Annotated in this window: 109 protein-coding genes and 1 pseudogene (2 of these 110 running past the window's edge); 57 read left to right on the forward strand and 53 right to left on the reverse strand. The window is 62.1% G+C overall.

The window, feature by feature from the left end:
- Positions 1-942: the 3' portion of a NorM family multidrug efflux MATE transporter gene (locus KU43P_RS26170; protein WP_317660356.1), read on the forward strand. Its footprint begins 447 nt before the window's first position; 942 of the gene's 1,389 nt are visible here — the last part of the coding sequence; the start codon falls outside the window, past its left edge; the stop codon is at positions 940-942.
- Between the two features lie 99 nt (positions 943-1,041).
- Here KU43P_RS26170 and KU43P_RS26175 read toward each other — a convergent pair whose 3' ends face one another.
- A complete protein-coding gene (locus KU43P_RS26175) occupies positions 1,042-2,709 on the reverse strand; it encodes a putative bifunctional diguanylate cyclase/phosphodiesterase (RefSeq protein WP_317660357.1) in 1,668 nt (555 codons plus the stop codon).
- 295 nt (positions 2,710-3,004) lie between these two features.
- Here KU43P_RS26175 and rep point away from each other — a divergent pair, with 295 nt between their 5' ends.
- Both rep and KU43P_RS26185 read left to right on the forward strand, forming a co-directional pair.
- A complete protein-coding gene (gene rep, locus KU43P_RS26180; protein ID WP_317660358.1) occupies positions 3,005-5,014 on the forward strand; it encodes a DNA helicase Rep in 2,010 nt (669 codons plus the stop codon).
- 71 nt (positions 5,015-5,085) lie between these two features.
- Complete coding sequence (locus tag KU43P_RS26185) at positions 5,086-5,658, forward strand: xanthine phosphoribosyltransferase (protein ID WP_016394052.1); 573 nt, start codon at positions 5,086-5,088, stop codon at positions 5,656-5,658.
- Positions 5,659-5,934: 276 nt separating this feature from the next.
- On the opposite strand, the gene KU43P_RS26190 is transcribed toward KU43P_RS26185, so the two are convergent.
- The 5 genes from KU43P_RS26190 to dadA all read right to left on the reverse strand — a co-directional run bounded on the left by KU43P_RS26190 (position 5,935) and on the right by dadA (position 11,702).
- Positions 5,935-7,794: an acetyl-CoA hydrolase/transferase C-terminal domain-containing protein gene (locus KU43P_RS26190; RefSeq protein WP_317660359.1), complete on the reverse strand. Its 1,860-nt coding sequence runs from the start codon at positions 7,792-7,794 to the stop codon at positions 5,935-5,937.
- A 185-nt stretch (positions 7,795-7,979) separates the two neighbouring features.
- Entirely contained in the window at positions 7,980-8,402 is a 423-nt protein-coding gene (locus KU43P_RS26195) for a c-type cytochrome (protein WP_317660361.1), read from the reverse strand.
- 136 nt (positions 8,403-8,538) lie between these two features.
- Positions 8,539-9,087, reverse strand: a complete 549-nt coding sequence (locus KU43P_RS26200; RefSeq protein ID WP_317660362.1) for a cupin domain-containing protein — start codon at positions 9,085-9,087, stop codon at positions 8,539-8,541.
- 109 nt (positions 9,088-9,196) lie between these two features.
- Positions 9,197-10,270 carry an alanine racemase gene (gene alr, locus KU43P_RS26205; protein WP_317660363.1) on the reverse strand — a complete coding sequence of 358 codons (1,074 nt, stop codon included), beginning with the start codon at positions 10,268-10,270 and terminating at the stop codon, positions 9,197-9,199.
- Positions 10,271-10,397: 127 nt separating this feature from the next.
- Complete coding sequence (dadA, locus tag KU43P_RS26210; RefSeq protein WP_317660364.1) at positions 10,398-11,702, reverse strand: D-amino acid dehydrogenase; 1,305 nt, start codon at positions 11,700-11,702, stop codon at positions 10,398-10,400.
- A gap of 154 nt (positions 11,703-11,856) precedes the next feature.
- Between dadA and dadR the strand changes: the two genes are divergently transcribed.
- The gene (gene dadR, locus KU43P_RS26215; RefSeq protein ID WP_003258963.1) at positions 11,857-12,345 is read left to right on the forward strand and encodes a transcriptional regulator DadR; all 489 of its coding nucleotides are present in this window, start codon (positions 11,857-11,859) and stop codon (positions 12,343-12,345) included.
- Positions 12,346-12,347: 2 nt separating this feature from the next.
- Here the strand turns inward: dadR and KU43P_RS26220 are convergent, their stop codons facing one another.
- Positions 12,348-12,701, reverse strand: coding sequence for a YkgJ family cysteine cluster protein (locus KU43P_RS26220; RefSeq protein ID WP_317660366.1), 354 nt, complete (start codon positions 12,699-12,701; stop codon positions 12,348-12,350).
- Positions 12,702-12,895: 194 nt separating this feature from the next.
- Here KU43P_RS26220 and KU43P_RS26225 point away from each other — a divergent pair, with 194 nt between their 5' ends.
- A complete protein-coding gene (locus tag KU43P_RS26225; RefSeq protein ID WP_317660367.1) occupies positions 12,896-14,188 on the forward strand; it encodes an NAD(P)/FAD-dependent oxidoreductase in 1,293 nt (430 codons plus the stop codon).
- A gap of 59 nt (positions 14,189-14,247) precedes the next feature.
- Here KU43P_RS26225 and KU43P_RS26230 read toward each other — a convergent pair whose 3' ends face one another.
- Positions 14,248-14,478: a DUF1127 domain-containing protein gene (locus KU43P_RS26230; protein ID WP_317660368.1), complete on the reverse strand. Its 231-nt coding sequence runs from the start codon at positions 14,476-14,478 to the stop codon at positions 14,248-14,250.
- 178 nt (positions 14,479-14,656) lie between these two features.
- On the opposite strand from KU43P_RS26230, the gene KU43P_RS26235 reads away from it, so the two are divergent.
- Both KU43P_RS26235 and KU43P_RS26240 read left to right on the forward strand, forming a co-directional pair.
- On the forward strand, positions 14,657-16,087 hold the full coding sequence (locus KU43P_RS26235; protein WP_317660369.1) for a PLP-dependent aminotransferase family protein: 1,431 nt from the start codon (positions 14,657-14,659) through the stop codon (positions 16,085-16,087).
- 60 nt (positions 16,088-16,147) lie between these two features.
- Positions 16,148-17,695, forward strand: coding sequence for a phospholipase D family protein (locus tag KU43P_RS26240; RefSeq protein WP_317660371.1), 1,548 nt, complete (start codon positions 16,148-16,150; stop codon positions 17,693-17,695).
- A 103-nt stretch (positions 17,696-17,798) separates the two neighbouring features.
- Here the strand turns inward: KU43P_RS26240 and KU43P_RS26245 are convergent, their stop codons facing one another.
- A complete protein-coding gene (locus KU43P_RS26245; RefSeq protein WP_317660373.1) occupies positions 17,799-18,938 on the reverse strand; it encodes an MFS transporter in 1,140 nt (379 codons plus the stop codon).
- Positions 18,939-19,123: 185 nt separating this feature from the next.
- A complete protein-coding gene (locus tag KU43P_RS26250; protein WP_317660375.1) occupies positions 19,124-20,617 on the reverse strand; it encodes an aldehyde dehydrogenase in 1,494 nt (497 codons plus the stop codon).
- A 196-nt stretch (positions 20,618-20,813) separates the two neighbouring features.
- Between KU43P_RS26250 and KU43P_RS26255 the strand changes: the two genes are divergently transcribed.
- Both KU43P_RS26255 and KU43P_RS26260 read left to right on the forward strand, forming a co-directional pair.
- Positions 20,814-21,173, forward strand: coding sequence for a cupin domain-containing protein (locus tag KU43P_RS26255; protein ID WP_317660377.1), 360 nt, complete (start codon positions 20,814-20,816; stop codon positions 21,171-21,173).
- A gap of 82 nt (positions 21,174-21,255) precedes the next feature.
- The gene (locus tag KU43P_RS26260) at positions 21,256-21,459 is read left to right on the forward strand and encodes a hypothetical protein (protein ID WP_317660379.1); all 204 of its coding nucleotides are present in this window, start codon (positions 21,256-21,258) and stop codon (positions 21,457-21,459) included.
- Between the two features lie 67 nt (positions 21,460-21,526).
- On the opposite strand, the gene rpmG is transcribed toward KU43P_RS26260, so the two are convergent.
- Both rpmG and rpmB read right to left on the reverse strand, forming a co-directional pair.
- Complete coding sequence (gene rpmG, locus KU43P_RS26265; RefSeq protein WP_003253507.1) at positions 21,527-21,682, reverse strand: 50S ribosomal protein L33; 156 nt, start codon at positions 21,680-21,682, stop codon at positions 21,527-21,529.
- Between the two features lie 10 nt (positions 21,683-21,692).
- Entirely contained in the window at positions 21,693-21,929 is a 237-nt protein-coding gene (gene rpmB / locus KU43P_RS26270; protein ID WP_003258972.1) for a 50S ribosomal protein L28, read from the reverse strand.
- Between the two features lie 360 nt (positions 21,930-22,289).
- Between rpmB and KU43P_RS26275 the strand changes: the two genes are divergently transcribed.
- Positions 22,290-23,879, forward strand: a complete 1,590-nt coding sequence (locus tag KU43P_RS26275; protein WP_317660383.1) for an ABC transporter substrate-binding protein — start codon at positions 22,290-22,292, stop codon at positions 23,877-23,879.
- 114 nt (positions 23,880-23,993) lie between these two features.
- Here the strand turns inward: KU43P_RS26275 and radC are convergent, their stop codons facing one another.
- Positions 23,994-24,674, reverse strand: a complete 681-nt coding sequence (radC, locus tag KU43P_RS26280) for a RadC family protein (RefSeq protein ID WP_317660384.1) — start codon at positions 24,672-24,674, stop codon at positions 23,994-23,996.
- A 128-nt stretch (positions 24,675-24,802) separates the two neighbouring features.
- On the opposite strand from radC, the gene coaBC reads away from it, so the two are divergent.
- The 4 genes and pseudogenes from coaBC to argB all read left to right on the forward strand — a co-directional run bounded on the left by coaBC (position 24,803) and on the right by argB (position 28,920).
- The gene (gene coaBC, locus KU43P_RS26285) at positions 24,803-26,014 is read left to right on the forward strand and encodes a bifunctional phosphopantothenoylcysteine decarboxylase/phosphopantothenate--cysteine ligase CoaBC (RefSeq protein ID WP_317660385.1); all 1,212 of its coding nucleotides are present in this window, start codon (positions 24,803-24,805) and stop codon (positions 26,012-26,014) included.
- Positions 26,015-26,019: 5 nt separating this feature from the next.
- On the forward strand, positions 26,020-26,475 hold the full coding sequence (gene dut / locus KU43P_RS26290) for a dUTP diphosphatase (protein WP_317660386.1): 456 nt from the start codon (positions 26,020-26,022) through the stop codon (positions 26,473-26,475).
- A 135-nt stretch (positions 26,476-26,610) separates the two neighbouring features.
- A pseudogene (locus tag KU43P_RS26295) lies at positions 26,611-27,984 on the forward strand (phosphomannomutase/phosphoglucomutase); the annotation flags it as partial.
- Between the two features lie 30 nt (positions 27,985-28,014).
- On the forward strand, positions 28,015-28,920 hold the full coding sequence (gene argB, locus KU43P_RS26300) for an acetylglutamate kinase (protein ID WP_274907928.1): 906 nt from the start codon (positions 28,015-28,017) through the stop codon (positions 28,918-28,920).
- Between the two features lie 155 nt (positions 28,921-29,075).
- On the opposite strand, the gene pyrE is transcribed toward argB, so the two are convergent.
- Entirely contained in the window at positions 29,076-29,717 is a 642-nt protein-coding gene (gene pyrE, locus KU43P_RS26305; RefSeq protein ID WP_011536401.1) for an orotate phosphoribosyltransferase, read from the reverse strand.
- Positions 29,718-29,797: 80 nt separating this feature from the next.
- Between pyrE and KU43P_RS26310 the strand changes: the two genes are divergently transcribed.
- A complete protein-coding gene (locus KU43P_RS26310; protein ID WP_008091582.1) occupies positions 29,798-30,577 on the forward strand; it encodes an exodeoxyribonuclease III in 780 nt (259 codons plus the stop codon).
- A 122-nt stretch (positions 30,578-30,699) separates the two neighbouring features.
- On the opposite strand, the gene KU43P_RS26315 is transcribed toward KU43P_RS26310, so the two are convergent.
- On the reverse strand, positions 30,700-31,068 hold the full coding sequence (locus KU43P_RS26315) for a DUF4870 domain-containing protein (protein ID WP_317660387.1): 369 nt from the start codon (positions 31,066-31,068) through the stop codon (positions 30,700-30,702).
- Between the two features lie 23 nt (positions 31,069-31,091).
- Positions 31,092-31,814 (reverse strand): ribonuclease PH, encoded by a 723-nt coding sequence (rph, locus tag KU43P_RS26320; RefSeq protein ID WP_317660388.1) that lies wholly within the window; start codon positions 31,812-31,814, stop codon positions 31,092-31,094.
- A gap of 226 nt (positions 31,815-32,040) precedes the next feature.
- Between rph and KU43P_RS26325 the strand changes: the two genes are divergently transcribed.
- Both KU43P_RS26325 and gmk read left to right on the forward strand, forming a co-directional pair.
- Entirely contained in the window at positions 32,041-32,904 is an 864-nt protein-coding gene (locus KU43P_RS26325) for a YicC/YloC family endoribonuclease (protein WP_317660389.1), read from the forward strand.
- Between the two features lie 13 nt (positions 32,905-32,917).
- Positions 32,918-33,538 carry a guanylate kinase gene (gene gmk / locus KU43P_RS26330; RefSeq protein ID WP_317660390.1) on the forward strand — a complete coding sequence of 207 codons (621 nt, stop codon included), beginning with the start codon at positions 32,918-32,920 and terminating at the stop codon, positions 33,536-33,538.
- Between the two features lie 105 nt (positions 33,539-33,643).
- On the opposite strand, the gene KU43P_RS26335 is transcribed toward gmk, so the two are convergent.
- The 3 genes from KU43P_RS26335 to KU43P_RS26345 form a co-directional block, all read right to left on the reverse strand.
- On the reverse strand, positions 33,644-35,182 hold the full coding sequence (locus KU43P_RS26335) for an APC family permease (RefSeq protein WP_317660391.1): 1,539 nt from the start codon (positions 35,180-35,182) through the stop codon (positions 33,644-33,646).
- Positions 35,183-35,297: 115 nt separating this feature from the next.
- Positions 35,298-36,047, reverse strand: coding sequence for a gamma-glutamyl-gamma-aminobutyrate hydrolase family protein (locus KU43P_RS26340; RefSeq protein ID WP_317660392.1), 750 nt, complete (start codon positions 36,045-36,047; stop codon positions 35,298-35,300).
- Between the two features lie 4 nt (positions 36,048-36,051).
- A complete protein-coding gene (locus tag KU43P_RS26345) occupies positions 36,052-37,395 on the reverse strand; it encodes a glutamine synthetase family protein (RefSeq protein ID WP_411567272.1) in 1,344 nt (447 codons plus the stop codon).
- Positions 37,396-37,639: 244 nt separating this feature from the next.
- On the opposite strand from KU43P_RS26345, the gene KU43P_RS26350 reads away from it, so the two are divergent.
- The 5 genes from KU43P_RS26350 (at position 37,640) to KU43P_RS26370 (ending at position 42,367) form a co-directional block, all read left to right on the forward strand.
- Positions 37,640-38,512 (forward strand): LysR family transcriptional regulator, encoded by an 873-nt coding sequence (locus tag KU43P_RS26350; protein ID WP_317660394.1) that lies wholly within the window; start codon positions 37,640-37,642, stop codon positions 38,510-38,512.
- A gap of 238 nt (positions 38,513-38,750) precedes the next feature.
- Positions 38,751-39,014, forward strand: a complete 264-nt coding sequence (gene rpoZ / locus KU43P_RS26355) for a DNA-directed RNA polymerase subunit omega (RefSeq protein WP_016394025.1) — start codon at positions 38,751-38,753, stop codon at positions 39,012-39,014.
- 59 nt (positions 39,015-39,073) lie between these two features.
- Complete coding sequence (gene spoT / locus KU43P_RS26360; RefSeq protein WP_317660395.1) at positions 39,074-41,182, forward strand: bifunctional GTP diphosphokinase/guanosine-3',5'-bis pyrophosphate 3'-pyrophosphohydrolase; 2,109 nt, start codon at positions 39,074-39,076, stop codon at positions 41,180-41,182.
- Between the two features lie 23 nt (positions 41,183-41,205).
- The gene (locus tag KU43P_RS26365) at positions 41,206-41,586 is read left to right on the forward strand and encodes a RidA family protein (protein ID WP_186653034.1); all 381 of its coding nucleotides are present in this window, start codon (positions 41,206-41,208) and stop codon (positions 41,584-41,586) included.
- Positions 41,587-41,641: 55 nt separating this feature from the next.
- Positions 41,642-42,367 carry a hypothetical protein gene (locus tag KU43P_RS26370; protein ID WP_317660396.1) on the forward strand — a complete coding sequence of 242 codons (726 nt, stop codon included), beginning with the start codon at positions 41,642-41,644 and terminating at the stop codon, positions 42,365-42,367.
- Positions 42,368-42,475: 108 nt separating this feature from the next.
- On the opposite strand, the gene KU43P_RS26375 is transcribed toward KU43P_RS26370, so the two are convergent.
- On the reverse strand, positions 42,476-43,333 hold the full coding sequence (locus KU43P_RS26375) for an NAD-dependent epimerase/dehydratase family protein (protein ID WP_317660397.1): 858 nt from the start codon (positions 43,331-43,333) through the stop codon (positions 42,476-42,478).
- A 191-nt stretch (positions 43,334-43,524) separates the two neighbouring features.
- Between KU43P_RS26375 and exbB the strand changes: the two genes are divergently transcribed.
- The 6 genes from exbB to KU43P_RS26405 all read left to right on the forward strand — a co-directional run bounded on the left by exbB (position 43,525) and on the right by KU43P_RS26405 (position 50,231).
- Complete coding sequence (gene exbB / locus KU43P_RS26380) at positions 43,525-44,484, forward strand: tonB-system energizer ExbB (protein ID WP_317660398.1); 960 nt, start codon at positions 43,525-43,527, stop codon at positions 44,482-44,484.
- Between the two features lie 3 nt (positions 44,485-44,487).
- Entirely contained in the window at positions 44,488-44,916 is a 429-nt protein-coding gene (gene exbD, locus KU43P_RS26385; RefSeq protein ID WP_016394020.1) for a TonB system transport protein ExbD, read from the forward strand.
- On the forward strand, positions 44,913-45,647 hold the full coding sequence (locus KU43P_RS26390) for an energy transducer TonB (RefSeq protein ID WP_317660399.1): 735 nt from the start codon (positions 44,913-44,915) through the stop codon (positions 45,645-45,647). Before exbD ends, KU43P_RS26390 begins: the two co-directional genes overlap by 4 nt.
- Positions 45,648-45,741: 94 nt before the next feature.
- Positions 45,742-46,668, forward strand: a complete 927-nt coding sequence (locus KU43P_RS26395; RefSeq protein WP_317660400.1) for a hydrogen peroxide-inducible genes activator — start codon at positions 45,742-45,744, stop codon at positions 46,666-46,668.
- 3 nt (positions 46,669-46,671) lie between these two features.
- Positions 46,672-48,750, forward strand: a complete 2,079-nt coding sequence (gene recG, locus KU43P_RS26400) for an ATP-dependent DNA helicase RecG (protein WP_317660401.1) — start codon at positions 46,672-46,674, stop codon at positions 48,748-48,750.
- 77 nt (positions 48,751-48,827) lie between these two features.
- A complete protein-coding gene (locus KU43P_RS26405) occupies positions 48,828-50,231 on the forward strand; it encodes an aminoacyl-tRNA deacylase and HDOD domain-containing protein (protein ID WP_317660402.1) in 1,404 nt (467 codons plus the stop codon).
- A gap of 119 nt (positions 50,232-50,350) precedes the next feature.
- Here KU43P_RS26405 and KU43P_RS26410 read toward each other — a convergent pair whose 3' ends face one another.
- From KU43P_RS26410 to KU43P_RS26425, 4 genes are all read right to left on the reverse strand, one after another.
- Positions 50,351-50,725 carry a helicase gene (locus tag KU43P_RS26410; protein WP_317660403.1) on the reverse strand — a complete coding sequence of 125 codons (375 nt, stop codon included), beginning with the start codon at positions 50,723-50,725 and terminating at the stop codon, positions 50,351-50,353.
- A 148-nt stretch (positions 50,726-50,873) separates the two neighbouring features.
- Complete coding sequence (locus KU43P_RS26415; protein ID WP_317660404.1) at positions 50,874-51,176, reverse strand: HU family DNA-binding protein; 303 nt, start codon at positions 51,174-51,176, stop codon at positions 50,874-50,876.
- A 186-nt stretch (positions 51,177-51,362) separates the two neighbouring features.
- Positions 51,363-52,511 carry an NAD(P)/FAD-dependent oxidoreductase gene (locus KU43P_RS26420; protein WP_317660405.1) on the reverse strand — a complete coding sequence of 383 codons (1,149 nt, stop codon included), beginning with the start codon at positions 52,509-52,511 and terminating at the stop codon, positions 51,363-51,365.
- 34 nt (positions 52,512-52,545) lie between these two features.
- The gene (locus KU43P_RS26425; RefSeq protein WP_011536423.1) at positions 52,546-52,713 is read right to left on the reverse strand and encodes a rubredoxin; all 168 of its coding nucleotides are present in this window, start codon (positions 52,711-52,713) and stop codon (positions 52,546-52,548) included.
- A gap of 111 nt (positions 52,714-52,824) precedes the next feature.
- On the opposite strand from KU43P_RS26425, the gene KU43P_RS26430 reads away from it, so the two are divergent.
- Positions 52,825-53,382 carry a chorismate--pyruvate lyase family protein gene (locus KU43P_RS26430; RefSeq protein WP_317660406.1) on the forward strand — a complete coding sequence of 186 codons (558 nt, stop codon included), beginning with the start codon at positions 52,825-52,827 and terminating at the stop codon, positions 53,380-53,382.
- Positions 53,382-54,272 carry a 4-hydroxybenzoate octaprenyltransferase gene (ubiA, locus tag KU43P_RS26435; protein ID WP_317660407.1) on the forward strand — a complete coding sequence of 297 codons (891 nt, stop codon included), beginning with the start codon at positions 53,382-53,384 and terminating at the stop codon, positions 54,270-54,272. The genes KU43P_RS26430 and ubiA overlap by 1 nt, the downstream gene beginning before the upstream one ends.
- A gap of 111 nt (positions 54,273-54,383) precedes the next feature.
- Here the strand turns inward: ubiA and KU43P_RS26440 are convergent, their stop codons facing one another.
- Positions 54,384-54,752 (reverse strand): hypothetical protein, encoded by a 369-nt coding sequence (locus tag KU43P_RS26440; RefSeq protein ID WP_317660408.1) that lies wholly within the window; start codon positions 54,750-54,752, stop codon positions 54,384-54,386.
- A 174-nt stretch (positions 54,753-54,926) separates the two neighbouring features.
- Here KU43P_RS26440 and phoB point away from each other — a divergent pair, with 174 nt between their 5' ends.
- The 3 genes from phoB (at position 54,927) to KU43P_RS26455 (ending at position 58,428) form a co-directional block, all read left to right on the forward strand.
- Positions 54,927-55,616 (forward strand): phosphate regulon transcriptional regulator PhoB, encoded by a 690-nt coding sequence (gene phoB, locus KU43P_RS26445; RefSeq protein ID WP_003253341.1) that lies wholly within the window; start codon positions 54,927-54,929, stop codon positions 55,614-55,616.
- Between the two features lie 47 nt (positions 55,617-55,663).
- Complete coding sequence (gene phoR / locus KU43P_RS26450) at positions 55,664-56,971, forward strand: phosphate regulon sensor histidine kinase PhoR (protein ID WP_317660409.1); 1,308 nt, start codon at positions 55,664-55,666, stop codon at positions 56,969-56,971.
- Positions 56,972-57,087: 116 nt separating this feature from the next.
- The gene (locus KU43P_RS26455; RefSeq protein ID WP_317660410.1) at positions 57,088-58,428 is read left to right on the forward strand and encodes a hemolysin family protein; all 1,341 of its coding nucleotides are present in this window, start codon (positions 57,088-57,090) and stop codon (positions 58,426-58,428) included.
- 6 nt (positions 58,429-58,434) lie between these two features.
- On the opposite strand, the gene KU43P_RS26460 is transcribed toward KU43P_RS26455, so the two are convergent.
- From KU43P_RS26460 to KU43P_RS26495, 8 genes are all read right to left on the reverse strand, one after another.
- Entirely contained in the window at positions 58,435-59,337 is a 903-nt protein-coding gene (locus KU43P_RS26460; protein ID WP_317660411.1) for a M23 family metallopeptidase, read from the reverse strand.
- Between the two features lie 169 nt (positions 59,338-59,506).
- On the reverse strand, positions 59,507-60,397 hold the full coding sequence (locus KU43P_RS26465) for a response regulator (protein ID WP_317660412.1): 891 nt from the start codon (positions 60,395-60,397) through the stop codon (positions 59,507-59,509).
- A gap of 165 nt (positions 60,398-60,562) precedes the next feature.
- Entirely contained in the window at positions 60,563-61,333 is a 771-nt protein-coding gene (gene phoU / locus KU43P_RS26470; RefSeq protein ID WP_317660413.1) for a phosphate signaling complex protein PhoU, read from the reverse strand.
- 63 nt (positions 61,334-61,396) lie between these two features.
- Positions 61,397-62,230, reverse strand: coding sequence for a phosphate ABC transporter ATP-binding protein PstB (pstB, locus tag KU43P_RS26475; protein ID WP_317660414.1), 834 nt, complete (start codon positions 62,228-62,230; stop codon positions 61,397-61,399).
- Between the two features lie 72 nt (positions 62,231-62,302).
- A complete protein-coding gene (pstA, locus tag KU43P_RS26480) occupies positions 62,303-63,973 on the reverse strand; it encodes a phosphate ABC transporter permease PstA (RefSeq protein ID WP_317660415.1) in 1,671 nt (556 codons plus the stop codon).
- 17 nt (positions 63,974-63,990) lie between these two features.
- A complete protein-coding gene (locus KU43P_RS26485; RefSeq protein ID WP_317660416.1) occupies positions 63,991-66,279 on the reverse strand; it encodes an ABC transporter permease subunit in 2,289 nt (762 codons plus the stop codon).
- Positions 66,280-66,418: 139 nt separating this feature from the next.
- Positions 66,419-67,417, reverse strand: coding sequence for a phosphate ABC transporter substrate-binding protein PstS (locus KU43P_RS26490; protein ID WP_317660417.1), 999 nt, complete (start codon positions 67,415-67,417; stop codon positions 66,419-66,421).
- Between the two features lie 234 nt (positions 67,418-67,651).
- Positions 67,652-68,941 carry an MFS transporter gene (locus KU43P_RS26495; protein WP_317660418.1) on the reverse strand — a complete coding sequence of 430 codons (1,290 nt, stop codon included), beginning with the start codon at positions 68,939-68,941 and terminating at the stop codon, positions 67,652-67,654.
- Positions 68,942-69,293: 352 nt separating this feature from the next.
- Between KU43P_RS26495 and KU43P_RS26500 the strand changes: the two genes are divergently transcribed.
- Positions 69,294-69,692: an acyl-CoA thioesterase gene (locus tag KU43P_RS26500; protein ID WP_003253317.1), complete on the forward strand. Its 399-nt coding sequence runs from the start codon at positions 69,294-69,296 to the stop codon at positions 69,690-69,692.
- 71 nt (positions 69,693-69,763) lie between these two features.
- Complete coding sequence (locus KU43P_RS26505) at positions 69,764-70,660, forward strand: D-hexose-6-phosphate mutarotase (protein WP_317660419.1); 897 nt, start codon at positions 69,764-69,766, stop codon at positions 70,658-70,660.
- Between the two features lie 125 nt (positions 70,661-70,785).
- Here the strand turns inward: KU43P_RS26505 and KU43P_RS26510 are convergent, their stop codons facing one another.
- From KU43P_RS26510 to purE, 4 genes are all read right to left on the reverse strand, one after another.
- Positions 70,786-71,319, reverse strand: coding sequence for a DUF3299 domain-containing protein (locus KU43P_RS26510; RefSeq protein ID WP_317660420.1), 534 nt, complete (start codon positions 71,317-71,319; stop codon positions 70,786-70,788).
- Between the two features lie 48 nt (positions 71,320-71,367).
- Positions 71,368-71,613: a GlsB/YeaQ/YmgE family stress response membrane protein gene (locus tag KU43P_RS26515; RefSeq protein WP_051096469.1), complete on the reverse strand. Its 246-nt coding sequence runs from the start codon at positions 71,611-71,613 to the stop codon at positions 71,368-71,370.
- A gap of 97 nt (positions 71,614-71,710) precedes the next feature.
- The gene (locus KU43P_RS26520; protein WP_317660421.1) at positions 71,711-72,793 is read right to left on the reverse strand and encodes a 5-(carboxyamino)imidazole ribonucleotide synthase; all 1,083 of its coding nucleotides are present in this window, start codon (positions 72,791-72,793) and stop codon (positions 71,711-71,713) included.
- A 10-nt stretch (positions 72,794-72,803) separates the two neighbouring features.
- On the reverse strand, positions 72,804-73,295 hold the full coding sequence (gene purE / locus KU43P_RS26525) for a 5-(carboxyamino)imidazole ribonucleotide mutase (RefSeq protein WP_003253304.1): 492 nt from the start codon (positions 73,293-73,295) through the stop codon (positions 72,804-72,806).
- Between the two features lie 269 nt (positions 73,296-73,564).
- Here purE and KU43P_RS26530 point away from each other — a divergent pair, with 269 nt between their 5' ends.
- Positions 73,565-74,191 carry a hypothetical protein gene (locus KU43P_RS26530; protein WP_317660422.1) on the forward strand — a complete coding sequence of 209 codons (627 nt, stop codon included), beginning with the start codon at positions 73,565-73,567 and terminating at the stop codon, positions 74,189-74,191.
- Here KU43P_RS26530 and KU43P_RS26535 read toward each other — a convergent pair.
- Positions 74,183-75,100 carry a LysR substrate-binding domain-containing protein gene (locus KU43P_RS26535; RefSeq protein ID WP_317660423.1) on the reverse strand — a complete coding sequence of 306 codons (918 nt, stop codon included), beginning with the start codon at positions 75,098-75,100 and terminating at the stop codon, positions 74,183-74,185. The two genes, KU43P_RS26530 and KU43P_RS26535, sit on opposite strands and share 9 nt — an antisense overlap.
- A 182-nt stretch (positions 75,101-75,282) precedes the next feature.
- Between KU43P_RS26535 and aspA the strand changes: the two genes are divergently transcribed.
- From aspA to KU43P_RS26555, 4 genes are all read left to right on the forward strand, one after another.
- Positions 75,283-76,707, forward strand: coding sequence for an aspartate ammonia-lyase (gene aspA / locus KU43P_RS26540; RefSeq protein WP_016394370.1), 1,425 nt, complete (start codon positions 75,283-75,285; stop codon positions 76,705-76,707).
- A 157-nt stretch (positions 76,708-76,864) separates the two neighbouring features.
- The gene (locus KU43P_RS26545) at positions 76,865-77,857 is read left to right on the forward strand and encodes an AraC family transcriptional regulator (protein WP_317660424.1); all 993 of its coding nucleotides are present in this window, start codon (positions 76,865-76,867) and stop codon (positions 77,855-77,857) included.
- Positions 77,858-78,072: 215 nt separating this feature from the next.
- On the forward strand, positions 78,073-79,116 hold the full coding sequence (locus KU43P_RS26550; protein WP_317660425.1) for a histone deacetylase family protein: 1,044 nt from the start codon (positions 78,073-78,075) through the stop codon (positions 79,114-79,116).
- Positions 79,116-80,219 carry a polyamine ABC transporter substrate-binding protein gene (locus KU43P_RS26555; protein ID WP_317660426.1) on the forward strand — a complete coding sequence of 368 codons (1,104 nt, stop codon included), beginning with the start codon at positions 79,116-79,118 and terminating at the stop codon, positions 80,217-80,219. The genes KU43P_RS26550 and KU43P_RS26555 overlap by 1 nt, the downstream gene beginning before the upstream one ends.
- 135 nt (positions 80,220-80,354) lie before the next feature.
- Here the strand turns inward: KU43P_RS26555 and KU43P_RS26560 are convergent, their stop codons facing one another.
- A complete protein-coding gene (locus tag KU43P_RS26560; protein ID WP_317660427.1) occupies positions 80,355-81,881 on the reverse strand; it encodes a PLP-dependent aminotransferase family protein in 1,527 nt (508 codons plus the stop codon).
- A gap of 89 nt (positions 81,882-81,970) precedes the next feature.
- On the opposite strand from KU43P_RS26560, the gene KU43P_RS26565 reads away from it, so the two are divergent.
- The 3 genes from KU43P_RS26565 to KU43P_RS26575 are packed head-to-tail and all read left to right on the forward strand — an operon-like array spanning position 81,971 to position 83,737.
- Positions 81,971-82,600: an FMN-binding negative transcriptional regulator gene (locus KU43P_RS26565; RefSeq protein WP_317660428.1), complete on the forward strand. Its 630-nt coding sequence runs from the start codon at positions 81,971-81,973 to the stop codon at positions 82,598-82,600.
- A gap of 12 nt (positions 82,601-82,612) precedes the next feature.
- Positions 82,613-83,059, forward strand: coding sequence for a GNAT family N-acetyltransferase (locus KU43P_RS26570; RefSeq protein ID WP_317660429.1), 447 nt, complete (start codon positions 82,613-82,615; stop codon positions 83,057-83,059).
- Positions 83,060-83,065: 6 nt separating this feature from the next.
- Positions 83,066-83,737: a GNAT family protein gene (locus tag KU43P_RS26575; protein WP_317660430.1), complete on the forward strand. Its 672-nt coding sequence runs from the start codon at positions 83,066-83,068 to the stop codon at positions 83,735-83,737.
- Between the two features lie 184 nt (positions 83,738-83,921).
- Here KU43P_RS26575 and oadA read toward each other — a convergent pair whose 3' ends face one another.
- Positions 83,922-85,730 carry a sodium-extruding oxaloacetate decarboxylase subunit alpha gene (oadA, locus tag KU43P_RS26580; protein ID WP_317660431.1) on the reverse strand — a complete coding sequence of 603 codons (1,809 nt, stop codon included), beginning with the start codon at positions 85,728-85,730 and terminating at the stop codon, positions 83,922-83,924.
- An 11-nt stretch (positions 85,731-85,741) separates the two neighbouring features.
- A complete protein-coding gene (locus tag KU43P_RS26585) occupies positions 85,742-87,157 on the reverse strand; it encodes an acetyl-CoA carboxylase biotin carboxylase subunit (protein WP_317660432.1) in 1,416 nt (471 codons plus the stop codon).
- A 189-nt stretch (positions 87,158-87,346) separates the two neighbouring features.
- Here KU43P_RS26585 and KU43P_RS26590 point away from each other — a divergent pair, with 189 nt between their 5' ends.
- The gene (locus KU43P_RS26590) at positions 87,347-88,309 is read left to right on the forward strand and encodes a LysR family transcriptional regulator (protein ID WP_317660433.1); all 963 of its coding nucleotides are present in this window, start codon (positions 87,347-87,349) and stop codon (positions 88,307-88,309) included.
- Here the strand turns inward: KU43P_RS26590 and KU43P_RS26595 are convergent.
- Both KU43P_RS26595 and hexR read right to left on the reverse strand, forming a co-directional pair.
- On the reverse strand, positions 88,251-88,469 hold the full coding sequence (locus tag KU43P_RS26595) for a PA3496 family putative envelope integrity protein (protein WP_317660434.1): 219 nt from the start codon (positions 88,467-88,469) through the stop codon (positions 88,251-88,253). The two genes, KU43P_RS26590 and KU43P_RS26595, sit on opposite strands and share 59 nt — an antisense overlap.
- Positions 88,470-88,617: 148 nt before the next feature.
- Complete coding sequence (gene hexR / locus KU43P_RS26600) at positions 88,618-89,484, reverse strand: transcriptional regulator HexR (protein ID WP_008092286.1); 867 nt, start codon at positions 89,482-89,484, stop codon at positions 88,618-88,620.
- A gap of 103 nt (positions 89,485-89,587) precedes the next feature.
- On the opposite strand from hexR, the gene zwf reads away from it, so the two are divergent.
- From zwf to KU43P_RS26625, 5 genes are all read left to right on the forward strand, one after another.
- Positions 89,588-91,030: a glucose-6-phosphate dehydrogenase gene (zwf, locus tag KU43P_RS26605; protein WP_317660435.1), complete on the forward strand. Its 1,443-nt coding sequence runs from the start codon at positions 89,588-89,590 to the stop codon at positions 91,028-91,030.
- A gap of 87 nt (positions 91,031-91,117) precedes the next feature.
- Entirely contained in the window at positions 91,118-91,435 is a 318-nt protein-coding gene (locus tag KU43P_RS26610) for a hypothetical protein (protein WP_317660436.1), read from the forward strand.
- 116 nt (positions 91,436-91,551) lie between these two features.
- Positions 91,552-93,738 (forward strand): DNA helicase II, encoded by a 2,187-nt coding sequence (gene uvrD / locus KU43P_RS26615; protein ID WP_317660437.1) that lies wholly within the window; start codon positions 91,552-91,554, stop codon positions 93,736-93,738.
- Positions 93,739-93,902: 164 nt separating this feature from the next.
- Complete coding sequence (locus KU43P_RS26620) at positions 93,903-94,757, forward strand: Tim44 domain-containing protein (RefSeq protein WP_317660438.1); 855 nt, start codon at positions 93,903-93,905, stop codon at positions 94,755-94,757.
- A 114-nt stretch (positions 94,758-94,871) separates the two neighbouring features.
- Positions 94,872-95,279: an SMI1/KNR4 family protein gene (locus KU43P_RS26625; protein WP_317660439.1), complete on the forward strand. Its 408-nt coding sequence runs from the start codon at positions 94,872-94,874 to the stop codon at positions 95,277-95,279.
- A gap of 135 nt (positions 95,280-95,414) precedes the next feature.
- Here KU43P_RS26625 and KU43P_RS26630 read toward each other — a convergent pair whose 3' ends face one another.
- On the reverse strand, positions 95,415-97,175 hold the full coding sequence (locus KU43P_RS26630; RefSeq protein WP_317660440.1) for a cation:proton antiporter: 1,761 nt from the start codon (positions 97,173-97,175) through the stop codon (positions 95,415-95,417).
- A gap of 344 nt (positions 97,176-97,519) precedes the next feature.
- Between KU43P_RS26630 and KU43P_RS26635 the strand changes: the two genes are divergently transcribed.
- The gene (locus KU43P_RS26635; protein WP_016394349.1) at positions 97,520-98,005 is read left to right on the forward strand and encodes an acyl-CoA thioesterase; all 486 of its coding nucleotides are present in this window, start codon (positions 97,520-97,522) and stop codon (positions 98,003-98,005) included.
- Here KU43P_RS26635 and pdxY read toward each other — a convergent pair.
- A complete protein-coding gene (gene pdxY / locus KU43P_RS26640) occupies positions 98,002-98,874 on the reverse strand; it encodes a pyridoxal kinase PdxY (protein ID WP_317660441.1) in 873 nt (290 codons plus the stop codon). The genes KU43P_RS26635 and pdxY overlap by 4 nt on opposite strands.
- 120 nt (positions 98,875-98,994) lie before the next feature.
- On the opposite strand from pdxY, the gene KU43P_RS26645 reads away from it, so the two are divergent.
- A complete protein-coding gene (locus KU43P_RS26645) occupies positions 98,995-99,387 on the forward strand; it encodes a DUF3301 domain-containing protein (protein ID WP_317660442.1) in 393 nt (130 codons plus the stop codon).
- Here KU43P_RS26645 and KU43P_RS26650 read toward each other — a convergent pair whose 3' ends face one another.
- The 3 genes from KU43P_RS26650 to zigA are packed head-to-tail and all read right to left on the reverse strand — an operon-like array spanning position 99,388 to position 102,230.
- Positions 99,388-100,359: a CobW family GTP-binding protein gene (locus KU43P_RS26650; protein ID WP_317660443.1), complete on the reverse strand. Its 972-nt coding sequence runs from the start codon at positions 100,357-100,359 to the stop codon at positions 99,388-99,390.
- Positions 100,360-100,398: 39 nt separating this feature from the next.
- Positions 100,399-101,025 (reverse strand): DUF1826 domain-containing protein, encoded by a 627-nt coding sequence (locus tag KU43P_RS26655; RefSeq protein ID WP_317660444.1) that lies wholly within the window; start codon positions 101,023-101,025, stop codon positions 100,399-100,401.
- Positions 101,022-102,230, reverse strand: coding sequence for a zinc metallochaperone GTPase ZigA (gene zigA / locus KU43P_RS26660; RefSeq protein WP_317660445.1), 1,209 nt, complete (start codon positions 102,228-102,230; stop codon positions 101,022-101,024). The genes KU43P_RS26655 and zigA overlap by 4 nt, the downstream gene beginning before the upstream one ends.
- Positions 102,231-102,366: 136 nt before the next feature.
- Here zigA and folE2 point away from each other — a divergent pair, with 136 nt between their 5' ends.
- On the forward strand, positions 102,367-103,254 hold the full coding sequence (folE2, locus tag KU43P_RS26665) for a GTP cyclohydrolase FolE2 (protein WP_317660446.1): 888 nt from the start codon (positions 102,367-102,369) through the stop codon (positions 103,252-103,254).
- A 3-nt stretch (positions 103,255-103,257) separates the two neighbouring features.
- On the opposite strand, the gene KU43P_RS26670 is transcribed toward folE2, so the two are convergent.
- Positions 103,258-103,785 (reverse strand): DUF3617 domain-containing protein, encoded by a 528-nt coding sequence (locus KU43P_RS26670; protein ID WP_317660447.1) that lies wholly within the window; start codon positions 103,783-103,785, stop codon positions 103,258-103,260.
- Positions 103,786-103,916: 131 nt separating this feature from the next.
- On the opposite strand from KU43P_RS26670, the gene cls reads away from it, so the two are divergent.
- A complete protein-coding gene (gene cls, locus KU43P_RS26675) occupies positions 103,917-105,356 on the forward strand; it encodes a cardiolipin synthase (RefSeq protein WP_317660448.1) in 1,440 nt (479 codons plus the stop codon).
- 40 nt (positions 105,357-105,396) lie between these two features.
- On the opposite strand, the gene cfaB is transcribed toward cls, so the two are convergent.
- Positions 105,397-106,581, reverse strand: coding sequence for a C17 cyclopropane fatty acid synthase CfaB (gene cfaB / locus KU43P_RS26680; protein ID WP_317660449.1), 1,185 nt, complete (start codon positions 106,579-106,581; stop codon positions 105,397-105,399).
- 200 nt (positions 106,582-106,781) lie between these two features.
- Here cfaB and lpdA point away from each other — a divergent pair, with 200 nt between their 5' ends.
- From lpdA to KU43P_RS26695, 3 genes are all read left to right on the forward strand, one after another.
- Entirely contained in the window at positions 106,782-108,182 is a 1,401-nt protein-coding gene (lpdA, locus tag KU43P_RS26685) for a dihydrolipoyl dehydrogenase (protein ID WP_317660450.1), read from the forward strand.
- A gap of 106 nt (positions 108,183-108,288) precedes the next feature.
- Positions 108,289-108,423 carry a hypothetical protein gene (locus KU43P_RS26690; protein WP_317663928.1) on the forward strand — a complete coding sequence of 45 codons (135 nt, stop codon included), beginning with the start codon at positions 108,289-108,291 and terminating at the stop codon, positions 108,421-108,423.
- A gap of 97 nt (positions 108,424-108,520) precedes the next feature.
- Positions 108,521-109,570, forward strand: coding sequence for an ABC transporter substrate-binding protein (locus tag KU43P_RS26695; RefSeq protein ID WP_317660451.1), 1,050 nt, complete (start codon positions 108,521-108,523; stop codon positions 109,568-109,570).
- On the opposite strand, the gene KU43P_RS26700 is transcribed toward KU43P_RS26695, so the two are convergent.
- The 3 genes from KU43P_RS26700 to KU43P_RS26710 form a co-directional block, all read right to left on the reverse strand.
- The gene (locus tag KU43P_RS26700) at positions 109,531-110,079 is read right to left on the reverse strand and encodes a histidine phosphatase family protein (RefSeq protein ID WP_317660452.1); all 549 of its coding nucleotides are present in this window, start codon (positions 110,077-110,079) and stop codon (positions 109,531-109,533) included. The genes KU43P_RS26695 and KU43P_RS26700 overlap by 40 nt on opposite strands.
- A 310-nt stretch (positions 110,080-110,389) precedes the next feature.
- Entirely contained in the window at positions 110,390-112,678 is a 2,289-nt protein-coding gene (gene metE, locus KU43P_RS26705; protein WP_317660453.1) for a 5-methyltetrahydropteroyltriglutamate--homocysteine S-methyltransferase, read from the reverse strand.
- Positions 112,679-112,806: 128 nt separating this feature from the next.
- On the reverse strand, positions 112,807-113,718 hold the full coding sequence (locus tag KU43P_RS26710) for a LysR substrate-binding domain-containing protein (RefSeq protein ID WP_317660454.1): 912 nt from the start codon (positions 113,716-113,718) through the stop codon (positions 112,807-112,809).
- A 107-nt stretch (positions 113,719-113,825) separates the two neighbouring features.
- Here KU43P_RS26710 and KU43P_RS26715 point away from each other — a divergent pair, with 107 nt between their 5' ends.
- A protein-coding gene (locus tag KU43P_RS26715; RefSeq protein WP_317660455.1) for a tartrate dehydrogenase crosses the window boundary here: on the forward strand, positions 113,826-114,044 show its 5' portion. The gene runs 846 nt beyond the window's last position; only the first 219 of its 1,065 coding nucleotides appear in the window; the start codon lies at positions 113,826-113,828; its stop codon lies beyond the right edge, outside the window.

Raw genomic sequence — 114,044 nt, forward strand, 5'->3', positions numbered from 1 at the left:
TTCACCAGTGCACTGGGCCGCTCGACGCCGGTGATGGTCATCAGCCTGGTGGGCACGGTGCTCAACTACCTGTTCAACGTCGCCCTCATCGAGGGCATGTTCGGCCTGCCCAAGCTCGGGCTCATGGGCATCGGCATGGTCACCGCCGTGGTGTCGATGGGCATGGCCATCGCCCTGGCGCTGTATATCCGCTGGCACTCGGCCTATGACGCCTACCCGCTGCGCAAGGGCCTGTCGCGCCCTTCCCTGCCGGCCTTGCGCGAGCTGTGGCGCCTGGGCCTGCCGATTGGCGGCACCTATATGGTGGAGGTCGGCCTGTTTGCCTTTGCCGCGCTGTGCATGGGTGTGCTCGGCAGCACCGAGCTGGGGGCCCACCAGATCGCCCTGCAGATCGTTTCCACCGCATTCATGGTGCCGACTGGCCTGTCGTATGCGGTGACCATGCGCGTGGGCCTGTACTTCGGCGCCGGCAACCTGCTGGCTGCGCGCAGTGCCGGGCGGGTGGGGATTGGCTTCGGCGCGAGCATCATGTTCGCCTTTGCCGCGCTTTTCTGGCTGCTACCGGAACAGCTGGTGGGGTTGTTCATCGACCGCCACGACCCGGCGTTCGCGGCGATCTTCCAACTGGCAGTGCAGTTGTTGATGGTGGCGGCCTGGTTCGAGCTGTTCGATGGCGTGCAAACCATTGCCATGGGCTCGATCCGCGGGCTGAAGGATGCCAAGACCACCTTCCTGATCGGGTTGTGCTGCTACTGGCTGGTCGGGGCGCCGAGTGCCTGGTTGCTCACCTTCACCCTGGGTGGTGGCGCGGTCGGCGTGTGGTGGGGGCTGGCGCTGGGCCTGGCCTGTGCCTCGGTGGCACTGACCCTGGGCTTTGAGTGGCGGATGAAGCGGATGCTGGGGAAGACCAAGACTGGCGGGGAGGCTGCTGTCTCGGCATGACTTGAAGGCCTCATCGCCGGCAAGCCGGCTCCCACAGGTACAGCATGGCCCTTGAGGGCAGCGCAGAGCCTGTGGGAGCCAGGTTGCCGGCGATTGCGGCTAGATGGCTTGCGCCAGCTTGCGTTCGGACGCCTGCTGCAGGTACTCGACCAATTCCCCCACCGGCAACGGCTTGCTGACCAGGAACCCCTGCACCTGGTCGCAGCCAAAACCGCGCAGCAAGGCCATCTGCTCCTCGCTCTCCACACCTTCGGCCACCACCTCGAGATTGAGGTTGTGCGCCAAGTTGATCATGGCGTGCACCAGCTTGCGGTTTTCCTCGCGCATCTCCATCTCGGCAACGAAGCTGCGGTCCACCTTGAGCAAGGTGATCGGCAGGCTGTTCAAGTGCACGAACGAAGAGAACCCGGTACCGAAGTCGTCCAGCGAGAAGCGCACGCCCAGGCGCCCCAGGGCATCCATGGTCTGGCGCACCAGCTCGTTGCGGCGCATCACGGCTGTTTCGGTCAGCTCGAATTCCAGCCAGCGGGCATCGACACCGTGCTCGATGATCAGGCGGCTCAGGGTCGCCAGCAGCTGGCTGTCCTGAAACTGGCGGAAACTCAGGTTAACCGCCATGTGCAGAGGCTCCAGCCCGCTTTCACGAAGGGCCTGCATGTCGCGCAGGGCACGCGAGATGACCCAGTAACCCAGCGGGACGATCAGCCCGCTCTGTTCGGCCAGCGGTACGAATTCGCTCGGCGGCAGCAGCCCGCGCTCGGCATGGCGCCAGCGCACCAGGGCCTCCAGGCCGACGATACGCCCATCGGCCAGGTTCAGGCGTGGCTGGTAGTGCAGTTCCAGTTCGTCGCGGCGCAAGGCCCGGCGCAGTTCGCTTTCCAGGTCGGCCAGGCTGCGGGCGTTACGGTTGATCCGCTCGTTGAACACATGGAAATTGCAGCCCTGACTGCTCTTGGCCTGGCGCATGGCGATGTGCGCGTGCCACATCAACGGGTCGGCGCCACCTTGGGCGCGGGCATGGGCGATACCCAGGCTGCAGCCGAGCAGCAGGCTTTCACCATCGATCCAGTAAGGCTCGGCCAGGGCTTCGACGATACGTTCGGCGATCCACTCGGCACGGTTGGCATCGCGGCGGGTGTCGATCAGCAAGGCGAACTCGTCACTGCCCAGGCGCGCCAACTGGTCGCCGGCTTCCAACTGCTGCTTGAGCCGCGACACCACTTGCAGGATCAGGCGGTCGCCACCTTGATGACCGAGCGCATCGTTGACGTGACGGAAGTTGTCCAGGTCGAGGTGGCCGAGGGCAACGCCGCGTCCCTCGTTCTCGGCCAGGCGCGTGGTCAGCAAGGCCTGGAAGCCCTGGCGGTTGGCGATGCCAGTCAGCGGGTCTTGTTCGGCCAGGCGTTGCAGGGTGGCGACCAGCACACCGCGCTCGCGCACGTGACGCAGCGAGCGGCGCAGGGCATCGGTATTGAGCTGGTCAAGCACCAGCCAGTCGCTGACGCCGGTCGGCGGCACCGTCGGCTCATGGTCGAGCAACAGGATGGTCGGCAAGTCGCAACGCCCTGGGGCAGGCTGCAAGGCCGGCGTTGCCAGGATCACGGCCTGGCGGTCATGACTGAAAAGGCTATCGACCGCCGCCCAGTTCGGCGCGGTCAGCAATACCGCCGTGTCGCCTAGCGGTTGCAGGCACTCGCGCAGCAAGGCAGCCCATTCCGGCTCATCAGCCAACAACAGCAAACGCAGAGGTTCGACAGGCGTGGACAAGCGGGCTCCTTAGGGCTTGGACGGTGACACGAGGGCGGCCGGGTATGCTACTGCATAAATGAAAATGATTTTCACTTTTAGACATATCCTTGCCCACAGTGTACCGACACATTTTGACGTGCATCCTGCGGGAAAGTCGCGAAACCGGCAAATCCGATTTTTTCCAGGAATAGCATTAGTTTGACTAATGTTATGCGTGGATAAAACGTTGACTCAGACGTCAGACGGTCGCGCCACAACCGCCCCATGCCTGTTAGAATGCGCGGCTATTTTCTGGCGACCCCCGGTTTCTAGCATGTCCCGACTCAATCCCAGGCAACAGGAAGCCCGTGACTACGTCGGCGGCCCTCTTTTGGTGCTCGCCGGTGCAGGCTCCGGCAAGACCAGCGTAATCACGCGCAAGATTGCCCACCTCATCCAGAACTGCGGCATCCGTGCCCAGTACATCGTGGCGATGACCTTCACCAACAAGGCCGCGCGCGAGATGAAAGAACGGGTCGGTACCCTGCTGCGTCCGGGGGAAGGCCGCGGCCTGACGGTGTGCACCTTCCACAACCTGGGCCTGAACATCATCCGCAAGGAGCACGACAAGCTGGGCTACAAGCCAGGCTTCTCGATCTTCGACGAGTCCGACATCAAGGCGCTGCTGTCGGACATCATGCAGAAGGAATACTCCGGCGACGACGGCATCGACGAGATCAAGAACATGATCGGTGCCTGGAAAAACGACCTGATCCTCCCCGCCGAGGCCCTGGAAAAAGCTCGCAACCCGCGCGAACAGACCGCCGCCATCGTCTACACCCACTACCAGCGCACGCTCAAGGCGTTCAACGCAGTGGACTTCGACGACCTGATCCTGCAGCCGGTCAAACTGTTCCAGGAGCACCCCGAGGTGCTCGAGCGCTGGCAGAACCGTGTCCGCTACCTGCTGGTGGACGAATACCAGGACACCAACGCCAGCCAGTACCTGCTGGTGAAGATGCTGATCGGCATGCGCAACCAGTTCACCGTGGTAGGCGACGATGACCAGTCGATCTACGCCTGGCGTGGCGCCCGCCCGGAAAACCTCATGCTGCTCAAGGAGGACTACCCCTCCCTGAAGATCGTCATGCTGGAGCAGAACTACCGCTCCACCAGCCGCATCCTGCGCTGCGCCAACGTACTGATCGCCAACAACCCGCACGCGTTCGAGAAGCAGCTGTGGAGCGAGATGGGCGTGGGCGACGAGATCCGCGTGATCCGCTGCAAGAACGAGGAAGCCGAGGCCGAACGCGTGGCCATGGAAATCCTTACCCTGCACCTGCGCACCAACCGCCCGTACAGCGACTTCGCCATCCTCTACCGCGGCAACTACCAGGCCAAGCTGATCGAGTTGAAGCTGCAGCACCACCAGGTGCCTTATCGCCTGTCGGGCGGCAACAGCTTCTTCGGCCGCCAGGAGGTCAAGGACCTCATGGCCTACCTGCGCCTGCTGGTGAACCCGGACGACGACAACGCCTACCTGCGGGTGATCAACGTGCCGCGCCGCGAAATCGGTTCGACCACCCTGGAAAAGCTCGGCAACTACGCCACCGAGCGCGGCGTCTCGATGTACGCCGCCAGCGAGGAGCTGGGCCTGGGCGAACACCTGGACGCCCGCTACACCGAGCGCCTGCAGCGCTTCAAGCACTGGCTCGACGGGGTGCGCCACAAGGTCGCCCTGGAAGACCCGATCGCCGCGCTGCACGAGATGATCCGCGACATCGACTACGAGAACTGGATCCGCCAGCAGACCGCCAGCGACAAGGCGGCGGAGTTCCGCATCAGCAACGTCTGGTTCCTGGTCGAAGCGCTGAAGAACACCCTCGAGAAGGACGAAGAGGGTGACATGACCATCGAGGACGCCATCGGCAAGCTGGTGCTGCGTGACATGCTCGAGCGTCAGCAGGAAGAGGAAGAAAACGCCGAAGGCGTGCAGATGATGACCTTGCACGCCTCCAAAGGCCTGGAATTCCCCTACGTGTTCATCATGGGCATGGAGGAGGAAATCCTCCCCCACCGCTCGAGCATCGAAGCCGACACCATCGAAGAGGAACGCCGCCTGGCCTACGTGGGCATTACCCGCGCACGCCAGACCCTGGCCTTCACCTTCGCGGCCAAGCGCAAGCAGTACGGCGAAATCATCGACTGCACGCCCAGCCGGTTCCTGGACGAACTGCCGCCGGACGACCTGGCCTGGGAAGGCCTGGACGATGCGCCGGTGGAAGTGAAAGCCGCGCGAGGCAACAACGCCTTGGCCGATATCCGGGCAATGCTCAAACGCTGATCAACCATTACTCTTTAACTTTGCCGCTACCTCCGGGACGCGGCCACCTTTGCTACATCGAGGAAACAACAGTGGAAGCACTGCAGCAGAAGATTCGCGAAGAAGGCATCGTGCTTTCCGATCAGGTTCTCAAAGTCGATGCGTTTCTCAACCACCAGATCGACCCTGCACTGATGCAGCTGATCGGTGACGAGTTCGCCCGCCTGTTCGCCGACGCCGGCGTGACCAAGATCGTCACCATCGAAGCGTCGGGCATCGCCCCGGCGGTGATGACCGGCCTGAAGCTGGGCGTACCGGTGATCTTCGCGCGCAAGCACCAGTCGCTGACCCTGACCGAGAACCTGCTGACTGCCACGGTGTACTCCTTCACCAAGCAGACCGAGAACACCGTGGCCATCTCGCCGCGCCACCTCAACAGCAGCGACCGCGTGCTGGTGATCGATGACTTCCTGGCCAACGGCAAGGCGTCGCAGGCGCTGATTTCGATCATCAAGCAGGCCGGTGCCACCGTGGCAGGCCTGGGGATCGTCATCGAGAAGTCGTTCCAGGGCGGCCGTGCCGAGCTGGACAGCCAGGGTTATCGCGTTGAATCGCTGGCCCGGGTGAAGTCGCTGGAAGGTGGCGTGGTCAGCTTCATCGATTGAGCCTGTAGTGGCCTCATCGCTGGCAAGCCAGCTCCCACAGGAACTCCACCGCTCCAAAGGGCTGCGTTGTACCGGTGGGCGCCGGCTTGCCAGCGATGGGCTGCGTTGTACCTGTGGGAGCTGGCTTGCAAGCGATGGGCTGCGTTGTACCTGTGGGAGCTGGCTTGCCAGCGATGGGCTGCGTTGTACCTGTGGGAGCTGGCTTGCCAGCGATGGGCTGCGTTGTACCTGTGGGAGCTGGCTTGCCAGCGATGGGCTGCAAAGCAGCCCCGGCAATCACTGAGTCGCCGCCAACCCCGCCAGCAGCAAGCGCTGGTAAAGCTCCTCCTTCAGCCCCTGCGGCTCTGCCAGATTCATCCGCGCCAACGGCGCCACATACCCCTCGGGCCCTGGCGCATCCAGTGCCGCCTTACCCAACTCCAGCACTTCGCTCAGCTTGAACTTGCTTTTCAACCAGTTCAGCGCCCGCAACAAATCCCGCTCTTCTGCCGTGAAGTCCGTCCCCAGCGGATACTCCGGGAACAACCGTGCATGCCGCGCTCGTAGGGTCTCTAGCCGCTCTGGCGTGTTGTCCGTGAAGCGCGCATCCAGCTCGAAGTCCCTGGCCAGCTTTCCAGCCTTCTTGGCCCGCTCGATCAGGTCGCCCTGAAAACGCGAATCACTGATCGCCAGCAATCGGGCAATCACCTCGCTGTCAGTCTGCCCGCGCAGGTCGGCAATGCCGTACTCGGTCACGACGATGTCGCGCAGGTGCCGTGGGATGGTGCAGTGGCCATAGGCCCAAAGCAGGTTCGAGCTCACATCGCCGCCCGTTTCGCGCCAGCTGCGCAGCAACAGTATCGAGCGCCCGCCTTCCAGCGCGTGGCCCTGGGCGACGAAGTTGTATTGTCCGCCCACACCGCTGAGCACGCGGCCATCTTCAAGCTGGTCAGCAACACCCGCACCCAGCAACGTCATGGTGAACGCCGTGTTGATGAAGCGCGCATCGCGCCGCTGCCGGCGCTTGAGTTCTTCCTGCCCGTACAGCTCGTTGATGAAGCTGATGCGGGTCATGGCGAAACGCTCACGCTGCTCCAGCGTCATCTCGCGCAGACGCTGGTAGAACGCCCGCGGGCCAAGGAAGAATCCACCATGCACGAGTACGCCGTGCTCGTCCGCCGGGCGCCGCACCACACCGGCTTCGGCCAGCGCCAGCAGGCCATTGACGAACATTTCGCTGCAGCCGTAGAGGCCTTGGGCGAAAGGCTCCAGGCCACCTTCACGGTCGATCAGTGACTGCCATGGGCCCACGTCCAGTTCACCCAGCAGTGCGCGGTAGCCCTCGTTGTCGCCTTGGCGCGCCAGCAGCGCGGCGGCGACTGCGTCGCCCATGGCGCCGATGCCAATCTGCAAGGTGCCGCCGTCACGCACCAGCGAGCTGGCGTGCAGGCCGATGCAATGGTCCTGGAGGGTCACTGGCATGTTCGGGGTGGAAAACAGGCGCCTTTGCTCCGCCTGGTCGATCAACAGGTCGAACGCATCCATCGACAGTTCCGCGTCGCCGGGCATGTAGGGCAGCTCAGCGTGAACCTGGCCAAGCATGAGGATGGTTTCACCGGCGGAGCGGCGCTTGGCGATCATCGGTAGCAGGTCGAGCGTGATATCAGGGTTGCAGGCGAGGCTCAGGTGCACAGGCTTTTCCGGCGTGGCGGCCACCAGCTGGGCAATGAGGTTCAGGCCCTTGGCGTTGATGTCGCGTGCTGCGTGGCTGTAATTGCTGCTGACGTAGTCCTGCTGCGCGGACTCGCTGTGCAGCAGGCTGCCGGGCTGCATGAAGAACTGTTCGATGCGGATGTTCGGCGGAAGGCTGTCTTTGCGAAGGTCCGCGAGGTAGTCGAGCTCTTCGTAATCGGCGAATACGCGATCGATGAAGGGTTCGAGGAAGCGCCGTTGCAGGCCATCACCCAGTGGCGGGCGGCCGAGGCTGAGGGCGGTGTAGATGGTCAGACGGCGTTCAGGCAGTTCGCGAACCCGTTTGTACAACGCATTCACGAACGCGTTGGGTTTGCCAAGGCCCAGCGGCAGGCCCATGTGAATATGGGCAGGCAGGCGCGCCAGGACTTGCTCGACGGCCTGTTCGATGGAGCAGAGATGCATCTGGGCCTCCTGAGTCTTCCGTGGGGTCAGGGGTTGGACATATCTGGGAGCTGGTTTGTTGCCTGCTCCGGCCCTATCGCCGGCAAGCCGGCTCCCACAGGGCCTCCACAGGGCCAGAGAGCGGGCCAGACGACACATAAACAAAGCCCGCCAAAAAGGCGGGCCTCGTGCAATTCGTTTACGGCTTACAACCCGGACATCTTCTTGATCGCCCCTTTCAGGTCGTCATCCGAGCAGTCCGCGCAGGTGCCCTTGGGCGGCATAGCATTGATTCCGCTGATAGCTTTGGCCAAAAGCCCGTCAACGCCGCCCTGCTCCTTGGCACGCTTGCCCCAGTCCCCTGAGTCACCAATCTTTGGCGCGCCGAGAAGGCCGGTGCCATGGCAGGCGTTACAGTGCTTGGCAATAACATCATCTGGCGTCTTGGCCCCGCCCCCACCTGCTGCTGCGGCCACTTCCATACCTTTGCACTCCTGGCCCTGGACACACACCTGGCCGACCGGCTCGAGGCGTTTGGCAAGTTCATCGTTGGTCGCTGCGGTTGCGCTCAGTGCCCAAAGGGCGAATACGGCTGCTGGTACGGCCAGCATCTTCTTGATTTGGTTCACGCGAACACCCTCATGGTGGCTAATCACGCCCGCGGCCACGGTAATGCGAGCGTTGAAAAGTATAGCGGCAACCTGGAGGCCGTGAAACGACCCCACTCAGGAAAGGGGTATTGCAAAAGCAATGCACTGCGCTGGATCAAAAATTCGACGGTGTGGCCGCGCTGATCAGCCGGGCAGGTTGGTCGAACGGGTTGCGAAAGCGATGCGGCCGGGTGCTTTCGAAATAGTAGCTGTCGCCTTCTTCGAGAATGAAGATTTCGTTGCCCACCACCAGTTCGAGCCGGCCTTCAAGCAGGATGCCGGTCTCTTCGCCGTCGTGGGTGAGCATTTCCGCCCCGGTGTCGGCGCCTGGAGGATAAACCTCGGTGAGGAACGCGATCGCGCGGTTGGGATGCGACTTGCCCACCAGCTTCATGGTCACCGCACCGTCCGAAATGTCGATCAGCTCATTGGCCTTGTAGACGATCTGGGTAGGGCTTTGCGGCTCCAGTTCGACCGAGAAGAACTCGACCATGGACATGGGGATACCGCTCAGCACCTTGCGCAGCGAGCTGATCGAAGGGCTCACGCTGTTTTTCTCGATCATCGAGATGGTGCTGTTGGTCACGCCCGCACGCTTGGCGAGTTCGCGCTGGGACAGGCCCTTGAGCTTGCGGATGGCTTGCAGTCGTTCGCCGACGTCCAAAGCTGGAGCCTCCTGAAACGGTGAGATGAGGGGTGGATGTGAACGATATCATGGCAATGCCGTTCAGTATTTACAACACACCGCCCCTCACACTGTCCGCTTCGGCGCCTTATTCGCCGTAATAGTCCAGCGGCACCCGCTTCAGGTTGCAGAAGATCTGGTAGGGAATGGTGCCAGCGTGCATGGCCACTTCGCTGGCCAGCACCTGCTTACCCCACAACTCGACCGGGCTGCCGATGGTGGCTTCGGGCACATCGGTCAGGTCGATGCAGAGCATGTCCATGGAGACGCGGCCGATCAGCTGGCTGCGCTTGCCGGCGACCATCACCGGCGTGCCGGTGGGTGCCTGGCGCGGGTAGCCGTCGGCATAGCCCATGGCGACCACGCCCACACGGGTCGGGCGCTGGCTGATGAACTTGGCGCCATATCCCACCGGCTCGCCGGCAGGCAGTTCACGCACGCTTATCACCCGCGATTGCAGGGTCATGACCGGCTGCAGGCGCTCGGCCTGGGCCTGCTCGACTTCGAAGGGCGTGGCACCGTAGAGCATGATACCGGGGCGTACCCAGTCACTCGGCGCCTGCGGCCAGGCCAGCACGCCGGGGGAATTGCGCAGGCTGCATTCGGCGGCCAGGCCCTGGCGGGCGGCGTCGAACACGGCGATCTGCTGGGCGGTGGCATCGGCGTCCAGTTCGTCGGCACGGGCGAAGTGGCTCATGAGGACGATGCGCGAAACCTTGCCGCTGGCCAGCAGCCGCTGGTAGGCGTCGTTGTAGTCCTTGGGGTGAAGGCCAACCCGGTGCATGCCGCTGTCGAGCTTGAGCCATACCGTGAGCGGTTTGCTCACCTGGGTTTTCTCGATAGCCTCCAGTTGCCACAGGGAATGCACCACGCACCACAGGTCGTGCTCGCCGATCAGCGCCAGCTCGCTGGCTTCGAAAAAGCCTTCGAGCAACAGCACCGGAGCCTTTATTCCGGCTGCACGCAGTTCCAGGGCTTCTTCGATGCAGGCCACAGCAAAGCCGTCTGCCTCGGTTTCCAGGGCCAGGGCGCAACGTACGGCACCATGGCCGTAGGCGTCGGCCTTGATCACGGCCAGGGCTTTGGCACCGGTCAGTTCACGGGCCAGGCGGTAGTTGTGACGGAGAGCTTGGAGGTCGATCAGGGCACGGGCGGGACGCATGGCGGCAGCCTTATGGTGGTTCGAGTTGAAAACGGTGTTGGGTTTATCGCCGGCAAGCCGGCTCCCACACCGACAGCGCGGTACTTGTGGGAGCCGGCTTGCCGGCGATGAGGCCGGAAAAGACGCCTTACTGCTGGTGTGCAGGCGCGGTCTGGCCGTGCTTGGCCACTTCCGGGCTGTTGCCATACCGGGCAATGTCCAGGCCTTCGGCACTGATCTGCGGCTTCTTGCGCGCGATCAGGTCGGCCAGCAGGCGACCGGAACCACACGCCATGGTCCAACCCAATGTACCGTGGCCGGTGTTGAGGAACAGGTTGCGGAACGCGGTGGCACCCACGATCGGCGTACCGTCCGGGGTCGCCGGGCGCAGGCCGGTCCAGAAGCTCGCCTGGCTCAGGTCGCCGCCGCGAGGATAAAGGTCGTTGACGATCATCTCCAGCGTTTCGCGCCGGGCCGGGTTCAGCGACAGGTCAAAACCGGCGATCTCAGCCATGCCACCGACACGAATGCGGTTGTCGAAACGGGTGATGGCGACCTTGTAGGTCTCGTCGAGAATGGTCGAGGTCGGGGCCATGTCGGCGTTGGTGATCGGCACGGTCAGCGAGTAACCCTTGAGCGGATACACCGGGGCCTTGATGCCCAGCGGCTTGAGCATCTGCGGCGAGTAGCTGCCCAGGGCCAGCACGTAGCGGTCGGCAGTTTCCAGCTTGCCGTCGATCCATACGCCATTGATACGGTCGCCGGCGAAGTCCAGGCGCTGGATGTCCTGGCCGAAGCGGAATTCGACGCCCAGCTTCAGGGCCATCTCGGCAAGTTTGGTGGTGAACAGCTGGCAGTCGCCAGTCTGGTCGTTGGGCAGGCGCAGGGCGCCGGCCAGAATGTCTTTCACGCCAGCCAGGGCCGGTTCGACACGGGCAATGCCGTCACGGTCGAGCAGCTCGTAGGGCACCCCGGACTGTTCGAGCACGGCGATATCCTTGGCCGCGGCATCCACCTGGGCCTGGGTGCGGAATAGCTGGGTAGTGCCCAGGCTACGGTTTTCGTAGGCGATGCCGGTTTCGGCGCGCAGTTCGTCGAGGCAGTCACGGCTGTACTCGGACAGCCGCACCATGCGCTCCTTGTTCACCGCGTAACGGCTCGCGGTGCAGTTGCGCAGCATCTGCGCCATCCACAGGTACTGGTCGACGTCACCGGTGAGCTTGATGGCCAGGGGCGCGTGGCGCTCCAGCAGCCACTTGATGGCCTTCAGCGGCACCCCAGGGGCTGCCCAGGGCGAGGCATAGCCGGGCGAGATCTGGCCGGCGTTGGCAAAGCTGGTTTCCATGGCCACCGCCGGCTGGCGATCGACCACGGTCACTTCGAAACCTTGCCTGGCCAGATAATAGGCACTGGCGGTTCCGATTACACCGCTACCAAGTACCAGAACTCGCATCGTTTATCCCTCGCACGCGGCTTACCGCAAATTTTGTTGATATGGCATGGATGGGCGCAGTATATGAATTCGAAGCCAGTGCAATTCACTATATAAAAGCCTATATTTGGCGAGAATTCTTGGCGAAAACGCCTTTCACGGAGGGGCATCCCCTATGAGAACCCAGCACCAGAGCAAGCGTGAACTGGACAAGATCGACCGCAACATCCTGCGGATCCTGCAGAATGACGGGCGCATTTCCTTCACCGAACTGGGCGAGAAAGTTGGGCTTTCCACCACCCCCTGCACCGAGCGCGTACGCCGCCTGGAGCGCGAGGGCATCATCATGGGCTACAACGCCCGGCTCAATCCGCAGCACCTGAAGGGCAGCCTGCTGGTGTTTGTGGAAATCAGCCTGGACTACAAGTCGGGTGACACCTTCGAGGAGTTCCGCCGTGCGGTGCTCAAGCTGCCCCATGTATTGGAATGTCACCTGGTGTCGGGCGATTTCGACTACCTGGTGAAGGCGCGTATTTCGGAGATGGCTTCGTACCGCAAGCTGCTCGGCGACATCCTGCTGAAGCTGCCGCACGTGCGCGAATCGAAGAGCTACATCGTGATGGAGGAGGTGAAAGAGAGCCTCTGCCTGCCGATTCCGGACTGACCCTAGACCAGCACCTGACGGGTGCTGGCGATGAACCGGTGAACGATCAGTTCGGCCTGCGGCTCAAGCATCTGTTCAGGGCCGCGGCCGCGGGGGCAGGCCAGGCTGGGCGTGGTGCCGAACAGGCGGCAGATCATCGGGCGCTCCTCGTAGACCGTACAGCCACTGGGGCCCAGGTGTACGCAGTCCAGGCGCTGCAGTGCGGCGTCCTGTTCGGCCTGGGTCTTGCGCGGCAAGCGGGCCATTTCTTCTGCAGAGGTGGTCACCGGGCCGCAGCAGTCGTGGCAGCCGGGCTCGCACTCGAAGGAAGGGATGAGTTCGCGCAGGAACTGGATCTTGTGGCGGTTGCAGGACATGGTTGGGTACGGATTGAAGGTCGAGGTCGAATTATAGGGCCAATCGCCGGCGAGCCGGCTCCCACAGGTAGTCCGCTGGTCCTGAGGACGGTGACTAACCTGTGGGAGCCAGCTTGCTGGCGATAAGGCCGGTTGCCCCACCACAAAACCCCGGCTTATCCTCCCCTTCCGTCTAAATGCCCAGGACCCGCCCGATGATCCACAGCGCGCAGCACGCCGCCTCCTACTACGCCGCCAGCAGCGCGCCTCACCCCGATCATGCCTATCTGCAGGGCGAGCACAGCGCCGACGTGTGCATCGTCGGCGGCGGCTACTCGGGCCTGAATACCGCCATCGAACTGGCCGAGCGCGGCCTTTCGGTGATCCTTCTGGAAGCCCGCAAACTCGGCTGGGGCGCCAGCGGGCGCAATGGCGGGCAACTGATTCGGGGGGTCGGCCATGGCCTGGAGCAATTTCTGCCGGTACTCGGCGAAGAAGGCGTGCGCAGCCTGAAACTGATGGGCCTGGAAGCCGTGGAGATCGTTCGCGAACGGGTCGAGCGCCACAACATCGCCTGCGACCTGACCTGGGGCTACTGCGACCTGGCCAACAAGCCCGGCGAGCTGCACGGCTTTGCCGAGGACGCGGAAGAACTGCGCAGCCTGGGGTACCGCCACGAGCTGCGGCTGGTACAACAGGACGCGATCCACAGCGTGGTCGGCTCCGACCGCTACGTCGGTGGCTTGATCGACATGGGCTCCGGGCACCTGCACCCCCTCAACCTGGCGCTGGGCGAAGCGGCCGTGGCCAGCCGGCTTGGCGCGCGGCTGTTTGAGCAATCGGAAGTCACCCGCATCGACTATGGCCAGGAAGTGAAGGTGCACACTGCCCAAGGCAGCGTGCGGGCCAAGACGTTGGTGCTGTGCTGCAACGCCTATCACAACGATCTGAACCGCGAGCTGGGCGGCAAGGTGCTACCCGCTGGCAGCTACATCATCGCCACCGAGCCGCTCGGCGAGGAACGCGCCCGTCAATTGCTGCCGCAGAACATGGCGGTGTGCGACCAGCGTGTGGCGCTGGACTACTATCGCCTGTCCGCCGACCACCGCCTGCTGTTCGGCGGGGCCTGCCACTATTCCGGCCGCGATCCGCAGGACATCGCCGCCTACATGCGGCCGAAGATGCTCAAGGTGTTCCCGCAACTGGCCGATGTGCGCATCGACTACCAATGGGGTGGCATGATCGGCATCGGTGCCAACCGCTTGCCGCAGATCGGCCGCCTGGCCAGCCAGCCGAACGTGTATTACGCCCAGGCCTACTCGGGCCACGGTCTTAACGCCACCCACCTGGCCGCACGCCTGCTGGGCGAGGCGATCAGCGGCCAGCAGAGCGGGCGCTTCGACCTGTTCGCCAAGGTGCCGCATATCACCTTCCCGGGCGGCAAGCACCTGCGGTCGCCGCTGCTGGCGCTGGGGATGCTGTGGCATCGGCTCAAGGAGCTGGTGTAGGTTTCGTTTTGCGGCTGCCTTGGCATCTGCGCCACAGATCCCAAGGCATGCACCCACAATCAATCCTTCCAGAAAGGCTTGAGTCCTTCTTCTCGCGCCTGCTCCCAGGTCAACCCGATATCACGCAGCTGCCAATCTTCCAGCTCCAGCAGGGCCCTGCGGGTGCGCCAGCGATGCAACATCAAGCCCCAACGGCCCAGGCCTTCCGGCGCATTGAAAACCTTGGTCCGCTGCTCGCTCTCCAACTCCCGGGCCATCAGTTGCAAGCGCACATCGCTCATGCCACCCATCGCTGCGTTCTCCCACTCAGTTGATACCGTGGAGAAAGCATGCCCGCTGGCAACCTCGACAATACAGATCCAATACCGTCTTATTATTTCCATACAGAATTGGCGATGAATCAGCTGAATGCTGTATTTTCGGCAAATCTGTACTGGTCGCTGTTTCACCATTGCCCAGGAGTATGCCGTGACCCTCTACCTGAACCTTGCCGAGCTTCTTGGCGCACGCATCGAACAGGGCCTTTACCGCCCCGGCCAGCGCCTGCCTTCGGTGCGGGCCCTGAGCGTGGAGCACGGGGTCAGCCTGAGCACCGTACAGCAGGCATACCGCATGCTCGAAGACAACGGCATGGTGTCGCCGCGCCCCAAATCTGGCTACTTCGTCAGTGATCATCGTCAGCTCCCTGCCCTGCCCGCCGTCAGCCGACCGGCCCAACGCCCGGTGGACATCTCCCAGTGGGAGCAAGTGCTGGAACTGGTGCGCAGCACGCCGCGCCAAGATGTGATGCAACTGGGCCGCGGCATGCCCGACGTCAATAGCCCGACCCTCAAGCCCCTGCTGCGCAGCCTCGCCCAATTGAGCCGTCGGCAGGACATGCCAGGGCTGTATTACGACAACATTCACGGCAACCTTGCCCTGCGCGAGCAGATCGCCCGGCTGATGCTCGACTCCGGCTGCCGCCTGGGCCCGAATGACCTGGTGGTGACCACCGGCTGCCACGAGGCGCTGTCTTGCAGCATTCGCGCGGTCTGTGAGCCGGGTGACATCGTCGCCGTGGACTCACCAAGCTTCCACGGCGCCATGCAGACCCTCAAGGGCCTGGGCATGAAGGCCCTGGAGATCCCCACCGACCCGATCACCGGCATCAGCCTCGAAGCGCTGGAGCTGGCGCTGGAGCAGTGGCCGATCAAGCTTATCCAGGTGACCCCGAGCTGCAACAACCCACTGGGCTATATCATGCCCGAGGCCCGCAAGAAGGCCCTGCTGAGCCTGGCCCAGCGATATGACGTGGCAATTCTGGAAGACGATGTGTATGGCGACCTGGCCTACACCTACCCACGCCCGCGCACGCTCAAATCCTTCGACGAAGATGGCCGAGTGCTGCTGTGCAGCTCGTTCTCCAAGACCCTCGCCCCTGGCCTGCGGGTCGGCTGGGTAGCGCCCGGGCGCTACCTGGAGCGGGTGCTGCACATGAAGTACATCAGCACCGGCAGCACCGCCTGCCAACCACAGCTGGCCATCGCCGACTTCATCGCCGGCGGCCATTACCAGCCCCACGTGCGGCGCATGCGCAGCCAGTACCAGCGGGGCCGCGACCTGATGAGCGACTGGGTGACCCGCTACTTCCCACCCGGTACCCGCGTCAGCCGGCCCCAGGGGGGGTTCATGCTGTGGGTGGAGTTGCCGGAAGATTTCGACACGCTTCGCCTGAATCGGGCTTTACTGGAGCAGGGCGTGCAGATTGCGGTAGGCAGCATCTTCTCCGCCTCGGGCAAGTTTCGTCACTGCCTGCGCATGAACTTCGCCGCGCGGCCGACAGCGCAAATCGAAGCCGCCGTGCGCAAAGTGGGCGAGACAGCCCTTCGTCTACTGGATGAAGCGCGAGACCCGGCGTAACTTTGCGCCGCCCGCCACGGTCCAAACCTTTAGGCCTTTGCTGTACAGGACGATCCACTCTTGATACTCCAGCGAGCCCTGCCTCTGCTGATACTGCTCGCTCTTGCGGGCTGCGCCAGCATCGACGTACCTCAGGAAACCAGCCAGGCCCTGCCCGCCAGCGATTCGGCCTTCGGCCGCTCGGTGCTGCGCCAGGCGGCGCCCTATGGCGGACGCTCGGGTTTCCGCCTGCTGCCCAACAGCAACGAGGCATTTCGTGCCCGCGCCGAGCTGATCCGCAACGCCCAGGTGAGCATCGACCTGCAGTACTACATTGTCCATGACGGCTTGAGCACCCGTGCCCTTGTGCATGAACTGCTGCGCGCGGCAGACCGTGGCGTGCGCGTGCGCATCCTGCTCGATGACACCACCAGCGATGGCCTGGACATCATCATGGGTACCCTCGACGCCCACCCGAACATCCAGATTCGCGTGTTCAACCCGCTGCACCTGGGGCGCAGCACCGGCGCCACTCGGGCCGTGGGGCGCCTGTTCAACCTGTCGCGTCAGCACCGGCGCATGCACAACAAGTTGTTCCTGGTCGACAACAGCATGGCCATCGTCGGCGGGCGCAACCTGGGCGACGAGTATTTCGATGCCGAGCCCAACCTCAACTTCACCGACATCGACCTGCTCGGCGTTGGCCCGGTAGCCGAGCAGCTTGGCCATGGATTCGACCAGTACTGGAACAGCGCCTTGAGCCGGCCGATCGGCGACTTCCTCTGGCGCCAGCCGGACGCTGACGACCTGCGGGCCAGCCGCCAGCGCCTGGAGGTATCGCTGGCCGAGGCGCGGGTAAGACGTAAAGCGCTGTATGACCGGCTGATGGCCTACCAGTCGCAGCCGCGCCTGGATGTCTGGCGCAACGAGCTGATCTGGGCTCACAGCCAGGCACTGTGGGATGCACCGAGCAAGGTACTGGCAGACGACGAGCCCGACCCGCAATTGCTGATGAGCCAGCAGCTGGCACCGGACCTGGCCGCAGTGCACAGCGAGCTGATCCTGGTATCCGCCTACTTCGTGCCAGGCGAGACCGGGCTGCTGTACTTGACTGGCCGCGCCGACGCAGGCACCTCGGTGAAGCTGTTGACCAACTCGCTGGAGGCCACCGATGTGCCGGCTGTGCATGGCGGCTACGCCCCCTATCGCCGAGCGTTGCTGGAGCACGGCGTGCAGTTGTTCGAACTGCGGCGCCAGCCGGGCGATCCGGGTGCGGGGCGCTTGAGCTTCCATGGCAGCTCGGATTCGAGCCTGCACAGCAAGGCCATCGTCTTCGACCGGCGCAAGACATTCATTGGCTCGTTCAATTTCGACCCGCGCTCAGTGCTGTGGAATACCGAGGTGGGCGTGCTGGTAGACAGCCCTGAACTGGCCGAATACACCCGCGAGCTGGCGATGCAGGGTATGGCGCCGGCGCTGAGCTATCAGGTCAGGCTGGTGAATGACAAGCTGGTCTGGGCAACCGAGGACAACGGCCAGCGGCATATGCTGACGTCAGAGCCGGGCGGGCTCTGGCGGCGGTTCAATGCCTGGATCAGCAAGGCAGTCGGTTTGGAGAGGATGTTGTAGCCGCAGGCCTCATCGCCGGCAAGCCGGCTCCCACAGGGTTCCGTGCGGTCGTTGTGGGAGCCGGCTTGCCGGCGATTGGGCTGCGCAGCAGCCCCAAGATGCTTCACGCAGAAGCCGCTTCAAACGCCCCACGTCGACGCGTCAGCAACACCAGCCCCGCTGCCCCCGCTGCCATTAGCCACAGTAGCGCATGCCCGCTGACCCACTGGCTCCCCGCCCCCGCCAGCAGCGGCCCGAGCAAGCAGCCGATGCCCCACAGCTGCGCCACATGGGCGTTAGCGCGCACGAGCGCATCATCCCGGTAGCGTTCGCCGATCAGCACCAGCGACAAGGTGAACAGGCCACCGGCACTGGCCCCGAACAGCACCCACAGCGGCCAGATCACTGGCGTGTGCAGGAGCAATGGAATTGCCAGGCTGGAGCACAGCAACGTCACCGCACAACCGGTGAACAAGCTGCGCCGTGACATGCGATCGGCCAGCGCGCCGATGGGCAATTGCAGCACCGCGTCACCCACCACCACGGTACTGACCATGAACAAGGCAATTTCGGTGGTGAAGCCTTGCTGCAGGCAATACACCGGCAGCAAGGTAAGAATCATCGCCTCGAAGGATGCGAACAAGGCGATCGCCCAGGCGATCACGGGGAGGCGTCGGCAGAAGCCGAACAAATCGCCGAAGGTTACGCTGCAAGCCTCGGTGCTCGGCGCGCCACCGCGTCCCAGCAACAGCAAGGGGGCGCACAGCAGCAGGCCGGTCGCGGCCCAAAAGCCGAAATCATCGTCGGAGCCGAGGAAACCCAGTACCAATGGGCCGGCCAGCTGGCTCAAGGCATAGCTGCTGCCATACAGCGCCACCAGGCGGCCGCGCCATTGCTCCACTACCAGTTGATTGATCCAGCTTTCGCCGAGGATGAACACCACGGTCAGCGACATGCCAATCAGCAAGCGCAGCGCCAGCCACAAAGGGTAGCTTGGCAGCAACGCCAACAGCCCGATCGACAACGCACCGCCCCACAGGCACAGACGCATGGCTGCAGGCACACCCACCCAACCCGCCAGACGACTGGCCAGGCTGGCGCCGAGCAATACGCCCAGTGCTGGCATGGCGGCCATGACGCCGATGGCAAAGCTGCCATAACCCCAAGCCTCAAGACGCAGGGATACCAGTGGCATGCTCACGCCGAGCGCGAGCCCGACGCTCAGCACCGATGCCAGGACGGCAAAGTAGGTTCCCCAGCGCATTTCAGCCTCCCAGGCAGAATTCTTGAACAGCAGAAACAACAAAGCCGGGACGGTGAGAACCGGCCCGGCTGCAGTCGGGGCTGCCGAGCAGCCCATCGCTGGCAAGCCAGCTCCCACAGGCGTTCAGCGAAAACCTTGTGGGAGCTGGCTTGCCAGCGACTGGGCCGCCCTGCGGCCCCTCTGGATTACAGCTTGATCCAGGTCGCTTTCAGCTCGGTGTACTTCTCCAGTGCATGCAGCGACTTGTCACGGCCGTTGCCCGACTGCTTGAAGCCACCGAACGGTGCGGTCATGTCGCCGCCGTCGTACTGGTTGACCCAGACGCTGCCAGCGCGCACGGCACGGGCGGTCTTGTGGGCCTTGGAGATGTCCGACGTCCAGATACCTGCGGCCAGGCCGTATGGCGTGTCGTTGGCAATGGCGATGGCTTCTTCGGCGGTGTCGAAGGCGATCACCGACAGCACTGGGCCGAAGATTTCTTCCTGGGCGATTTTCATGGCGTTGGTCACGCCATCGAAGATGGTCGGCTCGACGTAAGTACCGCCGGTCTCTTCCAGGGTACGCTTGCCGCCGGCTACCAGCTTGGCGCCGTCCTGGTGACCGGCGTCGATGTACGACAGCACGGTGTTCATCTGCTGAGTATCGACCAGCGCACCGACGGTGGTCTGCGGGTCCAGTGGGTTGCCTGGCTTCCAGCCCTTGAGGGCCTCGATCACCATCGGCAGGAACTTGTCCTTGATCGAGCGCTCGACCAGCAGGCGGGAACCGGCGGTGCAGACTTCGCCCTGGTTGAAGGCGATGGCGCTGGCGGCCGCTTCGGCGGCAGCTTGCAGGTCCGGTGCGTCAGCGAAGACGATGTTCGGGCTCTTGCCACCGGCTTCCAGCCAGATGCGCTTCATGTTCGACTCGCCGGCATAGACCATCAACTGCTTGGCGATCTTGGTCGACCCGGTGAATACCAGGGTATCCACGTCCATGTGCAGGGCCAGAGCCTTGCCCACAGTGTGGCCGTAGCCAGGGAGGACGTTGAGCACGCCAGCCGGAATACCGGCCTCGATAGCCAGCTGGGCGATGCGAATGGCGGTCAGCGGGGATTTTTCGGACGGCTTGAGCACTACCGAGTTACCGGTGGCCAGGGCTGGGCCGAGCTTCCAGCAAGCCATCAGCAGCGGGAAGTTCCAAGGTACGATGGCACCGACCACACCCACCGCTTCGCGGGTAACCAGGCCGAGCTGGTCGTGCGGTGTAGGGGCGACTTCGTCGTAGACCTTGTCGATGGCCTCGGCGGTCCAGTGGATGGCACTGGCAGCGCCCGGCACGTCGATGCTCGACGAATCGCCGATTGGCTTGCCCATGTCCAGGGTTTCCAGCAGGGCCAGCTCTTCGACGTTCTTGCGCAGCAGGTCGGCGAAGCGGATCAGCTTGGCCTTACGCTTGGCGGGGGCCAATTGCGACCAAACGCCGGAATCGAAGGTGGCGCGGGCGTTTTCCACGGCGCGGTTGGCATCGGCCAGGTCGCAGCTGGCGACCTTGGCCAGGAAGCGTCCGTCGACCGGGCTCAGGCAGTCGAAGGTTTCACCAGATGCAGCGTCGGTGTATTCGCCGTTGATGAAGGCACGGCCTTCGATCTTCAATTGCTGGGCACGTTGTTCCCAGTCTGCACGAGTCAGGGTGGTCATACGAAACTCCTCCTCTTGTTTAGGTGCAACGCCGCACTGAGGACTCACAGGCGTTGTCAGAATTCGGGCCGGGCGACGAGCGCACACTGGCAAGCGATACCCTAAACCAGGCTGGATAAACTATCAATATATTTGACACGAAAGGCTCAAAAGCCTACTGATGTGCATTTTATTAAACAACAACAGGAGCCGCACCATGGATATCGCCAACATCATCGACTTTGCACAGGTACTCACCGAAGCTGAACGCTACCGCCCCGCGGCGGAAAAAATCCTCAAGGGCGAGCCGGACCAGGCGGTCTACAACCACTATTCCAGCCCATGCGGTCAGTTCGCTGCGGGTGTGTGGGAAGGTGCAGTCGGGCAGTGGACAGTGAACTACACCGAGCACGAATACTGCGAGATCGTTCAGGGTGTATCGGTGCTGCGCGACCAGGATGGCGGTGCGAAAACGCTGCGTACCGGTGATCGGTTTGTGATCCCGGCCGGTTTCAAGGGCACCTGGGAGGTGCTGGAGCCTTGCCGCAAGATCTATGTGATGTTCGAGCAGAAATAACTATTTAGCGCATGCGCTGCACAGCTCTGAAAGAGGATAGCCCTGCCCACTTCGGGCCATTCTCTTTAAGAGGCCGTTTACCATGAACAACGAAGAAATCCTGCAAGCCCTGGCTCACCTGATCGGCACGCCGTACGAGCCTTCGGTGAAAGACACCATCGTCGAGATTACCGGCCGCAAACGTGTCGTTGGCCCAAGGGAAATCTGCACCAAGGAACTTGACCCCAATCGCATCCACATCCGAGTCGATGCCAACAGCCTGATCCAAGGCTTCAGCTTCAACTGATCTACCATGCAGGCATAAAAAAACCCGCGTCCTTTCGGACGCGGGTTTTTTTCAGGTTGCCGATCAATTACTTGATCTTGGCTTCCTTGTACACCACGTGCTTGCGAACAACCGGATCATATTTCTTGATCTCGATTTTGTCCGGAGTGGTGCGCTTGTTCTTGTCGGTGGTGTAGAAGTGGCCAGTGCCAGCACTCGAAACCAGACGGATCAATTCACGCATGACGTTCTCCTTAGAACTTTTCGCCGCGAGCACGCAGCTCGGCCAGCACTACGTCGATACCACGCTTGTCAATGACGCGCATGCCTTTGGCAGAAACGCGCAGACGCACGAAACGCTTCTCGGACTCAACCCAGAAACGGTGGTGTTGCAGGTTCGGCAGGAAACGACGACGGGTTTTGTTGTTTGCGTGGGAAATGTTGTTCCCGGTTACTGGACCCTTACCAGTAACTTGACAGACTCTCGACATGACTCAGCCCTCTAAAACCACATGCCCAACCCGGCATGGGTTGGCCGCTTAATCTCTCAGTCTTTGGCGCCAGGCGCCGTGATTCTGGAGGTCTTATCGACCGGATCCGCTGATGCGACAGGCCGAGCCCCTAGAAAAGAGCGCTGCTTTATACCAGAAAGACTACGCCACAACAACAGAAGATGAGCATCTGGTTGCTGCGAATGGCGCGCGAGCAGCATAGCGACTAGCCCGGCGAACTGTCGACCGCTCGTCGCCGATCCACTGAAAAAGAGGGTGGCCATTTCCTACAGCGCACACTAGGGTAGGACGTTTCCAGACTGCACTGGCAGATGGGCCACTGACAGCCAAGGAGTCACGATGCGTGCCGCCGCCCTTTCCTTATTGTTCACCTCTCTGTTCGCCGCCGGCCTCGCCCAGGCTGCACCGCTGAGCGTTTGCAGCGAAGCCAGCCCTGAAGGCTTCGACGTGGTCCAGTACAACTCGTTGACCACCACCAATGCCTCGGCCGATGTACTGATGAATCGCCTGGTCGAGTTCGACGCGGCCCAGGGCAAGGTAGTGCCGAGCCTGGCGCAGAGCTGGACGGTGTCGGCCGACGGCCTGGTCTACGACTTCAAGCTGCGCGACGGCGTGAAGTTCCACACCACGCCTTATTTCAAGCCGAGCCGCGAGCTGAACGCCGACGACGTTCTGTTCAGCTTCCAGCGCATGCTCTACCCCGCTCACGCCTGGCACAAGACGGCCCCGGGCGGTTATCCCCACGCCCAGTCGCTGCAGCTGGGCAGCCTGATCAAGTCGATCGAGGCGCCCGAGCCCAGCACTGTGCGCTTCACCCTGAACCACGCCGATGCCACCTTCCTCGCCACCCTGAGCATGGGCTTCGCCTCGATCTACTCCGCCGAATACGCCGACAACCTGCTCAAGGCCGGTACCCCGGAGAAGCTCAACAGTCAGCCCATCGGCACCGGTCCGTTCGTCTTCCAGCGCTTCCAGAAAGATGCCGTGGTGCGTTATCGCGCCAACCCCGACTACTTCGCTGGCAAACCCTCGGTAGACCCGCTGATCTTCGCCATTACCACGGACGCCAATGTGCGCCTGCAGAAGCTCAAGCGCGGCGAATGCCAGGTGGCACTGTCGCCCAAGCCGCTGGACATTGCCGAGGCAGGCAAGGACGGCAACCTCAAGGTCGCCACCACCCCGGCATTCATGACCGCGTTCGTCGCCATCAACAGCGAACACCCGCCGCTGGACAAGCCCGAAGTACGCCAGGCCATCAACCTGGCCTTCGACAAGCAGGCCTATCTCAAGGCCGTATTCGAAGACACGGCCACCGCAGCCAACGGTCCCTACCCGCCCAATACCTGGAGCTACGCCAAGGACCTGCCCGGCTATCAGTTGGACGTGAACAAAGCCAAGGCGCTGTTGGCCAAGGCCGGTTTGGCCGACGGCTTCAGCACCACGATCTGGACCCGCCCTTCGGGCAGCCTGCTCAACCCCAACCCGAGCCTCGGCGCCCAGATGTTGCAGGCTGACCTTGGCAAGATCGGCATCAAGGCCGAGATCCGCGTGATCGAGTGGGGCGAACTGATCCGCCGCGCCAAGGCGGGCGAGCATGACCTGCTGTTCATGGGCTGGGCAGGCGACAACGGCGACCCGGACAACTTTCTCAGCCCGCAATTTTCCTGCGCGGCGGTCAAATCGGGGACCAACTTCGCACGCTTCTGCGACAGCCGGTTGGATCAGCTGATCAGTGCCGGACGCACCACCAACGACCAGAGCGTGCGCAGCCGGTTGTATCAGCAGGCACAGACCCTGATCCAGCAGCAGGCGCTGTGGGTGCCGCTGGCGCATCCGACGGCGGCGACCCTGCTTCGCCAAGAGGTCGAGGGGTATCAGGTGAGCCCGTTCGGGCGGCTGGACTTCAGCAAGGTCTCGGTCAACCGCTGAATCCACGTCTGCAGGCCCGGCCAATCGCCGGCAAGCCGGCTCCCACAGGTTCCCCACTGGCATACCTGTGGGAGCCGGCTTGCCGGCGATTGGGCCGGTACCGACAGCACAGCACTAGGCCACGATCCACCCCTGTTCGACCATCGACAGGGGCTCACCGTCGCCGACGATGATGTGATCGAGCACCCGCACATCGATCAGCCCCAACGCCCGCTTCAATGAGAGCGTCATGTGCACATCATCCTGGCTTGGCTCGCTGTTACCCGAAGGATGGTTGTGACACAGGATCAAGGCCGCTGCGTTATGCGTCAGCGCACGGCGCACCACTTCTCGGGGGTAGATGCTGGCCCGGTCGATCGTCCCCCTGAACAGGATTTCGAAGGCCAGCGGCCGGTGCTTGCTATCCAGGAACAGGCAGCCGAACACTTCGCTGGCCTCGTGGCGCAGCATGGCCTTGAGATAACGCCGCACTGCCACAGGGCTCTCCAGAGCCGGGGTACGCTCGATGCTCTCATCCAGATAACGCCGGCCGATTTCCAGCAGCGCCTGCAGCTGGGCGTACTTCACCGGCCCCAGGCCAGGCTCGCGCAAAACGGCTTGGCGATCAGCCTCGAGAAACTGTCTGAGCCCACCAAAACTCACCAACAGACCACGCGCCAGGTCCAGCACGTTGCGCCCGGCAACACCTGAACCTAGCAATACCGCGAGCAGCTCGGCATCCGACAACACGGCTGCACCACGTGTCAGCAGCTTCTCCCGGGGCCGTTCATCCGCCGGCCATTTCCTGATATTCATCCTTGCTCCTTTGGCCCCACTACGGCACGTTTCGGCCCTGTGTTAATCTATTTCGCCTCGTACATGCGACGTTCTGCCGCAGGCAGTTTTTTCGTCGCCGCCCGCTCTCACTGGAAAAAGGCAAGCCTATGCAGCGGCTGTATCGCAAGCGCATCGTTCTCGGCGTAGGGGGTGGCATTGCCGCCTACAAGAGCGCCGAGCTGATCCGCCGACTCCTGGAGCACGGCGCGCAGGTGCGCGTCGTCATGACCCGCGGCGGTGCTGAGTTCATCACCCCGCTGACCCTGCAGGCGCTGTCCGGCCACCCGGTGCACATGGATCTGCTCGACCCCGCCGCCGAAGCGGCCATGGGCCATATCGAACTGGCCAAGTGGGCCGACCTGGTGCTCATCGCCCCCGCTACCGCCGACCTCATGGCGCGCATGGCCCAGGGTATGGCAGATGACCTGCTGACCACCCTGGTACTGGCCACCGACGCAACCGTGGCCGTGGCCCCGGCCATGAACCAGGCCATGTGGCGTGATCCGGCCACCCAGGCCAACCTGGAACTGCTCAAGAACCGTGGCATCCAGGTGTTCGGCCCGGCCTCCGGCAGCCAGGCCTGCGGCGATGTGGGCTTGGGCCGCATGCTCGAAGCCACCGACCTGGCCTGGTGCGCGGCGGAAAGCTTCCAGCGCCAGGCGCTGACCGGCAAGCACGTGCTGATCACCGCAGGCCCGACCCAGGAAAACATCGACCCGGTGCGCTACATCACCAATCATAGCTCCGGGAAGATGGGCTTCGCCCTGGCCGAAGCGGCTGCCGAAGCCGGGGCTCGGGTAACCCTCGTCACCGGCCCTGTGCACCTGCCGACACCCGACCGGGTCACGCGAATAGACGTGGTTAGCGCGCGGGACATGCTCGCGGCCTGTGAAGCAGCCATGCCGTGCGACCTTTTCATCGCATCGGCGGCAGTCGCGGACTACCGCCCAGAGGTCGTCGCCACGCAGAAGCTCAAGAAGGATCCTACGACCGGCGACGGCATGCTGCTGCAGATGGTGCGTAATCCCGATATCCTTGCGACCATCGCTGGCCGTGACGACCGCCCGTTCAGCGTCGGCTTCGCCGCCGAAACCGAACACTTGCTCGATTACGCCACGCGCAAGCTCAAGGACAAGAACCTCGACCTGATCGTCGCCAATGATGTGGCCAACCCCAGCATCGGCTTCAACAGCGAGGAAAACGCCCTGACCGTGATCGACCGCCAGCAGCACCAGACCCTCTTCGCGCAGACCAGCAAGGGCAAAATCGCCCGGCAACTGGTCGCCTTCATCGCCGAACGGCTCAATCAGGTTCAATAAGTTACATGCACGCTCTTCAAGCCAAGATTCTCGACCCACGCCTGGGCACCGAATTCCCCCTGCCGCAATACGCCACTCCCGGCTCTGCCGGCCTGGACCTGCGCGCCCTGCTCAAGGAAGACACCGTCCTCGAGCCTGGCCAGACCCTGCTGATTCCCACCGGCCTGTCGATCTACATCGGCGACCCGGGCCTGGCGGCAATGATTCTGCCGCGCTCCGGCCTGGGCCATAAGCACGGCATCGTGCTGGGCAACCTGGTCGGCCTGATCGACTCGGACTACCAGGGCGAGCTGATGGTGTCGTGCTGGAACCGCGGCAACACGCCATTCACCATCGCCATCGGCGAGCGCATCGCGCAACTGGTGCTGGTGCCGGTGGTGCAAGCGCATTTCGACATCGTCGAGCAGTTCGACGAAAGCCAGCGCGGCACCGGTGGCTTTGGCCATTCCGGCAGCCACTGAGCCAACTGACGACCGTTCGGGCCAAGGATGGCGAACTCTCTGACGAAACCACCGTCCAAGCGTTCAGTTTGCGCCTGCCCAGAAAGCCTTTGACTAATGGAGCTTCCAGAGATGAACGACATGGCCCACCTGGTCCCCGCACTGCCTGACAGCATTTTCCGCGCCTATGACATCCGCGGCGTGGTCGGCAAAACCCTGCACGCCGAAACCGCCTACTGGATCGGCCGCGCCATCGGCGCCCAGACCCTCGCCCAGGGCGAACCGCAGATCTCGGTTGGCCGCGACGGTCGCCTGTCCGGCCCGATGCTGGTCGAGCAGCTGATCAAGGGCCTGGTCGAAGCCGGCTGCCAGGTCAGCGACGTCGGTCTGGTACCGACCCCGGCGCTGTACTTCGCTGCCAACGTGCTGGCCGGCAAGTCCGGAGTGATGCTCACCGGTAGCCACAACCCGTCGGACTACAACGGCTTCAAGATCGTCATCGCCGGCGATACCCTGGCCAACGAGCAGATCCAGGCCCTGCTGACCCGCCTGAAAACCAACGACCTGACCCGTGCCGAAGGCAGCGTGCAGAAGGTCGAGATCCTCGAGCCCTACTATCAGCAGATCGTCGCTGACGTGAAGCTGGCCAAGAAGCTCAAGGTGGTGGTGGACTGCGGCAACGGTGCTGCGGGCGTTATCGCCCCGCAACTGATCGAAGCCCTGGGCTGTGAGGTGATTCCACTGTTCTGCGAAGTGGATGGCAACTTCCCCAACCACCACCCGGACCCGGGCAAGCCGGAAAACCTCGAAGACCTGATCGCCAAGGTCAAGGAAACCAATGCTGACATCGGCCTGGCCTTCGATGGCGACGGCGACCGTGTGGGCGTGGTGACCAACACCGGCAACATCGTCTACCCCGATCGCCTGCTGATGCTGTTCGCCCAGGATGTGCTGTCGCGCAACCCGGGAGCCGAGATCATCTTCGACGTCAAATGCACCCGCCGCCTGACCCCACTGATCGAGCAGCACGGTGGCCGCGCACTGATGTGGAAAACCGGCCATTCGCTGATCAAGAAGAAGATGAAGCAGACCGGTTCGCTGCTGGCTGGCGAGATGAGCGGGCACATCTTCATCAAGGAGCGCTGGTACGGTTTCGACGACGGCATCTACAGCGCTGCGCGTCTGCTGGAGATTCTCAGCAAGGCCGGCCAGGATGCCGAAAGCCTGTTCGCTGCGTTCCCGAACGATATTTCCACGCCGGAAATCAATATTGATGTGACCGACGAGGGTAAATTCAGCATCATTGATGCACTGCAACGCGACGCTGACTGGGGCGAAGCGAGCCTGACCACCATTGACGGTGTGCGGGTCGACTATGCCCAAGGCTGGGGTCTGGTTCGCGCCTCCAACACCACGCCGGTGCTGGTGCTGCGCTTCGAGGCCGAAAGCGACGATGAATTGCAACGTATCAAGGATGTTTTCCGCGCCCAGTTGCTGCGGGTTGCCCCTGAGCTGCAACTGCCGTTCTGACCGATTATCTGTTCCTGACAGGAGCCCTGCATGACCCTCGATCGCGATGCCGCTTCCCATGTAGCCGAGGTTTTGTCCGAAGCACTGCCTTACATCCGCCGCTTTGTCGGCAAGACCCTGGTGATCAAGTACGGCGGCAACGCGATGGAGAGCGAAGAGCTCAAGACCGGCTTTGCCCGGGACATCGTGCTGATGAAGGCCGTGGGCATCAACCCGGTGGTCGTGCACGGCGGCGGCCCGCAGATCGGCGACCTGCTCAAGCGCCTGTCGATCGAAAGCCACTTCATCGACGGCATGCGCGTCACCGACGCGGCGACCATGGACGTTGTTGAAATGGTCCTCGGCGGCCAGGTCAACAAGGACATCGTCAACCTGATCAACCGCCACGGCGGTAGCGCCATCGGCCTGACCGGCAAGGACGCGGAGCTGATCCGCGCCCGCAAGCTCACCGTGAGCCGCCAGACGCCGGAGATGACCCAGCCGGAAATCATCGACATCGGCCATGTCGGCGAAGTGGTCAGCGTCAACACCGACCTGCTGAACATGCTGGTGAAGGGCGACTTCATCCCGGTGATCGCGCCTATCGGTGTGGGTGCCAACGGTGAGTCGTACAACATCAATGCCGACCTGGTGGCCGGCAAGGTGGCCGAAGCGCTGAAAGCCGAGAAACTGATGCTACTGACCAACATCGCCGGCCTGATGGACAAGCAGGGCCAGGTGCTGACCGGCCTGACCACCGAGCAGGTCAACGAACTGATCGCCGACGGTACCATCTACGGCGGCATGCTGCCGAAGATCAAGTGCGCGCTGGAAGCGGTCCAGGGTGGCGTCAACAGCTCGCACATCATCGACGGCCGTGTGCCGAATGCCGTGCTGCTGGAGATCTTCACCGACAGCGGTGTGGGCACCCTGATTACCAATCGCAAGCGTCACTGATCCGTCTGCACTGGCCCTATCGCCGGCAAGCCGGCTCCCACGAGGATCGCACCGAACCCTGTGGGAGCCGGCTTGGCGGCGACAGGGCCGGTAAAGGCAACACAAACAAGAAAGGCGACCCGCAAAGGTCGCCTTTCTTGTTTACCAGGCCAGGATCAGATCCCGTACTGCGCCCGGTACGCCTCCACAGCCGGCAGATGCTGCTTGAGCTGAGGATCATCGGCCAGGAACTCCAGCACCTGGGTCAGCGAAACGATGCTGACCACCGGAATACCGAAGTCACGTTCCACTTCCTGGATCGCAGACAGCTCGCCATTGCCGCGCTCTTCGCGGTTCAGCGCGATCAGCACGCCAGCGGCCTTGGCCTGCTGGGCGTTGATGATCTGCATGACCTCGCGGATGGCGGTACCAGCAGTGATCACGTCATCGATGATCAATACATCACCGGCCAACGGCGCGCCGACCAGGCTACCGCCTTCGCCGTGGTCCTTGGCCTCTTTGCGGTTGAAGCACCACGGCACGTCGAGCTGATGCTGCTCTGCCAGGGCCACGGCGGTGGCCGCCGCCAAGGGGATACCCTTGTAGGCCGGGCCGAACAGCACATCGAACGGGATCTTGCTGTCGACGATGGCCGCCGCATAGCAACGACCCAGCTGCGCCAGGGCGGAGCCGGTGTTGAACAGGCCGGCATTGAAGAAATACGGGCTGGTACGCCCCGATTTCAAAGTGAACTCACCGAACCGCAGAACCCCGCGATCGATGGCAAAACGAATGAAGTCGCGCTGATACGGCTGCATGGAAAGTCCCGGACACCACGGATTTAGCTAAATGGGTTGAGCTCGGGTATCATACACGCACGAGATTTTTGGGGCCATTTATGCGGATCATCAGTGTGAACGTGAATGGCATTCAGGCTGCGGCCGAGCGAGGATTGCTCAGCTGGCTGCAAGCCCAGAATGCCGACGTCATCTGCCTTCAGGATACCCGCGCCTCGGCCTTTGAACTCGACGACCCAGCTTTCCAGCTCGATGGCTATTTCCTTTATGCCTGCGATGCGGAGGTACCCGCCCAAGGTGGCGTGGCACTTTACTCGCGCATGCAACCCAAGGCAGTCATCACCGGCCTGGGCTTCGAGACAGCCGACCGCTACGGGCGTTATCTGCAAGCAGATTTCGACAAAGTCAGTATTGCCAGCCTGCTGCTGCCTTCGGGCATGAACGGCGACGAAGACTTGAACCAGAAATTCAAGTTGATGGACGACTTCGCCAAGTACCTGGACAAACAGCGTCGCAAGCGTCGCGAATACATCTATTGCGGCTCGTTCTACGTGGCGCAGCAGAAGCTCGACATCAAGAACTGGCGCGACAGCCAGCAGTCCCCGGGCTTCCTGCCGCCAGAGCGTGCCTGGATGGATGCGATCACGGGCGACATGGGTTATGTGGATGCCCTGCGCGAAGTCAGCCGCGAAGGCGACCAGTACAGCTGGTGGCCGGACAACGAACAGGCCGAGATGCTCAACCTGGGCTACCGGTTCGACTACCAGATCCTTACCCCAGGCCTGCGCCGCTTCGTGCGCAACGCTCGCCTGCCGCGTCAGCCGCGCTTCTCCCAGCATGCGCCGCTGATCGTCGACTATGACTGGACGTTGACCATCTGAACCCCTGGGGCTGCTTTGCAGCCCAATCGCCGGCAAGCCGGCTCCCACAAGTAAAGCGCAGGCCTCAAGGCCAGTGGAGTACCTGTGGGAGCCGGCTTGCCGGCGATTGGGGACACAGAAAATTACTTGATCGGCCGCCAGATCAAGGGGTACCGATAAGGCTGCCCTTCATTGGCCCTGACCGCCGCAATGACGATCAGAATCAGCACCGCCACCATCAGCATGGCGAACAGCACCAGCCCGATGAACACGAACATCAGCAAAAAACAGACGAACCCGGCAACGGTCACGCTGATCTGAAAGTTCAGCGCCTCTTTGCCCTGGGCATCGATGAAAGGATCTTGCTCGCGCTTGAGGTGCCACAGCACCAGCGGGCCCAGCAGATGCCCGAGGGGCACCACCAGGCCAAGTAGCGCGCTGAGGTGACAGAACATCGCCCATTGCCGCACATCGGCATTGGGCGGGGTGACCGACAGTTGAGGATCGCTCATGCCCCGCACCTCCCTGTTTGGCTTTAGTCGGCCAGCGCGGCCTTCTGCAGCTCGAAGAGCTCGTCCATGCCTTTTTGCGCCAGCGCCAGCATGGCGTTGAAGTCTTCAGGCTGGAACGGCTTGCCCTCGGCAGTGCCCTGAACTTCGATGAAACCACCGGCGCTGGTCATGACCACGTTCAGGTCGGTCTCGGCAGCGGAGTCTTCGAGGTAGTCCAGATCGAGCACCGCTTCGCCCTGGTACATGCCCACCGATACTGCGGCAATCATGTGCTTGAGCGGGTTGCCGGCCTTCAGGCCGCCACGCTTCTTGATCACCGCCAAGGCGTCGCACAGGGCGACCATGGCACCGGTGATCGAGGCAGTGCGGGTACCGCCATCGGCCTGGATCACGTCGCAGTCGATGTACAGGGTGATGTCACCCAGCTTGTTCATATCGAGTGCGGCGCGCAGTGAGCGGCCGATCAGGCGCTGGATTTCCAGGGTACGGCCACCCTGTTTGCCACGGCTGGCTTCGCGCTGGTTACGCTCGCCAGTGGAGCGCGGCAGCATGCCGTATTCGGCAGTCAGCCAGCCTTGGCCCTGGCCTTTGAGGAAGCGGGGAACACCATTCTCGACGCTGACCGTGCAGACGACCTTGGTGTCGCCAAACTCGACCAGTACCGACCCCTCGGCGTGCTTGGTGTAGTTGCGGGTGATGCGGATCGAGCGGAGCTGATCGGCGGCGCGACCACTTGGACGTTTCATCTGGGATACCTGTACCGGGACTTTGAATCTGCCAGCATTATAGAGCCCGCCGCCCGGCGAGGACACGCCTATTGTCGCGCCCCGGACAGCCTGTCACCTTTTCCCACCTTTTCACCCCGCCTCTGTAACATGGGCGGATTGGGCGCCGAAGCCTCACTGCGCTACAATCCTGCGCCTTGCAGCCGAAAGGCTTCCCCGTTCACCCCATCTACGCGAGGTACTTCCCATGGTGCACAGCATGACCGCTTTTGCTCGTGTCGAGCGCGCAGGCAGCCAAGGCACCCTGGTCTGGGAACTGCGCTCGGTCAACCACCGCTACCTGGAACCCCACCTGCGCCTGCCGGACGCCTTGCGCGACCTGGAAGGTGCCGTGCGTGAAGGCCTGCGCCAGGGCCTGTCGCGCGGCAAGGTCGAATGCACCCTGCGCCTTCACGAAGACAGCAATGGCAAGCCACTCAAGGTCGACCGCGAGCGCGCCGCGCAGCTGGTTGCCGCCGCCGAAGAAGTAGCCGGCCTGATCAAGCAGCCAGCGCCGCTCAATCCGCTGGAAGTGCTGTCCTGGCCTGGTGTGCTGGTGGCCGACGCCAACGACCCGCAGGCACTGAATGCCGAGGCCGTGGCGCTGTTCGACGAGGCACTGGCCGAACTCAAGGCCGGGCGCCTTCGCGAAGGCCAGGAACTGGCCCGACTGATCAATGAGCGCCTCGACAACATGGCCAGCGAAGTGACCACCCTGCGCGCGCTGGTGCCGCAGATGCTCGCCGCGCAACGACAGAAGATCATCGATCGCTTCGGCGACCTGAAGGCCGAACTCGACCCTCAGCGCCTGGAGCAGGAGATGGTGCTGCTGGCGCAGAAGAGCGACGTCGCCGAAGAGCTTGATCGCCTCAGCACCCACGTCAACGAGGTACGCCGGGTGCTCAAGTCCGGCGGTGCCGCCGGCCGACGCCTGGACTTTCTGATGCAGGAGCTCAACCGCGAAGCCAACACCCTGGGTTCCAAAGCCTTCGACCCACGCAGCACGCAAGCGGCGGTCAATCTGAAGGTGCTGATCGAACAGATGCGTGAACAAGTACAGAACATCGAGTAAGGCCACCCCCACCATGAACCACAGCAGCGGCACCCTCTATATCGTTTCGGCACCGTCGGGTGCTGGCAAGACCAGCCTGGTCACCGCCCTGACCAAGGACGACCAGCAGATCCGCGTGTCGGTTTCGCACACAACGCGCGCCATGCGCCCGGGCGAGCAGCACGGGGTCAACTACCACTTCGTGGTGCACGAAGCATTCAAGGCACTGATCGAGCAGGGTGACTTCCTCGAACACGCCGAAGTGTTCGGCAACTTCTACGGCACCTCGCGCAGCGCACTGCAGCAGACCCTCGACCAGGGCTTTGACTTGATCCTGGAGATCGACTGGCAAGGTGCACAGCAGGTGCGCAAGTTGATGCCCGAGGCGCTGTCGGTGTTCATCCTGCCGCCGAGCCAGCAAGCACTGCGTCAGCGTCTGGACGGCCGCGGCCAGGACAGTGAAGAAATCATTGCCGGGCGCATGAAGGAAGCGGTCAGCGAGATGGTGCACTACGACGAGTATGACTACGTCATCATCAATGATGACTTCGACGTGGCGCTGGAAGAGTTGAAGGCGGTGTTCGTGGCCAACCGGTTGCTGCTGAAGCAGCAGCAGGCACGGCACGGGGCGCTGCTGAAAGAACTGCTTTCCTGATAGACCGAGAGGGGCTGCTTCGCAGCCCAATCGCCGGCAAGCCGGCTCCCACAGGATCTGTAGGAGCTGGCTTGCCGGCGATTGGGCCGCCAAGCGGCCCCTTAATTATTCCTGCAGCTGCAAGGTCGCCTGCTGACGCAGGGTAGCCCCCAGGAAGTAAGCCGGCGCACGCATCCGCGACAGCATCATCAGCACGATACCCAGTGCCGAGATGATCGCCGCAATCACGAACACCAGGCCCACCCCACCCACGTGCGAGCCGCTGCCAAAGTCCGGCGAGGCACTGTCGATCGCCGTGCGCACGAAGATCACCGAAAGAATCACCCCACCCACCAGCGGGCACAGGCCCCGCATGAAGAAGTGGCGCAGGCTGGAGAACAGGCTGTCGCGGAAGTACCAGACGCAGGCAAACGCCGTCAGCGAATAGTAGAAGCAGATCATCATCCCCAGCGCAGTGATCGTGTCAGCCAGCACGTTCTCGCTCAGGGTGCGCATGGTCACGTAGAACAGGCCCGCGGCAATGCCTGCGCAGATGGTCGCGTAGCGCGGGGTTTGCGAGCGCGGGCAGACCGTGGCGAAACGCTGTGGCACGGCGCCGTAGTAACCCATGGCCAGCAAGGTGCGCGCTGGCGACACGAAGGTCGACTGCAGCGAAGCGGCGGTGCTCGCCAGCACGGCAACCGACATCAGGATCGCCAGTGGCCCCATCACCGGACCGGCAAGGTGGGCGAAGACGTTCTCCTGGATGCGCGGATTGTTCAGGCCCAGGCCGAACTCGCTGATCCCGGCGAACTGCAGGGTGGCAATGGCGGTGAGCAGGTACAAGCCGAGGATCAGCAGCACCGTCCAGGTTGCCGCCTTGCCAGGCACTTCGTCACTGCCGATCGACTCTTCGCTGACGGTCAGGCACACGTCCCAGCCCCAGAAGATGAAGATCGACAGCGACAGGCCAGCGGCAAAGGCCGAGAACGACTCGACCCCGAACGGGTTGAACCAGGCAAAGTCGAATTCCAGCGGTGGTGGCGCGGTGGTGCCACCGAACGCAGCGAAGGCGAAGCCGATCAACACCAGCAGCTGCAAGGCAACCAATCCGTACTGCACGGTCATGGTGGTAGTCATGCCCCTGCAGCAGATCCACACCGCCAGGGCGATGAACACGCAACAGGTGGTGATGTTGATCAACAGGTTGTCCGCCAGGCCCGCCAATTCATGCTTGCCGGTGATCTGGCCAAGGAACAGGTAGAAGAAATCGACGGCGACGCCCGCCAGGTTGGACAGCACGATGGTGGTGGCAACGACCAGCCCCCACCCCCCGATCCAGCCGATCATCGGGCCGAAGGCGCGGGCAGACCAAGTAAAGGAAGTACCGCTGTCAGGCTCTGCCGCGTTCAGCTCACGATAGCCGAGGGCGACCAGCAGCATGGGCAGGAAACCAACGATGAACACGGCTGGAAGGTGAGCACCGACCTCCCGCACGGTGGGGCCGAGGGCGCCGGTCAGGGTATAGACCGGGGCAATGGTGGAAATGCCCAGCACCACGCTGGCCAACAGGCCAAGACGGCCTTTGGCCAGGCCTTTGCTGCGTTGAGTGCTGCCCAAGTCGGCCGCGTCGGGTGGGCGGCCGGCTTCTGTGTAATTGCTCATGAGAAAATGCCGTAACTATTGGAATTGTTGTCACAGGCCTTGCAAGCAAGGCGCTTTCACTCATTGAAAGCTTGCGAGTCGGAGTTGGTCATCCCAGACCTTCGGGTAATGTTCCCTACCGTGCAGCGTGGGCAATGCAAGCCTCGCGGAACGCCTGGAAAAGTGTCCGCGAGACCGGGTTTTCGGCATAACGCCATTCCGGGTGCCACTGCACCCCGAGCACGAAGCCCGGCGCGTCAGGCATCGACACCGCTTCGATCAGGCCATCGGGCGCCCGTGCCTCGACCCGCAGGCCGGGGGCCAGGCGATCGATGCCCTGGCTGTGCAGCGAATTGACCTCGAACTGCGCGGCCAGGCCCAGGCGCTCGAACACCCCGCCAGGTGCAACGCTGACAGGGTGACGAGGGCCGTATTGCACCTCCAGGGGTGCATCCTCAGGTTCGCGGTGATCCAGGTAGCCCGGCAGCTCCTGCACGCGTTGGTGCAGGCTGCCGCCCAGGGCCACGTTCAGTTCCTGGAAGCCACGGCAAATGCAGAATACCGGCACGCCGGCAGCAATCGCAGCCTGCAGCAACGGCAAGGTCAGCCGATCACGCGCTAGGTCGTGCCGGGTGCCTTCCGCGCTGGGGGCGCCATTGTAATGATGCGGCTCGACATTTGAAGGCGAGCCGGTAAAAAGAATGCCATCGAGCCGAGCCAACAGCGCCTGGGTGTCGCTGCCCCCATCGCGCGCCGGCAGAATCAGCGGCAGCCCGGCAAAGCCCGCCGCCTCTACGTACTTGTCGCCCACGGTGTGCGACGAGTTCTTCCCAACCTGCTGGCGGCAGGCGCTGACACCGATCAAGGGGACCGCATTTGCGCTCATGGGCTTACACCGTGTGCAGGTACCAGTTGTACTCAAGGTCGGAGATCGACACTTCGAACTCGGCCAGCTCGCTTTCCTTGCAAGCCACGAAGATATCGATGTAGTCGGGGCTGATGTACTGGTTGAGCACTTCGCTGTCGTCCAGCGCGCGCAGGGCATCACGCAGGTTGTTTGGCAGGCTTTGCTCCAACTGCTCGTAGGAGTTGCCTTCGATCGGCGCTCCCGGCTCGACCTTGCTGGTCAGGCCGTGGTGAATGCCGGCGAGGATGGCCGCAAGCATCAGGTACGGGTTGGCATCGGCGCCGGCTACGCGGTGTTCGATGCGCACGTTCTCGCTGCTGTCGGTCGGCACGCGAACCGCCACCGTGCGGTTGTCCAAGCCCCAGCTCGGCGCATTGGGCACGTAGAACTGCGCGCCGAAACGGCGGTAGGAGTTGATGTTCGGGCAGAGGAAGGCCATCGACGCCGGCATGGTTTCCAGCACACCGCCAATAGCGTGGCGCAGGGCATCGCTCTGCAGCGGGTCTTCGCTGGTGAAGATGTTCTTGCCGGTTTTCTTGTCCAGCAGCGAGATATGCACGTGCAGGCCGTTGCCTGCCTGGCCCGGATACGGCTTGGCCATGAAGGTGGTGTCCATTTCATGGTCGTAGGCGACGTTCTTGATCAACCGCTTGAGCAGGATCGCGTAGTCGCAGGCCTTGAGTGGGTCGGCCACGTGGTGCAGGTTGACTTCGAACTGCGCCGGGGCGCTTTCCTTGACGATGGCATCGGCCGGCAGGCCTTGCTCCTTGGCCGCTTCCAGCATGTCCTGCAGGCAGTCGGCATATTCGTCGAGGTCGTCGATGAGGTAGACCTGGGTCGACTGCGGGCGTTTGCCGGAGATCGGCGAACGCGGCGGCTGCGGGCGTCCGTTGAGGTTGTCCTGGTCGATCAGGTAGAACTCCAGCTCGAACGCGGCGCAGATGTCCAGGCCCAGGTCGTCGAACTTGCTCACCACCTGGCGCAGTACTTCACGCGGGTCGGCGAAGAACGGCGCGCCGTCCAGTTCGTGCATGGTCATCAGCAACTGGGCGGTCGGGCGCTTCTGCCACGGCTCGTCGGACAGCGTGCCAGGGATCGGGAAGCAGATACGGTCGGCATCGCCGATGTCCAGGCCCAGCCCGGTGCTCTCGACCGTCGAACCGTTGATGTCCAGGGCGAACAGCGACGCCGGCAGGTTGATACCTTTCTCGTACACCTTGTGCAGGCTGGCCCGCTCGATGCGCTTGCCACGTACCACGCCATTCATGTCGGAGATCAGCAGATCGACGTACTGAGTGTCCGGATGGGCCTGGAGGAAGTCTTTCATCTCGCTGGAAGAACTGGCGCACGGGGTGACCGACGTCATGGTGTACATCCTTTGATGTGCTGCGGCGATGTGGGGATACGGCTGGCGCCACACGGGCGACGATGGTTGCAGCTGTTGTTCTTTTCACTTTCCCATCGTGGGGATTGATTACCCGACCGGGCGCATTGATTCCCAGGGGCGGTTCCACTATAAAATGGCCTCAACGCAACAGACATTGGCAATTCAGCAAGCAGAGCGTGCATCAATGCAATATCAGATAACCCACGCCGACCTCTCCCTGGTCCTGGCTCTGGAACGCGGCCGCTCGCTGGCCAAAGCCGCCGAGCTGCTGAAAGTCGACGTTTCCACGGTGTTCCGTTCGATCCGTCGCCTCGAATCGGCGCTGGGTACCGCACTCTTCGTCAAGAGCCGCAAAGGCTACCTGCCAACCGATACCGCGCAGGCCCTTGCCGAGCAGGCCGAACGCGCCGAGCAAGCGCTGGATGCTGCGCGCATCGCCATGAGCAGCGGTGAGCAGGTGGTCAGCGGCACCGTGCGCCTGACTTGTACCGAAGCCGTGATGCACAGCCTACTGCTGCCGGCACTGGCGGACTTCATGCCGAACTACCCGGCGCTGTCGCTGGAGATGGGCACCTCCAATACCTTCGCCAACCTCAGCCGGCGCGATGCCGACATCGCCTTGCGGCTGACCAATACGCCGCCGGAGCATCTGGTCGGACGCTGCCTGGGCTCCACATCTTATGTGATCTGCGGCCAGCCTCAGTGGCGCGAGCGCCTCACCGAGGCGGCTGGCAGTGTGCCGTGGATCGCACCGGATGACTCGATGCAGGATCACCCCACGGTGGTCTGGCGCAACCAGCAGTACCCTGGGCTCAGCCCGCGTTATCAATGCAGCAGCATGTCGACCATCGCCCAGCTTGTAAGCACCGGGCTGGGCGTGGCGGCACTGCCCGACTACATGGTGGATGCACTGCCAGGTGTCGACGCGCTGAGCGGGCCACTGCCCGGTTGCGACACCCAGTTGTGGTTGCTGACGCGGCCGGATTGTCGGGCATTGCGCTCGGTGCAGACATTGTTCGAGGAACTGACACCGCGGTTGCGAGACGCAATGCTCTGAGGGTATCGTCAAGCTCATGTAGCCGAGCCGTCTGTTCCGGCCCTTTCGCCGGCAAGCCGGCTCCCACAGGGAGGGCGGTGTTCTCGGCAACGGTGGAAGCTGGCTTGCCAGCGATGCAGCCACCGCAGGTCCATCGGGTAAAACAGCGCTTCCCTATTGGCTGGTGATTTTTTAAACTATCGAGTCCGCCTGCCCATCTTGGGCTGCACGCCTACCGCATTTGCTACTGAGGAAGACCATGGCCCGCGTAACTGTTGAAGACTGCCTGGAACACGTGGATAACCGTTTTGAGCTGGTCATGCTCTCGACCAAGCGCGCCCGTCAGCTGGCTACCGGCGGCAAAGAGCCGCGCGTAGCGTGGGAAAACGACAAACCAACCGTGGTCGCCCTGCGCGAGATCGCCGAAGGTATCGTCACCCCTGAGTTCATCGCCGCCGAAGAGATCGTCACCGAGGATCCGGTCTTCGCCGCGTTCGAGGACGAGTCCAACGAGGCTGTCTGATCCATGCCTGGTCGACGTCGCGCGGCACAAGGCCCTCTTCCTCGGCAAGAGGTGAAATCATGCCGGGCATAGAAGCCTTAGCCGAACGGCTGTCGACCTATCTGGGCCCCGAACAGGTCAACCTGGTTCGCCGGGCCTACTTCTACGCCGAACAGGCGCACGATGGGCAACGCCGCCGCAGCGGCGAGCCCTACGTGACCCATCCGCTGGCCGTGGCCAGCATCCTCGCCGACATGCACATGGACCATCAGAGCTTGATGGCAGCCATGCTGCACGACGTGATCGAAGACACCGGCATCGCCAAGGAAGCCCTCAGCCAGCAGTTTGGCGAGACGGTGGCCGAACTGGTCGACGGGGTCAGCAAGCTGACCCAGATGAACTTCGAGACCAAGGCCGAGGCGCAAGCCGAAAACTTCCAGAAGATGGCCATGGCCATGGCCCGCGATATCCGCGTGATCCTGGTCAAGCTGGCTGACCGCCTGCACAACATGCGCACACTGGAAGTGCTGTCGGGCGAGAAACGCCGGCGCATCGCCAAGGAAACCCTGGAAATCTACGCCCCCATCGCCAACCGCCTGGGCATGCACACCGTGCGCGTGGAATTCGAGGACCTCGGCTTCAAGGCCATGCACCCGATGCGCTCGTCGCTGATCCACCGGGCGGTCAAGAGCGCGCGCGGCAACCGCAAGGAAATCGTCGCAAAGATCGAACATTCGCTGGCCAACTGCCTGGCAGCCGATGGCATCCAGGGCGAGGTCAGCGGCCGGCAGAAACACCTCTATGGCATCTACAAGAAGATGCGTGGCAAGCGCCGCGCCTTCAACGAGATCATGGACGTATATGCCTTCCGCATCATCGTCGACAAGGTCGACACCTGCTACCGCGTGCTCGGCGCCGTGCACAACCTGTACAAGCCGCTGCCCGGGCGCTTCAAGGATTACATCGCAATCCCCAAGGCCAACGGCTACCAGTCGCTGCACACCACTCTGTTCGGCATGCATGGGGTACCCATCGAGATCCAGATTCGCACCCGCGAAATGGAAGAGATGGCCAACAACGGCATCGCCGCGCACTGGCTGTACAAGTCCAACGACGATGAGCAGCCCAAGGGCAGCCATGCCCGCGCCCGCCAATGGGTCAAGGGCATCCTCGAGCTGCAGCAGCGTGCCGGCAACTCGCTGGAATTCATCGAGAGCGTGAAGATCGACCTGTTTCCGGACGAGGTCTACGTGTTCACCCCTAAAGGGCGGATCATGGAGCTGCCCAAAGGCTCCACCGCTGTCGACTTTGCCTACGCGGTGCACACCGACGTCGGCAACAGCTGCATTGCCTGCCGTATCAACCGGCGCCTGGCACCCCTGTCGGAGCCGTTGCAGAGTGGTTCCACGGTGGAAATCGTCAGTGCCCCCGGCGCACGGCCCAACCCTGCCTGGCTCAACTTCGTGGTCACCGGCAAGGCGCGCACGCACATACGCCACGCGCTCAAGCAGCAGCGCCGTTCCGAGTCGATCAGCCTGGGCGAGCGCCTGCTGAACAAGGTGCTGACCGGTTTCGACAGCAGCCTGGAACAGATCCCGCAGGAACGCATCCAGGGCATCCTGGCGGAATACCGCCTGGAACTGATCGAAGACCTGCTCGAAGACATCGGCCTGGGCAACCGCATGGCCTACGTGGTCGCCCGCCGCCTGCTGTCGGCAGAAGGCGAACCGCTACCGGCGCCGGAAGGCCCGCTGGCGATTCGCGGCACCGAAGGCCTGGTGCTGAGCTATGCCAAGTGCTGTACGCCGATCCCGGGCGACCCGATCGTCGGCCACCTGTCGGCGGGCAAGGGCATGGTCGTGCACCTGGAGAACTGCCGCAACATCAGTGAAATCCGCCATAACCCGGAGAAGTGCGTGCAACTCTCCTGGGCCAAGGACATCACCGGCGAATTCAACGTCGAGCTGCGTGTCGAGCTCGAGCACCAGCGCGGCCTGATCGCCCTGCTGGCCAGCAGTGTCAATGCCGCCGACGGCAACATCGAGAAGATCAGCATGGACGAACGCGACGGCCGTATCAGCGTTGTCCAACTGGTGGTCAGCGTGCACGACCGCGTGCACCTGGCTCGTGTGATCAAGAAGCTGCGTACGCTGACCGGCGTGGTTCGCATCACCCGCATGCGTACGTAGTCCGCCAACCGCAAGGAGTCATCATGAGCAAGACCGTCATCAACAGCGACAAGGCCCCTGCCGCCATCGGTACCTACTCGCAAGCGATCAAGGCCGGCAATACCGTGTACATGTCGGGCCAGATCCCACTGGACCCGAAAACCATGGAACTGGTCGAAGGCTTCGAAGCCCAGACCGTGCAGGTGTTCGAGAACCTCAAGTCCGTTGCCGAAGCCGCTGGCGGCTCCTTCAAGGACATCGTCAAGCTGAACATCTTCCTCACCGACCTGAGCCACTTCGCCAAGGTCAACGAGATCATGGGCCGTTACTTCGAGCAGCCCTACCCAGCCCGCGCCGCCATTGGCGTTGCCGCGCTGCCCAAAGGCGCCCAGGTCGAAATGGACGCCATCCTGGTCATCGAGTGATGCCGCTGGTGACGGGCGCCCTGCCCGTCACCTTCCAGTTCAAGGTTACCCCATCATGCGTCAAGCACTGCCCCTCGCGCTGGCAGCTCTGCTTCTGAGCGGCTGCGCCAGCCACAAACCCGAAGATTTCAACGGCACCTGGATCAACCAGGCCGCCATCGAGGCCGCCGTCAAAGGTGGCAACCTGCGTCAGGCCCTGAACGAACATGGCCCGGTCTTCGAGTGGAAGCTCGATGTGGCCAACCAGCAGGCCAGTTACAGCAACGGCTTCGAAGCCGCCGACGGCCAGCTGACCGCCAACGACAAGCAGTGGCAGGCCAGCTTCCAGGGTGGCCAGACCGAACAGCTGGCGCTGGATGGCGACGAGCTGAAAACCACCGACGCCTCGGGGGCCGAGCAGACGTTCGAGCGCGCCAAGCAACCCGGCAATGCGCCTCTAGGTGGCAGCTTCGAGAAAGCGCTTTACCAGGCGTACCTGGGCGGTGAATGGAAGATCATCGAAGGCCAGGGCACCGGTGGCGTGGTGCACTTCACCGACAACGGCAACGTGACCGGCCTCCCGGGCCCGGACCGCTATGCCCTGTGCCTGGCCGGCGACTGCGCCAGCATGGGCGGTAGCAACGACAGCCTGTGGCTGGAACGCAACCAGCGTGGCGCGCCGTTCATCTTCAAGCGTGAGGGTGACAAGCTGGAAATATTCCAGGCGGTAAACAGTGCGCAGCCGGATGAGATGCCGCAGTTGGCGGCAGGTAAACGTCAGTGGGTGCTAGAGCGCGACTGACTTCAAAGGCCCTATCGCCGGCAAGTCGGCTCCCACAAGATTCGCGCAGCCCTTGAGGGCTGTGGTGTACCTGTGGGAGCCGGCTTGCCGGCGATAGGGCCGTCAGCCTCAACCATTGCCCTGCAAGATCGCCGCATACCCCTCTTTGTAGCTCGGATACGCGGGCTCCCACCCCAACGCCCGCACCCGTGCATTGCTGCAGCGCTTGCTGCCAGTACGCCGCACGCGTTGCTCATCCGACCATTCGGTAACGCCCATGTACGCCCGCAACCACGCCACCACATCGGCCAGCGGCGCTGGGTCGTCATCGACTCCGATATAGCAATCGTCCAGCGCTACGCCATCGGCATCCGCCCGCAGCAGGAAGGCCAGCAGGCTTGCGGCATCTTCAGCATGAATGCGGTTGCCATATAGCGGCGGCTCTTGCGCCACGCGATAACCTTGGCGCACCTGGCTCAACAACCACTCGCGACCGGGCCCATAGATCCCGGTCAAACGCACGACACTGGCCGGGATGCCACTGCCCAGCGCCAGCCGCTCGGCTTCAAGCATCACTCGCCCGGAATAGCCCTGCGGCTCGGTGGCCGCCGTCTCGTCGATCAACTCCCCGTCCTTTTGCGCGAACACGCTGCTGCTGGAGACGAACAGCAAGCGCCGCGGGCGCTGGCCACGCGCCGCCAGCCACGCCAGTACATGGCGCAAACCGTCGACATAGGCCGCTTGATAACCCGCCTCGTCGTGCTGGCTGGCCGCTACGCAATACACCAGGTAATCCGGCGAATGCTGTGGCCAGGCCTGGGGCATGCGCGCATCCGACAGATCGGCGGCTATGGGTGAAACGCCTTGCGGAAGGTGCTCGACCGAACGCCGCAGGCCGCTCACTGCCCAGCCAGAGGCCAGCAGTTGCTTGGCCAGGCGACTGCCTACATCACCACAACCCACAATCACAGCGGAAAGGTCTGACATCGAAATAGTCCTTTTCCCAAAGGATCAGACTATATGGATTACGCGATGAGCGGCTAGACCATGGTTGAAAAAAGCAACATGATTACTTTTGTTAACAAGAATTACTTGCAATAATGGCACCCCTATCTGTTCTCGGCCTATCTCGAGGCCTTGGAGAACGTTCACATTTTTCTTCATCAGGTCCGGCCAGCATGACACGTACTCAACCTTCCGCTTCGCCAACCCCGTCGCGCGCCTGGCGCGCCATCGCCGCGCTGATGTTCAGCCTGATGCTGGCCCCGGTGGCCATGGCCGATGAGCCAACCACCGCTGCCAACGCGCCAGCCGCCGCCGCCGCGCCAGCTGCCCCGGCCACCGAAGGCCAGGCACCTGCAGCCGACGCTCAGGCCGTTGTGCCGGCAGCGGTAGATCCGACTACCGAAGCGCTGGTTGAGGACACGTCCCTGGGCATGGCCCACGACCTTTCGCCATGGGGCATGTACAAGAACGCCGACGTGGTGGTGAAGGCCGTGATGATCGGCCTGGCCATCGCCTCGATCATCACCTGGACCATCTGGATCGCCAAAGGCTTCGAGCTGCTGGGCGCCAAGCGACGCCTGCGCGGCGAGATCGCCCTGCTGAAGAAGTCGGCCAGCCTCAAGGAGGCCAGCGACGTCTCCAACAAAGAAGGCACCCTGGCCCACACCCTGGTCCACGACGCCCTCGAGGAAATGCGCCTGTCGGCCAATGCACGCGAGAAAGAAGGCATCAAAGAGCGCGTCAGCTTCCGCCTGGAGCGCCTGGTGCACGCCAGCGGCCGTAACATGAGCAGCGGCACCGGCGTGCTGGCCACCATCGGCTCCACTGCACCGTTCGTCGGTCTTTTCGGTACCGTATGGGGCATCATGAACAGCTTCATCGGCATTGCCAAAACCCAGACCACCAACCTGGCCGTGGTTGCCCCAGGTATTGCTGAAGCCCTGCTGGCCACCGCCCTGGGCCTGGTTGCCGCGATCCCGGCCGTGGTCATCTACAACGTCTTCGCCCGCTCCATCGCCGGTTACAAGGCGCAGGTTTCCGACGCCTCGGCACAGGTACTGCTGCTGGTCAGCCGTGACCTGGACCACCAGGGTGGCGAGCGCGCTGCCCCGCACATGGTGAAAGTGGGGTAAGCCATGGGCCTGCATCTCAACGAAGGTGGCGACGACCTCGCCGAAAACCACGAAATCAACGTCACGCCGTTCATCGACGTGATGCTGGTACTGCTGATCATCTTCATGGTTGCCGCTCCCCTGGCCACGGTCGACATCAAGGTCGACCTGCCGGCCTCGACTGCCAAACCGGCACCGAGGCCCGAGAAACCGGTGTTCGTCAGCGTCAAGGCCGATCAGAAGCTGTACGTCGGCGACGATCAGGTACCTGCCCCCGAACAGCTTGGCGCGATGCTCGATGCCAAGACCAAGGGCGACAAGGAAACCACCATCTTCTTCCAGGCCGACAAGGGCGTGGATTACGGTGACCTGATGGAAGTGATGAACAACATGCGCGCGGCCGGCTACCTCAAGGTCGGTCTGGTAGGTCTCGAGACGGCAGCCAAGAAATGACGAAAACGCGCTCAAACATGGCGCGCTACGGCGGCAGCCTGGCGATCGTGCTGGGCGTGCACGTAGTCGCTGTGCTGCTGACGCTCAACTGGTCGGTGCCCCAGGCCATCGAGCTGCCCCCTGCAGCCATGATGGTCGAACTCGCACCGCTGCCCGAGCCCGCACCGCCACCACCCCCCAAGGCCGCCCCACAGCCGCCGGCACCGGTCGAAGAACCGCCGCTGCCCAAGCTGGTCGAGGCGCCGAAACCAAAAATCGCCATCGCCAAGCCGCCAAAGCCGAAGCCAAAGCCCCAGCCGCCCAAGCCTGAGAAAAAGCCTGAGCCGCCGAAGGATGAGCCACCGGCCAAAGAAGAGGTAGCGGACACGCCGCCGAGCAACACGCCCCCGCAGAAGTCGGCGGCACCGGCACCAAGCATTGCCTCCAACAGCCAAGCGTTGCCGACCTGGCAGAGCGACCTGCTGCGCCACCTGGCGAAGTACAAGCGCTACCCGGAAGACGCGCGCCGTCGCGGCCTGCAAGGCATCAACCGGCTGCGTTTCGTGGTCGACGCCGAAGGCAAAGTGGTTTCGTACTCGATGGCAGGCGGTTCCGGCAGCGCAGCGCTGGACCGAGCGACCCTGGAGATGATCCGCCGTGCCGGCACGGTGCCGAAACCACCACCGGAGCTGCTGAACAATGGCACGATCGAAGTCGTGGCGCCGTTCGTCTACTCGCTGGACCGTCGCTGATACTTTTGTTTCTGTCACAAATCAGCAAGTCTGATAACGTGCGTCTATCGATTGCAGCCGCTATGCTGGGCCCGCAACTTCATGGACGCACGTTATGACCCTCACAGAACTTCGCTACATCGTCACCCTCGCCCAAGAGCAGCATTTCGGCCACGCCGCCGAACGCTGCCATGTCAGCCAGCCGACCTTGTCGGTGGGCGTGAAAAAGCTTGAGGACGAGCTTGGTGTGCTGATCTTCGAGCGCAGCAAGAGCGCGGTACGCCTGACTCCGGTCGGCGAGAGCATCGTCGCCCAGGCGCAGAAGGTCCTCGAGCAGGCCCAGGGCATCCGCGAACTGGCCCAGGCCGGCAAGAACCAGCTGACCGCCCCGCTGAAGGTCGGTGCCATCTACACCGTCGGCCCCTACCTGTTCCCGCACTTGATCCCGCAGCTACACCGCGTGGCGCCGCAGATGCCGCTGTATATCGAAGAAAACTTCACCCACGTGCTGCGCGAAAAACTGCGCAACGGCGAACTGGACGCGGTGATCATCGCCCTGCCGTTCAACGAAGCCGACGTGCTGACCCTGCCGCTGTACGACGAACCGTTCTGTGCCCTGATGCCCGCCGACCACCCGTGGACGGCGAAAAAGACCATCGACACCGCCATGCTCAACGACAAGAGCCTGCTGCTGCTCGGCGAGGGTCACTGCTTCCGTGACCAGGTCCTGGAAGCTTGCCCGACACTGAACAAGGGCGGTGACGGCGCCAAGCACACCACGGTCGAGTCCAGCTCGCTGGAAACCATCCGCCATATGGTCGCCTCAGGCCTGGGCGTATCGATCCTGCCGCTGTCGGCAGTGCACAGCCACCATTACGCGCCGGGGGTGATCGAAGTACGCCCGCTAACCGCGCCAGCACCGTTCCGTACCGTGGCCATCGCCTGGCGCGCCAGCTTCCCGAGGCCGAAGGCCATCGAGATCCTTGCCGACTCGATCCGCCTTTGCTCGGTGGCCAAGCCATCTGTGGAACAGCCGGCCTGATCCATGACTGAGTTGTCGAAGGTCTCGGTCACCGCGCTCAAGGGTGTTGGCGAAGCCATGGCGGAAAAGCTCGCCAAGGTCGGCCTGGAGAATCTGCAGGACCTACTGTTCCACCTGCCCCTGCGCTACCAGGACCGCACCCGCGTGGTGCCAATCGGCCAGCTGCGCCCCGGGCAGGATGCCGTCATCGAAGGCGTAGTCAGCGGCGCTGACGTGACCATGGGCAAGCGCCGCAGCCTGGTGGTGCGCCTGGGTGATGGCAGCGGTGTGCTGAGCCTGCGCTTCTACCACTTCAGCAATGCGCAGAAGGAGGGCCTCAAACGCGGCACCCACTTGCGCTGCTACGGCGAGGCCCGCCCCGGGGCTTCGGGTCTGGAGATCTACCACCCCGAGTACCGCGCGCTCAATGGCGACGAGCCAGCGCCACCGGTCGAGCAGACCCTGACGCCGATCTACCCGTCCACCGAAGGGCTCACCCAGCAGCGCCTGCGCCTGCTTTGCCAGCAGAGCCTGGGCATGCTCGGCCCGCGCAGCTTGCCGGACTGGCTGCCCGACGAGCTGGCCCGCGACTACCAGTTGGCGCCACTGGACGATGCCATCCGTTACCTGCACAACCCGCCGGCCGATGCCGACCTCGACGAACTCGCCGAGGGCCAGCACTGGGCCCAGCATCGCCTGGCGTTCGAAGAGCTGCTGACTCACCAACTGTCGCAGCAGCGCCTGCGCGAGAGCCTGCGCAGCCTGCGTGCACCGGTGCTGCCCAAGGCCAAGCGCCTGCAGGCGCAGTACCTGGCCAACCTGGGTTTCCAGCCGACCGGCGCACAACAACGGGTGGCCAACGAGATCGCCTACGACCTGAGCCAGGCCGAGCCGATGATGCGCCTGGTGCAAGGTGATGTCGGCGCCGGCAAAACTGTGGTCGCCGCCCTCGCCGCATTGCAGGCCCTGGAAGCGGGCTACCAGGTGGCGCTGATGGCGCCCACCGAGATTCTCGCCGAACAGCACTACATCACCTTCAAGCGCTGGCTCGAACCGCTGGGCCTCGAAGTCGCCTGGCTGGCCGGCAAGCTCAAGGGCAAGGCCCGCGCCAGCGCTCTGGAGCAGATTGCCGGCGGGGCGCCGATGGTAGTCGGCACCCATGCGCTGTTCCAGGAAGAGGTGCAATTCAAGCACCTGGCCCTGGCGATCATCGACGAACAGCACCGTTTTGGCGTGCAACAGCGCCTGGCCCTGCGCAAGAAAGGCGTGGCCGGCGAGCTGTGCCCGCACCAGCTGATCATGACCGCCACGCCCATCCCGCGCACCCTGGCCATGAGCGCCTACGCCGACCTCGACACTTCGGTGCTCGACGAACTGCCGCCAGGCCGTACGCCGGTGAATACCGTGCTGGTCGCCGACAGCCGCCGCTTCGAAGTGGTCGAGCGGGTACGCGCCGCCTGCGCCGAAGGCCGTCAGGCCTATTGGGTATGCACCTTGATCGAAGAATCCGAAGAACTTACCTGCCAGGCGGCCGAGAGCACTTATGAAGAGCTCGGAAGCGCCTTGGGCGAGCTGCGTGTGGGCCTGATCCACGGGCGCATGAAGCCTGCCGAAAAAGCGGCGGTGATGGCTGAGTTCAAGCAAGGCAACCTGCAATTGCTGGTTGCCACCACGGTGATCGAAGTAGGTGTGGACGTACCCAACGCCAGCCTGATGATCATCGAGAACCCCGAGCGCCTGGGCCTGGCCCAGCTCCACCAATTGCGCGGCCGGGTGGGCCGGGGCAGTGCGGTGAGCCACTGTGTGCTGCTGTATCACCCGCCCCTGTCGCAGATCGGCCGCGAACGCCTGGGGATCATGCGCGAAACCAACGATGGTTTCGTCATTGCCGAAAAGGACCTGGAGCTGCGCGGCCCTGGCGAGATGCTCGGAACACGCCAGACCGGCCTGCTACAGTTCAAGGTCGCCGACCTGATGCGCGACGCCGACCTGCTGCCGGCCGTGCGCGACGCCGCCCAGGCACTGCTGGCGCGCTGGCCGGAACATGTCAGCCCACTGCTCGACCGCTGGCTGCGCCACGGCCAGCAATATGGCCAGGTGTGACGCCCGTCCCAGAATGGATCCAGCTTTGCGATCAGGCTGGTTATACTTCGCGTTTAAAGAATTAATGGATACAGACCATGACTGAAGTTGCCCTGGACACCGCAACCCCGCACGCCCCGTCTGTCATCCGGCTGTTGCTCGAAAAAGTGGGCGTGGCCTACCGCGAGGTGCCGGAGCATCCGCACCTGCCCGCCACCTCGCGCGTGCAGGCGATTCTGCTCGATGACGAGATCGGCGCCTTGATGGTGCTCTTCCCACAGAGCAAGCTGCTCGACCTCAATCGGCTGGAAGAACTGACCGGTCGCAAGCTCAAGGCCGTACCCGTCGCACGTCTCAAGCAGATGCTCGACAAGCACCAGCTCAAGGCCCTGCCAGCCATTCCCGCACTGACCAGCTCGCCATGCCTCTATGAAGGCAAGCTGCTCGAAGTGGATCACCTGCTGATCCAGTCGGGTGAGGCGGGCCTGTTGCTGGAGGTCAAGCGCGACGATTTCAAGCGCATGCTGGCCAAGGCTAGTGCCGGCAGTTTCGGGCAACCGGTCAGGGACATTCGCCCCAACCTCGACCGACCAGACGACGACTCCAAGGAAATCACCCAGGCCGTACAGGCCTTCACGGCCCGCCGCATCCAGAAGCGCCTGGAAGAAACCATCGAGATCCCACCGCTGGCCGACACGGCGCAGAAGATCATCAAGCTGCGCGTCGACCCCAACGCCAGCATCGACGACATCACCGGCGTGGTGGAAACTGACCCGGCGCTGGCTGCCCAAGTGGTCAGCTGGGCGGCATCGCCCTACTACGCCTCACCCGGCAAGATCCGCTCGGTGGAAGACGCCATCGTTCGCGTGCTGGGCTTCGACCTGGTGATCAACCTGGCCCTGGGCCTGGCGCTGGGCAAGACGTTGAGCCTGCCCAAGGACCATCCGCAGCAAGCGACGCCCTATTGGCAACAGTCGATCTACACCGCAGCGATCATCGAGGGCCTGACCCGCGCCATGCCGCGCGCCGAACGCCCGGAGGCCGGCCTGACCTACCTGGCCGGGTTGCTGCACAATTTCGGCTATCTGCTGCTGGCACACGTGTTCCCGCCACACTTCTCGCTGATATGCCGGCACCTGGAGGTCAACCCACACCTGTGCCACACCTTTGTCGAACAGCATTTGCTGGGTATCAGCCGCGAGCAGATCGGCGCCTGGCTCATGAAGCTGTGGGACATGCCGGAAGAGCTGTCCACCGCGCTGCGCTTCCAGCATGATCCTTCGTACGAGGGTGAATACGCCGCGTATCCGAACCTGGTATGCCTGGCGACTCGCCTGTTGCGCGCACGTGGCATTGGCTCGGGGCCGCAGGAGGAGATTCCCGATGAGTTGCTGGAGCGACTTGGGATTACTCGGGAGAAAGCCGAGGATGTGGTGAACAAGGTGCTCGAGGCCGAGACCTTGTTGCGGGAACTGGCTTCGCAGTTCAACGCGCCGCATTGATGTACCTGGGGCCGCTGTGCGGCCCATCGCCGGCAAGCCGGCTCCCACAGGTACAGCGGTGACCTTTCTTTGAGGGAGCCGGCTTGCCGGCGATGGGCTGCGCAGCAGCCCCAACGAATTCAGCCTTTCTTCTTCGGCGTCAGGTACTTCATCAACCCCTGAAACCACATCACCAGCGCCGGATTGCCCTTGATCTGGATGCTCTTATCCTGAATACCCTGCATGAACGCCAACTGCTTGTTGCTCGCCTGCATCGTGGCGAAGCCATAGGCGGCGTCCTTGAAAGCGATGGCAAAGGCCGGCTGCGGATGCATACCGCCTTTGCTGCTGATGCGCTCATCACGGACGATGAAGTGCCGGGCAGCCTTGCCGTCCAGCGTCTGCATCTGGAACACCAGGTCCTTGTCCTTGAGTTGCTGCTGGAACGCCGGGTTGTTGCGGCTAGCCCTTGCCATGAGTAATCCCATGGCCCAGAGAAGAAAGCGGAACTTCATCAACGCGCCTCGAATGAAATATGACTGAAGCGCGCAGTTTATCCTTTTCTTGAACTATTAATGCAATTTCGCTGCATGTTAGCCGCAGAAAGCACAACGGGCGCCCGGAGGCGCCCGCTGAACCGACACTGGGGATGTCAGGAATCGATCACTTTGCTTTCTTGGCTGACTTGGCAGGCGGCGTGTTGACACTGTCGCGCAAGTTCTTGCCAGGCTTGAACGCAACCGTGTTGCTGGCCTTGATTTTTACCGGCTGGCCGGTTTGCGGGTTTTTCCCGGTGCGGGCACCACGATGACGTTTTTCGAAGGTACCGAAACCGACCAGGGTGACGGTGTCCTTGTCCAGGGCACCGGTAATGCTGTCGAGAATCGCGTTCAGCACCTGGTTGGCCTTTTCCTTGGTCAGATCGGCCTTTTCGGCGATGACGGCGGCGAGTTCTGGTTTACGCATAGTGAAGCCTCTTTGACGGAATTCTTGTTGTTATGCCGTGCTGCCATTGAAGCAGCGTTCAAGGCACCGCAGGCTCTAATCTGCGGCAGACGGAAGTGAGGATGGCACGCCCACCGAGGCCGCGCCAGTATCAGGGCGGCCATTGTGCGGGCAAGAACAGGATAAATCCGACAGAACGCCAGCTATTTACGCCATAAGGGCGGGTAACTGCCTATTGAGCGCCAGCTTTTCCATCACAGCGCTGCCCGTCAGGGCGTAACCGAGTAGCTGGCCGTCAGCAGCGTAGCAGAGCACTTTCAGGTCACTGCCCTGCCCCTCCACCTGCCAGGTGCCATCACGACCTTGGGGTACAGGCGAAACCACCAACGGGCAAGCCGGTGTTTTCACGGTGATTGGCATCGGCCCATAGCTGACCTGCGTCGGGTTGCCGGCCAGGGTCTGGGCCAAGGCACGGGCGCAGGCCATCAGCGGCATGACGTAGAGCAGGTTGATGCCTTCGACTTCGGCACAATCGCCCAGCGCGAAGATGTTGCCGTGAGAGGTTCGCAGGTGACGATCCGCCACCACGCCGCGATTGGTCTGCAAGCCGGCCGCCGCAGCCAGGTCGATACGCGGGCGCAGGCCGACGGCCGAGACCACCAGGTCGCAGCCGATCACGGTGCCATCGGACAGATGCGCCTCCAGCCCATCGACCACCCGTTCCAGGCGCGTGAGCACCGGGCCCAGGTGAAAACGCACGCCAAGGCCTTGCAGGCCGGCCTGTACAGCTGAGGCCGCCGCAGGGTGCAGCAGGGTCGGCATGACTTGCTCGCACGGCGCCACCACATCGACCTGGAAGCCGCCCAGGCTCATGTCGTTGGCAAACTCACAGCCAATCAGGCCGGCCCCCAGAATCAGCACGCGCTGCTTGCCAGCGGCCGCAGCGCGGAAGCGTGCGTAGTCTTCCAGATCGTTGATCGGGTATACCTGATCAGCACCGTTGCCTTCGACCGGCACCTGCACGGTCTGCGCGCCCCAGGCCAGCACGAGGTCGCGGTACTCGACGGCCTCCTCGCCGATCCACAAGCGCTTGTGGCCCGGGTCGATGCCGCTGATACGGGTGTGGGTGCGAATCTCGGCCTTGAGTTGCTCGGCCATCGCGCCCGGCTCGGCCATGCACAGGCCATCGGCATCCTTTTGCTTGGCGAAGCCGGTGGAGAGCATGGGCTTGGAGTAGGAGCGACCGTCATCGGCGGTGATCAGCAGCAGCGGCGTCTCGCCATCGAGCTTGCGAAATTCACGGGCCAGGTTGTAGCCCGCAAGGCCGGTACCGATGATTACCACAGGGGACGTCATGTCGTGCTTACCTCTCTTTGCAACGGGGGTGGGATCAGCCGATGGCGATCATTTCGAAGTCGCTCTTGCCGACGCCGCAGTCGGGGCACAGCCAGTCTTCCGGCACGTCTTCCCAGCGGGTGCCGGGCGCGATGCCGTCGTCCGGCCAGCCCTCGGCCTCGTCGTAGATCAGGCCGCAGACAATACACTGCCACTTCTTCATGGTTCGTAGTTCCTCGGTACAGGTCAGGCTTTGTAATGCGGGCATTATGCAAGCAGTCGGGGCAATCATGCTAAGCTCGCCGCCTCTCTGGCTGTAACAAAGCATACCGACGTGTCGTACGAATCCCCGCAAGCAGCCGCTGTCGCGTGGCTGCCGTATTCACAGCTGGCGACCGATATCGACCAGCCTACCCTCGACTGGCTGTTCGACGAAGGCTCCCTGACGCGCCGCCTGACGCGCCTGTCCCACGACCACTTCAGCGTGACCCCATTGTTCGAGGGCTGGCAGCCCCTGCGCGATGACGAGTGCCAGGCGCTGGGCATCGCCCCAGGCTCCGAAGGCTGGGTACGCGAGGTGTACCTGCGCGGCCATGGCCAACCTTGGGTTTTCGCCCGCAGCGTGGCCAGCCGCAGTGCACTGGAGCGCGGCGGTCTGAACCTGGAAACCCTGGGCAGCCGTTCGCTGGGCGAGTTGCTATTCTGCGACCAGGCGTTTGTCCGTCACCCCATCGAAGTGTGCACTTACCCACGGGCCTGGCTGCCTGACCAAGCCGCCAATGAGGGCTTGTGGGGCCGACGCTCGCGCTTCGCCCGCGACGGCCTCGAGCTGCTGGTGGCCGAGGTGTTCCTGCCGACCCTGTGGCAAGCGGCCAAGGAGGAAACCCGCTGATGTACCTGCAACTGCTCAAGTCGCTCAACCGCGTACACCCGCGCGCCTGGGACTTCGTCCAGCTCAGCCGCATGGACCGCCCGATCGGCATCTACCTGCTGCTGTGGCCCACCCTGACCGCCGTATGGATCGCCGGCCAAGGTTCACCAACGCTGGCCAACGTGCTGATCTTCGGCCTCGGCGTGGTACTGATGCGTGCCGCTGGTTGCTGCATCAACGACTTTGCCGACCGCAAGGTCGATGGCCACGTCAAGCGCACGGCCGACCGCCCGTTGGCCAGCGGCCGGGTCCTGCCCCGCGAAGCACTGGCGCTGTGTGCCGTTCTGGTCGCGGTGAGTTTCCTGCTGGTGCTGTGCACCAACAGCCAGACCGTATGGCTGTCCTTCGGCGCAGTGGCCCTGGCGTTCTGCTACCCGTTCATGAAGCGCTATACCTACTACCCGCAAGTGGTACTGGGCGCAGCGTATTCCTGGGGCATTCCCATGGCGTTCACGGCCGCCGGCGGCGAGCTGCCGGCCAGCGCCTGGCTGCTGTACATCGCCAACCTGCTGTGGACGGTGGGCTATGACACCTACTACGCCATGGTCGATCGCGACGACGACCTGAAGATTGGTGTGAAGTCCACGGCGATCCTGTTCGGCGAATCTGACCGGGTGATTATCCTGACCCTGCAACTGCTGTCGCTGGGCTGCCTGCTACTGGCCGGCAGCCGCTTCGAGTTGGGGGGCTGGTTCCACCTGGGGCTGCTGGGGGCGGTGCTGTGCTTTGCCTGGGAATTCTGGTCGACGCGCAAGCTCGACCGGGAGTCGTGCTTCAAGGCATTTCTGCACAATCACTGGGCGGGGTTGCTGATCTTCGTTGGCGTGGTGCTGGACTACACCCTGCGCTGAATCCATCGCCGGCAAGCCGGCTCCCACATGTCCACCACAGCCTCAAGATCGGCGCTGTACCTGTGGGAGCCGGCTTGCCGGCGATTGGGCCGCAACGCGGCCCCTGCATTCTCAAGGCTTGGCGACGTGCCAGACGTCCTTCATGCCGTCACCGGTCATGTCACCGGCCTTCTTGTCCTTGACGAAGGTATACAGCGGCTTGCCGTCATAGGCCCACTGCATCTTGCCGTCATCGCGTTTGATCTTCGTCCACTTGCCTTCGGCCTTTTCACTTGTCTCGGCCATCAATGGCGGCCAGTTCATCGCACAATCACCATTGCACACCGACTTGCCGCCCGCATCCTTGTCAAAGGTATACAACGTCATGCCCTTCTGATCGACGAGCATGCCATCCTTCTCCATCGCATGGTGGGCAGACGCCACCCCCGGGAGCGCCAGTGCAGCGAAAAGGGCCATCCAGCTCAGCGTATGTCGTGTCATTGGAATCACCATTCATTCGGGGGTGGAATAGGTTACGTAGGCCGCCGCAGCGGCCCTTTCTAGCCTAGCCCAGCCATGCAATGTCGCCACAACGGCCAACGCCCTGTCACACAGCTGCAATAATTCCGTTATCTAATGCGGGCCAGACACGATTATCCGGGAGAGGTTTTGAGCATGGTTGGCAGGAACATTCTGATCGTCGACGACGAAGCGCCTATTCGCGAGATGATCGCCGTTGCATTGGAAATGGCCGGCTATGACTGCCTGGAAGCCGAGAACTCCCAACAGGCCCACGCGATCATCGTTGACCGCAAGCCGGACCTGATCCTGCTCGACTGGATGCTGCCAGGCACCTCCGGCATCGAGCTGGCTCGCCGCCTCAAGCGTGACGAGCTGACCGGTGATATTCCGATCATCATGCTCACCGCCAAGGGCGAAGAAGACAACAAGATCCAGGGCCTGGAAGTAGGCGCCGACGACTACATCACCAAGCCGTTTTCCCCTCGCGAGCTGGTAGCGCGCCTGAAGGCCGTGCTGCGTCGCACCGGCCCGAGCGACAGCGAAGCGCCGATCGAAGTCGGCGGCCTGCTGCTCGACCCGATCAGCCACCGCGTGACCATCGACGGCAAACCCGCCGAAATGGGCCCCACCGAATATCGCCTGTTGCAGTTCTTCATGACCCACCAGGAACGCGCCTACACCCGTGGGCAATTGCTCGACCAGGTCTGGGGCGGCAACGTGTATGTCGAAGAGCGCACCGTCGACGTACACATCCGGCGTTTGCGCAAGGCGCTGGGTGAAGCCTACGAAAATCTGGTACAAACCGTGCGCGGCACTGGCTACCGCTTCTCGACCAAAAGCTGATCGAGCCCCAAGCGCCAAGCTGCACGTCGTTGTACAAGGACCGTCAATTGAACCAGAACTGGCACGCGACCCTGATTCGCCACCTGCTGCTGCTCATCACCGTCTGCCTGATCGGCGGCCTGGTCAGTGGCTATTACGGCTGGAGCCTGGCCATCGGCCTGGCGCTCTACTTGGGCTGGACCCTCAAGCAGCTGCTGCGCCTGCATGACTGGCTGCGCAACCACCAGCCCGACGAAGCACCGCCCGATGGCTACGGCCTGTGGGGCGAAGTGTTCGACAGCATCTACCACCTGCAACGCCGCGACCAGCGTGTGCGTGGGCGCCTGCAGGCGGTGATCGATCGCGTGCAGGAGTCCACCGCCGCCCTGCGCGACGCGGTGATCATGCTCGACAGCGACGGCAACCTGGAATGGTGGAACCGCGCCGCGGAAACCCTGCTCGGCTTCAAGACCCCGCAAGACGGCGGCCAGCCGGTAACCAACCTGGTGCGCCACCCGCGCTTCAAGGAATACTTCGAGTCGGAAAACTACGCGGAACCGTTGGAAATTCCCTCGCCGATCAACGACCGCATGCGTGTCCAACTGCACCTGACCCGCTACGGCAACAACGAACACCTGATGCTGGTGCGTGACGTCACACGCATTCACCAACTCGAACAGATGCGCAAGGACTTCGTGGCCAACGTTTCCCACGAGCTGCGCACACCGCTGACCGTCATCACCGGCTACCTGGAAACCCTGCTGGACAACGTCGAAGACGTGAACCCGCGCTGGGGCCGGGCCTTGCAGCAGATGAACCAGCAAGGCTCGCGTATGCAGACCTTGCTCAACGACCTGCTGTTGCTGGCCAAGCTGGAAGCCACCGACTACCCCTCCGACAACCAGCCAGTCGCTGTCGATGGCCTGCTGCAATCGATCTACAGCGATGCCCAAGCGCTGTCCGGGCCACGCAACCAGCGCATCACCCTGGAAGCTACGCCGGGTATCAAGCTCAAGGGCAGTGAGTCGGAACTGCGCAGTGCCTTCTCCAACCTGGTATTCAACGCGGTCAAGTACACCCAGGACGAAGGCAGCATCCGCATCCGCTGGTGGGCCGACGCCCAGGGTGCACACCTGTCGGTGCAGGACTCGGGGGTCGGCATCGATGCCAAACACCTGCCGCGCCTGACCGAACGCTTCTACCGGGTCGATTCCAGCCGCGCGTCCAACACCGGCGGCACGGGCCTGGGCCTGGCGATCGTCAAGCATGTGCTGATGCGCCACCGGGGCAAGCTGGAAATCAGCAGTGTGCCGGGGCACGGCAGTACCTTCACCTGCCACTTTGCGCCCACACAACTGGCCAGCGGCAAGGGTTGAGCAAAGGGTTACTTTGCTTTTGCGGCCTCAGCCGCTACATTGGATCCCCTGTGCCAGCCAACGCTGGCACTTTATTTTCAACCTTTCTCGAAGACGGACCCCGTAAAAACTCCATCATGGACCCTTCCCCTGGTATCAGCCTCACCTCGTTATTCGCCGATTTCGGCATGATTCTCTTTGCCTTATTCCTGGTGCTGCTCAACGGCTTCTTCGTTGCTGCCGAGTTCGCCATGGTCAAGCTGCGCTCCACTCGCGTCGAGTCCATCGCCGAGCTGCACGGCTGGCGTGGCAGCATCCTGCGCAAGGTTCACAATCAGCTCGACGCCTACCTGTCGGCCTGCCAGCTGGGCATCACCCTCGCCTCGCTGGGCCTGGGCTGGGTCGGTGAGCCGGCCTTCGCCCACCTGCTCGAACCGCTGCTGGCCTACCTGGGCGTGGACACGCCCGAGCTGATCAAGGCCGTGTCGTTCTTCGTCGCCTTCTTCGTCATCTCGTACCTGCACATCGTGGTCGGCGAACTCGCACCCAAGTCCTGGGCGATCCGCAAGCCCGAGCTGCTGTCGCTGTGGACGGCCGTGCCGCTGTACCTGTTCTATTGGGCAATGTACCCGGCCATCTACCTGCTCAACGCCAGCGCCAACACCATCCTGCGTATCGCAGGGCAAGGAGAGCCTGGCCCTCATCATGAACACCACTACAGCCGCGAAGAGCTCAAGCTGATCCTGCACTCCAGCCGTGGCCAGGACCCGAGCGACCAGGGTATGCGCGTGCTGGCCTCGGCCGTGGAGATGGGCGAGCTGGAAGTGGTCGACTGGGCCAACTCGCGGGAAGACATGGTCAGCATCGACGCCCACGCACCACTCAAGGAAATCCTTGCCCTGGTGCGTCGTCACAAGTTCAGCCGCTATCCGCTGTACGACGCCGATCGCGAAGAATTCACCGGCCTGCTGCACATCAAGGACTTGCTGCTGGAGCTGGCCGAGCTTGAACACCTGCCGGAAACCGTCGACCTCGAAGACCTCGCCCGGCCGCTGGAGCGCGTTTCCCGGCACATGCCGCTGGCGCAGCTGCTGGAGCAGTTCCGCAAGGGCGGAGCGCACTTCGTGCTGGTGGAGGAAGCCGACGGCAAGGTGATCGGTTACCTGACCATGGAAGACGTGCTGGAAGTGCTGGTGGGCGATATCCAGGACGAGCACCGCAAGACCGAACGCGGCATCCTGGCCTACCAGCCCGGCAAGCTGCTGGTGCGCGGCGACACACCGCTGTTCAAGGTGGAACGCCTGCTCGGCATCGACCTGGACCACATCGAGGCGGAAACCCTCGCCGGGTTGATCTACGAGACGCTCAAACGCGTGCCTGAAGAAGAGGAAGTACTGGAGGTAGAAGGCCTGCGCATCATCATCAAGAAGATGAAAGGGCCGAAGATCGTGCTGGCCAAGGTGCTCAAGCTCGATTGACCTGCGTTAAGGGTTGCCGGCAGTGAAGTCCGGCAACCCGCCGATCGGCCGGTCGAACTGGAAAGGAATCGACTCCAGCGCCAGCCCGACGTTGCGCTGCACCACGAAGTGCAGGTGCGGGCCGGTGCTATTGCCGGTATTGCCCGACTTGGCCAGCGCCTGCCCCAGCGCCACCTGCTGCCCCTCCGCCACCACCACAGAGCCGCGCATCAGGTGCAGGTACACGCCCATGGTGCCGTCCGGGTGCAGGATGCGCACGAAGTTGCCCGAGGGGTTGGTCCCTCGCCCGCTCTGGTTGTTCTCGACCTTCACCACCACACCACCACGCGCCGCGATGATCGGTGTGCCCTCGGGCATGGCGATGTCCATGGCATAGCGTCCCTTGGGGCCGAAATGGCTGAAGCGGCCGTTAGGGCCCTGGGTCAGGCGAAATGGCCCGCCTTTCCACGGAAAGGGATAGCGATAGCCTTGGGAGCGCTGGCCGGGGTCACCCATGGCGTACTGAAAATTGCTGGCATATTGCAGCTTGCCGCCGGGCGCCGCCAGCACCGAGCTCAATACCCTGGTTGAACGCGGCCCGACCACCGCCCGTATGAGCCGCGGCTTGTTGCCACCAAAGGCATTGGCCAACTGGTCGATGCGCAGTTCGACCTGCATCGGCACATACAGCTCGTTACGTACCAAGAAACGCACGCCACCGGGGAAAGTCTCGGCCTGCAGGCGTACCTGGCCATCGATGCGTTCGAGCATCGGTTCACGCAGCTCGAAGGATTTCGCCCCTGGGCTGGGGCTATCGGAATAAGTGGCCACGCCGAAGTTGTCGGTGGTCTTGTAGATGGTCATGCCCATGCTCGACACCGAGGCCGAAAGCAAGGCACAGAACAGCAGCAGGCGGGCGGCGGCGGGCATGATAGTGGCTTTTTGACAGGAGTGTTCTGTCGAAGCCTAGCAGCGGGGTGCCGGGAGCGTTATGACAGCTGGTCGGATGATTGTATGCAGGGCCAATCGCCGGCGAGCCGGCTCCCACAGGGGTCAGTGCAGCACCTGTGTGAACCGGTTTGCCGGCGATGAGGCCAGCTCAGGCGCCCGGGGTGAAATGCTTCTGGGCCGTACCGCGGGCAATCAGCCGCGACAGGTAGTCGAGTTTCTGCGCATCCTGGTCGACGAACTTGAAGGTCAGTTGCAACCAGTCGCTTTCCGGTTTCGGCTCCAATGCCGCCACGGCATGCAGGTAGCCGTTCAAGCGCGCCACTTCAGCGTTCTCGCCTTGCTCCAGGTCCAGCACTGCCCCTTCGAGCACCTGCGGCAGTGCCGCGCTGCGACGCACCACCAACAGTGCTTCCTTGAGGCTCAGGGCCTTGATCACGCAGGGCTGGATACCGCTGGACAGGCGCAACTGGCCTTGGCCGCGCCCGGACTGTGCGGCAGAGGCGGCGGCGGATTGCGGTACTGGCGCGCTGATCAACGGCTTGGCGGGGGCTGCCACCTTGGCCGCTTCTACCTTGCCCCCAGTCAGGGCGCTGAGCGAGTCGTTGGCGAACGCCGAGTTCATCCGCGCGGGTGCGCTGGCTACCAGGCTCTCCAGCTTGCCGATCTTGGTCAGGGCCTTCTTCACCTTGGTCAAGAGCTGTTCGTTGGTGAACGGTTTGCCGACGAAGTCGGAAACCCCGGCCTGGATGGCCTGGATCACGTTCTCCTTGTCACCGCGGCTGGTGACCATGATGAACTGCAGCGCTTTCATCTCTGGCTGCTGGCGGCACCAGGTTAGCAGCTCCAGGCCGGACATTTCCGGCATTTCCCAGTCGCACAAGACTAGATCGAATGTTTCCTTGGCCAGCATGGCCATGGCCTTGCGGCCGTTCACCGCATCTTCGATGACCATGCCCGGAAAGGCATTGCGCAGGCACTTCCTGACCAGGTCACGGATGAATGGAGCATCATCCACGACCAGCACATTCACTTTACTCATCGATACTCCTCTTGAATCCCGACTAGCCTACCGCTGCGTGGTGGCCGTTTGCCAATCTTTGCGTCACGCCGGGACTTCTTCGCATCAAACGCGGGTGCCTGCCGGCTGCTCGAGCAGAAACGAAAACGCCCGGCCAAGGCCGGGCGTCGGTGCTCGGGAGCAATCTTATTTATCGTCCGGTTCAGCCGGAACATTAGCGATTTCAGCCTCCACGCCAGCATTGCCTTCGACTTCCGCCTTCATGCGCTTGAGGCCCATGTGGCGCACGTCGGTGCCGCGTACCAGGTAAATCACCAGCTCCGAGATGTTGCGCGCGTGGTCGCCGATACGCTCCAGCGAACGCAGGGCCCAGATCACGCTCAGTACCCGCGAGATCGAGCGCGGGTCTTCCATCATGTAGGTCACCAGCTCACGCAGGGCGGTCTTGTACTCGCGGTCGATGGTCTTGTCGTACTGGGCCACCGACAATGCCAGGTCGGCATCGAAGCGGGCGAAGGCATCGAGCGCATCGCGCACCATGTTGCGCACCTGGTCGCCGATATGGCGCACCTCGACGTAGCCACGTGGCGACTCGCCTTCCTCGCACAGCTGGATGGCACGGCGGGCGATCTTGGTCGATTCATCACCAATACGCTCCAGGTCGATCACCGACTTGGAGATGCTGATGATCAGGCGCAGGTCGGAGGCTGCCGGCTGCCGGCGAGCGAGGATGCGCACGCACTCCTCGTCAATGTTGCGCTCCATCTGGTTGATTTGCTCATCGACCTCACGCACCTGCTGGGCAAGGCCCGAGTCGGCCTCGATCAGCGCGGTGACCGCGTCGTTGACCTGCTTTTCGACCAGGCCGCCCATGGCCAGGAGGTGGCTGCGCACCTCTTCGAGTTCGGCGTTGAACTGCTGGGAAATGTGGTGCGTAAGGCTTTCTTTGTTGATCATCGTCTGGCTCCGCGAAGCAGCTGCAAGCTTCAAGTGGTTCGTGTCGTTCCCTGGCAGTGCTGCTTAGCCGTAGCGACCGGTAATGTAGTCTTCGGTCTGCTTCTTCGCCGGGTTGGTGAACAGGGTGTCGGTATCACCGAATTCGACCAGTTTGCCCATGTACATGAAGGCGGTGTAGTCGGACACGCGCGCGGCCTGCTGCATGTTGTGGGTGACGATGACGATGGTGTACTTGGATTTCAACTCGTAGATCAGTTCTTCGACCTTGAGGGTCGAGATCGGGTCCAGTGCCGAGCAGGGTTCGTCGAGCAGCAGCACTTCAGGCTCCACCGCGATGGTACGGGCGATCACCAGGCGCTGCTGCTGGCCACCAGACAGGCCCAGTGCCGAATCATGCAGACGGTCCTTGACCTCGTCCCAGAGCGCTGCGCCTTTCAGCGCCCACTCGACCGCTTCGTCGAGTACGCGCTTCTTGTTGATGCCCTGGATGCGCAGGCCATACACCACGTTCTCATAGATGGTCTTGGGGAACGGGTTAGGCTTCTGGAACACCATGCCCACACGGCGACGCAACTCGGCAACGTCTTCGCCCTTGCGGTAGATGTTGTTGCCATAGAGGTTGATGGCGCCTTCAACACGGCAGCCATCAACCAGGTCGTTCATGCGGTTGAAGGTGCGCAGCAGTGTCGACTTGCCGCAACCGGACGGGCCGATGAAGGCGGTCACGCGCTGCTTGGGGATGTTCATGCTGACGTCGAACAACGCCTGCTTTTCGCCGTAGTACAGGCTCAGGCCCGGAACTTCGATGGCCACGGTCTCTTCGGCCAGGCGCAGGCTCTGCTTGTCGCGACCCAGGGCAGACATGTCGATGCCGTGGGTGTGGGATTCTTGCTGCATGGTCAACTCCATACGCTATCAATTCGTTTCAAAGGGCCGCCCGGCATCCGGGCGGCACGCTTGCAATCAGGTTCAGCTGTCGAGCGCCTTGTACTTCTCGCGCAGGTGGTTACGGATCCACACCGCCGAGAGGTTGAGGGTGGCGATCACCATCACCAGCAGCAGCGCAGTGGCATAGACCAGCGGCCGCGCGGCCTCGACGTTGGGGCTCTGGAAGCCGACGTCATAGATGTGGAAGCCCAGGTGCATGATCTTCTGGTCAAGGTGCAGGTACGGGTAGTTGCCATCCACCGGCAGCGACGGCGCCAGCTTGACCACACCCACCAGCATCAGCGGCGCCACTTCGCCAGCGGCGCGGGCCACGGCGAGGATCATGCCGGTCATCATGGCCGGACTGGCCATCGGCAGGACGATCTTCCACAGGGTCTCGGCCTTGGTCGCGCCGAGTGCCAGCGAGCCTTCACGCACGGTGCGCGGAATACGCGCCAGGCCTTCCTCGGTGGCAACGATCACCACCGGCACCGCCAGCAGCGCCAGAGTCAGCGAAGCCCACAGCAGGCCTGGGGTACCCAGGGTCGGTGCCGGCAACGCCTCAGGGAAGAACAGGCGGTCGATCGAGCCACCCAGCACGTAGACGAAGAAGCCCAGGCCGAACACGCCGTAGACGATCGCCGGAACGCCCGCCAGGTTGTTCACGGCGATGCGGATTAGGCGCGTCACCGGGCCCTGCTTGGCGTATTCACGCAGGTACACGGCCGCCAGCACGCCGAACGGGGTGACGATCACGGCCATGATCAGGGTCATCATCACGGTGCCGAAGATGGCCGGGAAAATACCGCCCTCGGTGTTGGCTTCACGCGGGTCGTCGCTGAGGAACTCCCAGACCTTGGCGAAGTACGTGCCCATCTTGGTGAAGCCGGACATGGCGTTCGGCTGGATGGCGTGCACCACTTTGCTCAGGTTGATTTCCACTTCGCGGCCATTGCCGTCACGGGCAACCAGGCTGTCGCGGGCGAAGGCCTGGTGCAGGCCGCTGAGGCGCTCTTCGATGGCCTTGTAGCGGCTATTCAGCTCGGCGCGCTCGGCTTCCATGTCGGCCTGGGCGGTAGCGTCCAGCTTGCCGTCCAGCTCTAGCTTGCGGCTGTGCAGGCGCAGGCGTTCGAGGCCATGGTTGATGGCACCGATGTCTTTCTTCTCCAGGCTCTGCAGCTCGCTGTTGAGCTGGTTGGCACGCTTGAGGCGGGCCTGCAGCTCGTTCCAGGCGGCTGGGCCTTCGGCGACCACACGCCCTTCTTCCTTGACGCTGACCAGGTAGCCGTAGAAGTTGCCCCACTCTCGGCGCTCCAGGGCAATCAGATCGGCCGGACGCTGCTCGTCCACCAGCCACTCGCCGACCACCCACGTGAAGTCGTTGCCGTTGAGGTCGCGGTTACCCACCTTGATCAGCTCACGGGTCATGAACTCCGGGCCTTCGTCCGGTACCGGCAGGCCGGCACCCTTGAGGCGCGCACGAGGCACCTCTTCCTTCTGTACCACTTCGCCGATGACGATATGATCTGCCTGGCCCGGCACCTTGTAGGTGGCCTGGACCAGGTCGGCCGGCCAGAAGTGGCCGAGGCCGCGCACGGCGATCACCGCCAGCAGGCCGATGGTCATGATCACCGCCATGGCGACCGCGCCACCGCTGATCCAGACGCCTGGGGCGCCGCTCTTGAACCAGCCTTTGAGGGAATCCTTTTTCACGGATCTCTACCTTTCTATCAAAGCGACGAGTATTTCTTGCGCAGACGCTGGCGAATCAGCTCGGCCAAGGTGTTCATGATGAAGGTGAACATCAGCAGCACGAGGGCGGCGAGGAACAGCACACGATAGTGGCTGCCGCCGACTTCCGATTCCGGCATCTCCACCGCAACGTTGGCGGCCAGGGTACGCATGCCTTCGAACAGGTTCAGCTCCATCACCGGGGTGTTACCGGTGGCCATGAGCACGATCATGGTTTCGCCCACCGCACGGCCCATGCCGATCATCAACGCCGAGAAGATACCCGGGCTGGCGGTGAGGATGACCACTCGAGTCAGGGTCTGCCACGGCGTCGCACCCAGGGCCAGGGAGCCCAGGGTCAGGCTGCGCGGCACGCTGAACACGGCGTCTTCGGCAATCGAGTAGATGTTCGGGATGACTGCAAAGCCCATGGCGATACCGACCACCAGTGCATTGCGCTGGTCGTAGGTGATGCCCAGGTCGTTGGTGATCCACAGGCGCATGTCACCGCCGAAGAACCAGGTCTCCATGAACGGGCTCATGTACAGGGCGAACCAACCGATGAACAGGATCACCGGGATCAGGATCGCAGCCTCCCAGCCATCCGGAATGCGCAGGCGGATCGACTCCGGCAGGCGGCTCCAGGCAAACCCAGCGGCCAGGATGCCGATCGGCAGAATCAGCAGCAGGCTGAACACGCCCGGCAGGTGGCCTTCCAGATACGGGGCAAGGAACAGGCCGGCGAAGAAGCCGAGGATCACCGTCGGCATCGCTTCCATCAATTCGATCACCGGCTTGACCTTGCGGCGCATGCCCGGGGCCATGAAGTAGGCGGTGTAGATAGCGGCGGCAATGGCCAGCGGCGCTGCCAGGATCATCGCGTAGAACGCTGCCTTCAGGGTGCCGAAGGTCAGGGGCGACAGGCTCAGCTTGGGTTCGAAGTCGGTGTTCGAAGCAGTCGACTGCCAGACGTACTTGGGCTCATCGTAGTTTTCGTACCAGACCTTGCCCCATAGCGCGCTGAAGGACACTTCAGGGTGCGGGTTCTTCAGGCTCAGCGGAAGCAGCTTGCCACCTTCTTCGATGATGATGCGGTTGGCACGCGGCGACAGGGCCAGCACGCCAGCACCTTCAGCTGCCTGTTCGACCAGCAGGGTGCGGTGCGCGGTGCTGTGGAACACGCCGAGCTTGCCTTCGGCGTCCAGGGCGATGAAGCCCTTGCGGCGCTCTTCGGCATCGATCTGCACGACCGGGGCCTTGCCCAGCTGGAAGGTACGGATCTGCTTGAAGCGCTGCTCGCCATCCGGGTCGCGGGCCATGAACCACTGGGCCAGGCCGCCTTTGGAGTCACCGATGATCAGCGAAATACCGCCGACCAGTTGGGCCGTTGCGGTGATTTCGGTGTCGGCGCTGTCGGACAGCTTGTAGCGACCATTGAGGCTCTTGTCGCGCAGGCTGAACACATCGGCGGTGGCGCGACCGTTGATCACGTACAGCCACTGCTGACGCGGGTCGATGAAGATGTTCTTCACCACTTCGGTCATCTGCGGCAGTTCGATGCGGTTCTGCTCGGTGGTGACCTCGTCGGTCATCATGTTCTCGGTGCGCGTCAGCTCGATCACCTGCAGGTGCGCGCCGGTAGAGCCGGCCAGCAGCAGAGTGTCGCCATTGACGTTGACGCTGACGTGCTCCAGCGCACGGCCCTCGTCATCGAGCACGAACGGCTCCTGGCCATAGGGATAGTCGATGCCAGGGGTGATGGTTTTCTTATTGTCCGGGTAGGTGATCTTATAGGTGTGGTGGAACACCAGTGCCTTACCGTCGGACAGGCCAAGTACTACCAGCGGGCTACCCGGCTGGTCGGTGCTGATCGAGGACACCTGGGTGCCTGCCGGCAGCGGCAGGTCGACGCGGCTGATTTCCTTGCCGGTCTTGGTATCGAAGAACAGTGCCTGCCCCTTGTCCGAAACGCGCATGCCCACCAGGTTCTGCTCTTCCAGGGCAATCATCAGTGGCTTGCCGGCATCCTGCTGCAGCCAGGTCGGCTCCAGAGCCTTCTTGCTGGTCAGTTCGGCGCCCTGGAACAGCGGCAGCACCACGTAGGCCAGGTAGAAGAAGATCAGGGTGATGGCTGCCAGCACGGCAAGCCCGCCCACTAGCACGTACCAGCGGGTCAGGCGGTCCTTGAGGGCGCGCATGCGGCGCTTGCGTTGCAACTCGGGCGTATTGAAATCAATCCGCACGGGAAGGGAATTTTGGGTCATTGTGGAGTTGGCCAGATCATTCATGCGCACACCCTAGCGGTCCCGTATGACAAAAACATGACAGTGCGTTGACGCAAAAAAGCCCGCCGCTCAGGAACCCTGGCTTCGGACCAAGAATGCTAGGAAGAGGCCGGGCATCCGCACCGGCCTCTTCCTCAGTTAGTTACTTCTTTGCAACATTGTCCGTGTGGGACAGGCCCAGGTCAGCCAGGGTCTTGTCGACCACTTTGGCCGGCAGCGGGATGTAGCCATCCTTCACCACGACCTGCTGGCCAGCCTGCGACAGCACCAGCTTGACGAACTCGGCTTCCAGCGGGGCCAGAGGCTTGTTCGGCGCCTTGTTGACGTAGACGTACAGGAAGCGCGACAGCGGGTACGAGCCGTTCAGGGCGTTGGCCTCGTTGTCTTCGATGAACTCGCCGCCTTCTTTCTTGGCCAGGGCGACAGTCTTGACGCTGGCGGTCTTGTAGCCGATGCCCGAGTAGCCGATGCCGTTCAGCGAGGAGCTGATCGACTGCACGACCGAAGCCGAGCCAGGCTGTTCGTTGACGTTAGGCTTGAAGTCGCCTTTGCACAGGGCTTCTTCCTTGAAGTAGCCGTAGGTGCCCGATACCGAGTTACGGCCGAACAGCTGCACGGGCTTGTTGGCCAGGTCGCCGGTCACGCCCAGGTCGCCCCAGGTCTTGACGTCGGCCTTGCCACCGCACAGGCGGGTGGAGGAGAAGATGGCATCGACCTGGGCCATGGTCAGGCCTTTGATCGGGTTGTCCTTGTGTACGAACACGGCCAGGGCGTCGACGGCGACCGGGATGGCGGTCGGCTTGTAGCCGTACTTCTGCTCGAAGGCCTGCAGCTCGACATCCTTCATCTTGCGGCTCATCGGGCCGAGGTTGGCGGTGCCTTCGGTGAGCGCGGGTGGCGCGGTGGAGGAGCCGGCTGCCTGGATCTGGATGTTTACGTTCGGATATTCCTTCTTGTAGGCCTCGGCCCACAGAGTCATCAGGTTCGCGAGGGTGTCGGAACCGACGCTGGAGAGGTTGCCCGAAACACCGGTGGTCTTGGTGTAGGTCGGGATCGCAGGGTCGACGGCGGCTACCGCGTTGGCGGTCGCAACGCCAGCGGCGGCAAAGGTGAGGGCCGCCATCAAACGCTTCAGTTTCATGCCTTGCTCCTAGCAGGAATATTGGGGGTGTTGGCTGGATCGGGGCCCAGTATCTGCAGGCCGCATGAAGACGATATGACTTCAATGTGACAATTGGATGAAAGGCCATCACTGGAAACCCAGGATGGCCTTTCAAAATGTTGCAGGGCAGGTCAGGCGCCATCGCTGGCAAGCCAGCTCCTACAGGGTTCGGCGTCGTTCCTGTGGGAGCTGGCTTGCAGCAAGGTCGATGCCTCAGCGCTTATTGGCGAGCAGGTAGACGCCCACGATCAGACCGACGGCGCACAAGCCAGCGACGTAATACGCCGGTGCCATCGGGCTCACCTTGAGCAGCGCAGTCACCACCATCGGCGTCAAACCGCCGAAGATCGCGTAAGCCATGTTGTAGGAGAACGACAGGCCGGTAAAACGCACCACCGCCGGGAACGCCTTGACCATAACGTAAGGTACCGCACCGATTACGCCCACGCACAGGCCGGTCACGGCATACAGCGGGAATAGCAGTTCCGGGTGAGTCGCCAGGCTGTGGTAGAAGGTCCAGGAACTCACCAGCAGCATCAGGCTGCCGATCACGAACACCCGGCCGGCGCCAAAACGGTCGGCCAGGCTGCCAGAGGCCACGCAGCCAAGGCTGAGCAGCACGATGGCCAGGCTGTTGGCCTTGAGCGAGTCGGTCGGGCTGATGTGGTAGATGCTCTGCAACAGTGCCGGGGTCATCAGGATGACCACGACGATGCCTGCCGACAGCAGCCAGGTCAGCAACATCGACAAGATGATCGGGCCACGGTGGTCACGCAGTACCGCGCGCAGCGGCAGCTCCTCGGCAAGCGCCTTGCGCTGCTGCATCTCGGCGAAAACCGGCGTTTCATGCAGCCAGCGGCGCAGGTACACGGCAAAAAGCCCGAACACACCCCCCAGCAGGAACGGAACACGCCAGGCGTAATCAGCCACCTCTTCAGGGGTGTAGATGCTGTTGATCAGCGTCGCCACCAGCGAACCCAACAGAATACCCGCCGTCAGGCCTGCGGTCAGGGTGCCGCAGGCATAACCCGTATTGCGCGCAGGCACGTGCTCGGAGACGAACACCCAGGCCCCCGGCACCTCGCCCCCGATCGCCGCGCCCTGGATCACGCGCATCAGCAGCAACAGGATCGGCGCCCACAGGCCTATCTGCGCATAGGTCGGCAAAAGCCCCATGATCAGAGTCGGCACGGCCATCATGAAGATGCTCAGGGTGAACATTTTCTTGCGGCCCAACAGGTCACCGAAGTGGGCCATGACGATGCCGCCCAGCGGCCGCGCCAGGTAACCGGCGGCGAAGATGCCAAAGGTCTGCATCAGGCGTAGCCATTCGGGCATGTCGGCCGGGAAGAACAGCTTGCCGACCACTGTGGCGAAGAATACGAAGATGATGAAGTCGTAGAACTCCAGCGCGCCGCCCAGGGCGGACAGTGAGAGGGTTTTGTAGTCACTGCGGGTAAGCGGCCGCGAAGGCTGCTCGATACTGCTCGGCACGGAGGTCATCGCTGGTTGTTCTCTTGTAGGTCATGCAGGCCGCTTGCAACGCGGCTTCTGGATTGGGCGGACAGGCGAAGATAGCAAATTGCCGAGCCACGCCGAAAGCGACACAAAATCCATACAGATATTCATGAATACGCGGTCGTCGCTTGCCGTTTGGCTATATATACTGCCCGTTCGTAGGAAAAGGTTGCGCTTACTGTGGGATGTTGTGCGAAAACGCCGGTCTTGATGTCAGACGGTTTCGCAGAGTTTCCCTATGGCCGTCCAGCGAAGCGATATGGGCGTAGTATGTTTTACGCAGGTTCGTTTCCCTCGCCACACCAACGAAAGCGTCACGGGTCAGAGGCCCCACCGCATGATCGAACTCGAACAAGAAGACCCCATCCCGCAAGGCGACCTGGCCTTGCAGATCACCGCATTGCCACGCGAGACCAATGGTTTTGGCGACATCTTCGGCGGTTGGCTGGTCGCCCAGATGGACCTTGCCGGCACTGCCATGGCCAGCCGTGTCGCGGGTGGCCGAGTGGCCACGGTAGCCATCGACCGCATGGCCTTCCTGGTGCCCGTGGCCGTGGGTGCGCAACTGTCGTTCTACACCCAGACCCTGGAAATCGGCCGCAGCTCGATCCAGATGATGGTGGAAGTGTGGAGCGACGACCCGCTGTCCAGCGAATGGCGCAAGGTCACCGAGGCGGTGTTCGTGTTCGTGGCCATCGACGGTAGCGGCCGCACCCGTTCCGTGCCTCGTCGCTGAGCCATGCGGGCGTTAAACTCATTGCAGGTCATCGGGTCGAAGACCCACAGGCAATCAATGAGAACAGCGCAATGGCTACCTTCAAGGTCGAAACCGAGCAACACGGCGAACTCAACTGCTGGCGCATCAGCAGCGACCGCGCCGAACTACTGATCGCCCAGCAGGGTGCGCAGATCCTCAGCTACCAGCGTGTTGGCGAGCCACCGCTGTTGTGGCTGAGTGACCAGGCCATCTTCCGCCAAGGCAAGTCGGTGCGCGCCGGTGTGCCGGTGTGCTGGCCGTGGTTCGGCAACTTGCAGCGCAACCCGCAATCGGTTCAGGCCATGTATCAGGGTGAACAAGCTCCGGCTCATGGACTGGCGCGCACACGTGACTGGCAGTTGTTGGGTATCGAGGAAGCCGGCAGCGCCCTGCGCATAGCGTTCGGCCTACCCGAGGCACAGGGCAACCTGCCCGGTTGGCCACATGACGTCGAGCTGAAGCTGCTGGTGGTGCTGGGTGATGAGCTGGAACTGAGCTTGAGCAGCCGTAACATGGGCAACACGCCTGTGACTATCAGCCAGGCCCTGCACAGTTACTTCGCGGTCAGCGACGTGCGCCAGGCACGGGTCGAGGGTATCGAAGGGCTCGCCTATATCGAGACCCTGGCCGACTGGGAGCAGCGCCAGCAACAGGGCGCGCTGAACTTTGCCGGCGAGACGGACCGCATCTACCTGAATACCCCTTCCACGCTGAGCATCGTCGACCCGCACTGGAGCCGGCGTATTACCTTGACCAGCAGTGGCTCGCGTTCGGCAGTGATCTGGAACCCGTGGACCGAACGGGCCAAGGAACTGGCGGACATGGCTGATGATGGCTGGCAGCGGATGCTGTGCATCGAGACGGCGAATGTGTGGGATGACGTGGTGGAGTTGCGGCCTGGGGCCAGTCATGCATTGCGGGTCAGGATAAGCAGCGCGGCGGCCTGAACACTTTGCTGACTTTACCGGCCTCATCGCCGGCAAGCCGGCTCCCACAGGTACTCCACAGGCTTCAAGTGCGGTGGTATCTCTGCGGGAGCTGGCTTGCCAGCGATAGGGCCAGTGGAGGCACCCTACAGGTCAGCGTCTTCCACCACCCTCACCTTCCCCGCATCCAGCGCATAGGCCGCATCGGCCAGGTCATTGCTGACCTTCTCCACCTTCAACGTCCCGCTCACCCACAGCGGCGTGTAGATATCGTCGATCTTCAAGCCTTTCGGATACCGCACCAGCACCAGCTGGTTCGGCGGCGGTGGCGGCACGTGAATGCAGGCGCCTGGGTACGGCACCAGGAAGAACAGCGTGCTGTTGCCCTTGGCATCACTTTCCAGCGGCACCGGGTAGCCGCCCAGGCGGATATCCCTGCCATTCATGGCCGCTACTGTCTTGGTCGAATACATCACCGCCGGCAGGCCTTTGCTCTGCTTGAGGCCCCCCTTGTCGGTGAAGGTGCCCATGGCTTCCGGCGAGTTGTGGTCGATCTCGGGCATCTGCTCCAGCGCCTTCTGGTCCGACTTGGGCATCAGCTCCAACCAGTCGGTTTCAGGCAGCTCGGCACGGGCCAGGGTGCTGGCAAGCAGCAAGGGGATGAGAAAAAACACACGCATGGGAATGCTCGGCAACTCGGATGAATTGCCGGGCATTCTAACCAGTATTCAGCGCTTCTTGATGAATCCGTAGATCACCAGAACGATCACGGCACCCACCAGCGCACCGAAGAAGCCTGCAGCCTGACCAGCCTGGTAAATCCCCAGGGCCTGGCCACCATAGGTGGCGAGCAAGGAGCCGGCGATGCCCAGCAGGATGGTCATGATCCAGCCCATGCTGTCGTCGCCCGGCTTGATGAAGCGGGCCAGCAGGCCAACGATGAGGCCGATGAAGATGGTTCCAATGATGCCCATGGCAATCCCTCTGCAGTGAAGATGGAACAAGCCAAAGCCTAGACAGCGCTTTGGCTTGTTGCCATGTTCAGAGGGCAGGCCGCAGGTAGAAGTTCGATCAGTTGCTGATCAGCGCCTCTACTTCAGCGATCTTGGCGCGCAGGGTGGCCATGTCCTGGCAACGCAGGGTGGCGTGACCGACCTTGCGCCCGACCTTGAAGGCCTTGCCATAGTGGTGCAGGTGGCAGTCGTCGATGGCAACGACCTTTTCCACCGCAGGCACTTCACCGATGAAGTTGAGCATGGCGCTCTCGCCGACCTTGGCGGTCGAGCCCAGCGGGATGCCGGCAACGGCACGCAGGTGGTTCTCGAACTGGCTGCACTCGGCACCTTCGATGGTCCAGTGGCCGGAGTTGTGTACACGCGGGGCGATTTCGTTGGCCTTGAGGCCACCGTCGACCTCGAAGAACTCGAAAGCCATTACGCCAACGTAGTCGAGCTGCTTGAGCACGCGGCCGACGTAGTCTTCGGCCAGCGCCTGCAGCGGGTGCGCCTGGCTGGCAACCGACAGGCGCAGGATGCCGCTTTCGTGGGTGTTGTGCACCAGCGGATAGAAGCGGGTTTCACCATCGCGGGCACGCACGGCCACCAGCGACACTTCGCCCGTGAACGGTACGAAGCCTTCCAGCAGGCAGGGCACGCTGCCCAGTTCGGCGAAGGTATCGACTACATCTTCAGGGGTGCGCAGCACCTTCTGACCCTTGCCGTCGTAGCCCAGGGTACGGGTCTTGAGCACGGCCGGCAGGCCGATGCTGGCCACCGCGGCATCCAGGTCCTGTTGCGAAAGGATGTCGGCGAAGGCCGGGGTAGGAATACCCAGATCGCGGAACATGCTCTTTTCGAACAGACGGTCGCGTGCGATGCGCAGCGCCTCGGCGCTCGGGTAGACCGGGACAAACTGCGAAAGGAACGCCACGGTCTCGGCCGGGACGCTTTCGAACTCGAAGGTCACCAGGTCGACTTCGTCAGCCAGCTGGCGCAGGTGATCCTGGTCGCTGTAGTCGGCCCGCAGGTGTTCACCCAGGGGCGCGGCACAGGCGTCTGGCGCCGGGTCGAGGAAGGCGAAATTCATGCCCAGCGGGGTACCTGCCAGGGCCAGCATACGGCCGAGCTGGCCGCCACCGATAACACCGATCTTCATGGGTTCAGCCTCAAGCCTGGCGTGGATCTGGGTTGTCCAGCACGGTGTCGGTCTGCTCTGTGCGGAACTGCTTGAGCGCGGCATGGTACTGCGGGTATTTGGCGCCGAGGATGCTCGCCGACAGCAGTGCAGCGTTGACCGCACCCGCGCGGCCGATGGCCAGCGTGGCGACCGGCACGCCGGCCGGCATCTGCACGATCGACAGCAGCGAGTCGACACCCGACAGCATCGACGACTGCACCGGCACGCCCAGCACCGGCAGGTGGGTCTTGGCGGCGCACATGCCTGGCAGGTGGGCTGCACCACCGGCACCGGCAATGATCACCTCGATGCCACGCCCTTCTGCCTCTTCGGCATACTGGAACAGCAAGTCCGGGGTGCGGTGGGCAGAAACCACCTTCACTTCGTAGGGAATGCCGAGTTTTTCCAGCATATCGGCGGTGTGGCTAAGGGTGGACCAATCGGACTTGGAGCCCATGATCACGCCAACCAGTGCACTCATCGTCGAGCCTCTCCTGCAAGCGCCTTCTGGCGCGCTAAAAGCAACAAGCCACGCAGGTGGACCGGCGTGGCTTGTCATACGGATTCTGAATCGACCGGGTCGGTCGAAGGCGCGGGATTGTAGCGTATTTCGCAGCGAATCGCCCACCCCCATAAGCACATGTCGGATCAAAGGGCAAGCTGTCTCGCGGGACAACTTTTCCAGTTTCATGTGCGGTGGCCAAACCTCGGACCATGTGCGGCCCAAAACCCGATCGCAGAGGAACACGCATGTTTCGACACTCCCGTGCAGCGCTTGTATTCGGCCTGTCATGCACCCTGCAAATACCAGCCGCCCTGGCGGCAAAATCGCTGGTGGTGACCGTCTACCCGCATGACGAACTGGTCGAGATCAGCGACGAGCAGCTGAACACCGATTACTTCCAGCATTGGCTCGATGAGATGCGCAGCTTCACCGACCATCCCATCGAAATCGTGTTTCGACGCAACGTGGAGGGCATCACCAATATCGATTATGCGAACATGGCCTCCAGCCAAATTCTGGACACCTTCACTCAAGCGATCGTCGAGCTGCAATCGTCCCATCCCTTCTCGTTCCTCAACAAGCACCTGCTGATGACGCGCGACAGCTACGATCACAGCGGTGCGAACTACAATGCCGGCCTGGCCTACTTCAAGCAGAACACGGCTATCGCATCGCTGGCAGCGTACAACGGCCCCGCCCATGAGATCGGCCACATGCTTTCCACTACCCATGAGGATGCGGAGCTGAAGTTCAACGGCTGGATCTGTGAAACCTACACCCACCCGCGCAGCCCGGCGCGCTCCAATTGCTATCGCTACAGCGACAAGAACCGGGCGAACATCTCCGAGTACCTCAAGTACAACTCAAACTGACGGCTCGCCTTGGGCGCCGGCCGACTCCAGCTTGCGCCACAGCAGGCGCACATTGGCCTTGCGCACCAGGGCGCAGCGATACAGGCGGATTTCCAGAGGCACATGCCATTGGCTGCCGCCACAGATGGCCAGCTCACCCCGCTCCAGTTCGCCGCGCATGGACAGGTGCGGCACCCAGGCAATGCCCATGCCTTCCAGTGCCATGCTCTTGAGACTGTCAGCCATGGCCGTTTCGTAGACCGTTGTGTAGCGCAAGCTGCGCTGACGCAACAGGAGGTTGACCGAGCGGCCGAGGAACGCACCAGCACTGTAGGCCAGCAACGGCACGCTGCTGTCGCTTTCAAGGTCGAACAGTGGCTTGCCGTCGGCACCCACCGCGCACACCGGCAGCATCTCGGTGTTGCCCATGTGCAGCCATGGGAAGATCTCGGCATCCATCTGCAGTGCAGCATCAGGGTCGTAGAACGCCAGCATGAGGTCACAGCCACCCTCACGCAAAGCATGCACGGCATCTCCGACGTTAGTCGCAACCAGCCGGGTGGCGATGTTCAAGCCATCGTTGCGCAACTGGGCGACCCATCGAGGGAAAAAGCCCGATGCCAGGGAGTGCGCAGCCGCCACCTGAACCACCTCGCCCTGCCCGCCTTCAAGGTGATGGAGATGGCGCAGAACTTCGCCCAACTGGTCGACGACAGTGCGCGCGGTTACCAGAAACAACTGCCCTGCCTCGGTCAGTTCTATCGGGGTGCGGGAACGATTCACCAGGGTCAACCCAAGTGCCGCTTCCAGGCTGCGGATACGCCGGCTGAAGGCCGGCTGAGTCACGAAGCGACGCTCCGCCGCCTGGGAAAAACTGCGGGTAGAGGCCAGGGCACTGAAGTCCTCCAGCCACTTGCTTTCAAGGTTCATGAAGCAGATCTCCCGGCATGCACCAAAATGGAACACGCTCGATTGTCAATTGGCGTCACACGAAACACTATGCCGTTTGTGCATAGGTTAGCGTGCAACAGCATTGGCCGCAAAATCCCCTTAAGGCCTAGGATTGGCGCCATTCCGGCATGTGCCGGGTCAAATTCGAGATGATATCCATCATGTCCTCCGCTGCATCGTTCCGCGTCGAAAAAGATCTGCTTGGTACCCTTGAAGTCCCTGCCGATGCCTACTACGGCATCCAGACTCTGCGCGCTGCCAACAACTTCCACCTCTCCGGTGTTCCACTGTCGCACTACCCGAAACTGGTAGTCGGCCTGGCGATGGTCAAGCAGGCCGCTGCCGACGCCAACCGTGAGCTGGGGCACCTGAGCGATGCCAAACATGCTGCGATCAGCGCAGCATGCGCACGACTGATCAAAGGCGACTACCACGAGCAGTTTGTGGTCGACATGATCCAGGGCGGTGCTGGTACTTCTACCAACATGAACGCCAACGAAGTCATTGCCAACATCGCGCTGGAGGCCATGGGCCACCAGAAGGGTGAGTACCAGTACCTGCACCCGAACAACGATGTGAACATGGCGCAGTCGACCAACGACGCCTACCCGACCGCCATCCGTCTGGGCCTGCTGCTGGGCCACGACGCACTGCTGGCCAGCCTCGACAGCCTGATCCAGGCCTTCGCTGCCAAGGGTAAAGAGTTCGACCACGTACTGAAGATGGGCCGTACCCAGCTGCAGGACGCCGTACCGATGACCCTGGGCCAGGAATTCCGCGCCTTCGCCACCACCATGACCGAAGACCTGCAGCGCCTGCGCTCGCTGGCTCCGGAACTGCTGACCGAGATCAACCTGGGCGGCACCGCCATCGGCACCGGCATCAACGCCGACCCGGGCTACCAGGCCCTGGCCGTACAGCGTCTGGCAACCATCAGCGGCCAGCCGCTGGTACCTGCTGCCGACCTGATCGAAGCCACCTCCGACATGGGCGCCTTCGTGCTGTTCTCGGGCATGCTCAAGCGTACTGCGGTCAAGCTGTCGAAGATCTGCAACGACCTGCGCCTGCTGTCCAGCGGCCCGCGCACCGGCATCAACGAAATCAACCTGCCAGCGCGCCAGCCAGGCAGCTCGATCATGCCAGGCAAGGTCAACCCGGTAATCCCGGAAGCGGTCAACCAAGTGGCTTTCGCCATCATGGGCAACGACCTGGCCCTGACCGTCGCCGCCGAAGGTGGCCAGCTGCAGTTGAACGTGATGGAGCCGCTGATCGCCTACAAGATCTTCGACTCGATCCGCCTGCTGCAACGCGCCATGGACATGCTGCGCGAACACTGCATCGTCGGCATCACCGCCAACGAACAGCGCTGCCGTGAACTGGTCGAGCACTCGATCGGCCTGGTCACCGCCCTGAACCCGTACATCGGCTACGAAAACGCCACCCGTATCGCCCGCGTCGCCTTGGAAACCGGCCGCGGCGTGCTGGAACTGGTGCGCGAGGAGAAGCTGCTGGACGAAGCGATGCTCAACGACATCCTGCGTCCTGAAAACATGATCGCTCCACGTCTGGTTCCGCTGAAGGCGTAACCCGACCGCTGCAAACTGTCTCACCAGGTCGAGGGACTAGACACCTCTCAACCTTTCAAGGGCCCGAGCGCACGCTCCGGGCCCTTTTTTTGTGCCCGACGCAGTCCGGCACACAACTTGCTCCATAATGCCTCCCAGGCAAACGGGATTATCGAGCATGCTGCACAGCCACCTGACCACCCTGAATGCGGTTTCGCTGATCCTCAACCTGTTCCTGGAAGACGGTTGCGAGGCGACGGAGCTGCTCGCCGGTAGTGGCATAGGCCCGGCAGACCTGGTGCATGCCGATGCGCGCATCACCACCCAGCAAGAGCTGCAGGTGTGCGCCAATGCCGTCGCACGGCGCGAAGACATCGGCCTTGAACTGGGCCGGCGCATGCATGTGTCGTGCTACGGCATGCTTGGTTACGCGCTGCTCTCCAGTGCCACTTTGGGTGACGCCTTGCGCCTGGCACTGCAGTATCCGGCACTGCTGGGAACAGTCTTCCAACTGCGCCTGATCGACGATGGCCAACGGGTCTGGTTCAGCGCCAGCGACTATCACGACAGCCCTGCCCTGGCCGCCTTCAATGCCGAGTTCTGCCTGGTATCCCTGAAAGTCATCTGTGACGATCTGCTCGGTCGTTCACTGCCCCTGCTCGGCGCTCGCTTCGAACATGCCCGGCCCGGGTACGACGCGCTCTACACCCGAGCATTCCAATGCCCCTTGAGCTTCGCCGATGAAGACAATGCCTTCGCCTTCGAGCGATGCTGGCTCGACACCCCGTTGCCGCTGGCCGATCCGATCACCCACAAGGCCATGAGCGAACGCTGCCGGCGTCTGAACCTTGAGTTCACCGGGCGCCAGGCCTGGCTGGGCAGGATCCGCCAGCTATTGCTGCAGCAATTGGACGCCGCGCCGGGCCTTGAAGGCCTGGCGCGGCAGATGAACTGCTCGTCGCGGACCTTGCGCCGGCATTTACAGGCGCTCGGAAGCAGCTATCAGCAACTGCTCGATGAGCTCCGCTTCGAAAGAGCCAAGCAGTTGCTGGCTGATGAACAGATACCGATCTACCGGATTGCCGAGACATTGGGTTTCAGTGAAACCGCCAGTTTTCGGCATGCGTTTCAGCGTTGGAGCGGGGTTGCACCGAGCCATTTTCGTGGCTGACTGAACTGGCCCTATCGCCGGCAAGCCGGCTCCCACAGATACCCCACCAGCCTCAAGAGCGGTGCGGTCTCTGTGGGAGCCGGCTTGCCGGCGATAGGGCCGGTACAGGCCAGCGACCTTGGCCACATCGATCCCCTTTTGGCCGTTTGCGTCGTTCTCCCCCCGCAGGCTGCCCATGAGAATGGGCCCACGTCTGTCCCCCGGAGAACAACAAGATGCTGACAATCTATTCCGATGACCACCGCCTGCACCACGGCCGCTGCGAGCTGATCGACGGCAAGCTGATGCCGTGCTTCGAAATGCCTTCGCGCGCCGACCACGTGCTCGAGCAGGTGAAAAAGCGCAACCTCGGCGAAATCAAAGGCCCGACCGACTTCGGCCGCACGCCCTTGCAGCGCATCCACAGCGCCGACTACCTCGACTTCTTCGAAGGCGCCTGGGCCCGCTGGGCCGCGCTGGGCCACGAAGGCGATCTGCTGCCCTTCACCTGGCCAGCGCGCACCCTGCGCCAGGTCAAACCGACCGGGCTGCACGGCGAGCTGGGCTACTACAGCTTCGACGCCGGCGCCCCGATCACCGCCGGCACCTGGCAAGCCGCCTACAGCGCGGCGCAAGTGGCCCTCACCGCCCAAGCCGCGATCCAGCAAGGCGCTCACTCGGCCTTTGCCTTGTGCCGTCCACCAGGGCACCACGCCGCAGCCGAAGTCATGGGCGGCTACTGCTACCTGAACAACGCGGCCATCGCCGCCCAGGCCTTCCTGGACCAGGGCCAGGCCAAAGTGGCCATCCTTGATGTCGACTACCACCACGGCAACGGCACCCAGGACATCTTCTACCAGCGCAGCGACGTGTTCTTCGCTTCGATCCACGGCGACCCACAAGCCGAATTCCCGTTCTTCCTCGGTTATGCCGATGAAACCGGCGAGGGCGCAGGCGAAGGTTGCAACATCAACTACCCACTGCCGGCCGGCAGTGACTGGGTTGCCTGGAGCGCCGCGCTGGAAGACGCCTGCCAGCGCATCGCCGACTACAACGCCGATGTACTGGTGATCTCCCTGGGCGTGGACACCTTCAAGGACGACCCGATCTCGCAGTTCAAACTGGACAGCCCGGATTACCTGGAAATGGGCAAGCGCATCGCGCAGCTCGGCAAGCCGACCCTGTTCGTGATGGAAGGCGGCTACGCTGTGGAAGAAATCGGCATCAACGCAGTCAACGTGCTGGAAGGCTTCCAGTGCGCCCAGCCAGGAGCCCGGTAATGGTCCGACTCAAGCGTCTGCTCGCCCCGTTCATCGCTGCCACCCTGTTCACCGGTGCCCTGCAGGCCCAGGCCGAACAGCGCACCCTGCGTGTGTACAACTGGTTCGACTACATCACACCGCAGACCTTGAGCGACTTCCAGAAGGACAGCGGCGTCAAGCTCATCTACGACATCTTCGACACCAACGAGGCATTGGAAGCCAAGCTGCTTACCGGCAACTCCGGCTACGACGTGGTAGTGCCGTCCAACGTGTTCCTGGCCAAGCAGATCGAGGCCGGGGTGTTCCAACCGCTGGACCGCAGCAAGTTACCGAACTGGCAGCACCTGGACCCGGCACTGATGAAGTTGATCGAGGCCAACGACCCCGGCAACAAGTACGCCGTGCCCTACATGTACGGCACCGTGCTGATCGGCTTCAATCCGGACAAGGTCAAGGCAGTGCTCGGCGACAACGCGCCGGTGGACAGCTGGGACCTGATCTTCAAGGAAGAGAACATCGCCAAGCTCAAGCAATGCGGCGTGGCGCTGCTCGACTCACCCTCGGAGATCTTGCCACTGGCGTTGAAGTACCTGGGCCTGGACCCCAACAGTGGCAAGCCGGACGATTACAAGAAAGCCGAAGCGCTATTGCTGAAGATTCGCCCCCACGTCACTTATTTCCACTCCTCGAAGTACATGGCGGATATTGCCAACGGTGACATCTGCGTTGCCGTCGGGTATTCCGGCAGTTTCTCCCAGGCCGCCAACCGGGCGCGGGACGCGAAAAATGGTGTGGTGGTGGACATGCGCTTACCCAAGGAAGGTGCACCGATCTGGTTCGACATGTTGGCGATTCCGAAGAAAGCCGCCAACCCGGAAGATGCCCATGCCTTCATCAACTACCTGCTGCGCCCGGAAGTGATCGCACCGATCAGCGACTTTGTCGGCTACCCCAACCCGAACAAGGATGCGACCGACAAGGTCAGCCCGGCTATTCGCAACAACCCGAACCTGTATCCGACTGCCGAGGCGATGACCAAGCTGTACACGCTCAAGCCCTTGTCGCGTGAGGCAGAGCGGGCACGGACGCGGGCCTGGACCAAGATCAAGTCAGGGACATGATTACTTGAGTATCGCCTCTGCCCTTCAGGGGCAGAGGCATCGCGGGGGCTTTGACGTCCAAGAACCTACGTCAGCAGAAATCCAGCCAATACTGGCAGTTTTATCAGTGTGAAGCCCCTGCAAGTCGCTCAAACCTCAGTGCCAAGCATCTCGAAGCCGGGCAACGGCTTGCTGTATTTCCTGTTCCGGGACGGCAGCAAAACCCAGTACCAATCCTGAACGTAAGCCATCGTTCCCTGGTGAATCCGCGAGCCAATAACTGCTCAAGGCACTTAGCTCAACCCCCACCGCTTCGGCCTGTTCGATCAACTCCCTTTCGCGAGCGATCCCCTCTACTGGCAGCGTCAGGTGCAGGCCAGCAGCAACCACCGGCATCGCACCGACGCCGGGAATATCGCTTGGCCATGCCTTGAGCAAGGCATCGCGCCGAGCCAGGGCCGCCCGCCGCATTCGACGGATGTGCTGCTGGAAATAGCCCTTGATCATGAACTGTGCCATCACCTGCTGGGTTGAGACCTCCGAATGCCGGACACTCAGTGCCCGAGCCCAGGAAAAGGCCTCCATCAGCGGCCGTGGCAATACCAGGTAGCCAAGCCGCAGGGCAGGGAAAGCGACCTTGCCGAACGTTCCGACATAAATCACCCGCCCTCCCCGATCCAGCGCCGCCAAAGGCGCCAATGGGGCTCCGCTGTAGCGGTACTCGCCATCGTAGTCGTCCTCGATCACCCAGCCCTGATTGCGCTGCGCCCAATCCAGCAATGCCAACCGGCGCGGCAGGCTCATGGTGACGCCGGTGGGGTATTGATGGGCTGGAGTGACATAGGCCAGTCGACAGTGCCTGATCGTGTCGAGCACGGCGCAGTCCAAGCCCTCGTTATCCACAGGCACACCCACCACTTGAGCGCCCGCCAGGGCAAATGCATGGCCTGCCGCACGATAGCCGGGGTTTTCCACAGCCACACAGCTGCCCTTCTCCAGCAGCAACTGTGCACAAAGGCTGATTGCTTGCTGCGCGCCATGGGTGATCACAATTTGCTCAGCACTGCACGTCAACCCACGCGACCTTCGCAGATACGCGGCAATGAGTTCACGCAATTCAAGCTCACCGGCTGGATCGCCATAGCCAAGTTTCGACGGATCGGGATTTCGCCAGAAAGCCGCCTGGAGCTTGCCCCAGACGTCGAAAGGGAACAGATCGAATGCAGGAATACCCACGCGAAATGCGCGCGGCGCACCCGTTCTGGGTGGCGGCAAATGGTTGGATTTCAGCCGCTCAAGCGACTCGCCGCCTGCTGCTTCGCTGGATAAATCATCAGTATTCTTGGATGAAAATGTGGATAAAGCTGTTGATAACCCAAGGGATAACCCTGTGGATACTTTTGTGGATAGTTTTTCCAGTTGGGTGACGTAAGTGCCGTCTCCCACCCGACTCTCGATGAAGCCTTCCGCATAGAGCTGATCGTAGGCCCGCACCACGGTATTGCGAGACAACACGAGTACCCGTGCCAGGTCTCGGCTGGCAGGCAGCCGTGTGCCGCTACTGAGCCGACCATCCAGAATCCGCGCTCGCATGGCCTGATAAAGCTGCTGGCTAAGGCCCCTAGCGGGGTCGAGCGCAATTCCCGAGGGGTCGAAAGGCAGTACGACGGGGCGTTCGCTCATGGCATTGGACCTATGAAATAAGCCTTGAATGGATCTTACAAAGAGCCAATAGCCTGCCTAGGATGAAACCATTCGACAAGGAAAACGCCATGTACAACAGCAAGCCCCATCAGGAACACGACCTGCGCCGTCTGCATCAGCACATGCTCGACACCCGCCTGGCCGTGCTGGTCAGCCACGGCGAGCAGGGCTTGCTGGCGACTCACCTACCGGTGCTGGTCGACACCGCCGAAGGCGAATTCGGTACCGTCTACGCTCACCTGGCACGCGCCAATCGCCAATGGCAAGACCTGGAACGCGCAAGTGAAGCAATGCTGGTGTTTCCCGGCCCCGACGCCTATGTCAGCCCCAGCTACTACCCCAGCAAGGCGGAGAATCCCAGGGTGGTACCGACCTGGAACTACCTGGCCGTGCACGCCTATGGCCCGGCCGAGGTGATTCACGAATCTGCGCCGCTGCTGGACATCGTCAGCCGGCTGACCGACCGCCATGAGCAAGGCCGCAGCCAGCCGTGGAAAGTGGACGACGCGCCCAGCGACTACCTTGAAGGCATGCTCCGCGCCATCGTCGGTATCCGCCTGCCAATCGCCCGCCTGCAAGGCGCCCGCAAGCTCAGCCAGAACCGTTCGGCGCAAGACATCGCCGGCGTTCGTGAAGGGTTGAGCAGCAGCCCCGATTACTTCGACAACCAACTCGCGGCGCAGATGCGCCAACTCTGAAGGAAAAGCCCCATGCCCAGCGTTACCCTGCGCCCTGTCGGCGCCAACGACCATGCTGCCTGGCTCGCCCTGTGGCAGGCCTATCTGCGTTTCTATGAGACCGAGTTGCCCGAAGCCGTCAGCGCCAGCACCTGGCAGCGCCTGCTCGACCCCAGCGAGCCGACCTATTCGGCCCTGGCCTGGGTCGATGGCAAGGCGGTGGGCATGGTCAACTGGATCTATCACCGATCCAACTGGAGCATCGAAAACTCGTGCTACCTGCAGGACCTGTATGTGGACAGCTCGCAACGTGGCATGGGTATCGGCCGCCAGTTGATCGAACACGTCTACGCCACGGCCAAGGCGGCCAAGTGCATCAAGGTGCATTGGCTGACCCACGAAACCAACGCCACCGCCATCAGCCTGTACGAACAGGTTGCCGAGCGGCCGGGCTTCATCCAGTTCCGCAAAGGGTTGTAAGCCGACATGACTGACGCACTGAACTGGAAACCAGCTGCCGCACCAATGGCAACGCCCCTTGAAGGCCGTTTCATACGCCTGGAGAAGCTTGACCCTGCACGTCACGCTGATGAGTTGTGGGAAGCACTGCAGGGCCCGGCTTCCGATCCGGTCTTGTGGGACTACCTGCCTTACGGCCCCTTCAGCGAGCGTGCCGCTTTCGACCGTTGGCTCGAAGGCAATGCCGCAGGCCACGACCCGCTGTACTACACCGTCATCGACCGCGTCAGCGGCCAGGCCCAGGGTGTGCTCACGCTGATGTCGATCGTGCCCGACCACGGCCGCATCGAAATCGGCCACATCGCCTTCGGCGCCCCTATGCAGCGCACCCCCAAGAGCACCGAGGCGGTGTACCTGCTGGGCAAATTGAGCTTCGAGCTGGGCAATCGCCGCCTGGAATGGAAATGCAACAACGCCAATGCCCGCTCCAAGCGTGCGGCGGAGCGGTTCGGCTTCCAGTTCGAAGGGGTGTTTCGCAAGCACCTGGTGGTCAAAGACCATAACCGGGATACGGCGTGGTACTCGATTACCGATGAGGAATGGCCGCAGGTAGCAGCGGGGTTCGAGCGATGGCTGAGTGAGGAGAACCAGGGGCCGGAGGGGCAGGTGCGGACGTTGGAGCAGTGTCGCGGAGGCTGAGTTTTGCATCGGCTTTACTGGCCCTATCGCCGGCAAGCCGGCTCCCACAGGCACCCCACAAGCCTCAAGGCCTGCGATGTATCTGTGGGAGCTGGCTTGCCGGTGATAGGGCCATTAAATGCAGCACAAAAAAAGGGGAGCATCCGCTCCCCAGAGGTTAACCGCTTGTAGATGAAGGCTTCTGTCAGCCTTCGATCTCGATCAGAATTTCACCCGGCGTGACACGATCGCCCTTGGCTACATGGATGGCCACGATCTTGCCGGCGATGGCCGCCTGCACTTCGGTTTCCATCTTCATGGCCTCGGTGATCAGCAATGCCTGGCCAGCCTTCACCACATCGCCTTCCTTGACCAGCACATCGACGATGTTGCCCGGCATGGTGGTGCTGACGTGGCCCGGTGCGCTGGCCTGCTTGCGCTTGCTGCCACCGCCGCCGACGAACTCGTTAAGCGGCTCGAACACCACTTCTTCCGGCATGCCATCGATCGACAGGTAGAAGTGGCGCTTACCTTCGGCCTTGACGCCCACACCGGTAATATCGACACGGTAAGTCTCGCCGTGCACGTCGATCACGAACTCGGTCGGCACGCCTTCGCCACCATGGGCTACAGCGGCGCCAGCTTCCGGGATCGGCAGCAGGGCTTCAGGAGTCAGGGTGCCAGCTTCACGCTCTTCGAGGAACTTGCGGCCAATGTCCGGGAACATGGCGAAAGTCAGTACGTCTTCCTCGCAACGGGCCAGGGCACCGATGTCGGCACGCAGCTTGGCCATCTCCGGCTTGAGCAGGTCGGCTGGGCGCACATCGATCACTTCCTCGCTGCCGATCGCCTGGCGTCGCAGCTGTTCGTTGACCACGCCCGGAGCTTTGCCGTAACCACCTTGCAGGTACAGCTTCACCTCGTTGGTGATGGTCTTGTAGCGCTCGCCGGCGAGCACGTTGAAGAACGCCTGGGTGCCGACGATCTGCGAGGTCGGGGTCACCAGCGGCGGGAAGCCGAGGTCTTCACGAACGCGCGGGATTTCTGCCAGCACCTCGTTCATGCGGTTGAGCGCGCCCTGCTCCTTGAGCTGGTTGGCCAGGTTGGAAATCATGCCGCCTGGCACCTGGTTGACCTGCACGCGGGTATCCACGGACGTGAACTCGCTTTCGAACTGGTGGTACTTCTTGCGCACGGCGTAGAAGTACAGCCCGATTTCCTGCAGCAGTTCCAGGTCCAGGCCGGTGTCGAATTCGCTGCCTTTGAGGGCGGCGACCATCGACTCGGTGCCAGGGTGGCTGGTGCCCCAGGCGAAGCTGGAGATGGCGGTGTCGATATGGTCAGCGCCGTTTTCCACAGCCTTGAGCTGGCACATGGCGGCCAGGCCGGCGGTGTCGTGCGAATGGATGAATACCGGCAGCGATTGCTCGGCCTTCAGCGCCTTGACCAACTCACCAGTGGCATAGGGGGTCAGCAGGCCGGCCATGTCCTTGATCGCCACCGAGTCGCAACCCATGGCTTCCATTTGCTTGGCCTGGTTCACGAAGGCTTCGATGGTGTGCACCGGGCTGGTGGTGTAGGCAATGGTGCCCTGGGCGTGCTTGCCAGCAGCTTTCACAGCCTCGATGGCCACGCGAAGGTTACGCACGTCGTTCATCGCATCGAAGATACGGAACACGTCGATGCCATTGACTGCAGCCTTGGCCACGAACGCCTTGACCACGTCATCGCTGTAGTGGCGGTAGCCCAGCAGGTTCTGGCCGCGCAGAAGCATCTGCAGGCGGGTGTTGGGCAAGGCATTGCGCAGCTTGCGCAGGCGCTCCCACGGATCTTCCTTGAGGAAGCGCACGCAGGCGTCGAAGGTGGCGCCACCCCAGACTTCCAGCGACCAGTAGCCGACCTTGTCGAGCTTGTCGCAGATCGGCAGCATGTCTTCGGTACGCATGCGGGTAGCCAGCAGGGACTGGTGGGCGTCGCGCAGGATTGTGTCGGTTACGTGAATTTTCTTGGACATTATAGGGTTCCTCACAGGCCTGCGTGGGCGGCGATGGCGGCGGCGATGGCCAGGGCCAGCTCTTCGGGTTTGCGCTTGATCGAGTAGTTGGTCAGTTCAGGGTGGCTTTCGACGAAGCTGGTGTTGAACTGGCCGCTACGGAATTCAGGATTGCGCAGGATTTCCTGGTAGTACGCGGCGGTGGTCTTCACCCCTTGCACGCGCATGTCGTCCAGGGCCCGCAGGCCGCGGTCCATGGCTTCTTCCCAGGTCAACGCCCATACCACCAGTTTCAGGCACATCGAATCGTAGAACGGTGGAATGGTGTAGCCGGTGTAGATCGCGGTGTCGGTACGCACGCCAGGGCCACCGGGGGCGTAGTAACGGGTGATCTTGCCGAAGCTTGGCAGGAAGTTGTTCTTCGGGTCTTCGGCGTTGATACGGAACTGCAACGCATAACCCCGGTGGTGGATGTCTTCCTGCTTGACCGACAGCGGCAGGCCCGAGGCAATACGGATCTGCTCCCGGACGATGTCGATACCGGTGATTTCCTCGGTGATGGTGTGTTCCACCTGCACCCGAGTGTTCATTTCCATGAAATACACCTCGCCATCGGCGAGCAGGAACTCCACGGTACCGGCGTTCTCGTAGTTCACCGCCTTGGCTGCACGCACCGCCAGGTCGCCGATATAGGCGCGCTGCTCGGGGGTGAGCTGAGGGCTTGGGGCAATTTCGATGAGCTTCTGGTTACGGCGCTGGATCGAGCAGTCACGCTCGAACAGGTGGACCACGTTGCCGAAGCTGTCACCGAGAATCTGCGCCTCGATGTGCTTTGGATTGACGATGCACTTTTCCAGGAACACTTCGGCCGAGCCGAAGGCTTTGGTGGCCTCGGAAATGACCCGTGGGAAGTTCTGCTCCAGCTCTTCTCGACTGTTGCAACGGCGAATGCCGCGGCCGCCACCGCCCGAGGTAGCTTTGAGCATGACCGGATAACCGATGCGCTCGCCTTCGCTCAGGGCTTCATGGATATCGGCAACGTTGCCTTCGGTACCTGGGGTCACCGGCACACCGGCCTGGATCATGGTGCGACGCGCTTCGGTCTTGTCGCCCATGCGGCGAATGACGTCAGCGGCCGGGCCGATGAACTTGATTCCGCGCTCGGCGCAGATCTCTGCCAGCTCAGCATTTTCCGACAGGAAGCCGTAACCCGGGTGCAAGGCATCACAACCGGTTTCCACAGCAAGGTTGACCAGCTTGCGCGGGTTCAGGTAGCCGGCCAGTGGCTCGGCACCAATGCTGTAGGCCTCGTCTGCACGCTTGACGTGCAATGCATGACGGTCGGCGTCGGAATAGATCGCGACAGAGCGAATGCCCATCTCGGCGCAGGCACGCACGATCCGAACTGCGATTTCACCCCGGTTGGCGATCAGGATTTTTTTTATCACTGGAGTCTTCCCAAAGCCGTAGGAACAAACGAGCCGGTTCTACCGGTCGGCGCGTGACCAATCGTCGCTGGCCAGTCGCACATTCACCCTAGCGCTGTAGGTCGATAAACAAAAATCAATATTTGTTAGGGGCTGTATTAGCAAAGCCTTATAGTTCGGTAACAAGGTTTTGCTGGAGCCGAGATAAAAATGCGTAAGTCCTTGATGCGGATGACTTTACGTCAGTTACAAATCTTCAACGAGGTGTGCGACCTACGCTCCTACAGCCGCGCTGCGGAGGAGATGGCACTGACGCAACCCGCCGTTAGTCTACAGATCCGCCAGCTCGAAGAACTGGTGGGCCAGCCGCTGTTCGAGTACGTGGGCAAGAAGCTCTACCTGACCGAGGCGGCCGAGGCACTGCAGCGGGCCAGCCACGATATCTTCGGGCGTCTGGAAAGCCTCGACATGCAGTTGTCGGACATGCAGGGCTCACTCCAAGGTCAGCTCAAACTGGCCATCGAATCCAGCGCCAAGTACTTCGTGCCACACCTGTTCGCTGCCTTCAAGCAACGCCACCCGGAGGTCAACCTGACCCTTACCGTGGTCAACCGTGCGCAGGCAATTCGGCGCCTTTCCGATAACCGTGACGACCTGATCATCATGTCCATGGTGCCCCAGGACATGGGCTTGGAGTTCCTGCCCTTCCTCAACAATCCGATCATTGCCGTGGCACCGCCGGATCACCCGTTAGGCAAGCTTGAGCAGCTGCGCCTGCAGGATCTGGAGCCGCATACCCTGCTGGTCCGTGAACAGGGTTCGGGCACCCGCAAGGCCTGCGAAGAGTACTTCAAGGACAAGCGCGTGCACTTCACCCAGACCCTGGAAGTCGCTTCGGCCGATGCCCAACGCGAATGCGTGATCGCTGGCCTCGGCATCGCGCTGCTGACCCGCCACGCGGTGAACATGGAACTCGCCACGGGCATGCTCAAGGAGTTGCCAATAGAGGAATTGCCGCTGTATCGAAGTTGGTGCGTGGTGCAGTCAAAAGCCAAGCGACAGTCGCCGGTAGCCCTGGCCTTTCTAGCATTCATCCGCAGCGAACGTGCGCTTATCAGCGGGCTTGTTGAGCGTTTTTCGGGGAAACTGCCGCCGACGCCTGCCACACGGTAAGGTCCTGGAACTCAGGGTAATCAGCGAGTTCGCGCAACAGCTGGCGTTGGTCGCAATAGCTTTCGATCGCACGGCGGTACTCCATGCGACGCTGATCTTTTTCCTGTTGTTTGCGAGCCTTGGCGCTGGGAAGGTAAGAGCCATCGAAATCACGAGCCATTTGCTGTCTCCCTGATCGAGTGCGGGGAGTTTCAGACTGGCTCTAGCGGTTTACCGTTTGGCTGTGGATCCGTGACAAAACCATGAAATTTGCTGCGACCCTTAGCGAAGCAAATCGGGTGGAAACGCAGCGCCGGCAGAGGACGCTCTCAGTCGTCCATCGCCTTGATCGACTTCGGCGACAGGCGCAGGCTGCGCAAGCTGCGCTTGACGCTCTTGAGGTGGTTGACCAGGCTGGGCCCGCGCGCCATGGCCACGCCCATGGCCAGCACGTCGATCACCACCAGGTGGGCAATGCGTGAGGTCAGTGGTGTGTAGATCTCGGTGTCTTCGTGCACATCGATCGCCAGGTTGACAGTCGACAGCTCCGCCAACGGCGTCTGGCTCGGGCACAGCGTGATCAGGTTGGCACCGCTCTCCCGCACAAGGTTGGCGGTAATCAGCAAGTCCTTGGAGCGTCCGGACTGGGAAATGCACACCGCCACATCACCGGGCTTGAGGGTAACTGCGGACATCGCCTGCATGTGTGGGTCGGAATAAGCAGCAGCGTTGAGCAGCAGGCGGAAAAACTTGTGCTGGGCATCGGCGGCAACCGCACCAGAGGCACCAAAACCGTAGAACTCCACACGCTGCGCCTGGGCCATGGCGCTCACGGCCTGCTGCAACGCGTGTGGATCAAGTTGCTCGCGCACTTCCATCAAAGTGTGCAGGGTGGTGTCGAAGATCTTCAGGCTGTAGTCGGCGACCGAGTCGTCTTCGTGGATGGCGAACTGACCAAAGCTCGCACCCGCCGCCAGACTTTGCGCCAGCTTCAGTTTGAGGTCCTGGAAGCCCGAGCAACCGATCGCCCGGCAAAAGCGCACGATGGTCGGCTCGCTGATGCCCACGCTGTGCGCCAGATCGGCCATGGAGCTGTGCATGACGGCAGCCGGGTCGAGCAGCACGTGGTCCGCGACTTTGAGTTCCGATTTGCGCAGCAGGTGGCGCGATTGGGCGATATGTTGCAACAGATTCACGGGCTGGACTCGGTTATGATCGGCTGGCCGGGATGTAGCTTTCTTGTAGTTATACTACATGGACGCCAACCCGCCCAGTTAAACGAACGTGGAGAGTGGTGGTTTGACTATTCCTTGCGACATTCTGGTGTTCGGTGGCACCGGTGACCTGGCCTTGCACAAGTTGCTGCCGGCGCTTTATCACCTGTATCGCGAGGGGCGTCTGAACATTGCCGTGCGCATCATTGCCTTGGCCAGGCGCAACTTTTCGCGCGTTGAGTACCTCAAGCTCGCCGAGCGAAATTGCCGGGCCCAGATCGCCCGCAACGACTTCGAAGAAGAAGTGTGGCGGCGTTTTTCCGCGCGTCTCGACTACTTCCCCATGGACGCTTCTCAGAGCGCCGACTTCGGCCGCCTGGCGCGCTACATCGGCGAACCTGGCGGGCTCACCCGCATCTACTACCTGGCTACAGCGCCGAACCTGTTCGTGCCGATCGCCAACCACCTGCGCATCGCCGGGCTGGCCGACAACGAAGCGCGCATCGTACTGGAAAAGCCGATTGGTCATTCGCTGGATTCGGCCACGGCCATCAATGAAGCAATTGGTCATGTATTCGAGGAGTGCCAGGTCTTTCGCATCGACCACTACCTGGGCAAGGAGACGGTTCAGAACCTCATGGCCCTTCGCTTCGCCAATGCGCTGCTTGAACCGGTATGGCGCAACAGCCAGGTCGACCATGTGCAGATCAGCGTCTGTGAAACACTTGGTGTAGAGAACCGCGGCGGGTATTACGACCGCGCCGGCGCCACCCGGGATATGCTGCAGAACCACCTGCTGCAGCTGTTGTGCCTGGTGGCCATGGAGCCTCCGGCGCAATTCGATGCCGAGGCCGTGCGCGACGAGAAAGTGAAGATTCTGCGCGCCCTGAAACCGATCAGCGGCCAGGACGTGCAGGACAAGACCGTGCGCGGCCAGTATGGCCCCGGACATATCGGCGGCCAGGAAGTACCGGCCTATTACTTCGAAAAGGACGTGGACAACGACAGCGATACCGAAACTTTCGTCGCCGTCCAGGCGCACATCGACAACTGGCGCTGGGCCGGTGTGCCCTTCTACCTGCGCACTGGCAAGCGTATGGCGCGGCGCTCATCGCAGATCGTCATCCAGTTCAAGCCCGTGCCACACGAGCTGTTCAGCGGCGGCCAGGTCAATCAGCTGCTGATTCAGCTACAACCGGACGAGCGCATCAGCCTGCGCATGATGACCAAGAGCCCTGGCAAGGGCATGCGACTGGAGCCAGTAGACCTGAACCTGAACCTGGCACAGGTATTCGGCCAGACCCGCCGCTGGGACGCTTACGAGCGGCTGTTGCTGGATGTACTGGAAGGTGATTCGACGCTGTTCATGCGCCGTGACGAAGTGGAAGCCGCGTGGGCGTGGATCGATCCGATCATCAAAGGCTGGGAAGAGCATTTCCAGGCGCCACGCCACTATGCCGCTGGCAGCAACGGCCCGGAACAGGCCAATAGCCTGCTGCTGCACCTGGGAAGGCAGTGGCACAACTGAAAGGCTTCACGCTGCATCAGCGAAATGAAGGCACCTAGGGTGGTGGCGCCAGCATGGGCTGGCGCCAATCATCAAAGGGTATGAAACATGACTATCGAGAGCAAAGACTGGTACGCGCAAAACAACACCATGCCTGGTGATCAATTCTTCCGTGTCTACGGCAAGGTCACCGTCAACCACCCGGGGATCGAACCCGTCTTGGTGCCGTATGAAGGCCCTCAATTCCTGGACCTCGCCATGCGCCTGACGCTGAAACTGGTGGAGCACGAAGGCATCTTCCCTGCTGTCGTGTGCGAGAAAAATGTCAGCTTCAGTGCCGAGGCACTGACACAGAACGTTCCTTTCGTTGAAATCCGCCATGAAGGCAAGAGGCTGATTTCCATGCAGGTCCAGCAAACCTGCTGACCGCGCAAGGGGCCTGGTTGCAGGCCCCTCCTTCTTTTATCGGCACATCTCGAATCAGGTGAATATTTATACAGTAGAGATTTGCCCTCCCCCCTGCCTCCCCCTAGAATGGCCGGATGCACACAGACGACCTCTCCCTCCTGCTCAATTCCCTCAACGATGCCCAACGTCAGGCTGTCGCGGCCACGCTCGGGCGCCAACTGGTGCTTGCGGGCGCCGGTTCCGGTAAAACCCGCGTGCTGGTGCACCGCATCGCCTGGCTGATCCAGGTGGAGCAGGCCTCGCCGCACTCGATCCTGTCGGTGACCTTCACCAACAAGGCTGCCGCCGAGATGCGCCAGCGGATCGAGCAACTGCTGGGCATCAACCCGGCAGGTATGTGGGTCGGCACCTTCCACGGCCTGGCGCACCGCCTGTTGCGGGCGCACTGGCAGGAAGCCCGCCTGGTACAGAACTTCCAGATTCTCGACAGCGATGACCAGCAGCGCCTGATCAAGCGGGTGATGCGCGAACTCGGCCTGGACGAGCAGAAATGGCCCGCGCGCCAAGCGCAGTGGTTCATCAACGGGCAGAAGGACGAGGGCCTGCGGCCACAGCATATCCAAGCCAGCGGCGACCTGTTCCTGCAGACCATGCGTGATGTCTACAGTGCCTACGAACAGGCCTGTGAGCGTGCCGGGGTCATCGACTTCTCCGAATTGCTGCTTCGCGCCCTCGACCTGTGGCGCGACCACCCTGGTCTGTTGGAGCACTACCAGCGGCGCTTCCGCCATCTGCTGGTTGACGAATTCCAGGACACCAACGCCGTGCAGTACGCCTGGTTGCGCCTGCTGGCAGGCAAGCATGGCGGCAGCCTGATGGCGGTGGGCGACGACGACCAGTCGATCTACGGCTGGCGCGGCGCCAAGATCGAGAACATCCACCAGTACACAGCCGACTTCCCCGACGCCGAGATGATCCGCCTGGAGCAGAACTACCGCTCCACCGGTGGCATCCTCAAGGCCGCCAACGCCCTGATCGCCAACAACAGCGGGCGCCTGGGCAAGGAACTGTGGACCGACCTGGGCGAAGGCGAGCCGCTGACCCTGTATGCGGCCTATAACGAGCACGATGAAGCGCGTTATGTGGTGGAAACCATCGAGAGCCTGATCAAGGGCGGCAGCTCGCGCAGCGATATCGCCATTCTGTACCGCTCCAACGCCCAATCTCGGGTACTCGAAGAGGCCCTGCTGCGCGAGCGCATTCCCTACCGCATCTATGGTGGCCAGCGATTCTTCGAACGCGCCGAAATCAAGAATGCCATGGCTTATCTGCGCCTGCTCGAAGGACGCGGCAACGACGCGGCACTAGAGCGGGTCATCAACGTGCCACCCCGCGGCATTGGCGAGAAGACCGTCGAAGCCATCCGCGAGCATGCCCGTCACAGCCAGCTATCCATGTGGGAAGCGATGTGTCAGCTGATTGCCGCCAAGGCACTCAAAGGCCGTGCAGCCGGTGCTCTGGGTGCGTTCATCGAATTGATCGAAAACCTGGCCGGCAAAGTGGCGGACATGCCATTGCACACGATGACCCAAACGGTCATCGAGCAGTCCGGGCTGATCATCTATCACCAAGAAGAAAAAGGTGAAAAGGGCCAGGCACGGGTAGAAAACCTTGAGGAACTGGTCAGTGCAGCGCGCAACTTCGAGGCCAGCGAAGACGACGCCGACCTCTCGCCGCTCTCGGCCTTCCTCGGCCACGCCTCACTGGAAGCGGGTGAAGCCCAGGCCGACGAACACGAAGACAGCATTCAGTTGATGACCCTGCACAGCGCCAAGGGCCTGGAATTCCCCTACGTGTTCCTCGTGGGCATGGAAGAAGGGCTGTTTCCGCACAAGATGAGCCTGGAAGAGCCCGGCCGCCTTGAAGAGGAACGCCGCCTGGCCTATGTGGGCATCACCCGCGCCATGCGCCAGCTGATCATGACCTACGCCGAGACGCGGCGCCTGTATGGCAGCGAGACCTACAACAAGGTGTCGCGCTTCGTCAGGGAAATTCCGGCAGGGCTGGTTCAGGAAGTACGCTTGTCCAACAGTGTCAGCCGCCCGTTCGGAGGTTCGCAGAGCAGCACCAGTAGCCTGTTCGCCAACGCCAGCATTCCGCAGACCGCCTTCAGCCTTGGCCAGCGCGTGCAGCATTCGGTATTCGGTGAAGGGGTCATCCTCAACTTCGAAGGTTCCGGTGCCCAGGCGCGGGTGCAGGTGAACTTTGCCGAAGGCAGCAAGTGGCTGATGCTGGGGTACGCCAAGCTCGAGGCGATCTGACGCCTTCCAGGCCGCCATCACCGGTAAGCCGGCTCCACACAGGAGCCGGATCTGCCAGCCTGAAACATTCAGGCAAAAGCTCGAAACATTATGTCGCTGGTCATGTGCCCTGGAACCTGTGCACCATGGCGCGCGTGCAATCCACAACAGGGGAAATCCCATTTATGCAACGTTTTCTTAGCATCGCACTGGCGCTCTGCGTCGGCCTGACGCTGAGCCTGGATGCCAACGCCAAGCGTTTCGGCGGCGGCAAGAGCTCGGGCTCCGCGCCAATCCACCAGACCCGCCAGGCTACGCCAACCACGCCTGCTGCCGCGCCGACCGCTCCAGGCCGCGCACCGGCTGCTGCCAGCGGTGCTTCGCGCTGGCTGGGCCCGCTGGCCGGCCTCGCCGCCGGTGGCCTGCTGGCGTCCATGTTCATGGGCGACGGCTTCGAGGGCTTCCAGATCATGGACTTCCTGATCGTCGCACTCATCGCCTTCCTGGTGTTCCGCTTCATTGCCGCGCGTCGCCGCCAGCAGCAGCCGCAAATGGCCGCTCCGGGCCATGCGCCGTTCCAACGCGAAGCTCACGCACAGCCTGCCCAGCCGTCGATCTTCGGAGGTTCGGCCGCACCTGCCGCCGCTGCCGCTCCGGTCATCAAAGCGCCGGCCTGGTTCAACGAGCAGAGCTTCCTGGCCGCCGCCCGTAGCCACTTCCAGTCGCTGCAGCAGCACTGGGATGCCAACGAGATGGACAAGATCGCCGAATTCGTCACCCCGCAAATGCTCGAGTTCCTCAAGCGCGAGCGTGCTGACCTGGGTGATGGCTTCCAGTCCACCTACATCGACGACCTCGATGTGCAACTGGACGGTGTCGACGATCGCGCCGATCGTACCGACGCCACCCTGACCTTCCGTGGTGTATCGAAGACCTCGCGCTTCGACCAGGGCGAAGCCTTCAGCGAAAGCTGGCACATGGTTCGCGCCCAGGGCGAGAATCAGCCTTGGCTGGTCGCAGGTATCCGTCAGAACGGTTAACCGTCGCACGTTGTACAAAAAACCCCGGGCCTGTCCCGGGGTTTTTGCTTTTGCCAGAGTGGCCTACTAGGGTATAACGCGCAGCGTTGTCATCAAGGTTAGAGGATGTGAACCGTGGAAGAAGTGATCGAACAACTCCGTGAAGCCAATGAACCCGTGCCGGTGCCGCTGGAGCTTCCTGACGAAGACCAACTGGTCGAAATCGAGGAGCAACTGTTCATCAACATTCCGTTCGTGTTCAAGGAATTCCTGTTGACCGTCAGTGACGTGGTATACGGCTCACTGGAGCCGGTAACCGCCACCGACCCGCAATCGCACACCTACCTGCCCGAAGTTGCGGCCAATGCCTGGGATGCCGGGGTTCCGCGCGACCTGATCCCACTGTGCCAGGACGGCGACAATTACTACTGCGTCGAAGAAGACGGCACCGTGGTGCTGTGGGATGGCGAAGAGGAAGCCGTCGCCGAAGACAGTTGGGAATCGGTGTGGCACTGGGCACGCGACGTCTGGCTGGAAAGCTGACCGGTAAGTAGCCGTAAAAAATGATGGCCACAAGCCATCCGCCTTCGTAAAATCGCCAGGCCTTCTGCGCCTGGCGACATCGCTACCGCTTCATCCCCTCGGACTTCGGTGGAATCTCGCGCAGAGGGCATGCCCTCAGTGAGTATGGTCGCGGCTATTCTCAAGGGTCTCCAACAAGGCAATCTGCATGCGCGAATGCACGCGGATGAACCAACGCCACAGCAAAGCCACCACTGCCGCCGCCACCACTGCGATGATCAGCAATAGCTCGTTGGTCGGCAGAATGCTCGCAGACAGCGCAGACAGCAGCAGGAATATCACCAGAAGCGACAGCAGAGGTATCACCTCGGCAATCACACGGCGCACCCGCTGAGTATGTCGCCCGGCCATTTCCGGCTTGACCCCCATTTCCGCCAGTAACATCGACAGCGCCTTGAGCTTGCGGTACGCCGCGATCAAGAATGGCAGCGACAGCAGCAGCGCCGCCCCCCAGATCATCGCCTTCTGCTGGCTCACATCACTGATCCATTCAGCGAGCCATTCGCCGATGCGGCCAGCGAAGTAGCCACCGCTGAAGAAGATCGCAATGACTAACGCCAGATTCACACCCACCTGCAACAGGATGCGCCGGATCATCGCTGCCAGCATGGCGCTCTCGCCTTGCGGCTGGATGCTGCGCAACCATTCGCCATAGAGCGACAGCACGCGCGACAGCCGACTGGGCATCACCCTGCCAAGCTTCAGTGAAAGGGGATCGGCCGCGCGGATCAGGTAGGGCGTCAATAGCGTGGTAATGGCTGAAACCGCCACGGCGACCGGATAGAGGAAATCGCTGGTTACCTGCAGGGTCATGCCCAAAGCCGCGATGATGAAAGAAAATTCGCCAATCTGTGACAGACCCATACCCACACGCAGCGAAGTACGCCCGTCATTGCCGGCAATGAATGCCCCCATGCCGCAGGACAGCATCTTGCCCAACACCACCGCCAGAGTGATGACCACGATCGGCCAGGCGTAATCGAGCAAGACTTGCGGGTCGATCATCAAGCCGATGGCTACGAAGAAGATGGCACTGAACAGGTCACGCACCGGTTCGATCAGCCGCTCGATCTTCAGGAGCTGGCGCGACTCGGCCATGATCGCGCCGATCAGGAAGGCGCCCAGTACCATGCTGTACTCGAGCTTTACCACCAGCAGGCAGAAGCCGAAACACAGGCCCAGCACGGTAATCAGCAACATCTCGTTGCTTTCGAACTTCGCCACATAGGCCAGCAGCCGCGGTACCAGCAGAATGCCGATGACCAGCGCGACAATCATGAACAACGACAACTTGCCCACGGTGGAGAACACTTCCCCGGAACTGACCGTACCGCTGACCGCGATGCCCGAAAGCAAGGCAATGATGCCGATACCGAGGATGTCCTCGACAATCAGCACGCCGAAGATCAGCTGGGCAAAACGCTCGTTCTTCATCTTCAGGTCGTTGAGTGCCTTGACGATGATGGTGGTCGAGGAAATCGCCAGGATGGCGCCGAGGAACAGCGAGTCCATGGTGTTCCAGCCAAACCAGCGACCGATCTCGAAACCGATCCAGATCATCAGGACGATTTCCAGGAACGCCGCGATGAACGCTGTGGCACCCACCTTGAACAGCTTGCGCAGGCTGAACTCGAGCCCCAGGCAGAACATCAGGAAGATCACTCCCAGCTCGGCAAGAGTCTTGATCGTGTCTTCGTCGTGAATCAAGCCGAACGGCGGTGTGTGCGGGCCGATGATGAAGCCGGCGACGATGTAGCCCAGTACAACGGGCTGCTTGAGGCGATGGAAGAGGATCGTTACCACCCCGGCAACCAGCATGATCACTGCCAAATCCTGGATGAAGCTGATGGCATGCATGGCGCGATTCTCCTTTCTCGAAGCCCTGTAAGTAGATGCCCAGGCAGACCGCTCCTCTGCCGAGACAACCCCGAGCGAGCAGCAAGTACATACTGTATTGAATGCAGGAAAGCCCATGTTGCATGGGCGTACTCAGGTTAACATCGCACCCCGCCGCAAAATGCCGGTGCAATATGTAGAAACAGATCGGCTGGTTAACCGCCTGTGATGGCATGATCGGCGTGACCATGGCGCCGCAACCAACGTCCCGTACCAGAAGGCAAACTTAAAAAGGGGATACAGAAGTGTCAGCAGATAACGACCCCGATTGGCCCGATACCGCGCAACCTCACCGTGAGCACACTATGGAACCTGGAAACGCCCAGCTGAGCATGACCGTCCTGATGACCCCGGACATGGCCAACTTTTCTGGCAACGTACATGGCGGCACCCTGCTCAAGTACCTCGACGAAGTGGCTTACGCTTGCGCCAGCCGTTATGCCGGCAGCTATGTGGTAACGCTGTCGGTAGACCAAGTGATCTTCCGCGAGCCTGTGCATGTCGGCGAGCTGGTGACCTTCCTCGCCTCGGTCAACTATACCGGCAACACATCGATGGAAGTGGGCATCAAGGTGGTCACCGAGAACATCCGCGAGCGCTCGGTGCGCCATTCCAACAGCTGCTTCTTCACCATGGTCGCGGTAGACGACAACCGCCGCCCAGTGCCAGTGCCTCCGCGCCAACCGCATTCCAGCGAAGAGAAACGCCGCTTCCTTCAGGGCCAGCAGCGTCGGCAGATCCGTCAGGAGCTGGAAAAACGCTATCAGGACCTGAAGACCGACTCGATCTAGAACGCCAGGCGCTGCGCCTCGAAACGCACGCGCGGGTGGGCGATGCGATCCTGGGCTCGCACCAGTTGCAGTTCGTAACTGGCGCAGGCCTGGGTTTCCAGCAGCACTTCGTGCACCGCTGCCGCGGTGAACTCGAACGCTTGCGTCCAGCTGTCGCCCAGCAGCACACGCGCCAGGAAAAGACCCGAGGTAAGGTCGCCGACGCCCACCGGCTGTCGTGGAAACGCCAGCAGCGGGCGACGCAGGTGCCAGCTCTCGTCACGGGTTACCAGAAGCATCTCGAACATGTCCTGCTCGCGCCCCGGGTAGGCCAGGTGCTTGACCAGCACCACCTGCGGACCACGCTCCAGCAGGCTACGGGCCATACTCACGCAATCCTCCAGTGACTGCGCCCTTCGGCCGCAGAAGCTGTCCAGTTCGAGCTGGTTGGGGCACAGGATGTCAGCTTTTGCTGCGGCCTCGTCGAGCAGGAATTCGCTGACCTCCTGAGGCACGATGCAACCCTTCTCCGGGTGACCCATGACCGGGTCGCACAGGTACAGTGCCTTGGGGTTCACGGCCTTGATCCGCTCCACCCCGGCGAGGATTGCCCGCCCCTGCTCGGCGCTGCCCAGGTAGCCGGACAGCACCGCATCGCAATGGCCCAGCTCGCCGATGCTGGCAATACCTTCCACCAACGCGGGAATTTGCGCCGGGGCAAGCACTTCGCCCGCCCACTGGCCATACTGAGTGTGATTGGAGAATTGCACGGTATTGAGCGGCCAGACATTGACCCCGATACGCTGCATGGGAAACACCGCGGCGCTGTTTCCGGCGTGGCCGAACACCACGTGGGACTGGATGGCGAGCAAGTGCGGGGTACGTTTCATGCGCAAGGATTCCAAAGCTGTTTCAAGGATTGTGCGTCGCGCAGTATGAACTCGATTGCCACCTGTACGACAGGCCAGGGACGCAGTTAAGCTGGTTCGACCTGTTTGGAGCATATGCAAATGTTGACCCTGGAGAATCTCTTCGTCCTGATGCTGGTGGCCACGGCGGGCGCTTGGTTATGGCACAACCATGGGCTGCGCGAGAAGGCCCTGGAGCGGGTCAAGCAACACTTCGCCAAGCTGGACCTGGAACTGCTCGACGACGCCGTCGCGCTCAAGCGCATCGCCTTCGTGCGCGACGCCAACGGCCGCAAGCGCCTGGCACGGGTCTATGCCTTCGAGTTCACCGTGACCGGTGAACAACGCCACCCCGGTACCGTGACCCAGTTCGGTGCCCATAGCGTGCAGATCGAGCTGGCACCCTACCCGTTCGAGATCAAGACGCCGCCCCGAGCCGACAACGTGATCGAAATGCAGCAGTGGCGCCAGGAGCACAACCGCTGGCGCAACTGATCAGCCCACCCGGCATCTATCCAGAGCCCGCTGCAGCGTCTGCCGGGATTGCGGCTGATCGAAGATCAGCTCGATGCGTGTGTCGCGGCGCCATTCACTGGGCCGCCAATCCGGCAGGATGCCATCGAGGCCATTGAACGACTGCCAACCTTCAATGCTGTGGATAACCCCTTTGGCCCGACGCCATGCCCAGGCTTCGAGGAAGCCGCGAAGCCGCTGTGCATCAAAGCGCTGGCTTGGATGCCAGCGCCAGCCGATACTCCAGCCACCCTCCCCAATGTTGTCGATACAAATTGGCTGGTGCGGATTTGTCCACAGTCCGCCCGGCAGGCCATTTGAGATATCCACATCGAGGTTATCAACAGAAACCTGGGGTATTTGCCCTGTGGATGACATTGGAAGCTGATCGAGGGTGAGCTTTCCGTGCTCTGTCCAGATTCGATTCTTCTCGGAAATCTTGTTATTTATCAACAGCTTGAAATTTTCATCCACAGCCTCGCTTTTGTTCAAGACAACGAATGCAGCAGCATCAAATGCCTGTTGCTGAGCCTCACAAAGGTGCTCACCACGGGCCAGCGCTTGAGAATCCACGACCATGACCAATGGCTGCACTGCCAAAACCCCAACCCAAGGGGCATGGCTCAGTTGATCCAGTAATTGCAAGGGATGACCAAGCCCGGAAGGCTCGATGAAAACGCGATCAGGGCGCGACTTGCGCAGTAGCCGACCCAAGCCGACCTGAAAGGGCATCCCGTTTACACAGCACAGGCAACCCCCGGCCACTTCGGCAATGGCGATGCCGTCCTGGTCACTGGCCAGCAATGCCGCATCGAGGCCAATCTGGCCGAATTCATTGACCAGCACCGCCCAGCGTTCACCCGCCGGGCGCTGGGCCATGAGCTGGCGAATCAGGCTGGTCTTGCCAGCGCCCAAGGGGCCGGCAATCACATGGGTGGGGATGTTCTGCAGCATGCGATCACTTCACGGCGGATTTGCCCCCACTATGCCCCGTCACGCCAGCCAGTCAAGGCTGAGCAAAAGGCGCCGGGCCTGGCTGGCGGGGGAGCGATGGATCAGCCCGGCACCTTCGTTACCCAACCACCTTTCGCCCTTGAGCACCGCCACCTCACCGGCTTGCAACTGACGGATGTTATCCACAGGCGCTTCGGCACGCTGCAGACCTGACCGCTCGATTACCCCCTCCTCCAGCCATTCACTGCCAGGGCCTGTATAAGTAGTTAGCAGGCGCACCGGCACGTTATCCACATGAAAGCGTGGGCACATCGCCCCTTGCAGCACCCGTATCCTCAACCCGACCCGCCTTGCCCCAAGCAGGCAGGTATATGCCGATATCAACCAGGCGACGTCTGCGACGAAACCTTCATAGCCTTGCAGGTCAGTGGTCTCGTGCAGCAGGCCCTTCAGCATGGGAGGTTCGTGTTCATTCACATCCAGCACCCGTTCGTCGGCCACCGTTGGGTCGCGGCTGATCGCCAGTGCCGCGAAGTCTTCGAGCTGCGCCGGCAAACGGCGCTGCCAGACCGCCAGGTTGACGCCATCCTGAAAGATTTCAGTCAGCACCTTGGGCGATTCAGCGAAGGCCTGACGGATATCCACAGGCCGCAGCGCCATCTTCATGCCGCCTCCTCGGCGTGCCACGGCCCGAAGGGATCAGCGAGGCGCAACCAACCCATGGGCCCCAGCGCCATCTCTTCGTCATTCAACAAGCACGTGTCCAATGCTGTGGATAACGTGGTGAAGTCGATATTCTGCCCGATGAACACCAGCTCTTGACGGCAATCGCCAGTCTCGGTGGTCCAATGCTTGAGAATTTCTGCCGTGCCCTGTTCGTCTTGAGGCCAATGCTCGCGCGGTACGAATCGCCACCAGCGGCCACCCAGCCCATGGCGAATCATGCCGCCCGCCTGAGACCAGCTCCCCGCTTCCTGGAATTTGCTGGCCAACCAGAAAAAGCCCTTGGAGCGAAGAAGCCGGCCGTTGTCCCATTCCTTGTGGATAAAGTCGTAAAAGCGCTGTGGGTGAAGGGGCCTGCGTGCTGTCCAGGTACCTGATGCAATGCCGTACTCTTCGGTTTCAGGTACATGCTCACCCCGCAATTCCTGCAACCAGCCCGGCGCCTGCGCGGCCAGATCGAAGTCGAACAGCCCGGTATCGAGGATTCGCCCGAGTGGCACCTGGCCCATGACCATCGGCACGATCTGCGCACGCGCATTAAGGCTGCGCAAAATGGCCGTGAGCTCTTCACGCTCATGTCGGCTGATGAGGTCGATCTTGCTCAACAGCAGCACGTCGGCGAACTCGACCTGCTCGATCAGCAAGTCGCTGATCGATCGCTCGTCATCTTCACCCAGGGTTTCTCCACGGCTCGCGAGGCTATCGGCCGCTTGGTAATCGCGTATGAAATTCACCCCATCAACCACGGTGACCATGGTGTCCAGGCGCGCCATGTCGGACAGGCTGCGACCCTGCTCGTCGCGGAAGGTGAACGTCTCGGCTACGGGCAACGGCTCCGAGATGCCGGTGGATTCGATCAACAGGTAATCGAAGCGGCCTTCCTGGGCCAGCCGCGCCACCTCTTCCAGCAAGTCCTCACGCAAGGTGCAGCAGATGCAACCGTTGCTCATCTCTACCAGCTTTTCCTCTGCACGGTTGAGGCTGATATTGCGTTGCACCTCACTGGCGTCGATGTTGATCTCACTCATGTCGTTAACGATCACCGCGACCCGAAGTTGGTCGCGATTGCGCAATACATGGTTAAGCAAAGTGCTTTTGCCGGCACCGAGGAAACCGGAGAGCACAGTGACGGGAAGACGATCAAGCATGGTGAAACCTCTTCAGGCGGGCGCATTCGAACGATGCATTGCACAATGTTATAAAGTAACAATACAATTTCGCCAAGCCGTATTCGTCGGAAGGGCTTTCGAAGATGCCGCTGACACTCTCTTGCCTGGTGACCCCATGAACAGCCTCAAGCTTCCCGATATCGCCGCACAAAAACTGTTGCACGTCACGCCGTTGGACTGGGTTGGAATGTGCGCAATTGCGCTACCCATTCAGTTGGAAGGGCGCCATGTGGCGGCCATGGCGGACGCAGGAGTTAATCTGGTGGACGGCAAGTCCCGGGGCATTCACATGTCCAGACTCTACTTGGCACTGGAGCAATTGGAACACCAAGCACTGACTCCGCTCGCGATCCACCAGTTGCTGGCAGACTTTCTCGCGAGCCATGAAGGGCTATCCACTGCGGCCCATTTGCGATTGAGCTTTGAACATCTATTGAAACGCCCCGCGCTGGTCAGCCCTTTGGCGGGCTGGAAGAGCTACCAGGTGAGCGTCGACGCGAGGCTGGAGAACGAAATGTTCCACGTGGAACTATCTGTGCGAGTGCCTTACTCCTCTACCTGCCCTTGCTCTGCAGCTTTAGCGCGGCAGTTGATCCAGAGGCAGTTCGAGGCAGACTTCAGCGGAGAAGTTTTGAACCGGGAATCTGTACTCGCATGGCTCGGCAGTAGCCAAGGCATTGTGGCCACGCCACACAGTCAGCGGAGCCAAGCGTCTGTTCAGCTGCGCTTGCGCAACAACCTGGATACTGTGCCGGTTACCGAACTCATCGACGCCGTTGAGGCTAGTCTCGGTACAGCCGTTCAAACCGCCGTGAAACGTGCAGACGAACAAGCCTTCGCCTTGGCCAACGGACAGAACCTGATGTTCTGTGAAGATGCCGCTCGACGAATTCATCAAGCGCTGAGAGAGCTGGACATTGCCACTGCATTTACCCTTCGCGTGGAACATGCAGAGAGCCTGCATGCCCACGACGCAGTCGCCAGCAGCCAATGGCAATGGTAGATGTCAGCTTCGGGGTTTGACTGTTCCACAGTCGCTGCCGAGCCAGACAGCCCGGGTATTCATACTGCCCTGTTGCTGCACACCAGACGCATTGAAAGTACCGCTGACCTGGGTGGTGAATTCCTTGTCACTCAAGAAGGTAGCCTGGCCGGTGCCCTGCGCTTTGGGACAGCTGAACTGAAACTTCCAGACATTCCCTGTGCGGTCGGTGATTTTTTGAGTGCAGCCAGACTTCGGGTCTTGCAGCGGAATGTCGTTCGTCTGCACCTGTTCCTGTGTCAGGCATGAACGCACGCCGTTACCACCCACCGTGATGCCCTGCTTGGCCAGTACTCCTTCCATCATCGCCCGTTGCTCCGGTGGCAAGTTCTTGAGCTGCCCCAGCATGAACTGCATGTCAGGCAACGGCTTGCCATCGACCTGCATGTTGCTGGTGGTCAACTCCCACAACCCGGGTTGCAACATCTGCGCGTGCACCAGTGGGCTGCTCAAGCCAAGGGCCAGTGCCATCAGTGGCAGACGAATCTTCATGGACCAACGCTCCTCGAAAAAGCCGGCCAACGGGCCGGGCTGAGCCTTAGACGCCAAATCCGCTTTCAGGTTGCAAGGCGGGCCTGGAACGTGTTCTGTTATCCGCTGTGTATTCGGCAAGCAGGATGCGTATGGATTACCACAGCCCCTACTTCTTCGGCTACGTGCTCGGCATCATTCACTTGCTTGGCATCATCGCAGCGCTGCATGCGGTGTTCACTGTACGTACCGCCCAGGGTGCAATTGCCTGGGCCATGTCGCTGATCTTCATCCCCTACTTCACCCTGATCCCCTACCTGATCTTCGGTGCGCGTTCGTTCTATGCCTATATCCAGGCCCGCCGCCAGGCCAACCAGGAAATGCACGTTGCCATGGCCAACCTCAACTGGCGCCCCTGGGTGGAAGAGGCACTCACTGCACGTGAGTCTGGCAGCTACGCCGCCTTGCGCGCCATGCCTAAGCTTGGCCGCATGCCCTGCCTGGCCAACAATCAGGTCAAGCTGCTGATCGATGGCACCGCTACGTTCGATGCCATCTTCGCCGCCATTGCCCAGGCGCGCGAAGTGGTGCTGGTACAGTTCTTCATCATCCATGACGACAAGATCGGCAAGGCCTTGCAGCAACTGCTGCTGCGCAAGGCAGCCGAAGGCGTGCAGGTGTTCGTCTTGTATGACCGAGTCGGCAGCCATGCCCTTCCCGCCAGCTATAGCCAGGTGCTGCGCGAAGGCGGCGTGCAGATCCACGCATTCGCTACCCGCCGGGGCCTGTTCAATCGCTTTCAGGTGAACTTCCGCAACCATCGCAAGATTGTCGTGGTCGATGGCGTTGCCGGATTCATCGGCGGGCACAACGTGGGCGACGAATACCTCGGCGCCCACCCGCGTCTTTCGCCCTGGCGTGACACCCATGTGCAGATCAGCGGGCCGGTTCTGGCGTGCCTGCAGGAGTCTTTTGCCGAAGACTGGTACTGGGCAACCCGGCAATTGCCGCCGCTGATCCTACCCGATGCCTACCCCGACAACGGGGTACTTTGCCAAGCACTCGCCAGCGGCCCGGCCGACCCGCAAGAGACCTGTTCGCTGTTCTTCCTTGAGGCAATCCATTCCGCGACTCGGCGGGTATGGATCACCAGCCCGTACTTCATCCCCGACGAGGCTGTCTTTGCAGCCATGCGTCTGGCCGTACTTCGCGGAGTGGATGTACGCATCCTCATCCCGGCACGCCCGGACCACCGAATCGTCTATGCCGCCTCCAGCCTGTTCGCATTCGAGGCGGTGCGGGCAGGCGTGCGCATGTTCCGCTACCAACCGGGCTTCCTGCATCAGAAGGTGGTATTGGTGGATGACGAAGTCAGCGCGATCGGTAGTGCCAATCTGGACAACCGTTCGTTCCGACTCAATTTCGAGATCACCCTGCTCACCGTCGACCGCGCATTCGCCGATCAGGTCGAATCCATGTTGATGGCCGACTTCGAGCAATCCAGGGAAATTACTGCAGAGGACAGCCGGGACACTCACCGTCTCCAACAGCTGGGGATGCGCATCGCCCGGCTGATTTCGCCGATCCTGTAATGCGAAGGGGCCGCAAGTGCGGCCCCCCTCTCCATGCCTATCAGCGATACAAATCTTCTCGCGTCCAGGGCAAGTCGTGGTGCCCATCCGCGTATGGCTTGACCGCCAGTATCTGATGCAAGTTGATCCACCCCTTCTGGAACGCATAGGCACAGCCGGCCAGGTAGAGCCTCCAGATGCGCAAGGTTTTCTCTGGTACCAGCGCAGCCGCCTTGTGCAGTTGGTTCTCCAGGTTCTCGCTCCAGTGGTGCAAGGTCTTGGCGTAATGCAGGCGCAGGCTCTCCACGTCCACCACCTCCAGGCCGGCCTCACAGATGTTCGCGCTGATCATCGACAGGTGTGGCAATTCACCGTTGGGGAAGACATAACGGTCGATAAAGTCACCCGCACCTCGTCCGACAGGGCGACCATCCACATGCTTTGCCGTGATGCCATGGTTCATCACCAGGCCACCCTCACGCACGGCACCAAACAGCTTCTGGCAATACAGCGCCAGGTTGGCATGCCCGACATGCTCGAACATGCCCACGCTGACCACCTTGTCGAAGCGGCCATCCTGAGGCAGGTCGCGATAGTCGAGGATCTGCAGGTCGACCTTGTCGGCCAGGCCCTCGGCCTTGACCCGCTGCCTGCCCAGCTTGAGCTGCTCCTTGCTCAGAGTGATGCCGAACACCTTGGCGCCATATTCGCGTGCGGCGAAGCGAGACAGCCCACCCCACCCGCAACCTACGTCGAGCAGGTAGTCACCGGCCTGCAGGCGCAATTTGCGGCACAGGTGATCGAACTTGTCCTGCTGGGCCTGATCAAGGGTATTGTCCGGCTCGCGGAAGTAGGCGCAGGAATAGGCCATGTCCTGATCGAGCCAGAGTTGATAGAAGGCGTTGGAAACGTCGTAGTGGTAGGAGATGGACTTGGCATCGGTGCGCTTGTCGTGAGCCACACGCTGAGGGAGAACTTCTTCTTCATCGGTCAGCAGCGCTTCGCTGAGCTCGTCGCACACCCGAATGGCTTCGCCGATGTCGCCTTCCAGCTCGAGCTTGCCTTCAACGAAAGCGGTGCCCAGCTTGTCCATGCTCGGGTGGGTCAGCTGAGAGATCAGCTGAGGCTCCTTGACCAGGATGGTGACCTGCGGGCTTGGGCCCAGGTCGAACTGGTTACCGTCCCACAGTTTAAGGCGCAGCGGCAGGTGAAGCCTCTGCAATACCGGCGGAAGTTGCGCAAGCATGAACGACCCTCCTTTCCATATTGGACATGGCGGCTGTTATTTCGAACGCCACCGAAAGAGAGTAGTTCATTCGTGCAAGCTTTCCGCTAAACGAGACCATGGTCTAGAACTGAATGATCTTACCTAAGATTGTATACAATCATCCCCGCTCGGCTTAACCTTGTGCCCCTCTCGCGCTTCCTCATCTGGAGTAGAAACCCATGAAATCCTATGACGTGGTGATCATCGGTGGCGGCCCTGGCGGCTACAATGCGGCGATTCGCGCCGGGCAGCTTGGCCTCAGTGTCGCTTGTGTGGAGGGTCGCTCGACTCTCGGCGGTACCTGCCTGAATGTCGGCTGCATGCCGTCCAAGGCATTGCTGCATGCCTCGGAGCTTTACGAGGCTGCCAGCGGTGATGAGTTCGCCCACCTCGGAATCGAAGTGAAGCCCACCCTCAACCTCGCCCAGATGATGAAACAAAAGGACGAGAGCGTTACCGGCCTGACCAAGGGCATCGAGTACCTGTTCCGCAAGAACAAGGTCGACTGGGTCAAGGGCTGGGGCCGTCTGGACGGCGCCGGCAAGGTCGTCGTCAAGGCCGAGGATGGCAGCGAAACCACGCTGCAGGCCAAGGACATCGTCATCGCCACCGGCTCCGAGCCAACCCCCCTGCCCGGCGTGACCATCGACAACCAGCGCATCATCGACTCCACCGGAGCCTTGGCACTGCCGCAGGTGCCCAAGCATCTGGTGGTGATCGGTGCTGGCGTCATCGGACTGGAGCTGGGTTCGGTCTGGCGCCGCCTCGGCAGCCAGGTCACCGTGATCGAGTACCTCGACCGGATCTGCCCGGGTACCGATGAGGAAACCGCCAAGACCCTGCAAAAGGCGCTGGCCAAGCAGGGCATGATCTTCAAGCTCGGCAGCAAGGTCACCCAGGCTACCTCCTCGGCCGATGGCGTCAGCCTGACCCTGGAGCCCGCTGCCGGCGGCACTGCCGAAACCTTGCAAGCCGACTACGTGCTGGTCGCCATTGGCCGCCGTCCGTATACCAAGGGTCTGAACCTGGAGAGCGTCGGTCTGGAGACCGACAAACGCGGTATGCTCGGCAATGACCACCACCGTACTTCGGTGCCGGGCATCTGGGTCATCGGTGACGTCACTTCCGGCCCGATGCTGGCGCACAAGGCGGAAGACGAAGCGGTGGCGTGTATCGAGCGCATCGCCGGCAAGCCCCACGAAGTGAACTACAACCTGATCCCAGGCGTGATCTATACCCGCCCCGAACTGGCCACCGTGGGTAAGACCGAAGAGCAGCTCAAGGCCGAGGGCCGTGCCTACAAGGTCGGCAAGTTCCCCTTCACCGCCAACAGCCGAGCCAAGATCAACCACGAAACCGAAGGCTTCGCCAAGGTCATCGCCGATGCCAACACGGATGAAGTCCTGGGCGTGCACCTGGTTGGCCCTAGCGTCAGCGAGATGATCGGCGAGTTCTGCGTAGCCATGGAGTTCTCCGCCTCGGCCGAGGACATCGCCCTTACCTGCCACCCACACCCAACCCGTTCCGAAGCCTTGCGCCAGGCAGCGATGAATGTGGATGGCATGGCCATGCAGATCTGACCTTCACGCCACTTGAAACCTGACATTTCCCCAGGAAGTGTCAGGTTGCCTATCTCCAGTTCCATCACGCTTCTGCCTGCCGCTCGCCTTGCTGCGGTTCTTTACCGTGTACCGTCCTTGGGGCCGCCCGGACATGGCGCTGTTCAAGTTCACCGAAGCCATGCTTGCCGACAATGGCCGTTGCCGCCCAGACCAACCTGAAAATATCTACCGGTTCGCCTGGAACCGCGACAACCATTGACGCGCACCCTCTCTAGGCACCTCAAGCTTCGTACTCGCTGGCCTGGTGATCTACCATGCCGCCGCCAGTTTCCTCGTCGGAACAAAGAGATTTCCCTATGCCGCCCCGCTTGGCCTCCCTGTTCGCCGCCTTGATCCTGCCCGGGCTTGCCCAGGCCGCAACCACTTACTACCCGCTGACAGTCAGCAACTGTGGGGTGCCACAGACGTTTGCGCAGGCGCCGGAGCGTGCCGTCTCCATCGGCCAGGCAGGCACCGAGATCCTGTATGCCCTGGGCTTGGGCGACAAACTGGCGGGCACTTCATTGTGGTTCAACAATGTGTTGCCCGAATTCAAGGCGCAGAACGACAAGGTCGAGCGCCTCGCCGATAACGAGCCGAGTTTCGAAGCCGTCGTCAGCAAGCGTCCGCAACTGGTGACCGTGCAGTTCGAATGGATGGTCGGCCCACAGGGCGCGGTCGGAACGCGTGAGCAATTCAGTGAACTGCAGATCCCGACCTACCTGTTACCGTCCGACTGCGAAGGCAAGGACAACCTGGTCGGCGCCGACGGTACCCGCACACAGCCGTTCCGTATCGACACCCTCTACAAGAGTGTCAGCGAGCTGGCGAAGATCTTCGATGCTCAGGACCGTGGCGCTGCACTGAATGCCGACCTCAAGGCTCGCCTGGCACAGGCCAGGCAGCAGCTCGCCGGCAAGGATCTATCGCATACCTCCGCCCTGTTCTGGTTCTCCAGCGCCGACCTTGCCCTGGACCCCTATGTCGCCGGCCGCCAGGGTGTGGCTGACTTCATGCTGCAAACACTCGGCGTACGTAATGTCGTGGAATCCAATGAAGAATGGCCAACCGTCGGGTGGGAAACCCTGGCCAAGGCCAATCCGACGTGGATCATCATCGCCCGCATGGATCGCCGTCGCTTCCCCGCCGACGACCACCAGAAGAAGCTCGACTTCCTGCGCAGCGACCCTGTCACTCAGCAGATGGATGCGGTGAAACAAGGGCGCATCGTGATATTGGATGCCGACGCCATGCAGGCTGGCATTCGTCTGTTCCGCGGCCTGGAAACCCTCTCGGATGCCTTCGCGACCGGCAAAGTGGCTGCCAATCAGTCGGCGGAAGTAAGGCTGACTCGCCAGGCACCGTAGTGGCCTAGCTGCAATTGAGAAAGCGGTTGTACGTCGATGCGATGGAATGCCGACAAGGGGCACTGCAATACATGCATCATGGCCGCCCGGATGATCATGGGGTGCGTCACCGCAACCCAATGACCCGGTGCAGTGAACCCATCCAGCCAGTGGGCCACGCGTTGGCATACGTCGACGATCGACTCACCCCCATGCGGCGTCGAGCGGGGGTCGGTCAACCAGGCCTGCACAAGAGCAGGCTCATCTCGCTGCAGCGCCTTTAGCGCGACCCCCTTCCACACCCCGAAATCGCAGTCCCGCAATGCATGCTCTACGGCTACTTGCAGCCCCAGCATGGCCGCAGTCTGTGAGGTGCGCAGTTCAGGGCCGGCCAGACCGATGGCGCCATCCGGCAACACCAAAGGATGGCGCTGCGATAAGCGGATTTCATCAGCATCGGAATGAAAGTGGCCCAACCTTTGTGCGTCGGTCAGTGCGTGGCTGATGAGTGTGAGATGAGTGGCCTTCACGGGTGAACCTTCATGAGCGCAATCCCTAATAAAAACGCCCCGAGTATTTCGGGGCGAGGCAATGGATAGGCGGTGAGAGATCACCTATCACTCCATCGAGGCGCTCACTTCAGCGCGCCAGCTACCGCATTGAAAAATACCGCTTGCTCGTCATACAAGGAACTAAGCGTCTCCGCGTTTTTCCATGTTGACCACTGCCGACTGGCTCAAGACAAGCTTGGCGATACCCGCGCAATAGCCGCAGGGATAGTTTGCTCTGAAACGAGAAACGGGACGCACTGCTTCCCGTTCGCTCATCTGACCCGATGATTCAAGCCGTGGCGCGCAGTTCGCGGGCGGCTGCGACCATGTTCACCAGCGCAGCCTCGGTTTCCAGCCAGGCACGGGTTTTCAGGCCGCAGTCCGGGTTGACCCACAGGCGCTCGGCGGGAATGCGCTGGGCGGCCTTGCTCAACAGCTTGATGATCTCTTCCTTGGTCGGCACCCGCGGCGAGTGAATGTCGTACACGCCTGGGCCGATCTCGTTCGGGTAGTCGAACTTCTCGAAGGCTTCCAGCAGTTCCATGTCCGACCTCGAGGTCTCGATGGTGATGACGTCAGCGTCCATTGCGGCGATCGACTCGATCACGTCGTTGAACTCGCTGTAGCACATATGGGTATGGATCTGCGTTTCGTCACGTACACCCGACGCGCACAGACGGAACGCTTCGGTTGCCCAGTCCAGGTAATGCGCCCAGGCGCTCTTGCGCAGCGGAAGGCCTTCACGGAACGCAGCTTCGTCGATCTGTACGATCTTGATGCCGGCAGCTTCAAGGTCGACCACTTCGTCGCGAATGGCCAAGGCCAATTGCCGGGCCTGTACTTCGCGGCTCACGTCTTCGCGTGGGAAGGACCACATCAACATGGTCACCGGGCCGGTCAGCATGCCCTTCATGACCTTGTCGGTCAGGCCCTGGGCGTACTGGATCCACTGCACGGTCATGGCTTTCGGGCGGCTCAGGTCACCGAAAATGACCGCGGGCTTCACACAGCGCGATCCATAGCTCTGCACCCAGCCAAAGCGGGTGAACACATAGCCGTCCAACTGCTCGGCGAAGTACTCGACCATGTCGTTACGTTCCGCTTCCCCGTGCACCAGCACATCCAAGCCCAGATTCTCCTGGATCTCGACGGCATGGCGTATCTCGCTCTGCATGGCTTCGACGTAGTCGGCCTCGGTCAGCTTGCCTTGCTTGAACGCCTGACGCGCCAGACGGATTGCCGACGTCTGCGGGAACGACCCGATGGTGGTGGTGGGGTAAGCTGGCAAGCCCAGGCCTGCCCGCTGCTTGGCGATGCGCTGTTCAAAGGCTGACTGGCGCTGGCTGTCGACCGGCTTGATGGCGGCCAGGCGAGCTTGCACCGCCGGCTTGTGGATACGGGGCGAGGCGGCGCGGCTGGCCTGAATGGCGCAGCTGCGGGCCAGAGCAGCAACCACCTCGTCAGCGCCTGGCGCGTTGACAGCCTTGGTCAGCACGGCCACTTCCTGACACTTTTGCACGGCGAAGGCCAGCCAGCTCTTGAGCTCGGCATCGAGCTGGTCTTCGCGGGCCAGGTCCACCGGGCTGTGCAGCAGTGAGCAGGACGGCGCGACCCACAGGCGATCGCCCAGGCGCTCGGCAGCATCCTGCAGCACGGCAACAGCTTTCTCCAGGTCGCAGGCCCACACGTTGCGGCCGTTGACCAGCCCAAGCGACAGCACTTTGTAGGCCGGCAGGCGATCGAGAATGGTCGGGTATTGATCAGGTGCGCGCACCAGGTCGATGTGCAGGCCATCCACAGGCAGGTTGGCGGCCAGGCCAAGGTTTTCTTCCAGGCCACCAAAGTAGGTGGCGATCAGTTTTTTCAGCGGCGCACGCTGCAGGATGTTGTAGACGCGCTCGTAGGCGCTCTTCCATTCCTGGGGCAGATCCAGCACCAGGATCGGCTCGTCGATCTGTACCCACTCCACGCCTTGAGCAGCCAGGCGGTTGAAGATCTCGTCGTACAGCGGCAGCAGGCGCTCGACCAACTCCAGCTTGTCGAAGTCGGCACCTTTGGTCTTGCCGAGCCACAGGTAGGTCAGGGGGCCGATCACCACTGGCTTCACGACGTGGCCCAAGGCCTTGGCTTCGTCGACTTCTTCGAAAAGCTGCTCCCAGCTCAGGGCGAACTGCTGGTCAGCGGTGAACTCGGGTACCAGGTAGTGGTAGTTGGTGTCGAACCACTTGGTCATTTCCTGGGCGTGGGCGCCACCGCAGCAGTTATCCACAGCGCCACGGGCCATGCTGAACAGGGTCTGCAGGGTTGGCTTGGCACCGGTGTGGCTGCGGAAACGCTCGGGGATCACGCCGAATGTCAGTGAATGGGTGAGGACTTGGTCGTACCAGGCGAAGTCGCCGACCGGCAGCAGTTCGATGCCCGCGTCCTTCTGAGCTTGCCAGTGGGTGGCACGCAACTCACGACCGACAGCGTGCAGACCGGCCTCGCTCAGCTCGCCTTTCCAGAATGCTTCCTGGGCTTTTTTCAGCTCGCGGTCACGGCCAATGCGCGGAAAGCCGAGGTTGTGTGCCAGTGCCATGGTGTTTTGTCCTTCAAACGAGAAATTCGATGAGGGCAATTGTCAGGACACTGGCGTAATGAGACAAACTCATTATTTTTAAGAGCAACTGTAGTTTTTCTCATGATGCGCTTGGATGGGGCAGCCTGCTATGCCCTGCCCCGGTCCATGGCCGCCAGGTGTGCCGCGAGGAACTCAACGCACGTTCGGACTTTGGCCGAACGGTTCAAGCGATTGGGATAGACCGCCCAGACGTTCGCTTCCTGATCCCATTGAGGCAGCACCTGCACAAGAGTCCCTGACTCAAGCTGCGGGCCTACGTCCCACAACGAACGAAGGAGAATTCCGCGTCCATCGACACACCACTCCATCGCTACTTCCCCGTGGTTGGTCGAGAGCGGCCCTGTGACCTTCACGCTTGCGGTGTTTGCGCCATTCCTCAGGCGCCACACACCAAAAGGATGATCGCGCTCCTTGATGACAAGGCAGTCATGACGAGCGAGATCCTCCAGGGATTTCGGCACACCTCTTCGTTCGAGGTACGCAGGGGCCGCGCAGAGGATTCGGCGATTGGACGCAAGCTTCTTCGCGATCAGGTGAGGCGCAATCTCGTCGCCAATCCGGACATCCAGATCGAACCCTTCTGAAGCGATATCGACGATCCGGTCGAACATTTCGAACCGGACAGTGAGGCCCGGATGGGCCGCGGTCATCTGCGAAATCAGCGGGGCAACCACTTTGTGCCCGAACCCGAAGCTGCTGCAGATTCGCAGCAGCCCGCGGGGTTCTCCCTGGACTGTGGATACTTCCTGGATCAACTGGTCAAGGTCATCGAGCACACGCAACGCCCAATGGAACACCCGCTCACCTTCCTCCGTGATCGAGACGCGGCGAGTGCTGCGGTGAAGCAGCTTCGTGCCCAGCGAGTCCTCCAGGACTCGAATGCGTTTGCTGACATAGCCGGCTGATACACCGAACTCTTCGGCCACCGCGTTGAAGCTGGTTTTTCGGGCAACTGCAACGAAGACCCTAAGGTCCTCGTTCAACGGCATATTGTTCATGATTCGTAAATACTCATTCGCCAGAGGCTCGATTGATCTCTTACAGGAAACACTTAAGCTGAGTCAAACAGCGTCGCAGCCAACACAAGAATCGGAGTACCACAGAGATGACAAAGACCCTGAAGATCGCGGCTATCGCAGGTGACGGGATCGGCAAGGAAGTGATGCCAGAGGGCCTGCGGGTGCTGGAAGCTGCTGCCCGCCGATTTGGTTTCGGCCTTGAGTACCACCACTTCGAATGGGCGAGCTGCGATTACTATCTCCAGCACGGCAAGATGATGCCCGATGACTGGAAAGAACAGCTTTCGGGGATGGATGCCATTTTC

Origin of the sequence: Pseudomonas sp. KU43P, assembly GCF_033095865.1 — a bacterium.
GTDB lineage: Bacteria > Pseudomonadota > Gammaproteobacteria > Pseudomonadales > Pseudomonadaceae > Aquipseudomonas.

Coding starts and splice junctions, on each gene's coding strand:
- KU43P_RS26710 (WP_317660454.1), bottom strand. CDS start 113,718: ATGAACAATATGCCGTTGAACGAGGACCTTAGGGTCTTCGTTGCAGTT.
- KU43P_RS26555 (WP_317660426.1), top strand. CDS start 79,116: ATGGTCCGACTCAAGCGTCTGCTCGCCCCGTTCATCGCTGCCACCCTG.
- KU43P_RS26500 (WP_003253317.1), top strand. CDS start 69,294: ATGATCGAACTCGAACAAGAAGACCCCATCCCGCAAGGCGACCTGGCC.
- KU43P_RS26670 (WP_317660447.1), bottom strand. CDS start 103,785: ATGAAGATTCGTCTGCCACTGATGGCACTGGCCCTTGGCTTGAGCAGC.
- uvrD (WP_317660437.1), top strand. CDS start 91,552: ATGCACACAGACGACCTCTCCCTCCTGCTCAATTCCCTCAACGATGCC.
- KU43P_RS26335 (WP_317660391.1), bottom strand. CDS start 35,182: ATGAGCAATTACACAGAAGCCGGCCGCCCACCCGACGCGGCCGACTTG.
- KU43P_RS26230 (WP_317660368.1), bottom strand. CDS start 14,478: ATGGGTGGCATGAGCGATGTGCGCTTGCAACTGATGGCCCGGGAGTTG.
- KU43P_RS26260 (WP_317660379.1), top strand. CDS start 21,256: ATGAACAACGAAGAAATCCTGCAAGCCCTGGCTCACCTGATCGGCACG.
- dadR (WP_003258963.1), top strand. CDS start 11,857: ATGAGAACCCAGCACCAGAGCAAGCGTGAACTGGACAAGATCGACCGC.
- KU43P_RS26245 (WP_317660373.1), bottom strand. CDS start 18,938: ATGCGCTGGGGAACCTACTTTGCCGTCCTGGCATCGGTGCTGAGCGTC.
- KU43P_RS26315 (WP_317660387.1), bottom strand. CDS start 31,068: ATGAGCGATCCTCAACTGTCGGTCACCCCGCCCAATGCCGATGTGCGG.
- ubiA (WP_317660407.1), top strand. CDS start 53,382: ATGTACCTGCAACTGCTCAAGTCGCTCAACCGCGTACACCCGCGCGCC.
- phoU (WP_317660413.1), bottom strand. CDS start 61,333: ATGATCAACAAAGAAAGCCTTACGCACCACATTTCCCAGCAGTTCAAC.
- KU43P_RS26255 (WP_317660377.1), top strand. CDS start 20,814: ATGGATATCGCCAACATCATCGACTTTGCACAGGTACTCACCGAAGCT.
- KU43P_RS26390 (WP_317660399.1), top strand. CDS start 44,913: ATGACGAAAACGCGCTCAAACATGGCGCGCTACGGCGGCAGCCTGGCG.
- alr (WP_317660363.1), bottom strand. CDS start 10,270: ATGCGTCCCGCCCGTGCCCTGATCGACCTCCAAGCTCTCCGTCACAAC.
- KU43P_RS26415 (WP_317660404.1), bottom strand. CDS start 51,176: ATGCGTAAACCAGAACTCGCCGCCGTCATCGCCGAAAAGGCCGATCTG.
- coaBC (WP_317660385.1), top strand. CDS start 24,803: ATGCAGCGGCTGTATCGCAAGCGCATCGTTCTCGGCGTAGGGGGTGGC.
- KU43P_RS26595 (WP_317660434.1), bottom strand. CDS start 88,469: ATGGCTCGTGATTTCGATGGCTCTTACCTTCCCAGCGCCAAGGCTCGC.
- KU43P_RS26350 (WP_317660394.1), top strand. CDS start 37,640: ATGCAATATCAGATAACCCACGCCGACCTCTCCCTGGTCCTGGCTCTG.
- KU43P_RS26225 (WP_317660367.1), top strand. CDS start 12,896: ATGATCCACAGCGCGCAGCACGCCGCCTCCTACTACGCCGCCAGCAGC.
- KU43P_RS26545 (WP_317660424.1), top strand. CDS start 76,865: ATGCTGCACAGCCACCTGACCACCCTGAATGCGGTTTCGCTGATCCTC.
- purE (WP_003253304.1), bottom strand. CDS start 73,295: ATGAGTGCACTGGTTGGCGTGATCATGGGCTCCAAGTCCGATTGGTCC.
- zigA (WP_317660445.1), bottom strand. CDS start 102,230: ATGCTTGATCGTCTTCCCGTCACTGTGCTCTCCGGTTTCCTCGGTGCC.
- KU43P_RS26370 (WP_317660396.1), top strand. CDS start 41,642: ATGCGTCAAGCACTGCCCCTCGCGCTGGCAGCTCTGCTTCTGAGCGGC.
- dadA (WP_317660364.1), bottom strand. CDS start 11,702: ATGCGAGTTCTGGTACTTGGTAGCGGTGTAATCGGAACCGCCAGTGCC.
- KU43P_RS26310 (WP_008091582.1), top strand. CDS start 29,798: ATGCGGATCATCAGTGTGAACGTGAATGGCATTCAGGCTGCGGCCGAG.
- KU43P_RS26610 (WP_317660436.1), top strand. CDS start 91,118: ATGACTATCGAGAGCAAAGACTGGTACGCGCAAAACAACACCATGCCT.
- argB (WP_274907928.1), top strand. CDS start 28,015: ATGACCCTCGATCGCGATGCCGCTTCCCATGTAGCCGAGGTTTTGTCC.
- radC (WP_317660384.1), bottom strand. CDS start 24,674: ATGAATATCAGGAAATGGCCGGCGGATGAACGGCCCCGGGAGAAGCTG.
- KU43P_RS26515 (WP_051096469.1), bottom strand. CDS start 71,613: ATGGGCATCATTGGAACCATCTTCATCGGCCTCATCGTTGGCCTGCTG.
- rpmB (WP_003258972.1), bottom strand. CDS start 21,929: ATGTCGAGAGTCTGTCAAGTTACTGGTAAGGGTCCAGTAACCGGGAAC.
- rep (WP_317660358.1), top strand. CDS start 3,005: ATGTCCCGACTCAATCCCAGGCAACAGGAAGCCCGTGACTACGTCGGC.
- KU43P_RS26565 (WP_317660428.1), top strand. CDS start 81,971: ATGTACAACAGCAAGCCCCATCAGGAACACGACCTGCGCCGTCTGCAT.
- KU43P_RS26505 (WP_317660419.1), top strand. CDS start 69,764: ATGGCTACCTTCAAGGTCGAAACCGAGCAACACGGCGAACTCAACTGC.
- lpdA (WP_317660450.1), top strand. CDS start 106,782: ATGAAATCCTATGACGTGGTGATCATCGGTGGCGGCCCTGGCGGCTAC.
- KU43P_RS26190 (WP_317660359.1), bottom strand. CDS start 7,794: ATGCATCTCTGCTCCATCGAACAGGCCGTCGAGCAAGTCCTGGCGCGC.
- folE2 (WP_317660446.1), top strand. CDS start 102,367: ATGAACAGCCTCAAGCTTCCCGATATCGCCGCACAAAAACTGTTGCAC.
- pyrE (WP_011536401.1), bottom strand. CDS start 29,717: ATGCAGCCGTATCAGCGCGACTTCATTCGTTTTGCCATCGATCGCGGG.
- KU43P_RS26250 (WP_317660375.1), bottom strand. CDS start 20,617: ATGACCACCCTGACTCGTGCAGACTGGGAACAACGTGCCCAGCAATTG.
- phoB (WP_003253341.1), top strand. CDS start 54,927: ATGGTTGGCAGGAACATTCTGATCGTCGACGACGAAGCGCCTATTCGC.
- KU43P_RS26560 (WP_317660427.1), bottom strand. CDS start 81,881: ATGAGCGAACGCCCCGTCGTACTGCCTTTCGACCCCTCGGGAATTGCG.
- pdxY (WP_317660441.1), bottom strand. CDS start 98,874: ATGAAACGTACCCCGCACTTGCTCGCCATCCAGTCCCACGTGGTGTTC.
- KU43P_RS26655 (WP_317660444.1), bottom strand. CDS start 101,025: ATGAAGATGGCGCTGCGGCCTGTGGATATCCGTCAGGCCTTCGCTGAA.
- gmk (WP_317660390.1), top strand. CDS start 32,918: ATGAACCACAGCAGCGGCACCCTCTATATCGTTTCGGCACCGTCGGGT.
- KU43P_RS26325 (WP_317660389.1), top strand. CDS start 32,041: ATGGTGCACAGCATGACCGCTTTTGCTCGTGTCGAGCGCGCAGGCAGC.
- spoT (WP_317660395.1), top strand. CDS start 39,074: ATGCCGGGCATAGAAGCCTTAGCCGAACGGCTGTCGACCTATCTGGGC.
- KU43P_RS26375 (WP_317660397.1), bottom strand. CDS start 43,333: ATGTCAGACCTTTCCGCTGTGATTGTGGGTTGTGGTGATGTAGGCAGT.
- KU43P_RS26550 (WP_317660425.1), top strand. CDS start 78,073: ATGCTGACAATCTATTCCGATGACCACCGCCTGCACCACGGCCGCTGC.
- KU43P_RS26575 (WP_317660430.1), top strand. CDS start 83,066: ATGACTGACGCACTGAACTGGAAACCAGCTGCCGCACCAATGGCAACG.
- rpmG (WP_003253507.1), bottom strand. CDS start 21,682: ATGCGTGAATTGATCCGTCTGGTTTCGAGTGCTGGCACTGGCCACTTC.
- KU43P_RS26275 (WP_317660383.1), top strand. CDS start 22,290: ATGCGTGCCGCCGCCCTTTCCTTATTGTTCACCTCTCTGTTCGCCGCC.
- KU43P_RS26425 (WP_011536423.1), bottom strand. CDS start 52,713: ATGAAGAAGTGGCAGTGTATTGTCTGCGGCCTGATCTACGACGAGGCC.
- KU43P_RS26395 (WP_317660400.1), top strand. CDS start 45,742: ATGACCCTCACAGAACTTCGCTACATCGTCACCCTCGCCCAAGAGCAG.
- KU43P_RS26410 (WP_317660403.1), bottom strand. CDS start 50,725: ATGAAGTTCCGCTTTCTTCTCTGGGCCATGGGATTACTCATGGCAAGG.
- KU43P_RS26460 (WP_317660411.1), bottom strand. CDS start 59,337: ATGCCCGCCGCCGCCCGCCTGCTGCTGTTCTGTGCCTTGCTTTCGGCC.
- KU43P_RS26535 (WP_317660423.1), bottom strand. CDS start 75,100: ATGAACCTTGAAAGCAAGTGGCTGGAGGACTTCAGTGCCCTGGCCTCT.
- KU43P_RS26570 (WP_317660429.1), top strand. CDS start 82,613: ATGCCCAGCGTTACCCTGCGCCCTGTCGGCGCCAACGACCATGCTGCC.
- exbB (WP_317660398.1), top strand. CDS start 43,525: ATGACACGTACTCAACCTTCCGCTTCGCCAACCCCGTCGCGCGCCTGG.
- KU43P_RS26420 (WP_317660405.1), bottom strand. CDS start 52,511: ATGACGTCCCCTGTGGTAATCATCGGTACCGGCCTTGCGGGCTACAAC.
- KU43P_RS26485 (WP_317660416.1), bottom strand. CDS start 66,279: ATGAATGATCTGGCCAACTCCACAATGACCCAAAATTCCCTTCCCGTG.
- KU43P_RS26495 (WP_317660418.1), bottom strand. CDS start 68,941: ATGACCTCCGTGCCGAGCAGTATCGAGCAGCCTTCGCGGCCGCTTACC.
- KU43P_RS26530 (WP_317660422.1), top strand. CDS start 73,565: ATGTTTCGACACTCCCGTGCAGCGCTTGTATTCGGCCTGTCATGCACC.
- cfaB (WP_317660449.1), bottom strand. CDS start 106,581: ATGCTTGCGCAACTTCCGCCGGTATTGCAGAGGCTTCACCTGCCGCTG.
- oadA (WP_317660431.1), bottom strand. CDS start 85,730: ATGTCCAAGAAAATTCACGTAACCGACACAATCCTGCGCGACGCCCAC.
- pstB (WP_317660414.1), bottom strand. CDS start 62,230: ATGCAGCAAGAATCCCACACCCACGGCATCGACATGTCTGCCCTGGGT.
- KU43P_RS26405 (WP_317660402.1), top strand. CDS start 48,828: ATGACTGAAGTTGCCCTGGACACCGCAACCCCGCACGCCCCGTCTGTC.
- KU43P_RS26345 (WP_411567272.1), bottom strand. CDS start 37,395: ATGAAAGACTTCCTCCAGGCCCATCCGGACACTCAGTACGTCGATCTG.
- KU43P_RS26465 (WP_317660412.1), bottom strand. CDS start 60,397: ATGAGTAAAGTGAATGTGCTGGTCGTGGATGATGCTCCATTCATCCGT.
- KU43P_RS26510 (WP_317660420.1), bottom strand. CDS start 71,319: ATGCGTGTGTTTTTTCTCATCCCCTTGCTGCTTGCCAGCACCCTGGCC.
- KU43P_RS26455 (WP_317660410.1), top strand. CDS start 57,088: ATGGACCCTTCCCCTGGTATCAGCCTCACCTCGTTATTCGCCGATTTC.
- KU43P_RS26645 (WP_317660442.1), top strand. CDS start 98,995: ATGTTGACCCTGGAGAATCTCTTCGTCCTGATGCTGGTGGCCACGGCG.
- KU43P_RS26635 (WP_016394349.1), top strand. CDS start 97,520: ATGGAACCTGGAAACGCCCAGCTGAGCATGACCGTCCTGATGACCCCG.
- KU43P_RS26630 (WP_317660440.1), bottom strand. CDS start 97,175: ATGCATGCCATCAGCTTCATCCAGGATTTGGCAGTGATCATGCTGGTT.
- KU43P_RS26590 (WP_317660433.1), top strand. CDS start 87,347: ATGCGTAAGTCCTTGATGCGGATGACTTTACGTCAGTTACAAATCTTC.
- KU43P_RS26220 (WP_317660366.1), bottom strand. CDS start 12,701: ATGTCCTGCAACCGCCACAAGATCCAGTTCCTGCGCGAACTCATCCCT.
- KU43P_RS26340 (WP_317660392.1), bottom strand. CDS start 36,047: ATGAGCGCAAATGCGGTCCCCTTGATCGGTGTCAGCGCCTGCCGCCAG.
- aspA (WP_016394370.1), top strand. CDS start 75,283: ATGTCCTCCGCTGCATCGTTCCGCGTCGAAAAAGATCTGCTTGGTACC.
- KU43P_RS26365 (WP_186653034.1), top strand. CDS start 41,206: ATGAGCAAGACCGTCATCAACAGCGACAAGGCCCCTGCCGCCATCGGT.
- exbD (WP_016394020.1), top strand. CDS start 44,488: ATGGGCCTGCATCTCAACGAAGGTGGCGACGACCTCGCCGAAAACCAC.
- KU43P_RS26695 (WP_317660451.1), top strand. CDS start 108,521: ATGCCGCCCCGCTTGGCCTCCCTGTTCGCCGCCTTGATCCTGCCCGGG.
- KU43P_RS26520 (WP_317660421.1), bottom strand. CDS start 72,793: ATGAAGATCGGTGTTATCGGTGGCGGCCAGCTCGGCCGTATGCTGGCC.
- KU43P_RS26650 (WP_317660443.1), bottom strand. CDS start 100,359: ATGCTGCAGAACATCCCCACCCATGTGATTGCCGGCCCCTTGGGCGCT.
- dut (WP_317660386.1), top strand. CDS start 26,020: ATGCACGCTCTTCAAGCCAAGATTCTCGACCCACGCCTGGGCACCGAA.
- rpoZ (WP_016394025.1), top strand. CDS start 38,751: ATGGCCCGCGTAACTGTTGAAGACTGCCTGGAACACGTGGATAACCGT.
- metE (WP_317660453.1), bottom strand. CDS start 112,678: ATGGCACTGGCACACAACCTCGGCTTTCCGCGCATTGGCCGTGACCGC.
- KU43P_RS26490 (WP_317660417.1), bottom strand. CDS start 67,417: ATGAAACTGAAGCGTTTGATGGCGGCCCTCACCTTTGCCGCCGCTGGC.
- rph (WP_317660388.1), bottom strand. CDS start 31,814: ATGAAACGTCCAAGTGGTCGCGCCGCCGATCAGCTCCGCTCGATCCGC.
- KU43P_RS26620 (WP_317660438.1), top strand. CDS start 93,903: ATGCAACGTTTTCTTAGCATCGCACTGGCGCTCTGCGTCGGCCTGACG.
- recG (WP_317660401.1), top strand. CDS start 46,672: ATGACTGAGTTGTCGAAGGTCTCGGTCACCGCGCTCAAGGGTGTTGGC.
- cls (WP_317660448.1), top strand. CDS start 103,917: ATGGATTACCACAGCCCCTACTTCTTCGGCTACGTGCTCGGCATCATT.
- KU43P_RS26440 (WP_317660408.1), bottom strand. CDS start 54,752: ATGACACGACATACGCTGAGCTGGATGGCCCTTTTCGCTGCACTGGCG.